The 112,990-nt window shown below is 57.3% G+C and carries 112 protein-coding genes and 5 pseudogenes (1 of these 117 cut by a window edge); 73 read left to right on the top strand and 44 right to left on the bottom strand.

Going from position 1 to position 112,990, the window contains the following annotated elements; genetic code table 11:
* Positions 1–141 carry the 5' end (the start) of an organic hydroperoxide resistance protein gene (locus HA46_RS08340; protein WP_033754461.1) on the bottom strand. It extends 288 nt beyond the left edge of the window, so only the first 141 of its 429 coding nucleotides appear in the window; it begins with the start codon at positions 139–141; the stop codon falls past the left edge of the window.
* Positions 142–229: 88 nt separating this feature from the next.
* The gene (locus tag HA46_RS08335; protein ID WP_084883626.1) at positions 230–694 is read right to left on the bottom strand and encodes a MarR family winged helix-turn-helix transcriptional regulator; all 465 of its coding nucleotides are present in this window, start codon (positions 692–694) and stop codon (positions 230–232) included.
* Between the two features lie 63 nt (positions 695–757).
* On the opposite strand from HA46_RS08335, the gene HA46_RS08330 reads away from it, so the two are divergent.
* Positions 758–1,351, top strand: a complete 594-nt coding sequence (locus HA46_RS08330) for an HD domain-containing protein (protein WP_084883624.1) — start codon at positions 758–760, stop codon at positions 1,349–1,351.
* Between the two features lie 40 nt (positions 1,352–1,391).
* On the opposite strand, the gene HA46_RS08325 is transcribed toward HA46_RS08330, so the two are convergent.
* A complete protein-coding gene (locus HA46_RS08325; RefSeq protein ID WP_033754453.1) occupies positions 1,392–1,685 on the bottom strand; it encodes an HTH-type transcriptional regulator in 294 nt (97 codons plus the stop codon).
* A 525-nt stretch (positions 1,686–2,210) separates the two neighbouring features.
* On the opposite strand from HA46_RS08325, the gene HA46_RS08320 reads away from it, so the two are divergent.
* A complete protein-coding gene (locus HA46_RS08320; protein ID WP_084883621.1) occupies positions 2,211–3,812 on the top strand; it encodes a gamma-glutamyltransferase family protein in 1,602 nt (533 codons plus the stop codon).
* A gap of 37 nt (positions 3,813–3,849) precedes the next feature.
* Here HA46_RS08320 and metF read toward each other — a convergent pair whose 3' ends face one another.
* The 3 genes from metF to metB form a co-directional block, all read right to left on the bottom strand.
* Positions 3,850–4,746, bottom strand: a complete 897-nt coding sequence (gene metF, locus HA46_RS08315) for a methylenetetrahydrofolate reductase (protein ID WP_084883619.1) — start codon at positions 4,744–4,746, stop codon at positions 3,850–3,852.
* A gap of 211 nt (positions 4,747–4,957) precedes the next feature.
* Positions 4,958–7,393 carry a bifunctional aspartate kinase/homoserine dehydrogenase II gene (locus HA46_RS08310; RefSeq protein WP_084883617.1) on the bottom strand — a complete coding sequence of 812 codons (2,436 nt, stop codon included), beginning with the start codon at positions 7,391–7,393 and terminating at the stop codon, positions 4,958–4,960.
* Positions 7,394–7,395: 2 nt separating this feature from the next.
* The gene (metB, locus tag HA46_RS08305; protein ID WP_033792828.1) at positions 7,396–8,556 is read right to left on the bottom strand and encodes a cystathionine gamma-synthase; all 1,161 of its coding nucleotides are present in this window, start codon (positions 8,554–8,556) and stop codon (positions 7,396–7,398) included.
* A gap of 265 nt (positions 8,557–8,821) precedes the next feature.
* On the opposite strand from metB, the gene metJ reads away from it, so the two are divergent.
* Entirely contained in the window at positions 8,822–9,139 is a 318-nt protein-coding gene (gene metJ, locus HA46_RS08300; RefSeq protein ID WP_081137884.1) for a met regulon transcriptional regulator MetJ, read from the top strand.
* Between the two features lie 78 nt (positions 9,140–9,217).
* Here metJ and rpmE read toward each other — a convergent pair whose 3' ends face one another.
* The gene (rpmE, locus tag HA46_RS08295) at positions 9,218–9,433 is read right to left on the bottom strand and encodes a 50S ribosomal protein L31 (RefSeq protein WP_084883614.1); all 216 of its coding nucleotides are present in this window, start codon (positions 9,431–9,433) and stop codon (positions 9,218–9,220) included.
* A gap of 233 nt (positions 9,434–9,666) precedes the next feature.
* On the opposite strand from rpmE, the gene priA reads away from it, so the two are divergent.
* From priA to rraA, 6 genes are all read left to right on the top strand, one after another.
* On the top strand, positions 9,667–11,862 hold the full coding sequence (gene priA, locus HA46_RS08290; RefSeq protein ID WP_084883612.1) for a primosomal protein N': 2,196 nt from the start codon (positions 9,667–9,669) through the stop codon (positions 11,860–11,862).
* 145 nt (positions 11,863–12,007) lie between these two features.
* The gene (cytR, locus tag HA46_RS08285) at positions 12,008–13,042 is read left to right on the top strand and encodes a DNA-binding transcriptional regulator CytR (protein WP_143807611.1); all 1,035 of its coding nucleotides are present in this window, start codon (positions 12,008–12,010) and stop codon (positions 13,040–13,042) included.
* Positions 13,043–13,195: 153 nt separating this feature from the next.
* Positions 13,196–14,095 (top strand): cell division protein FtsN, encoded by a 900-nt coding sequence (gene ftsN, locus HA46_RS08280; RefSeq protein WP_084883610.1) that lies wholly within the window; start codon positions 13,196–13,198, stop codon positions 14,093–14,095.
* 90 nt (positions 14,096–14,185) lie between these two features.
* Entirely contained in the window at positions 14,186–14,716 is a 531-nt protein-coding gene (hslV, locus tag HA46_RS08275) for an ATP-dependent protease subunit HslV (RefSeq protein ID WP_071997483.1), read from the top strand.
* A gap of 9 nt (positions 14,717–14,725) precedes the next feature.
* Positions 14,726–16,057, top strand: coding sequence for an ATP-dependent protease ATPase subunit HslU (gene hslU, locus HA46_RS08270; RefSeq protein WP_033792837.1), 1,332 nt, complete (start codon positions 14,726–14,728; stop codon positions 16,055–16,057).
* A 160-nt stretch (positions 16,058–16,217) separates the two neighbouring features.
* On the top strand, positions 16,218–16,703 hold the full coding sequence (rraA, locus tag HA46_RS08265; RefSeq protein ID WP_033754424.1) for a ribonuclease E activity regulator RraA: 486 nt from the start codon (positions 16,218–16,220) through the stop codon (positions 16,701–16,703).
* A 55-nt stretch (positions 16,704–16,758) separates the two neighbouring features.
* Here rraA and zapB read toward each other — a convergent pair whose 3' ends face one another.
* Positions 16,759–16,998, bottom strand: coding sequence for a cell division protein ZapB (gene zapB / locus HA46_RS08260; RefSeq protein ID WP_033754422.1), 240 nt, complete (start codon positions 16,996–16,998; stop codon positions 16,759–16,761).
* A 419-nt stretch (positions 16,999–17,417) separates the two neighbouring features.
* Between zapB and HA46_RS08255 the strand changes: the two genes are divergently transcribed.
* The 3 genes from HA46_RS08255 to glpX all read left to right on the top strand — a co-directional run bounded on the left by HA46_RS08255 (position 17,418) and on the right by glpX (position 20,945).
* The gene (locus HA46_RS08255; protein ID WP_033754419.1) at positions 17,418–18,266 is read left to right on the top strand and encodes an MIP/aquaporin family protein; all 849 of its coding nucleotides are present in this window, start codon (positions 17,418–17,420) and stop codon (positions 18,264–18,266) included.
* A gap of 27 nt (positions 18,267–18,293) precedes the next feature.
* Positions 18,294–19,811, top strand: a complete 1,518-nt coding sequence (gene glpK / locus HA46_RS08250) for a glycerol kinase GlpK (RefSeq protein WP_033792838.1) — start codon at positions 18,294–18,296, stop codon at positions 19,809–19,811.
* Positions 19,812–19,934: 123 nt separating this feature from the next.
* A complete protein-coding gene (gene glpX, locus HA46_RS08245; protein WP_084883608.1) occupies positions 19,935–20,945 on the top strand; it encodes a class II fructose-bisphosphatase in 1,011 nt (336 codons plus the stop codon).
* Here glpX and emrD read toward each other — a convergent pair.
* Positions 20,935–22,125, bottom strand: coding sequence for a multidrug efflux MFS transporter EmrD (emrD, locus tag HA46_RS08240; RefSeq protein ID WP_167626701.1), 1,191 nt, complete (start codon positions 22,123–22,125; stop codon positions 20,935–20,937). The genes glpX and emrD overlap by 11 nt on opposite strands.
* Before the next feature lie 289 nt (positions 22,126–22,414).
* Between emrD and fpr the strand changes: the two genes are divergently transcribed.
* From fpr to tpiA, 3 genes are all read left to right on the top strand, one after another.
* Positions 22,415–23,161: a ferredoxin--NADP(+) reductase gene (gene fpr, locus HA46_RS08235; protein WP_033792842.1), complete on the top strand. Its 747-nt coding sequence runs from the start codon at positions 22,415–22,417 to the stop codon at positions 23,159–23,161.
* Between the two features lie 116 nt (positions 23,162–23,277).
* Positions 23,278–23,904, top strand: coding sequence for a DUF1454 family protein (locus tag HA46_RS08230; RefSeq protein ID WP_033792843.1), 627 nt, complete (start codon positions 23,278–23,280; stop codon positions 23,902–23,904).
* Positions 23,905–23,987: 83 nt separating this feature from the next.
* A complete protein-coding gene (gene tpiA, locus HA46_RS08225) occupies positions 23,988–24,755 on the top strand; it encodes a triose-phosphate isomerase (RefSeq protein ID WP_084883604.1) in 768 nt (255 codons plus the stop codon).
* A gap of 40 nt (positions 24,756–24,795) precedes the next feature.
* On the opposite strand, the gene HA46_RS08220 is transcribed toward tpiA, so the two are convergent.
* The 6 genes from HA46_RS08220 to cpxP all read right to left on the bottom strand — a co-directional run bounded on the left by HA46_RS08220 (position 24,796) and on the right by cpxP (position 30,296).
* Positions 24,796–25,554: a CDP-diacylglycerol diphosphatase gene (locus tag HA46_RS08220; protein ID WP_084883601.1), complete on the bottom strand. Its 759-nt coding sequence runs from the start codon at positions 25,552–25,554 to the stop codon at positions 24,796–24,798.
* A 114-nt stretch (positions 25,555–25,668) separates the two neighbouring features.
* Positions 25,669–26,658, bottom strand: coding sequence for a sulfate ABC transporter substrate-binding protein (locus tag HA46_RS08215; protein ID WP_033754394.1), 990 nt, complete (start codon positions 26,656–26,658; stop codon positions 25,669–25,671).
* A 149-nt stretch (positions 26,659–26,807) separates the two neighbouring features.
* Positions 26,808–27,770, bottom strand: a complete 963-nt coding sequence (pfkA, locus tag HA46_RS08210) for a 6-phosphofructokinase (protein WP_033754393.1) — start codon at positions 27,768–27,770, stop codon at positions 26,808–26,810.
* Positions 27,771–27,975: 205 nt separating this feature from the next.
* Positions 27,976–28,878 carry a CDF family cation-efflux transporter FieF gene (gene fieF / locus HA46_RS08205; protein WP_033792849.1) on the bottom strand — a complete coding sequence of 301 codons (903 nt, stop codon included), beginning with the start codon at positions 28,876–28,878 and terminating at the stop codon, positions 27,976–27,978.
* Between the two features lie 208 nt (positions 28,879–29,086).
* Entirely contained in the window at positions 29,087–29,272 is a 186-nt protein-coding gene (locus tag HA46_RS08200) for a con-10 family general stress protein (RefSeq protein ID WP_033754389.1), read from the bottom strand.
* A gap of 514 nt (positions 29,273–29,786) precedes the next feature.
* On the bottom strand, positions 29,787–30,296 hold the full coding sequence (gene cpxP / locus HA46_RS08195) for a cell-envelope stress modulator CpxP (protein ID WP_084883599.1): 510 nt from the start codon (positions 30,294–30,296) through the stop codon (positions 29,787–29,789).
* Positions 30,297–30,445: 149 nt separating this feature from the next.
* On the opposite strand from cpxP, the gene cpxR reads away from it, so the two are divergent.
* From cpxR to trmL, 3 genes are read left to right on the top strand one after another with little or no spacing between them, the layout of a single operon-like run.
* On the top strand, positions 30,446–31,144 hold the full coding sequence (cpxR, locus tag HA46_RS08190) for an envelope stress response regulator transcription factor CpxR (RefSeq protein ID WP_033754385.1): 699 nt from the start codon (positions 30,446–30,448) through the stop codon (positions 31,142–31,144).
* Positions 31,141–32,520 (top strand): envelope stress sensor histidine kinase CpxA, encoded by a 1,380-nt coding sequence (cpxA, locus tag HA46_RS08185; protein WP_033792852.1) that lies wholly within the window; start codon positions 31,141–31,143, stop codon positions 32,518–32,520. Before cpxR ends, cpxA begins: the two co-directional genes overlap by 4 nt.
* A gap of 35 nt (positions 32,521–32,555) precedes the next feature.
* Positions 32,556–33,026, top strand: a complete 471-nt coding sequence (gene trmL, locus HA46_RS08180; RefSeq protein WP_033792853.1) for a tRNA (uridine(34)/cytosine(34)/5-carboxymethylaminomethyluridine(34)-2'-O)-methyltransferase TrmL — start codon at positions 32,556–32,558, stop codon at positions 33,024–33,026.
* Here the strand turns inward: trmL and cysE are convergent.
* The 5 genes from cysE to HA46_RS08155 all read right to left on the bottom strand — a co-directional run bounded on the left by cysE (position 33,023) and on the right by HA46_RS08155 (position 36,139).
* A complete protein-coding gene (gene cysE, locus HA46_RS08175; protein WP_033754376.1) occupies positions 33,023–33,844 on the bottom strand; it encodes a serine O-acetyltransferase in 822 nt (273 codons plus the stop codon). The two genes, trmL and cysE, sit on opposite strands and share 4 nt — an antisense overlap.
* A gap of 67 nt (positions 33,845–33,911) precedes the next feature.
* Entirely contained in the window at positions 33,912–34,928 is a 1,017-nt protein-coding gene (gene gpsA, locus HA46_RS08170) for an NAD(P)H-dependent glycerol-3-phosphate dehydrogenase (protein ID WP_208857406.1), read from the bottom strand.
* On the bottom strand, positions 34,928–35,392 hold the full coding sequence (gene secB, locus HA46_RS08165) for a protein-export chaperone SecB (protein WP_033754370.1): 465 nt from the start codon (positions 35,390–35,392) through the stop codon (positions 34,928–34,930). The genes gpsA and secB overlap by 1 nt, the downstream gene beginning before the upstream one ends.
* A 39-nt stretch (positions 35,393–35,431) precedes the next feature.
* A complete protein-coding gene (grxC, locus tag HA46_RS08160) occupies positions 35,432–35,686 on the bottom strand; it encodes a glutaredoxin 3 (protein WP_033754368.1) in 255 nt (84 codons plus the stop codon).
* Between the two features lie 21 nt (positions 35,687–35,707).
* Positions 35,708–36,139, bottom strand: coding sequence for a rhodanese-like domain-containing protein (locus HA46_RS08155; RefSeq protein ID WP_033754365.1), 432 nt, complete (start codon positions 36,137–36,139; stop codon positions 35,708–35,710).
* 254 nt (positions 36,140–36,393) lie between these two features.
* Here HA46_RS08155 and envC point away from each other — a divergent pair, with 254 nt between their 5' ends.
* The 4 genes and pseudogenes from envC (at position 36,394) to HA46_RS08135 (ending at position 40,835) form a co-directional block, all read left to right on the top strand.
* The gene (gene envC / locus HA46_RS08150) at positions 36,394–37,695 is read left to right on the top strand and encodes a murein hydrolase activator EnvC (protein ID WP_084883595.1); all 1,302 of its coding nucleotides are present in this window, start codon (positions 36,394–36,396) and stop codon (positions 37,693–37,695) included.
* Positions 37,696–38,600 (top strand): annotated as a pseudogene (locus HA46_RS08145) (divergent polysaccharide deacetylase family protein).
* A gap of 104 nt (positions 38,601–38,704) precedes the next feature.
* Positions 38,705–39,931: a glycosyltransferase gene (locus HA46_RS08140; protein ID WP_084883593.1), complete on the top strand. Its 1,227-nt coding sequence runs from the start codon at positions 38,705–38,707 to the stop codon at positions 39,929–39,931.
* On the top strand, positions 39,924–40,835 hold the full coding sequence (locus tag HA46_RS08135; RefSeq protein WP_084883591.1) for a hypothetical protein: 912 nt from the start codon (positions 39,924–39,926) through the stop codon (positions 40,833–40,835). Before HA46_RS08140 ends, HA46_RS08135 begins: the two co-directional genes overlap by 8 nt.
* 25 nt (positions 40,836–40,860) lie before the next feature.
* Here the strand turns inward: HA46_RS08135 and tdh are convergent, their stop codons facing one another.
* Positions 40,861–41,889 (bottom strand): L-threonine 3-dehydrogenase, encoded by a 1,029-nt coding sequence (gene tdh, locus HA46_RS08130; RefSeq protein ID WP_033792860.1) that lies wholly within the window; start codon positions 41,887–41,889, stop codon positions 40,861–40,863.
* A gap of 10 nt (positions 41,890–41,899) precedes the next feature.
* Complete coding sequence (locus HA46_RS08125) at positions 41,900–43,093, bottom strand: glycine C-acetyltransferase (RefSeq protein WP_033792861.1); 1,194 nt, start codon at positions 43,091–43,093, stop codon at positions 41,900–41,902.
* Positions 43,094–43,325: 232 nt separating this feature from the next.
* Between HA46_RS08125 and rfaD the strand changes: the two genes are divergently transcribed.
* The 6 genes and pseudogenes from rfaD (at position 43,326) to HA46_RS08095 (ending at position 49,716) form a co-directional block, all read left to right on the top strand.
* Positions 43,326–44,258, top strand: a complete 933-nt coding sequence (gene rfaD / locus HA46_RS08120) for an ADP-glyceromanno-heptose 6-epimerase (RefSeq protein WP_033754343.1) — start codon at positions 43,326–43,328, stop codon at positions 44,256–44,258.
* A 16-nt stretch (positions 44,259–44,274) separates the two neighbouring features.
* Positions 44,275–45,332: pseudogene (rfaF, locus tag HA46_RS08115) on the top strand (ADP-heptose--LPS heptosyltransferase RfaF).
* On the top strand, positions 45,320–46,288 hold the full coding sequence (gene rfaC / locus HA46_RS08110; protein WP_033792863.1) for a lipopolysaccharide heptosyltransferase RfaC: 969 nt from the start codon (positions 45,320–45,322) through the stop codon (positions 46,286–46,288). Before rfaF ends, rfaC begins: the two are co-directional and overlap by 13 nt.
* Entirely contained in the window at positions 46,285–47,463 is a 1,179-nt protein-coding gene (locus HA46_RS08105) for a glycosyltransferase (protein WP_084883589.1), read from the top strand. The genes rfaC and HA46_RS08105 overlap by 4 nt, the downstream gene beginning before the upstream one ends.
* Positions 47,453–48,709, top strand: coding sequence for an O-antigen ligase family protein (locus HA46_RS08100; RefSeq protein ID WP_084883588.1), 1,257 nt, complete (start codon positions 47,453–47,455; stop codon positions 48,707–48,709). Before HA46_RS08105 ends, HA46_RS08100 begins: the two co-directional genes overlap by 11 nt.
* Positions 48,709–49,716 carry a glycosyltransferase gene (locus HA46_RS08095; RefSeq protein ID WP_084883586.1) on the top strand — a complete coding sequence of 336 codons (1,008 nt, stop codon included), beginning with the start codon at positions 48,709–48,711 and terminating at the stop codon, positions 49,714–49,716. Before HA46_RS08100 ends, HA46_RS08095 begins: the two co-directional genes overlap by 1 nt.
* Here HA46_RS08095 and HA46_RS08090 read toward each other — a convergent pair.
* A complete protein-coding gene (locus HA46_RS08090) occupies positions 49,699–50,676 on the bottom strand; it encodes a polysaccharide deacetylase family protein (protein WP_084883584.1) in 978 nt (325 codons plus the stop codon). The genes HA46_RS08095 and HA46_RS08090 overlap by 18 nt on opposite strands.
* Before the next feature lie 330 nt (positions 50,677–51,006).
* On the opposite strand from HA46_RS08090, the gene HA46_RS08085 reads away from it, so the two are divergent.
* The 8 genes from HA46_RS08085 to coaD all read left to right on the top strand — a co-directional run bounded on the left by HA46_RS08085 (position 51,007) and on the right by coaD (position 59,165).
* A complete protein-coding gene (locus tag HA46_RS08085; RefSeq protein WP_084883582.1) occupies positions 51,007–52,131 on the top strand; it encodes a glycosyltransferase in 1,125 nt (374 codons plus the stop codon).
* A gap of 42 nt (positions 52,132–52,173) precedes the next feature.
* Positions 52,174–53,283: a glycosyltransferase family 9 protein gene (locus HA46_RS08080; RefSeq protein ID WP_084883580.1), complete on the top strand. Its 1,110-nt coding sequence runs from the start codon at positions 52,174–52,176 to the stop codon at positions 53,281–53,283.
* A complete protein-coding gene (locus HA46_RS08075; RefSeq protein ID WP_084883578.1) occupies positions 53,280–54,278 on the top strand; it encodes a glycosyltransferase in 999 nt (332 codons plus the stop codon). The genes HA46_RS08080 and HA46_RS08075 overlap by 4 nt, the downstream gene beginning before the upstream one ends.
* 72 nt (positions 54,279–54,350) lie before the next feature.
* Positions 54,351–55,427 (top strand): putative lipopolysaccharide heptosyltransferase III, encoded by a 1,077-nt coding sequence (gene rfaQ, locus HA46_RS08070; protein ID WP_084883576.1) that lies wholly within the window; start codon positions 54,351–54,353, stop codon positions 55,425–55,427.
* The gene (locus tag HA46_RS08065) at positions 55,420–56,553 is read left to right on the top strand and encodes a glycosyltransferase family 4 protein (protein WP_033792872.1); all 1,134 of its coding nucleotides are present in this window, start codon (positions 55,420–55,422) and stop codon (positions 56,551–56,553) included. The genes rfaQ and HA46_RS08065 overlap by 8 nt, the downstream gene beginning before the upstream one ends.
* A gap of 85 nt (positions 56,554–56,638) precedes the next feature.
* Complete coding sequence (gene waaA / locus HA46_RS08060; RefSeq protein ID WP_033792874.1) at positions 56,639–57,913, top strand: lipid IV(A) 3-deoxy-D-manno-octulosonic acid transferase; 1,275 nt, start codon at positions 56,639–56,641, stop codon at positions 57,911–57,913.
* Positions 57,913–58,689 (top strand): glycosyltransferase family 2 protein, encoded by a 777-nt coding sequence (locus HA46_RS08055; protein ID WP_084883574.1) that lies wholly within the window; start codon positions 57,913–57,915, stop codon positions 58,687–58,689. The genes waaA and HA46_RS08055 overlap by 1 nt, the downstream gene beginning before the upstream one ends.
* Positions 58,686–59,165 (top strand): pantetheine-phosphate adenylyltransferase, encoded by a 480-nt coding sequence (gene coaD, locus HA46_RS08050; protein ID WP_084883572.1) that lies wholly within the window; start codon positions 58,686–58,688, stop codon positions 59,163–59,165. Before HA46_RS08055 ends, coaD begins: the two co-directional genes overlap by 4 nt.
* On the opposite strand, the gene mutM is transcribed toward coaD, so the two are convergent.
* From mutM to radC, 4 genes are all read right to left on the bottom strand, one after another.
* Complete coding sequence (mutM, locus tag HA46_RS08045; RefSeq protein ID WP_084883570.1) at positions 59,166–59,975, bottom strand: bifunctional DNA-formamidopyrimidine glycosylase/DNA-(apurinic or apyrimidinic site) lyase; 810 nt, start codon at positions 59,973–59,975, stop codon at positions 59,166–59,168.
* A gap of 69 nt (positions 59,976–60,044) precedes the next feature.
* Positions 60,045–60,212 carry a 50S ribosomal protein L33 gene (gene rpmG, locus HA46_RS08040; protein ID WP_001051798.1) on the bottom strand — a complete coding sequence of 56 codons (168 nt, stop codon included), beginning with the start codon at positions 60,210–60,212 and terminating at the stop codon, positions 60,045–60,047.
* An 11-nt stretch (positions 60,213–60,223) separates the two neighbouring features.
* Positions 60,224–60,460: a 50S ribosomal protein L28 gene (gene rpmB / locus HA46_RS08035; protein ID WP_010616494.1), complete on the bottom strand. Its 237-nt coding sequence runs from the start codon at positions 60,458–60,460 to the stop codon at positions 60,224–60,226.
* A 243-nt stretch (positions 60,461–60,703) separates the two neighbouring features.
* Positions 60,704–61,360 carry a RadC family protein gene (radC, locus tag HA46_RS08030; protein ID WP_084883568.1) on the bottom strand — a complete coding sequence of 219 codons (657 nt, stop codon included), beginning with the start codon at positions 61,358–61,360 and terminating at the stop codon, positions 60,704–60,706.
* A 181-nt stretch (positions 61,361–61,541) separates the two neighbouring features.
* Here radC and coaBC point away from each other — a divergent pair, with 181 nt between their 5' ends.
* From coaBC to slmA, 3 genes are all read left to right on the top strand, one after another.
* Entirely contained in the window at positions 61,542–62,774 is a 1,233-nt protein-coding gene (gene coaBC / locus HA46_RS08025; RefSeq protein ID WP_033792884.1) for a bifunctional phosphopantothenoylcysteine decarboxylase/phosphopantothenate--cysteine ligase CoaBC, read from the top strand.
* Entirely contained in the window at positions 62,743–63,201 is a 459-nt protein-coding gene (dut, locus tag HA46_RS08020) for a dUTP diphosphatase (RefSeq protein WP_033792886.1), read from the top strand. The genes coaBC and dut overlap by 32 nt, the downstream gene beginning before the upstream one ends.
* A 111-nt stretch (positions 63,202–63,312) precedes the next feature.
* Positions 63,313–63,909, top strand: coding sequence for a nucleoid occlusion factor SlmA (gene slmA / locus HA46_RS08015; RefSeq protein ID WP_033792887.1), 597 nt, complete (start codon positions 63,313–63,315; stop codon positions 63,907–63,909).
* 60 nt (positions 63,910–63,969) lie between these two features.
* Here the strand turns inward: slmA and pyrE are convergent, their stop codons facing one another.
* Positions 63,970–64,611: an orotate phosphoribosyltransferase gene (pyrE, locus tag HA46_RS08010; RefSeq protein WP_033754300.1), complete on the bottom strand. Its 642-nt coding sequence runs from the start codon at positions 64,609–64,611 to the stop codon at positions 63,970–63,972.
* Between the two features lie 49 nt (positions 64,612–64,660).
* Positions 64,661–65,377 carry a ribonuclease PH gene (gene rph / locus HA46_RS08005; protein ID WP_033754298.1) on the bottom strand — a complete coding sequence of 239 codons (717 nt, stop codon included), beginning with the start codon at positions 65,375–65,377 and terminating at the stop codon, positions 64,661–64,663.
* Positions 65,378–65,522: 145 nt separating this feature from the next.
* Here rph and HA46_RS08000 point away from each other — a divergent pair, with 145 nt between their 5' ends.
* Entirely contained in the window at positions 65,523–66,707 is a 1,185-nt protein-coding gene (locus HA46_RS08000) for a NupC/NupG family nucleoside CNT transporter (protein ID WP_033792888.1), read from the top strand.
* Positions 66,708–66,742: 35 nt separating this feature from the next.
* On the opposite strand, the gene HA46_RS07995 is transcribed toward HA46_RS08000, so the two are convergent.
* The gene (locus tag HA46_RS07995) at positions 66,743–67,174 is read right to left on the bottom strand and encodes a DUF3574 domain-containing protein (protein WP_033792889.1); all 432 of its coding nucleotides are present in this window, start codon (positions 67,172–67,174) and stop codon (positions 66,743–66,745) included.
* A 158-nt stretch (positions 67,175–67,332) separates the two neighbouring features.
* Between HA46_RS07995 and HA46_RS07990 the strand changes: the two genes are divergently transcribed.
* From HA46_RS07990 to HA46_RS07970, 6 genes are all read left to right on the top strand, one after another.
* Positions 67,333–68,196 carry a YicC/YloC family endoribonuclease gene (locus HA46_RS07990; RefSeq protein ID WP_084883566.1) on the top strand — a complete coding sequence of 288 codons (864 nt, stop codon included), beginning with the start codon at positions 67,333–67,335 and terminating at the stop codon, positions 68,194–68,196.
* A 496-nt stretch (positions 68,197–68,692) separates the two neighbouring features.
* Entirely contained in the window at positions 68,693–69,547 is an 855-nt protein-coding gene (locus tag HA46_RS07985; protein WP_084883564.1) for a YPO3983 family protein, read from the top strand.
* Positions 69,531–69,995: a DUF943 family protein gene (locus tag HA46_RS07980; protein ID WP_084883562.1), complete on the top strand. Its 465-nt coding sequence runs from the start codon at positions 69,531–69,533 to the stop codon at positions 69,993–69,995. Before HA46_RS07985 ends, HA46_RS07980 begins: the two co-directional genes overlap by 17 nt.
* A gap of 98 nt (positions 69,996–70,093) precedes the next feature.
* Positions 70,094–70,762 carry a hypothetical protein gene (locus tag HA46_RS20780; protein WP_143807608.1) on the top strand — a complete coding sequence of 223 codons (669 nt, stop codon included), beginning with the start codon at positions 70,094–70,096 and terminating at the stop codon, positions 70,760–70,762.
* Positions 70,672–71,520: a YPO3983 family protein gene (locus tag HA46_RS07975; RefSeq protein ID WP_084883559.1), complete on the top strand. Its 849-nt coding sequence runs from the start codon at positions 70,672–70,674 to the stop codon at positions 71,518–71,520. Before HA46_RS20780 ends, HA46_RS07975 begins: the two co-directional genes overlap by 91 nt.
* Positions 71,510–71,974, top strand: a complete 465-nt coding sequence (locus tag HA46_RS07970) for a DUF943 family protein (RefSeq protein WP_084883557.1) — start codon at positions 71,510–71,512, stop codon at positions 71,972–71,974. The genes HA46_RS07975 and HA46_RS07970 overlap by 11 nt, the downstream gene beginning before the upstream one ends.
* Positions 71,975–72,096: 122 nt before the next feature.
* Here the strand turns inward: HA46_RS07970 and HA46_RS07965 are convergent.
* Positions 72,097–72,336, bottom strand: a pseudogene (locus tag HA46_RS07965) (helix-turn-helix domain-containing protein); the annotation flags it as partial.
* Positions 72,337–72,539: 203 nt separating this feature from the next.
* Here HA46_RS07965 and HA46_RS20775 point away from each other — a divergent pair.
* The 12 genes and pseudogenes from HA46_RS20775 to HA46_RS20770 all read left to right on the top strand — a co-directional run bounded on the left by HA46_RS20775 (position 72,540) and on the right by HA46_RS20770 (position 82,018).
* Positions 72,540–73,208 (top strand): hypothetical protein, encoded by a 669-nt coding sequence (locus tag HA46_RS20775; RefSeq protein WP_143807607.1) that lies wholly within the window; start codon positions 72,540–72,542, stop codon positions 73,206–73,208.
* Entirely contained in the window at positions 73,118–73,972 is an 855-nt protein-coding gene (locus tag HA46_RS07955; protein ID WP_084883553.1) for a YPO3983 family protein, read from the top strand. The genes HA46_RS20775 and HA46_RS07955 overlap by 91 nt, the downstream gene beginning before the upstream one ends.
* Positions 73,956–74,419, top strand: a pseudogene (locus tag HA46_RS07950) (DUF943 family protein). The gene HA46_RS07955 and the pseudogene HA46_RS07950 overlap by 17 nt, the downstream one beginning before the upstream one ends.
* Before the next feature lie 162 nt (positions 74,420–74,581).
* Positions 74,582–75,424 carry a YPO3983 family protein gene (locus HA46_RS07945; protein ID WP_084883551.1) on the top strand — a complete coding sequence of 281 codons (843 nt, stop codon included), beginning with the start codon at positions 74,582–74,584 and terminating at the stop codon, positions 75,422–75,424.
* Entirely contained in the window at positions 75,421–75,867 is a 447-nt protein-coding gene (locus HA46_RS07940) for a DUF943 family protein (RefSeq protein ID WP_084883549.1), read from the top strand. The genes HA46_RS07945 and HA46_RS07940 overlap by 4 nt, the downstream gene beginning before the upstream one ends.
* A 201-nt stretch (positions 75,868–76,068) precedes the next feature.
* Positions 76,069–76,191 carry a hypothetical protein gene (locus HA46_RS21455; RefSeq protein ID WP_275452036.1) on the top strand — a complete coding sequence of 41 codons (123 nt, stop codon included), beginning with the start codon at positions 76,069–76,071 and terminating at the stop codon, positions 76,189–76,191.
* A gap of 725 nt (positions 76,192–76,916) precedes the next feature.
* Entirely contained in the window at positions 76,917–77,840 is a 924-nt protein-coding gene (gene lpxP / locus HA46_RS07935) for a kdo(2)-lipid IV(A) palmitoleoyltransferase (RefSeq protein ID WP_033792900.1), read from the top strand.
* Positions 77,841–77,957: 117 nt separating this feature from the next.
* On the top strand, positions 77,958–79,094 hold the full coding sequence (locus tag HA46_RS07930; RefSeq protein ID WP_084883547.1) for an alanine racemase: 1,137 nt from the start codon (positions 77,958–77,960) through the stop codon (positions 79,092–79,094).
* A 126-nt stretch (positions 79,095–79,220) separates the two neighbouring features.
* Positions 79,221–79,616 carry a hypothetical protein gene (locus HA46_RS07925; RefSeq protein ID WP_033792902.1) on the top strand — a complete coding sequence of 132 codons (396 nt, stop codon included), beginning with the start codon at positions 79,221–79,223 and terminating at the stop codon, positions 79,614–79,616.
* A gap of 432 nt (positions 79,617–80,048) precedes the next feature.
* Positions 80,049–80,315, top strand: a complete 267-nt coding sequence (locus HA46_RS07920) for a hypothetical protein (RefSeq protein WP_033792903.1) — start codon at positions 80,049–80,051, stop codon at positions 80,313–80,315.
* 71 nt (positions 80,316–80,386) lie between these two features.
* On the top strand, positions 80,387–81,031 hold the full coding sequence (locus tag HA46_RS07915) for an oligosaccharide flippase family protein (RefSeq protein WP_084883545.1): 645 nt from the start codon (positions 80,387–80,389) through the stop codon (positions 81,029–81,031).
* Between the two features lie 369 nt (positions 81,032–81,400).
* Entirely contained in the window at positions 81,401–82,018 is a 618-nt protein-coding gene (locus HA46_RS20770) for a trimeric intracellular cation channel family protein (RefSeq protein WP_143807606.1), read from the top strand.
* Here HA46_RS20770 and ligB read toward each other — a convergent pair.
* Positions 81,959–83,702: pseudogene (gene ligB / locus HA46_RS07905) on the bottom strand (NAD-dependent DNA ligase LigB); the annotation flags it as partial. The gene HA46_RS20770 and the pseudogene ligB overlap by 60 nt on opposite strands.
* Before the next feature lie 242 nt (positions 83,703–83,944).
* Between ligB and gmk the strand changes: the two are divergent.
* The 7 genes from gmk (at position 83,945) to HA46_RS07870 (ending at position 93,115) form a co-directional block, all read left to right on the top strand.
* Positions 83,945–84,568: a guanylate kinase gene (gene gmk / locus HA46_RS07900; RefSeq protein WP_033754269.1), complete on the top strand. Its 624-nt coding sequence runs from the start codon at positions 83,945–83,947 to the stop codon at positions 84,566–84,568.
* Between the two features lie 54 nt (positions 84,569–84,622).
* Positions 84,623–84,898: a DNA-directed RNA polymerase subunit omega gene (gene rpoZ, locus HA46_RS07895; RefSeq protein WP_013511051.1), complete on the top strand. Its 276-nt coding sequence runs from the start codon at positions 84,623–84,625 to the stop codon at positions 84,896–84,898.
* Between the two features lie 20 nt (positions 84,899–84,918).
* Positions 84,919–87,027, top strand: a complete 2,109-nt coding sequence (gene spoT / locus HA46_RS07890) for a bifunctional GTP diphosphokinase/guanosine-3',5'-bis pyrophosphate 3'-pyrophosphohydrolase (protein ID WP_033754265.1) — start codon at positions 84,919–84,921, stop codon at positions 87,025–87,027.
* A gap of 3 nt (positions 87,028–87,030) precedes the next feature.
* Positions 87,031–87,729, top strand: coding sequence for a tRNA (guanosine(18)-2'-O)-methyltransferase TrmH (gene trmH / locus HA46_RS07885; protein ID WP_033792905.1), 699 nt, complete (start codon positions 87,031–87,033; stop codon positions 87,727–87,729).
* The gene (recG, locus tag HA46_RS07880; protein WP_033792906.1) at positions 87,726–89,804 is read left to right on the top strand and encodes an ATP-dependent DNA helicase RecG; all 2,079 of its coding nucleotides are present in this window, start codon (positions 87,726–87,728) and stop codon (positions 89,802–89,804) included. Before trmH ends, recG begins: the two co-directional genes overlap by 4 nt.
* A 125-nt stretch (positions 89,805–89,929) precedes the next feature.
* Positions 89,930–91,315, top strand: coding sequence for a nucleobase:cation symporter-2 family protein (locus HA46_RS07875; RefSeq protein WP_084883543.1), 1,386 nt, complete (start codon positions 89,930–89,932; stop codon positions 91,313–91,315).
* A gap of 120 nt (positions 91,316–91,435) precedes the next feature.
* Positions 91,436–93,115 (top strand): AsmA family protein, encoded by a 1,680-nt coding sequence (locus HA46_RS07870; protein ID WP_084883541.1) that lies wholly within the window; start codon positions 91,436–91,438, stop codon positions 93,113–93,115.
* A 36-nt stretch (positions 93,116–93,151) separates the two neighbouring features.
* Here the strand turns inward: HA46_RS07870 and fabY are convergent, their stop codons facing one another.
* The 5 genes from fabY to typA all read right to left on the bottom strand — a co-directional run bounded on the left by fabY (position 93,152) and on the right by typA (position 98,103).
* Positions 93,152–94,099 carry a fatty acid biosynthesis protein FabY gene (gene fabY / locus HA46_RS07865; protein WP_033754253.1) on the bottom strand — a complete coding sequence of 316 codons (948 nt, stop codon included), beginning with the start codon at positions 94,097–94,099 and terminating at the stop codon, positions 93,152–93,154.
* Positions 94,100–94,158: 59 nt separating this feature from the next.
* Positions 94,159–94,596, bottom strand: a complete 438-nt coding sequence (gene dtd, locus HA46_RS07860) for a D-aminoacyl-tRNA deacylase (RefSeq protein WP_048782829.1) — start codon at positions 94,594–94,596, stop codon at positions 94,159–94,161.
* On the bottom strand, positions 94,593–95,462 hold the full coding sequence (locus tag HA46_RS07855; protein WP_143807609.1) for a virulence factor BrkB family protein: 870 nt from the start codon (positions 95,460–95,462) through the stop codon (positions 94,593–94,595). Before HA46_RS07855 ends, dtd begins: the two co-directional genes overlap by 4 nt.
* Positions 95,463–95,465: 3 nt before the next feature.
* Positions 95,466–96,062 (bottom strand): glucose-1-phosphatase, encoded by a 597-nt coding sequence (gene yihX / locus HA46_RS07850; RefSeq protein WP_033792918.1) that lies wholly within the window; start codon positions 96,060–96,062, stop codon positions 95,466–95,468.
* A gap of 220 nt (positions 96,063–96,282) precedes the next feature.
* Positions 96,283–98,103 carry a ribosome-dependent GTPase TypA gene (gene typA, locus HA46_RS07845; RefSeq protein WP_033792919.1) on the bottom strand — a complete coding sequence of 607 codons (1,821 nt, stop codon included), beginning with the start codon at positions 98,101–98,103 and terminating at the stop codon, positions 96,283–96,285.
* A gap of 173 nt (positions 98,104–98,276) precedes the next feature.
* On the opposite strand from typA, the gene HA46_RS20765 reads away from it, so the two are divergent.
* The 5 genes from HA46_RS20765 (at position 98,277) to HA46_RS20760 (ending at position 102,864) form a co-directional block, all read left to right on the top strand.
* The gene (locus HA46_RS20765; RefSeq protein WP_143807604.1) at positions 98,277–98,549 is read left to right on the top strand and encodes a hypothetical protein; all 273 of its coding nucleotides are present in this window, start codon (positions 98,277–98,279) and stop codon (positions 98,547–98,549) included.
* Entirely contained in the window at positions 98,539–99,948 is a 1,410-nt protein-coding gene (gene glnA, locus HA46_RS07835; RefSeq protein WP_033754241.1) for a glutamate--ammonia ligase, read from the top strand. Before HA46_RS20765 ends, glnA begins: the two co-directional genes overlap by 11 nt.
* Positions 99,949–100,169: 221 nt before the next feature.
* A complete protein-coding gene (gene glnL, locus HA46_RS07830) occupies positions 100,170–101,219 on the top strand; it encodes a nitrogen regulation protein NR(II) (protein WP_084883534.1) in 1,050 nt (349 codons plus the stop codon).
* 7 nt (positions 101,220–101,226) lie between these two features.
* Positions 101,227–102,636, top strand: a complete 1,410-nt coding sequence (gene glnG, locus HA46_RS07825; RefSeq protein WP_033792920.1) for a nitrogen regulation protein NR(I) — start codon at positions 101,227–101,229, stop codon at positions 102,634–102,636.
* A 102-nt stretch (positions 102,637–102,738) separates the two neighbouring features.
* Positions 102,739–102,864, top strand: a complete 126-nt coding sequence (locus HA46_RS20760) for a YshB family small membrane protein (protein ID WP_143807603.1) — start codon at positions 102,739–102,741, stop codon at positions 102,862–102,864.
* Positions 102,865–102,888: 24 nt separating this feature from the next.
* Here HA46_RS20760 and hemN read toward each other — a convergent pair whose 3' ends face one another.
* Together hemN and yihI are read right to left on the bottom strand one after the other, a co-directional pair.
* A complete protein-coding gene (gene hemN / locus HA46_RS07820; protein WP_084883531.1) occupies positions 102,889–104,262 on the bottom strand; it encodes an oxygen-independent coproporphyrinogen III oxidase in 1,374 nt (457 codons plus the stop codon).
* Positions 104,263–104,491: 229 nt separating this feature from the next.
* Positions 104,492–105,010, bottom strand: a complete 519-nt coding sequence (yihI, locus tag HA46_RS07815) for a Der GTPase-activating protein YihI (RefSeq protein WP_033792922.1) — start codon at positions 105,008–105,010, stop codon at positions 104,492–104,494.
* 649 nt (positions 105,011–105,659) lie between these two features.
* Between yihI and yihA the strand changes: the two genes are divergently transcribed.
* A complete protein-coding gene (gene yihA, locus HA46_RS07810; RefSeq protein WP_033754226.1) occupies positions 105,660–106,292 on the top strand; it encodes a ribosome biogenesis GTP-binding protein YihA/YsxC in 633 nt (210 codons plus the stop codon).
* Positions 106,293–106,362: 70 nt separating this feature from the next.
* Here the strand turns inward: yihA and spfP are convergent, their stop codons facing one another.
* The 5 genes from spfP to HA46_RS07790 form a co-directional block, all read right to left on the bottom strand.
* Positions 106,363–106,410 carry a small protein SpfP gene (gene spfP, locus HA46_RS21620; protein WP_071892919.1) on the bottom strand — a complete coding sequence of 16 codons (48 nt, stop codon included), beginning with the start codon at positions 106,408–106,410 and terminating at the stop codon, positions 106,363–106,365.
* A 273-nt stretch (positions 106,411–106,683) separates the two neighbouring features.
* The gene (gene polA, locus HA46_RS07805) at positions 106,684–109,470 is read right to left on the bottom strand and encodes a DNA polymerase I (protein WP_084883529.1); all 2,787 of its coding nucleotides are present in this window, start codon (positions 109,468–109,470) and stop codon (positions 106,684–106,686) included.
* Between the two features lie 377 nt (positions 109,471–109,847).
* Positions 109,848–110,477 carry a thiol:disulfide interchange protein DsbA gene (gene dsbA / locus HA46_RS07800; RefSeq protein ID WP_084883526.1) on the bottom strand — a complete coding sequence of 210 codons (630 nt, stop codon included), beginning with the start codon at positions 110,475–110,477 and terminating at the stop codon, positions 109,848–109,850.
* 27 nt (positions 110,478–110,504) lie between these two features.
* Positions 110,505–111,488: a serine/threonine protein kinase gene (locus HA46_RS07795; protein ID WP_033792928.1), complete on the bottom strand. Its 984-nt coding sequence runs from the start codon at positions 111,486–111,488 to the stop codon at positions 110,505–110,507.
* Between the two features lie 45 nt (positions 111,489–111,533).
* Positions 111,534–111,809 carry a YihD family protein gene (locus HA46_RS07790; protein WP_033792929.1) on the bottom strand — a complete coding sequence of 92 codons (276 nt, stop codon included), beginning with the start codon at positions 111,807–111,809 and terminating at the stop codon, positions 111,534–111,536.
* A gap of 52 nt (positions 111,810–111,861) precedes the next feature.
* Between HA46_RS07790 and mobA the strand changes: the two genes are divergently transcribed.
* Together mobA and mobB are read left to right on the top strand one after the other, a co-directional pair.
* Positions 111,862–112,431, top strand: a complete 570-nt coding sequence (mobA, locus tag HA46_RS07785) for a molybdenum cofactor guanylyltransferase MobA (RefSeq protein ID WP_084883523.1) — start codon at positions 111,862–111,864, stop codon at positions 112,429–112,431.
* Positions 112,428–112,931 carry a molybdopterin-guanine dinucleotide biosynthesis protein MobB gene (gene mobB, locus HA46_RS07780; RefSeq protein ID WP_033792931.1) on the top strand — a complete coding sequence of 168 codons (504 nt, stop codon included), beginning with the start codon at positions 112,428–112,430 and terminating at the stop codon, positions 112,929–112,931. The genes mobA and mobB overlap by 4 nt, the downstream gene beginning before the upstream one ends.
* The last annotated feature ends 59 nt before the right edge of the window (positions 112,932–112,990 follow it).

The following is a 112,990-nucleotide window of genomic DNA, read 5'->3' as shown; positions in this document are numbered from 1 at the left end:
GGTGACTTCGCCGCCGGCGCCGCCCATCTCTTTCGGCACGCCCAGCTTCACGTCCAGCACGCCGTCAGAAGAGGTTGCACGACCATCACGGCCGCCGGTTGCTTTGGCTTTTGCGGTATAAACAACTTTCTCTAAAGACATAACTTCCTCTCTGTATAAACGATTTAATCGTACGCGATTAATATAAGTGTAGCAGGTGTTTCAGCGGGCGCGGGCGCCCGCTATATCTTCAGCGCGACCGGTTAAGATTGTCGCGCAGTAAATCAAGCTCGTTCTTCAGCCCCAGCAGCGTCTCTTCATCGCAGGCCGTGGCGCACTGCACCGACTCCGGAATGGCGCTCGCCTGGCTTTGCAGCTCGCGGCCCTGCTCCGTCAGCGTCACCACCACCTGACGCTCATCCTGACGCGAACGCTGGCGGTTAATCAGCCCGGCGCTCTCCAGCCGCTTCAGCAGCGGCGTCAGCGTGGCGGAGTCGAGAAACAGCTGCTCCCCGATCTCTGAGACGGTGAGATCGTCCTGCGCCCACAGCACCAGCATCACCAGATATTGCGGATAGGTGAGATCGAGCTGCGACAGCAGTTGCCGATAGACTTTATTCATCGCCAGGTTGGCGGAATAGAGCGCGAAGCAGAGCTGTTGATTGACCAACAGTGGCGCTGGCTTCGCTTTTTTGTCATTTTGGTTACTGTTCATGGCAGTAAATATAAATAGCGCGCTAGATAATTGCAAGCAACTTTTTATCAAGAGGGCTTTCGCATGCTGGAATCTCTGGAAGAGCAGGCGCGACGCTATGCGACACGCGCTCATGCTGAAGCCGGTCAACGGCGCAAATATACCGACGAGCCTTACATCGTTCATCCCGCCGCCGTTGTGGAGCTGGTGCGCAGCGTCAGCGCCGACGACGCCCTGCTGGCGGCCGCCTGGCTGCACGATACCGTAGAGGATACCGACACCACGCTGGCGGACATTGAATCGCACTTCGGTTCGCGCGTGGCGCAGCTGGTAGGAATGCTGACCGACAGCGCCCAGCCGCAGGCGAAAAACCGCGCCGCGCGCAAGCTGGCGCACTTTCGCCATACTGCCGAGGCCTCCCCCGAGGCGCAAACCGTTAAGCTGGCCGATATTATCGATAATACGCGCGCCATCGTGCGTTTCGATCCCCACTTCGCTCGCATCTATCTGGTGGAGAAGCGCGTTCAGATTCAACTGCTGAAGCAGGGCGACGTCCAGCTATGGCAACAGGCCAGCGCCATTATCGAGCAGGGGATCGCGCAGCTCGGCCAACCGCCCTACAGCGTGCCGGAAAGCTGGTTCGTTAAACAGGCGGCGAAATATAGCGGGCTGAGCTAAAAAAAAACCCGCCGCTGGCGGGTTATCTTTTTTCTTGTTTTTAATCCAGTAACTGCCGTCCGAGATAGGGATTGGCATGCAGCAATTTCATCAGTTTCTGCGCCGTCGCGGAAGGACGTGTACGGCGCGCTTCCCAGCTTTTTACCGAGGAGACGCTGACGCCCATCACTTTGGCAAATTCATCTACTTTCATTCCGGTTAACTCACGCAGGCGCTGCGGCTCTGGCATGGCGGGCTGAAGCTGAATTTCGGTTGTGGCAGGTGTTGCATCACGTGTCAGCACAATCTGCTCAAGGCTGCTGAGCAATTCAAAAACAGGATCTTTTACTTCCATAGAGAACTCCTTAAAACTCACTATGAATCACGTGAAAGTAGAGGTAAAAACCAAATGGTTCACACACCGATCTTTGCAGGCTGTATCCCGCAAGGGTTTATGGTTATTGTTAGTGAAACCCCTACGGGACACAGCCTGATGCCCACTGCCTGACAAGTTTGTCAGAGCAATGCGCCATCTCGCCGGGATTCTAAGTATGGATAGAGACCTGACGATTTGCTGCGTGAATATCGATTATTTTTTTATCTGAACTTGTCCTTTTCGCTATAAGCAAAACAAGCCATTGATCACAAAAGGCAAACCCACCGCGCTTCGCTTAAAAAAAACGCAAAAATTGCAAAAAATGCGCACCGTTTACACTGCTACTGTAAATCTTTCTGTCTAAAAATAAGGCAAAAATCGCGCCAGAATGCAAAGCCCGTGATTTTTTCTTATTTCATCTCTTCGCTGTCCTGCGACAGGATAGACACTGCACCACCTCGGCGCATCGTTATGGCGCAGCTGCACTCTGCTAAGGAACGGGAAATGCATTCTGAGTTCGATTTTCACGCCAGCTACGCGTCGCATCGCGTGCCGGTGATGGGCCGCAACGCGGTGGCCACTTCTCAGCCGCTGGCGTCACAGGCGGGTCTGCGTATGCTGCTGCAGGGCGGCAACGCGGTGGACGCGGCGATCGCCACCGCCATGGCGCTGACGGTGCTGGAGCCGACCGGCAACGGCATCGGCAGCGACGCCTTCGCCATCATCTGGGACGGCAATCAGCTGCATGGTTTGAACGCGTCGGGCCGCGCGCCCGCCGCCTGGCATCCCGAGCGCTTCGTCGGCCGCAGCCGCATGCCGGAGATCGGCTGGGAAGCGGTCACCGTGCCGGGCGCGGTATCAGCCTGGGCGGCGCTGGCGCAGCGCTTCGGCACGCTGCCGCTGACCACGCTGGCGCAGCCTGCCATCGACTACGCGCGCAACGGTTTTCCGGTCTCACCGCTGATCGCCGAACTCTGGCAGCGCGGTTTCGACAAGCTCCAGCATCAGCCCGGCTTTTGCGCATGTTTTGCGCCCGACGGCAGGCCGCCGCGCGCTGGCGAACTGTTTCGCAATCCGGCACAGGCCGACACGCTGCAAAAGATCGCCGAAAGCAACGGAGAGAGTTTTTATCGCGGCGAGCTGGCGCAAAAGATGGTCGCCTTCGCCCGCCAGCACAACGCCGCGCTGACGCTGGACGATCTCGACAGACATCGCGCCGACTGGGTCAGCGTGCTGTCGCAGCCGTTTGCCGGCGGATCGGTGCAGGAGTTGCCGCCCAACGGCCAGGGGATCGCCACGCTGATTGCGCTGGGCATTCTCGAGCAGCTCGATATCGGCCGCTATGCGCCCGACTCCGTTCCCTGGCTGCACCTCTCTATTGAGGCGATGAAGCTGGCGCTGGTGGATCTGGCCCGTTACGTCAGCGATGAAGATCATCTTGAGTTTCCGGCGCAGCGGCTGCTGAGCGAGAGCTATCTGCGTCAGCGCGCGGCGCTGATCGATCCTCAACGCGCGGGCGACTTCGTCTTCGGCGCCCCCCAGCAGAGCGGCACCGTCTATCTCAGCACCGCCGATGCCAGCGGCATGATGGTCTCTTTTATTCAGTCGAACTTTATGGGCTTTGGCTCCGGCGTGGTGGTGCCTGGCACCGGCATCAGTTTGCAAAACCGCGGCGCGGGCTTCTCGCTCGATCCTGCGCATCCCAACGTCGTGGCGGGCGGCAAGCGTCCTTTCCATACGATTATCCCGGCTTTCGCGCTCGACCCGCAGGGCGCGCCGCTCATGTCATTCGGCGTCATGGGCGGGCCGATGCAGGCGCAAGGCCACCTGCAGCTGGCGCTGCGCATTATGCTGCACAAACAGAATCCGCAGGCGGCAATCGACGCGCCGCGCTGGCGCGTGGAGCAGGGTCGTCACGTGGTGTTCGAATCCTCGCTTGAGCGCAATACGCTGGCGGCGCTGCGTCGGTTGGGACATCAGGTGACGCTGGAGGATCCGCTGCAGGGCTATAACTTCGGCGGCGCGCAGGCAATCGTTCGTGACCCGCAAGGATTCTATATCGCGGCGACAGAGAGCAGGAAGGATGGTCAGGCGGTGGTGTTTTAGCGATACAGGAGGCAGCGGCGCTGCCCCGTCACGCTGTTCAGGCGGCCAGTACCGGTCGTACGCCCAGCGTATGGCAAATGGCGTAGCTCATTTCTGCGCGGTTTAGCGTATAGAAGTGGAAATCCTTCACCCCTTCGCGCGACAGAATTTTCACCATATCCATGGCGATATTGGCGCCGACCATTTTGCGCGTCTCAGGGTCATCGTCCAGCCCCTCGAACATCGCGTTCATCCAGCCCGGCACGCGCACGTTGGTCATATTGGCGAAGCGCGTTAGCTGTTTAAAGTTCGACACCGGCAGAATGCCCGGCACGATCTCGACGTCGATGCCGGCGGCGACGCAGCGGTCGCGAAAACGCAGGTAGCTCTCGACATCGAAAAAGAACTGGGTGATCGCGCGGCTGGCGCCCGCATCGATTTTACGCTTCAGGTTGATGAGATCGGCCTGCGCGCTTTTCGCCTCAGGATGCACTTCCGGGTAGGCGGCCACCGAGATATCAAAATCTCCGACCTCTTTCAGCAGCGACACTAGATCGCAGGCGTACATATCAGGTTTGCCGCCGTTCGCCGGCAAATCGCCGCGCAGCGCCACAATATGGCGAATGCCGTTGTTCCAGTAATCTTCCGCAATCGCGCGCAGCTCGTCGCGCGAGGCGTCGATGCAGGTCAGGTGCGGTGCGGCTTCAAGGCCGGTGCGATCTTTAATGCCTTTAATAATGCTGTGGGTGCGGTCGCGTTCACCGGAGTTGGCGCCGTAGGTGACGGAGACGAATTTCGGCTTCAGGCTGCTGAGACGATCGATTGAGTGCCACAGGGTCTCTTCCATTTCGCTGGTGCGAGGCGGAAAAAACTCGAATGAGACATTAATTTGCCCGTTCAGCTCCGCCAGGCTCTGATTCAGCGCTTCGCGCTGGTTGGCATGAAAGAAACTCATCCTGCTTACCTCATCAAACACGTCGGGTTAATTTGCGGCCTGCGAACATCCATACGTTTAGACGTCCAGATGCACAAAATGAACCAATCTCAGGGAGTCGTCAACTGAAAAGTGATAAAGCGGCGTGACAAATATTCAAACAGCGTGAGGGAAATTCATACGGATGAAAAGCGGCATTGAGCGCCTGCCACCGGGGCAGGCGCGCAAAAGATTACAGCAGTTGAGCAAGCCGATGAATATCGGACTGAATTGCGCCAGCGGTGACGTCGCGTCCCGCGCCAGGTCCGCGGATCACCAGCGGATTGTCGCGATACCAGCGGCTTTCAATCGCAAAGACGTTATCGCACGGCAGCAGCGACGCCAGCGGATGCTCCGGCCGCACCGCTTCGACGCCGACGCGCGCTTTGCCGCTGGCGTCGAAACGCGCCACGTAGCGCAGCACCAGCCCCATCTCCAGGGCCGCTTCCAGCCGCTGCAGCATCTGTTCGTTAAGCGCTTCGCCATGCTCGAAGAAATCGTCTATCGAGCCCGCCTCGCAGCCGGTCGGCACCAGCGACTCGACGCGCACCTGGTCAGGCTCAATGTTGTAGCCCGCCTCGCGCGCGAGGATCACCAGCTTGCGCTTCACGTCCTGACCTGACAGATCTACGCGCGGATCTGGTTCGGTCAGGCCCTGCTGCCACGCCTGGTCCACCAGCTCGGTAAAGGGCACCGTGCCGTCGAACTGCAGGAACAGCCAGGAGAGCGTGCCGGAGAAGATGCCGCTGATGGCTAAAATCGTGTCGCCGCTGTCGCGCAGATCGCGCACCGTGTGGTTAATCGGCAAACCGGCGCCGACCGTGGCGTTATAGAGCCAGTGTCGCCCGGTTTTGGTAAAGGCGTCGCGGATCTGCCGCCAGGTCTGGCTGTCGGACGCCCCGGCGACTTTATTCGCGCTGATGACGTGGAAGCCGTGGCTGGCGAAATCGAGATACTGCTGCGCCAGCGGCGTGCTGGCGGTGACGTCAAGCACCACCAGATCGTCGAACGGATGCGCGCGCATCCAAAGGAACAGCGACTCTTCGTCGCGCTCCTCCGCCTCGTCATCGAAGAAGGCAAGCGCGCGGCTGGCGTCAAGGCCCTCATAGCTCAGCAGACTGCGTCGACTGTCCGCCACGCCCGCCAGAACATATTCAAAGCCGGTGCGCGCCGACAGTGCTTCCTGCTCGCGCGCAAACAGTTCCAGCCAGCGCGAGCCAATATTGCCTTTGCCGAACAGCATCAGGCCGATGCGCTTTTCGGCGCGAAACAGCGACTGATGCAGCCCCTGCACCAGCGACTGCGTCGGCCCGACGCGCAGCACCGCCACCAGGCTGATGTGATCTTCCGACTGCCAGACGAACTCGACCGGCTGGTCCTGAATCTCCTGCCAGAAACGGTGGCTGTGCAACGGATTGCGCGTGACGCCCGCGCCGACCAGCGCCACCAGCGCCAGCCCTTCGCGCAGCTGCAGATGAGCGGGCAGGCCCGCATCCTGCAGCAGCTGGAACACGCTGTTGACGACTTCGGCGGTATAGCAGAGCTGCAGCAGCTGGCGATCCGGGTGCACGCCGGTCGCCAGCGGACGCAGCTGCGCCCGCTTGAGGTAGAGCTCGACCTCTTTATGCAGCGCCGCGAAATCGTGCCGATCCGGCACCTGGACCTCAATCAGGCAAACATCGTCATGGCTGGTGACGATGCGTGCGCCGGTGCCGGACGCCAGCACGCGCTCAATGCGCGTCGAGCCCTGCTCCGGCTGATAGCTGCAGCGCAGTTGCAAATCGATATCGCTGCCGGAAACCGGCTGCAGCGTGCGCGTATGCAGCACCGGCGCGGCGAGGCGCGCCAGCTCGCTCGCTTCGTCGAGGCGCAGCAGCGGCAGCAGGCAGGCGTCGGAAACTTTGCGCGGATCGGCGCTGTAAACCCCGGCGACGTCGCTCCAGATGGTGACGCGGCCGACGCCCGCCAGCGCGCCAATCTGCGTGGCGGAGTAGTCGGAGCCGTTGCGCCCCAGCAGCACGGTCTCGCCCGCATCGTTGCGGCTAATAAAGCCGGTCACCACGATACGCTGGTGCGGATGCTGCGCCAGCAGCGTTTGCAGCAGCGGCCAGGATTTGCCTTCGTCGACCTGCGGCTGCGCGGCGCGCTCCGCCCGCAGGAAGTCGCGCGCGTCGAGCCAGCAGGCGTCGATCTCGCGCTGGCTCAGCACCGCCGCCATCAGCCGCGCCGACCACACTTCGCCGTGGCCGACCACTTCGGCGTAAACCGCGTCGCTGATGGCGCCGTCGAGCAGCGCGGCGAGCTTTTCCAGATCGCGAATAAAATTCGCCATGAGCGGCTCGGCATATTCAGCCGGCAGCAGTCCGGCGATCAGCTCGCTGTGATAACGCCGTAAAGCCTGTTGCACCTGATGCGCGGCCAGGCGATCGCTCTGGCTGAGCTTTAGCCAGCTAATCAGCTGGTTAGTCGTAGAGCCAGCCGCCGATACCACCATCAAATCGCCCGGCAGACTGTAGTCCGCCATGATGCTGGCGACGCGCTGGTAACAGCGCGCATCCGCCAGGCTGCTACCGCCAAATTTGTGCAACTGCTTACTGTTCGGCGTTGCCGCGCCGGCTGAAATCGTCATTTTTAACCCTCGGATGCCGTCCGGAACGCATTATCCAGATCGGCGATTAAATCTTCATGATCCTCAATGCCCACCGAGACGCGTAGCAGCGTCTCGGAAATGCCCGCCGCCGCACGCGCCTCCGCCGACATGCCGGCGTGCGTCATGGTTGCCGTGTGGGAAATCAGGCTTTCTACGCCGCCGAGCGATTCCGCCAGCGTAAACAGCTGCAGCGCCTTGAGAAAACGACGCAGCAAGGCTTCGTCGCCGTCCAGCTCGAAACTCAGCATCGCGCCGAAGCCGCGCTGTTGACGCGCCGCGAATTCGTGTCCGGCGTTTTCCGGCAGCGAAGGATGATACAGCTTTTTCACCAGCGGTTGCTGTTGCAGATAGCTCACAATCGCCAGCGCGTTGCGCTGCGCCGCCGCCATACGCGGCGACAGCGTGCGCAGACCGCGCAGCAGCAGATAGCTGTCGAAAGCCGCGCCGGTGACGCCGATGTTATTTGCCCACCACGCCAGTTCAGTCACCTGCGCCGGATCTTTTGCAATCACCGCGCCCGCCACCACGTCAGAGTGGCCGTTGAGATATTTGGTGCAGGAGTGGATCACCAGGTCTGCCCCCAGCGCCAGCGGATTTTGCAGCGCCGGGCTGAGGAACGTATTGTCGACCACGCTGACGGCGCCTGCGTCGCGCGCCGCCTCGCAGATGGCGGCGATGTCCACCACGCGCAGCAGCGGATTGCTTGGGCTCTCCACCAGCACCAGCTTCGGTTTTTCCGCCAGCGCCGCATCCAGCGCCGCGCGATCGCCCTGATCGACGAACTTCACGCGGTAAGCGCCGCGCTTCGCCATGCTGTCGAACAGGCGATAGCTGCCGCCATAGCAGTCGTGCGGGGCGACAAGCAGATCGCCCGGCTTCAGGAACACCGTCGTCACCAGGTGGATCGCCGACATGCCGGTATTGGTCAGCACCGCGCCCGCCCCGCCCTCTAGCTCCGCCAGCGCGCGCTGCACCACGTCGCGCGTCGGGTTGCCGCGACGCGAATAGTCATGCGCGCGCGGTTCGTTAAAATCGAGGAAGTTATAGGTGCTGGAGAGGTGAATCGGCGGGACAACGCAGCCATATTGCTCGTCATCATTCAAACCGCTGCGGACTGCGATGGTTGCCTGTTTACGCGTCATGGTGCTTTTTGTTCCTGAAGAGAGTAATAAAGAGGCATCAGAATAACATTCCACAATTGGACGTCAATACATCTGGACATCTAAATGTCTTTGCGTATAGATTGAGCAGAATGCTATAACCCGTTAAAATTACCCCTCATTGCCTGCGTTTTGCGTCCGCTTTTGCGGCCAGGATGAAGAAACCCCGCAGTTCAAGAGGTCAGGCACGGTAAAATCGGGCATAATCCACGGATTTCCCACTTTCAACTTTTGATTAAGGTAACCCATGGCTGAATGGAACGGCGAATATATCAGCCCCTACGCTGAACACGGTAAGAAGAGTGAGCAGGTTAAAAAGATCACTGTCTCTATCCCGTTGAGCGTGCTGAAAATTTTAACGGATGAGCGCACTCGTCGTCAGGTGAACAACCTGCGTCACGCCACAAACAGCGAACTGCTGTGTGAAGCCTTTTTACACGCCTTTACTGGACAACCGCTGCCAGACGACGTTGACTTGCGTAAAGAACGCAGCGATGAGATCCCAGAAGAAGCGAAAAAAATCATGCGCGAGATGGGCATTGATCCCGATACATGGGAATACTGATTCGCAGATATAAAAAAACCCAGCCTTGGCTGGGTTTTTTCTTGCCGTCGAACCAGAAAGTTCGAATGCCGTTTAATCTTATTTTTTCGCGCCTGGCACGCTGAAACGCTTGTTAAAGCGGTCAACACGGCCACCGGTTGCAACTTCACGCTGCTTACCAGTGTAGAACGGGTGGCATTTACCACAGACGTCCAGGTTCATGTCGTGAGACATAGTAGAGCGAGTGTGAATCACGTTACCGCAGGTGCAGGTGATGGTCACAGCTTCGTATTTCGGGTGAATACCTTGTTTCATGGGAGAACCTCATAAAAGGCCGTGTCGCTCTCCGTGCCAGGCTAAAAACCTGCACAGCACCACACGCGGTTGAACATTAATGTTTAAGCTCTGGCGAGACCTTTCTCACCAAAGGCGGCATACTATACAGAAAATAACCGCTTTTAGCAAATCTTCTGCAAGATACCCGCTGGTCGCGCCAGCGTGTACACTAGGCGTCCCGCTATGAATCGTTGAACCGGAAAGAGATCGCCATGCCCGTCGTTCAGGTTGCCCTGCCCGTTCCGCTACCCCGTCTGTTTGACTATCTGCCGCCGCACGGCCCGCAGCCGGTGCTGGGCGGACGCGTCAGCGTGCCGTTCGGCAACCGGAAGATGGTCGGCGTGGTGGTGGGTTTCCGCGAACAGAGCGATCTGCCGGAGGCGCAGCTCAAGCGCGTCGCCGACGTGCTGGACAATGAATCCCTCTATCCGCCTTCGCTATGGCGTCTGCTCAACTGGGCGGCGGGCTACTACCATTCGCCTTTGGGCGAGGTGCTGAGCCACGCGCTGCCGGTGCTGCTGCGCCAGGGCAAGCCGGCACAGGACGCGCCGCTGTGGCAATGGATCATCACCGAGCAGGGCCAGGCGACCGCGCCGGAGAGCCTGAAGCGCGCGCCGAAACAGCAGCAGGCGCTGGCGGCGTTGCGTAATCAGCCGCTCTATCGTCATCAGGTCGCCGAGCAGGATCTTACCGAAACCGCCTTTCAGGCGCTGCGTGCGAAAGGCTTGTGCGACCTGCGCGAACACCAGCCGCAGCGGCTGGACTGGCGCACGCGCTACGCCGTCAAAGGCGAGCGCCTGCGGCTCAATACCGATCAGGCGATGGCGGTCGGCGCTATCCGCAGCGAAGATGAGCACTACGCCGCCTGGCTGCTGGCCGGCATCACCGGCTCCGGCAAAACCGAAGTCTATCTTAGCGTGCTGGAAAATGTGCTGGCGCGCGGCAAGCAGGCGCTGGTGCTGGTGCCGGAGATCGGCCTGACGCCGCAGACCATCGCCCGCTTCCGCGAGCGCTTCGACGCGCCGGTTGACGTGCTGCACTCTGCGCTCAACGACAGCGAGCGCCTTGCCGTCTGGCTGCGCGCACGCCAGGGCGAAAACGCCATTATCATCGGCACGCGGTCGGCGCTGTTTACGCCGCTGGCGCGTCCGGGCGTGATCATTATCGACGAAGAGCACGACAGCTCTTATAAACAGCAGGAAGGCTGGCGCTATCAGGCGCGCGACCTGGCGGTATTCCGCGCGCGCGAAGAGGATATCCCGATCGTAATGGGCTCGGCGACGCCCGCGCTGGAGACGCTGCACAACGTGCGCAGCGGCAAATATCGCCAGCTCGACCTGACGAAACGCGCCGGCAATGCGAAACCGGCCCTGCAGCAGCTGGTTGATCTGAAAGGGCAGCAGCTTACTGGCGGGCTGGCACCCGCGCTGATCGGCAAAATGCGCCAGCATCTTCAGGCGGATAATCAGGTGCTGCTGTTTCTCAACCGCCGCGGCTATTCGCCCGCGCTGCTCTGCCACGATTGCGGCTGGATTGCGGAGTGTCAGCGTTGCGAACGCTACTATACCCTGCACCAGCAGCAGCGCCAGCTACGCTGCCACCACTGCGACAGCCAGCGTCCGCTGCCCAATCAGTGCCCGCAGTGCGGCTCGACGCATCTGCTGCCGGTCGGCGTCGGCACGGAGCAGCTGGAGCAGCAGCTCGGCACCCTCTTCCCCGGCGTGCCGATATCGCGCATCGACCGCGACACGACCAGCCGTAAAGGCGCGCTGGAGCAGCATCTTGCCGACGTGCATCGCGGCGGCGCGCGCATCCTGGTGGGTACGCAGATGCTGGCGAAAGGGCACCATTTCCCGGACGTGACGCTGGTGTCGCTGCTGGACGTCGACGGCGCGCTTTTTTCCGCCGACTTCCGCGCCGCCGAGCGCTTCGCGCAGCTTTACACGCAGGTTGCGGGCCGCGCCGGCCGCGCCGGCAAACAGGGTGAAGTGCTGTTGCAGACCCACCATCCGGAACATCCGCTGTTGCAGACGCTGCTGCACCAGGGCTATTTCGCCTTCGCTCAGCAGACGCTGCTGGAACGCCAGTCGGTCATGCTGCCGCCCTGGACCAGCCACGCGCTGTTTCGCGCCGAGGATCACGACAACCAGCAGGCCGCCGAATTCTTGCGGCAGCTGCGCAATCTGATCGATGCCAGCCCGCTGAAGGATACCGCCATGTGGCTGATGGGCCCGGTGCCAGCGCTGCAGCCAAAGCGCGGCGGACGCTGGCGCTGGCAGCTGCTGGTGCAGCACCCCTCGCGTAAGCGGCTGCAGCAGCTGCTCGACGGCTCGCTGCCGCTGATCGCGACCCTGCCCGCCGCGCGCAAAGTCAAATGGACGCTTGATATCGACCCGACCGAAAGCTGAGCCTGCGAGCCAGATCGAAAAAAGTCGCACAAGTCACAATTTTTATGCAAATTAAGTAACAAACCAGCCGCGCAATCGTTAACATTGTGAGCGGCGTGGCTTTTTTCGGCCACAACTATCCTTTGAATGCGTCAGGAGTAGAGTGTTGGAGCAGAACCCTCAAGCGCCCGCCACCATGAAAGATGTGGCTGAAAAGGCGGGCGTATCCACCGCCACCGTCTCACGCGCGCTGATGAATCCTGAAAAAGTGTCGGCGGCGACGCGGCAAAAAGTCGAACAGGCGGTAATCGCCGTCGGCTATGCGTCGCACGGCCTGACGCGCAACGCCCGCCGCGGCGACACGCAGACTATCCTGGTGATCGTCCCCGATATCTGCGATCCCTTCTTTAGCGAAATTATTCGCGGCGTCGAAGTGACGGCGGCGCAGGAAGGCTATCTGGTGCTGATTGGCGACTGCGCGCACCAGAATCAGCAGGAGAAAACCTTTCTTGATCTGCTGCTGACGCGTCAGATCGACGGCATGGTGCTGCTCGGCTCGCAGATCCCGTTCGATCCCGTTCACGATGAGCAGCGCAATCTGCCGCCGATGGTGATGGCGAATGAGTTCGCCCCGGAGATGGCGCTGCCTACCGTGCATATCGACAACCTGACGGCCGCTTTCGAGGCGGTCAATCACCTGCTGCAGCTGGGCCATCGCCAGATCGCCTGCATCGCCGGGCCGGAAGCGATGCCGCTGTGCCAGTACCGCACCCAGGGCTATATCCAGGCGCTGCGCCGCAGCAATCTCACCGTCGATCCTACCTATATCGTACGCGGCGACTTCAGCTTCGAAGCGGGCGCGCAGGCGCTGAAACAGCTGATGGCGCTGCCGCAGCCGCCGCGCGCGCTCTTCTGTCACAGCGATATGCTGGCGCTCGGCGCGATGAATCAGGCTAAACGCCTCGGCCTGCGCGTGCCTCAGGACCTTTCGATTGTCGGCTTCGACGATATCGAGCTCTCGCGCTACTGCGAACCGCCGCTCACCACCGTGACGCAGCCGCGCTATCAGATTGGGCGCGAAGCGATGCTGCTGCTGCTGGATGAGCTGCAGGGCAAGCGCGTGAATAACGGTTCGCGTCTGCTGGACGCCGAACTCACCGTGCGCGGCAGCACGGCGCCTGAGAAGAAGCGCGAGAAATAGCCGCTATTTTAGGTTATTTTCAGGAGATTCTTAAGGCGAACACTGCTGGTCAAAGTTCCAACCCTTAAGTAACATGGCGGACTCCTTGCCGGGCGATCTTTTCAGGCGTTTTCGCCCCATTGGCACGATTTTTTGAAGGGTATCAGAACGAGAGTGGCACAGAGAGATTACGTAGGCCGCGGGCGTTCAACAGGGACGCGTCGCAAAAAAAGCAGCACCAGCCGTGGAAAGAAAAGCAAAGGCGGTTCAGGTGTTTCCAAACTCATGATAGGGCTGGCCGTCGCGGTGCTGGTGACCTTTGCCGGTGGTTTATGGTTCCTTGCGCATCATAAAAAAGAAGATGTGCCGGTGATCCCGGATCATAAAGCCAACGGCAACGGCCTGCCGCCGAAGCCTGAAGAGCGCTGGAAATATATTAAAGAGCTGGAGAACCGTCAGGTGACGGTGCCGACGCCGACCGAACCTTCGGCGGGCGGCGAGGTCCAGTCGCACACGCAGCTCACCGACGAACAGCGCCAGCTGCTGGAGCAGATGCAGGCGGATATGCGCCAGTCGCCGACGCAGCTGAATGAAGTGCCGTGGAACGAACAGACGCCGGCGCAGCGTCAGCAGACCCTGCAGCGCCAGCAGCAGCTTCAGATGCAGTCGCGTCAGCAGCAGCAGGCGACGCAAAGCGCGCCGGCGCGTCAGCAGACCACGCATCAGTCTCAGCCGCAGCCGAGCGCGCGTCTTGCGCCGCAGCCGCGCCAGACGCAGCAGCCTGCGCCCGTCACGCGCGAACCTGCGCAGGAGACGGCGAAGAAAGCGGCAGAAAAACCGGCCTCTTCGCAGCGCTGGATGGTGCAGTGCGGTTCGTTCAAAGGCACCGACCAGGCGGAATCGGTGCGCGCCGGTCTGGCGTTCGAAGGTTTCGAAAGCCGCATTACCACCGGCGGCGGCTGGAATCGCGTGGTGATAGGTCCACTGAAGGATCGCAGCACCGCCGACAGTACGCTGAAGCGGCTGCGCGGCAATGGCCATTCAAACTGTATTCCGCTCGCCGTCGGGGGTTGAAACCCGCCAAAGCCGCCCCATATCTGGTTGCATGATGCGCCGCGCCTTGCCGCGCGGCGCTTTTTTTCTACTGCAACAAGGGGTCTGCCCGTGACAACAATAGTAAGCGTACGACGCAACGGACGAGTCGTTATCGGCGGTGATGGCCAGGCAACTCTCGGCAATACCGTGATGAAAGGCAACGTGAAAAAAGTGCGTCGTCTTTACAACGATAAGGTAATTGCCGGTTTCGCTGGCGGCACTGCAGATGCCTTCACGCTCTTTGAACTCTTCGAACGGAAACTGGAAATGCATCAGGGTCACCTGGTGAAAGCCGCCGTCGAGCTGGCGAAAGACTGGCGTACCGACCGTATGCTGCGCCGTCTTGAAGCGCTGCTGGCGGTCGCCGATGAAAACGCTTCGCTGATCATCAGCGGCAACGGCGACGTTATCCAGCCCGAAAACGATCTCATCGCCATTGGTTCCGGTGGCCCCTTCGCTCAGGCGGCGGCGCGTGCGCTGCTGGAGAATACCGAGCTGGGCGCGCATGACATCGTCGCGAAATCCTTAGATATCGCAGGCGACATCTGCATCTACACCAACCACAATGTTAACTTCGAAGAACTGCCGTCCAGGGCGTAAGGATTAAAGATGTCTGAGATGACTCCCCGCGAAATCGTCAGCGAACTGAATCGCTTTATCATCGGCCAGGACGGCGCAAAAAAAGCTGTCGCCATTGCGCTGCGCAACCGCTGGCGTCGTATGCAGCTCGACGAAGAGCTGCGCCACGAGGTGACGCCGAAAAACATTCTGATGATCGGCCCGACCGGCGTCGGTAAAACCGAAATCGCCCGTCGCCTGGCGAAACTCGCCAACGCGCCGTTCATCAAGGTAGAGGCGACCAAATTCACCGAAGTGGGCTACGTCGGTAAAGAAGTCGACTCGATCATTCGCGACCTGACCGACGCCGCCGTGAAAATGGTGCGCAGCCAGGCGATCGAAAAGAACAAATACCGTGCCGAAGAGATGGCGGAAGAGCGCATCCTCGACGTGCTGATCCCGCCCGCCAAGAACAACTGGGGCCAGCCGGAGCAGAGCAGCGAGCCTTCCGCCGCGCGCCAGTCGTTCCGCAAGAAGCTGCGCGAAGGCCAGCTGGACGATAAAGAGATTGAGATCGACCTCGCAGCCGCGCCGGCTGGCGTAGAGATCATGGCGCCTCCAGGCATGGAAGAGATGACCAATCAGCTTCAGTCGATGTTCCAGAATCTGGGCGGCCAGAAGCAGAAGCCGCGCAAGCTGAAAATCAAAGACGCGATGAAGCTGCTGATTGAAGAAGAAGCGGCCAAGCTGGTCAATCCGGAAGAGCTGAAGCAGGATGCGATCGAAGCGGTAGAGCAGCACGGCATCGTGTTTATCGACGAGATCGACAAAATCTGTAAGCGTGGCCAGTCGTCCGGTCCGGACGTGTCGCGCGAAGGCGTACAGCGCGATCTGCTGCCGCTGGTGGAAGGCTGCACCGTGTCGACCAAGCACGGCATGGTGAAAACCGATCATATTCTGTTTATTGCCTCAGGCGCGTTCCAGGTCGCCAGCCCGTCGGATCTGATCCCGGAACTGCAGGGCCGCCTGCCGATCCGCGTCGAGCTGCAGGCGCTGACCGTGAACGATTTCGAGCGCATTCTCACCGAGCCGAACGCCTCTGTGACCGTGCAGTACAAAGCGCTGATGGGCACCGAAGGAGTTAACGTCGAGTTCACCGAGGACGGTATTCGCCGCATCGCCGAAGCGGCATGGCAGGTCAACGAAACCACCGAGAATATCGGCGCGCGCCGTCTGCATACCGTGCTGGAGCGTCTGATGGAAGATATCTCCTATGACGCCAGCGATCGCCACGGCGACTCCATCACCATCGACGCGGAGTATGTCAGCAAGCATCTGGATGAGCTGGTGGCGGACGAAGATCTCAGCCGCTTTATCCTGTAATTTCATTTTTCTATGCGCTTGCGCAAAGCCCGGCCACTGAGCCGGGCTTTTTTTTTCTGCATGCTGCTGATGCAGCAACTTTTTTTCCGCTGATGATTTTGCCAACAATCCGCAACTGGCGGTATACTTACCGCTCCTGTGGCAAACAGATGAACCCATCATGAAATACGATACCTCTGAACTCTGCGACATCTACCATGAAGAAGTGAACGTTGTTGAACCGCTTTTTTCAAACTTTGGTGGCCGCACCTCATTTGGTGGTCAGATAACCACAGTGAAATGTTTCGAAGACAACGGCCTGCTCTACGATCTGCTGGAAGAGAACGGCCGGGGCCGCGTGCTGGTGATTGACGGCGGTGGTTCGGTGCGTCGCGCGCTGGTGGATGCGCAGCTGGCGCGTCTGGCGGTGGAAAGCGAATGGGAAGGCTTAGTGGTTTACGGCTCCGTGCGTCAGGTGGATGACCTGGAGGAGCTGGAGATCGGCATTCAGGCGATTGCCGCTGTGCCGGCGGGCGCGGCGGGCGAAGGCATTGGCGAGAGCGACGTGCGCGTTAACTTCGGCGGCGTCACCTTCTTTTCCGGCGACCATCTCTACGCCGACAATACCGGCATAATCCTCTCTGAAGATCCGCTCGATATCGAGTAACGCCGAAAACGAAAACGGGAGCGATGCGCTCCCGTTTTTCATTCTAATGAGGCGCTTACACCTCTTCCATTTTTCCCAGCAGCGCACGCAGGCGATCCTGCCACAGATGCTGCTCTTCCTTTAGCTGCTGATTTTCACGCACCAGCGAGTCATGATTGCCCGCTGCCTGTTGCGCTTCGTTTTTCAGCGCGTTGTTCTGCTCTTTCAGCTCTTCGATTTCCATCTGCAGCAGGGTGATGGTATCAATCGCCTGCTGTACTTTCGCTTCCAGTTTCTCGAATACTTCAAATGACATCTTTCTGACCTCTCCTAAATTCTCGCAGGGCGTTGATGATGCCAGCCTTAGCGCGTGACGCCCTGTATCAGCCAGGCCAGCAACAATGTTTCCGATTGTATGTAGCCTGATAGCGCAAGTCCAGCGACGCGGGCACTGCGGGCGCAGTCTGTAACACTTTTCGGCTTATACCTGGCCCCTTGCCGCTGCGCGCGGTTGCTGCGAAAAGCGAGGCGGCTAGAAAGTTGAAATGATGTTTCATGAAAGTGAAAAGGCGCGAAAACGCGCATTTTTTTGACTCAGCACACAGATTTAGATTTCGCTATTTCTCGTTTATGCTCGTTAACGATAAATTTACACCAGCCCTACAAGAGAGCTGGGTGACTCATGGATTGAGAACAAAAACTGATAAAATTTAACCTCGCTTCAGGAATACCATTATGAGCCAGACATCGAACACGCTGAAAGGGCAGTGCATCGCCGAATTTATCGGAACCGGCTTGATTATCTTCTTTGGCGCAGGCTGCGTAGCCGCGCTGAAAGTCGCCGGCGCCGCCTTCGGGCAATGGGAAATCTGTATTATCTGGGGACTCGCCGTCTCCATGGCTGTCTACCTTACCGCCGGCGTATCTGGCGCCCATCTTAACCCTGCCGTCACGGTGGCGCTCTGTCTGTTCGCCAACTTTGAAGGTCGCAAGGTGGTGCCTTATATCCTGGCGCAGGTCGCTGGCGCGTTCTGCGCTGCCGCGCTGGTATACGGTCTCTATTACAATCTGTTTTTCGATTACGAGCAAAGCCATCAGATGGTGCGCGGCACGGTTCAGAGTCTGGATCTGGCCGGCATCTTCTCTACCTATCCTAACCCGCACATCAGCGTAGGGCAGGCGTTCCTGGTTGAAATGGTGATCACGGCGGTACTGATGGCGGTGATTATGGCGCTGACCGACGATGGCAACGGCGTACCGCGTGGTCCGCTGGCACCGCTGTTGATCGGCCTGCTGGTTGCCGTTATCGGCGGCGCAATGGGTCCGCTGACCGGCTTCGCCCTGAACCCGGCGCGCGATTTCGGACCGAAGCTGTTCGCCTTCTTTGCGGGTTGGGGTAACGTGGCCTTCACGGGCGGTAAAGATATCCCCTACTTCCTGGTACCGATCTTTGGCCCGTTAGTGGGAGCCTGTCTGGGCGCCTTTGGCTATCGCGCGCTGATTGGCCGCCACCTGCCTGGCGCCGTACTGGCCAGCAGCAAAACAGAAAAACCGGTCGCACGCGCTGAGCAGCGTAAAGCGTAAGTTTCACCTTTTCATCGGGAATGCATTATGACGACTACCACTGATAAAAAATATATTGTTGCGCTCGACCAGGGCACCACCAGCTCACGCGCCGTCGTGCTGGATCACGACGCCAACATCGTTGCGGTATCGCAGCGCGAATTTACCCAGATCTACCCGAAAGCGGGCTGGGTTGAACATGACCCGATGGACATCTGGGCATCGCAAAGCTCGACGCTGGTAGAGGTGCTGGCGCACGCCGACATCCGTTCCGATGAGATCGCCGCGATCGGCATCACTAACCAGCGCGAAACCGCGATCGTCTGGGACAAAGAGACCGGCAAGCCGATTTATAACGCCATCGTCTGGCAGGATCCGCGCACCGCGGACTACTGCAACAAGCTGAAAAAAGAGGGTCTGGAAGAGTATATCCAGCATACTACCGGCCTGGTAATTAACCCCTACTTCTCCGGTACCAAGGTGAAGTGGATCCTCGACCATGTAGAAGGCGCGCGCGAACGCGCGAAGCGCGGCGAGCTGCTGTTCGGCACCGTCGATACCTGGCTGGTGTGGAAAATGACCCAGGGGCGCGTGCATATTACCGATCACACCAACGCCTCCCGTACCATGATGTACAACATTCACAAGCTTGAGTGGGATCAGCGCATGCTGGAGATCCTCGATATCCCGCGTGAAATGCTGCCGGAAGTGAAAGGCTCTTCAGAAGTGTACGGTCAGACCAATATCGGCGGTAAAGGCGGCACGCGTATTCCTATCGCCGGTATCGCAGGCGACCAGCAGGCGGCGCTTTACGGCCAGCTCTGCGTTCAGCCGGGCATGGCGAAAAATACCTACGGCACCGGCTGCTTTATGCTGATGAACACCGGCACCGAAGCGGTGACCTCTTCGCACGGCCTGCTGACCACCATCGCCTGCGGTCCGCGCGGCGAAGTAAACTACGCGCTGGAAGGGGCCGTGTTTATCGGCGGCGCCTCGATTCAGTGGCTGCGTGACGAAATGAAGCTGATCAGCGACTCGGCCGACTCCGAGTACTTTGCGCTTAAGGTGAAGGATACCAACGGCGTTTATATGGTGCCGGCCTTTACCGGCCTGGGCGCGCCTTACTGGGATCCCTATGCGCGCGGCGCGATTTTCGGCCTGACGCGCGGCGCTAACGCCAACCACATTATTCGCGCCACGCTGGAGTCTATCGCCTACCAGACGCGCGACGTGCTGGAAGCGATGCAGAACGACGCCGATACTCGCCTGCAGTCACTGCGCGTGGACGGCGGCGCGGTGGCGAACAACTTCCTGATGCAGTTCCAGTCGGACATTCTCGGCACGCGCGTTGAGCGTCCGGAAGTGCGCGAAGTTACCGCGCTGGGCGCCGCCTATCTGGCGGGTCTGGCGGTAGGCTTCTGGGGCGATTTGGAAGAGGTGCGCGCCAAAGCGGTTATTGAGCGCGAATTCCGCCCGAGCATCGAGACCACCGAGCGCAACGTTCGCTATGCCGGCTGGAGAAAAGCGGTGGCGCGCGCGCAGGCGTGGGAAGATCACGACGAGTAATATGAGCGTACGCCAGCAGCTGGTGGCGAACATCTCAACCTTCCGGGCCCGCGACGCTGTCGCGGGCTTTTTTTTGCCCTTCCCCGCTATGCTACACTGCCCTTTTTTCAGCAGGTGCAGGCCATGAAACGAGAACTTGCCATAGAATTTTCCCGCGTGACCGAAGCGGCGGCGTTAGCCGGCTATCGCTGGCTGGGACGCGGCGATAAAAACAGTGCCGATGGCGCTGCCGTCCACGCGATGCGACACGTCCTGAATACCATTGATATCGACGGCCAGATTGTGATCGGCGAAGGCGAAATCGACGAAGCGCCGATGCTCTATATCGGCGAAAAAGTCGGCAGCGGGCGCGGCGACGCGGTCGATATCGCAGTGGATCCGATCGAGGGCACGCGGATGACCGCGATGGGCCAGGCCAATGCGCTGGCGGTGCTGGCGGTCGGCGACAAGGGCAGCTTTCTGCACGCGCCGGATATGTATATGGAGAAACTGATAGTCGGCCCGGCGGCGCGCGGCCATATCGATCTCCATCTGCCGCTGGAAACTAATCTGCGCAATATCGCCGCGGCGTTGGGTAAACCGCTGGCGCAGCTGACGGTCTCTATTCTGGCGAAACCGCGCCACGACGCGGTTATCGCGCAGCTACAACAGCTTGGCGTGCGCGTCTTCGCCTTCCCGGACGGTGACGTGGCGGCCTCGATTCTGACCTGTATGCCTGACAGCGAGGTCGACGCGCTCTACGGCATCGGCGGCGCGCCAGAGGGCGTGGTGTCGGCGGCGGTGATCCGCGCGCTGGATGGCGATATGCAGGGCCGCTTGCTACCGCGTCATGAGGTTAAGGGCGAGAGCGAAGAGAATCGTCGCATCGGCGAACAGGAGCTGGCGCGCTGCGACGAGATGGGCATTAAAGCGGGTGAGGTTTTGCCGCTGGCGCGAATGGCGCGCAACGACAACGTCATCTTTGCCGCCACCGGCATTACCAGCGGCGATCTGCTGAAGGGGATTACGCGTCAGGGCAATATCGCCACCAGCGAAACCCTGCTGATCCGCGGCAAATCGCGCACCATCCGCCGCATCCAGTCAATCCACTATCTGGATCGCAAAGATGCGGCGCTGCATCCTTTTATCCTGTAACCGTGCCGCTCTGACCTTCCGGCTGTCGCGACAGCGGCAGCCAGCACAGCAGCATCACCAGCGCGGTAGCGAACATCAGCATGCCCAGGCTGAACTGGTCGCGCTGCGGCAGCAGCGCCGATGCCCAGGCCACCACGCCCGAACCCAGGTTTTGCAATCCCCCGATCAGCGCGCCGGCGCTGCCGGCCTGCCACGCGTAAGGCTCCATCGCGCCTGAGGTCGCCAGCGGAAACAGCATGCCCGCGCCGAAGAAGAAGAGCGCGGCGGGCACCAGCAGCGTCCAGATATTCATCATGCCGAACCAGGCCGGGATCCACATCAGCGCGCCCGCCAGCAGACAACTGTTGACGCCGGTCCACATCAGGCTATGCCAGGAGCGCGTCTCGCGTCCGGCGAACCAGGCGCCGAAAAAGGCGGCGGGGATCGGCAGAATAAAAAGAATGCTGACGGTAAAGGCATCCAGCCCCAGCACGCCGCCCAGCAGCACGCCGCAGCTCGCTTCGAAGACCGCAATGCCCGCCAGCGCGCCGATCAGCAGCACAATAAAGCGTACGAAGCTGGCGTCGCGCAGCAGCCGCTGATAGCGGCGGAAAAACGGCGTGACTTCGCCGCCTTGCGGACGCGTCTCCGGCAGCCAGCGCATCATCGCGCCGGTCACCGCGACGCAGAGCAGCAGCAGGAAAGCGAAACAGGCGTGCCAGCCGAACAGCTTCGTCAGCAGCGCGCCGATAACCGGTGCCAGCAGCGGACTGACCAGCAGTCCCATATTGAGCAGGCTATTGGCCTGCCGCAGCGCGACGCCCGCATAGAGGTCGCGCGGCATAGTACGCGCCATCACGCCCGCCACGCCGGTGCCCAGCCCCTGAATGGCGCTGCCCAGCACCAGTACGTTCAGCGACGGCGCCAGCATCGCGGTCACCGCGCCGATCATAAAGATCGTCATGCCGGCGAGGATCACCGGACGGCGCCCGATGCTGTCGGAGAGCGGGCCGTAGATCAGCTGCGATCCGCCATAGGTCATCAGATAGGCCGCCATTACGCGCTGCAGCGTGCCGTCGTGCACGTTGAGCGCGTCCGCCATCTCGGCCATCGCCGGGACATAGATCGTCTGTGCCATTTGCCCAACCGCCAGCATTAAAATCAACATCAGCAACAGCGGCCGATTTTCCATCTTCTTCATCGACATCTCGGTCTGTGAAATAAAGTTAATTCAGCAGCAAAATGCGCTGCATCGGGTTAATGGCGGGAAAAATATCAGGATTACGTGACAAATCGAGAGACGGGCGCAAAGACGCGGGCGTAAAGGCGTCAAGTTTTCGTACCACCGTGTCAACTGGGGGCAACGACGTGTTGAGACGTGCGGCGCATTTGTCGATTAGAGCCAAAAAAAGGGCGGGCGGGTGGAAAAAGCGCCCTGCAGCCGCGATGATAACACTGTGCCTGAAAAATCAACGACCAGGAGAGTAACGATGGCTGAATGGGTCAATGCGCAAGTAAAGGAAGTAAAGAACTGGACGGACGCGCTGTTCAGTCTGCGGGTGCATGCGCCGATTGATGCATTCACCGCCGGTCAGTTCGCCAAGCTGGCACTGGAGATAGATGGCGAACGCGTGCAGCGCGCTTACTCTTACGTGAACGCGCCCAGCGATCCTTTACTGGAGTTCTATCTGGTCACGGTGCCGGAGGGCAAACTGAGCCCGCGTCTGCAGGCGCTCAGGCCGGGCGACACCGTGATGGTAACGAAAGAGGCCGCCGGATTTTTTGTGCTGGATGAGATCCCGCCGTGCAAAACGCTATGGATGCTGGCGACCGGCACGGCGATCGGGCCTTACCTCTCTATTCTGCAACAGGGCGAAGGGCTGGATCGCTTCGATCATATCGTGCTGGTGCACGCGGTGCGCTATGCCGCCGATCTCAGCTACCTGCCGCTGATGCAGTCGCTGCAGCAGATTTACAACGACAAGCTGCGCATTCAGACTGTGGTGAGCCGCGAAAACGCGGCGGGATCCCTCACTGGCCGCGTGCCGGCGCTGATCGAAAGCGGCGAGCTGGAGCGCGCGGTGGGCCTGCCGATAGAGGCGGAGTCGAGCCATATCATGCTGTGCGGCAACCCGCAGATGGTGCGCGATACTCAGCAGATGCTGAAAGAGACGCGCGATATGCGCAAGCATCTGAAGCGTAAACCCGGGCATATCACCAGCGAGCACTACTGGTAAGCGCGATGGGATAAGATAATTCTTATCCTGAGACAAGTTTTGCCCGTCGCGCTTTTGACTTTCGCAGGTAAAACCCGTTCTAATTTGGCGCAGAGTTTACTGGTCGAGCCTACGAAATGAAGAATTTGCCTGGCGCGCTGCTGCTAAGCCTTGCGCTAACGGCCCCGGCATTTGCCGCCGATCCCACGCTGCGCGAGCGCAGCGAATCCGTGCCTGCCGCACCCTATTTGCTGGCGGGCGCGCCTACCTTTGATATGACCATCGGCCAGTTCCGCGAAAGGTATAACGCCGCCAATGCCGACCTGCCGCTGATGGAGTATCGCGCCATCGACAACCGAAACGACAGCAGCCGCCTGACGCGCGCGGCGAGTAAAATCAGCGAAACGCTCTACGCCTCCACCGCGCTGGAACAGGGAACCGGAAAGGTGAAGACGCTGCAGCTGACCTGGCTGCCGGTGCCGGGACCGGATCAGAAAGCGTCGCAGGAGAAAGCGCTCGCCTACATGACGGCGCTGCTGCGCTTTTTTGTGCCGGGTCTTTCCCCGGACGAAGCGCGGCAAAAGCTGAACGTGCTGCTGAGCGAAGGCAAAGGCGCGCGCTATTTTTCCCGCACCGAAGGCGCGCTGCGTTTCGTGGTGGCGGACAACGGCGACAAGGGCCTGACCTTCGCCGTCGAGCCCATAAAACTGGCGCTGCCGCCTGCCGATCAGGGCGGCAAAAATGACGAAAAGCAAAGCCATTGACCTGATAGATCTCTATACTGTCTGGCAGTCTACGCTGCCTGCCGGCAGTGCAATTTAATGAATCGCGTAACGCGGAGGATAGAATGCGACATCCATTGGTTATGGGTAACTGGAAACTGAATGGCAGCAAGCAGATGACAGGCGAGCTGATCGAAGGCCTGCGCAAAGCGCTCTCCGGCGTTGACGGTTGCGGCGTGGCGATCGCCCCGCCGGCTATCTACCTCGACCAGGCGAAACACGCCATCTCTGGCAGCCACATCGCTCTGGGCGCACAGAACGTCGACGTCAACCTCTCAGGCGCTTTCACCGGCGAAACCTCCGCGGACATGCTGAAAGACATCGGCGCGAAATATATTATTATCGGCCACTCTGAGCGTCGTACCTACCACAAAGAGAGCGACGAGCTTATCGCGAAGAAATTCGCCGTGCTGAAAGCGGCTGGCCTGGTGCCGGTACTGTGCATTGGTGAAACCGAAGCGGAAAACGAAGCGGGTCAGACTGAAGAAGTCTGCGCGCGCCAGATCGACGCAGTGCTGGAAACCCAGGGCGCGGAAGCTTTTAACGGCGCAGTTATCGCCTATGAGCCGGTCTGGGCTATCGGCACCGGCAAATCTGCCACTCCGGCGCAGGCGCAGGCAGTGCATAAATTTATTCGCCAGCACATCGCGAAGAAAGACGCGGCGGTCGCAGAGCAGGTGATCATTCAGTACGGCGGTTCTGTTAACGACAAGAATGCGGCTGAACTCTTTACCCAGCCGGACATCGACGGCGCGCTGGTCGGCGGCGCCTCACTGAAGGCTGATGCCTTCGCCGTTATCGTTAAAGCAGCGGCGGAAGCGAAAAAAGCGTAACTTCCGATACGCAAAAAAGGCGGCCTGATGGCCGCCTTTTTTATTGCCGTAAAATCTCGCAGCTGTGGTCCTGTAGCTCTTCTGCCGAGCCGCGGTTGAGCAATAGCCAGTTGCGCTCAAGCGCCAATACCGCCAGACGCCCATCCGGCAGCGCCGCCAGCGCCAGGCCATATTTGCCCATTTCGCCGCGCGCATTGGGGATCTCGTTGGCTACGCGGATAAACAGGCTCTGCTGCGTCAGCTCCGGCAGGGTGAGCGCGCGTATTCGGTAAGCGTGCTGGCGCAGCCGTTCCGTCTGCCAGCGGCTGGAGAGCACGGGCGCGAGGCGATCCAGCACGCGGCGCACATCGGGACGCAGGCAGGAGATATGAATATGCAGCTGATTCTGGGTGCGGCCATACTCGGCGTTGATCGCCAGCGACAGCGCGCTGTCGGCGACTGGCGCGCCGCGCTTTGCCGCCAGCTGCGCGCGCGCCTGCCAGGCGAAGGCGAAGAAATTGGGCGTCGCGGGATTGAGCAGCGCCGGGCTTTCCATGCCGCTGATTTTCGCCAGCGGGATAAGCAGATACTGCAGCGGCCCGTTCAGATCTTTGAGCAACACATAGCCTTGCTCAAGCTCGACGCGCTGGCAAGGCGCGGGCTTGCCCGTAGCGCGCTGATTCGGCTCGCACTTTTCACTGACGATATGCCACAACGCATCGCTGTTTTTATGCAGGTGGAATGCGGCAATCGCTAAACCGCTTATCAGGATCAACAGCAGCAGCGCAATCAGGCCAGGCGCACGGCGACGTCCCTGCATAGCAAGGCTCCTCTTTCCGCTTTTTTCCGCATCCTCGCCTGGCTGCCGTGCAATGTCACGCACAAATAAAAACGACCAGCACGCTGGCTGGCCGTTTTTATTGCGGTTGTAGGATTAAGGCTTCATCACCTGGTCATAGGTGCCGCCATCAGCAAAATGCGTTTTCTGCGCCTGCGTCCAGCCGCCGAACTTATTATCGATGGTAAACAGCTTCACTGGCGCGAAGGTGCTGGCGAACTTCTTCGCCACTTCCGCATCGCGCGGGCGATAGTAGTTTTGCGCTGCGATAGTCTGGCCTTCCGGCGAGTAGAGATACTTCAGATAGGCGTCCGCAACTGCGCGCGTACCCTGATCGTCCACCACTTTATCCACCACGGAAACGGTGGGTTCAGCCAGAATGGATTCGCTCGGCGTGACGATTTCAAATTTGTCTTTGCCCAGCTTATCGACTGCCAGATAGGCTTCGTTTTCCCAGGCGATCAGCACATCGCCGATGCCGCGCTCTACAAAGGTATTGGTTGCGCCACGCGCGCCGGAGTCCTGGACCTCGACGTTTTTAAATAGCGCTTTTACGTAAGCCTGCGCCTTCGCCTGATCGCCATTATTTTGATCCAGCGCCCAGCCCCATGCCGCCAGATAGTTCCAGCGTGCGCCGCCTGAGGTTTTTGGATTCGGGGTAATGACAGAAACGCCTGGCTTAATTAAATCGGACCAGTCGTGAATGCCTTTAGGATTGCCTTTGCGCACCAGGAAAACAATGGTGGAGGTGTAAGGCGCGGAGTTATCCGGCAGACGCTTGAGCCAGTTCTTATCGATACGGCCGCGTTCGGCGATGGCATCAACATCGGATTGCAGCGCCAGCGTCACGACATCGGCGCGAATGCCGTTAATAACCGAGGTCGCCTGCTTGCCCGATCCGCCGTGAGACTGGCGGATCACCACGTTATCGCCGGTTTCCTGCTTGTAGTGCGCCGCAAAGGCTTTGTTGTACTGCTCGTACAGCTCGCGCGTCGGATCGTAAGAGACGTTTAACAGCTGGTAATCCTTTGCCAGAACGCTGGCAGAGGCCAGCAGAAGGGTAATCCCGATACTCCACTTGTTCATTGTGCACGCTCCCGATGTCATTATGCCGGTAGCGTGACATAAACCATTTTAGAGCTAAAAGAATTAAAAATAAGCATTTATAACTGGCAGGAATATAGACAATTAAAATAAAAGCGCGCCTGAGAGGCGCGCCTGAAGCGTGTTTGGGATCAGTAGAGTTTTTTCGCGGTTTCCAGCCAGTCGCGCTTAAACGGACGCTTCATGTTTTCGATAGCGTCGATGATGTCGTGATGCACCATCTTCTCGTTCTGGATGCCGACGCAGCGGCCGCCGTAGCCCTGTAGCAACAGCTCAATAGCATAGGCGCCCATGCGCGACGCGAGGATACGGTCGTAAGCGCAGGGCGCGCCGCCGCGCTGAATATGACCGAGTACGGTCGCGCGCGTTTCGCGTTTGGTTTCCGCTTCGATGTACTTCGCCAGGTCGTCGATATCGCAGATATGTTCGGTGATCGCGACGATGGCGTGCTTTTTGCCTTTGGCGATGCCCGCTTTGATCTCCATTACCAGCTCTTCGCGGGTATACGGAATTTCCGGCAGCACGATAAATTCGCAGCCGCCCGCAATCGCCGCCGCCAGAGTCAGGTCGCCGCAGTAGCGTCCCATAACCTCGACGATAGAGATGCGCTGGTGCGAAGAGGAGGTGTCGCGCAGACGGTCAATCGCCTCGACCACGGTTTCCAGCGCGGTGAAGTAGCCGATGGTGTAGTCGGTACCCGCAACGTCGTTATCGATAGTGCCCGGCAGGCCAATGCACGGGAAGCCCATTTCGGTCAGACGCTTCGCGCCCATATAGGAGCCGTCGCCACCGATGACAACCAGCGCATCGATGCCGCGTTTTTTCATATTCTCAATCGCGACCTGGCGCACTTCGTCGTTGCGGAATTCGGGGAAACGCGCCGAGCCCAGGAAGGTGCCGCCGCGGTTAATCATATCCGATACGCTGTAGCGGTCGAGATTGATCATCCGATCTTCGTACAGTCCCAGATAGCCGTCATAGATACCAAAAACTTCCAGTCCTTCGCTCAGCGCTGATCGCACAACGCCGCGGATGGCTGCGTTCATGCCGGGGGCGTCGCCGCCGCTGGTCAATACACCAATTTTTTTGATCATGACAACCTCTGGATTGTTAAAACGAAAAGTTAATCCTGCCTGTCGTGCGCCGCTAAGCGGCATACCCTATGCGCGACTCGTGATGGCAGATAGTATATCAAAGGCTTGCTGCTGAATTGATTCAGGTCAGACAAGTTTTCACTAAATTTTTTGCATTAATGTTAGCGCTTCGTCATTTTAAATAGATTAAATTGATTCAATCTGGTTAAAAGCCGGGTGAATTCTGCTGTTCAATCGGCACGACAGAGCAGGGATCCTGATGAATAATCACGTCCGAGCCGGGGAAACGCTGACGCAGCGCCTTCTCTACCTGATCCGCTACGCGATGCGCCTGCACTAGCGGCAAATCATCATTAAGCTCCAGATGAAGCTGGATAAATTTAGTCGGTCCCGACTGACGCGTACGTACGTCATGCACGCCCTCCACGCCCGGCCAGTTCAGCGCAAGATCGAGAATGATATTATGCTCTTCCTCCGGCAGCGCGCGATCCAGCAGCGACTGCACGGCGTCGTAGCCCATCCGCAATGCGCTGTACAAGATGTAGACGCCGATGCCTAACGCGAATAGCGCGTCTGCGCGCGCGAAGCCATAGCTGCTTAAGCCCAGGGCGATCAGGATAGCGCCGTTCATGACCACATCGGACTGATAGTGCAGCATATCGGCGCGAATCGCCTGGCTGTGCGTGTGGCGCACGACCCAGCGTTGAAATGCTACCAGCAGCAGCGTCGAACAGAGCGCCACCACGGTAACCACCACCCCAACCAGCGGCGCGCGTAGCGTATTGGGCGAAGCCAGATGCTGGATGCCGGTCAAAAACAAGAACAGCGCCGAACCAGAGATAAACATGCTTTGCGCCAGCGCCGCCAGTGATTCCGCCTTGCCGTGACCAAAAGTATGGTTAGCGTCAGCAGGTTGCAGCGCATAGCGCACGACTAAAAGATTAGTTAACGAGGCGGCGATGTCCACCAGCGAATCGACCAGACCCGCCAGCAGGCTGACCGAACCGGTATACCACCAGGCAAAAATTTTGACGATAAGCAGGCTGGTTGCCAGGATCGTCGCCGCCAGCGCCGCGCGCTTGACCAGACGAGCATAGGTGGGTTGCATGATGTGCTCCCTCAGCCATTACAGGCATGCACCCGAAATAAAGGAATGGCTAAAGTTTAACATCCAGATTGTCGCTGCGCATAAACCCTGCGTCATCAGAAGAGAAAAGCTGGCAGAACGCCAGAAAAAACAAACCCCGCCCTCAAAGAGGACGGGGTATCGTTTCCCGCGTGGGAAACGCACGGTTTACTGCCAGGCTCTAAACTCGTCAGGAAGAGCTGCGGCCGCCGCCGTGGCTGTTTTGACCGCCTTTTTTGCCTGCTTCAGAGGCTTTTTCACGATCGTTTTTGAAATTACCGCTGCCGCCGCTGCTTTTTCCACCTTTTTTGCCGGCTTCAGAAGCTTTCTGCGGATTGTCTGCGAAATTGCCTGAACCACCACGATGTTCTGCCATAACTTACTCCGTTAATATATTCAGATTGATTACGTAATGTGGTTACTGCACCCCATTTAAATTCCCTAAATTCTCGGGGCGTGCACTTTCCTTGCTGCGACAAAATTAAGTGTAGAAGTAAGCCAGAAGAATTCAAGAAAAGGATAAAATAATTAACTGATTGATATTAATATACTTTAAATGTGGCCGACAAGCTTACTTTCTTCTTATCATATATTTAAACAAATAGCCGCTTCGCTTTATTATTTTTTAAAACACCGCATCTATCGATATATTTTCACGGCATAACATATGTTTTATAAAAATAAACGAGACGGCTAAAAATAATATCTTGATAAATACCTTAAGCTTTAAGGCGTTAGTGCTGTCCTTAAATAAATTGTTAATGCCGAGGAGAAATCGGCCCGCCAGAATGGACGCTGCGACCGGAAATGCGCAAAAAACAAAAAAACCCCGCCATCATGGCGGGGAAGACAGGGATGGTGTCTATGGCAAGGAAAACAGGGATACTATGTTACTGGTTACTGCTGGTACTACTCACTGCTTGCAGCGATGAAGCCGACTGCAAATTAGAGAGCTTGCGCAGCTCGGCGAGCCGCCACTCGTAATTCTTTTGCAACGCGGCCTGCTGAGCCGGCGTGAGCAAGTGATACATCTGGTTGCGAATGCGTGCCATCTCGACATGCTGTTCGATCTGCGCCTGAGCGATTTTCTCAGCCTGCGCGCGAATAGCCGCTTCGTTAAAAGTGTCCGCCGTAATCAGATCGTGCATATTTTCGATATCACCGATGCTGACAGGGGAACGTTCATGTCGCGCCTGCGTCATCAGGTCTCGCATCTGTTGACGCTGCTCTTCCGTCAACTCGATGCCGTCGAACATGTGGCTTTGCGGATTTTGCGTCATACTGCCTGTCGTCAATCCGCCGTGATGCATTTCGTCAATCGTCGTCGTGTCTGCCACTCCTGCGCTGGCGTGATTGAGAACCATCGCTGAGGCAATGACGACGGCGGTTACTGTGCGCATCGTTTACTCCAGTCCGTTCCGTTTTGCGATTCAACGAGGACCAGTGTACGGCGACAGCTGCAAACATCCGTCAGGGGGTGTAAAACTACGTAAAGCGTTGGATTGACAAGTCAGGAACACGGTATTTTGCCTGCGGAGGGCAATAAAAAATGAATAAAATCCTGTTGGTTGACGATGACCGCGAATTGACTTCGCTGCTTAAAGAACTGTTAGAAATGGAAGGGTTTGAAGTGGTGGTAGCCAGCGACGGCGAACAGGCGTTAAGCCTGCTGGATACCTCTATTGATCTACTTTTGCTCGATGTGATGATGCCGAAAAAGAACGGTATCGACACGCTGAAAGAGCTACGCCAGCAACATCAGACGCCCGTCATCATGTTGACCGCGCGCGGTAGCGAGCTGGATCGCGTGCTGGGGCTCGAACTGGGCGCGGATGACTATCTGCCTAAGCCGTTTAACGATCGCGAACTGGTGGCGCGTATACGCGCGATTCTGCGCCGTTCCAACTGGAGCGAGCAGCAACAGCAGCACGACAGCAGCTCGCCGACGCTGGAAGTGGACTGCCTGCGCCTGAACCCGGGCCGTCAGGAAGCGAGTTTCGACAATCAGACGCTGGATCTTACCGGCACCGAGTTCACCCTGCTCTACCTGCTGGCGCAGCATCTCGGCCAGGTCGTCTCGCGCGAGCATCTGAGCCAGGAAGTGCTTGGCAAGCGTCTGACGCCGTTCGACCGCGCCATCGATATGCACATCTCCAACCTGCGCCGCAAACTGCCTGAGCGCCGCGACGGCCATCCGTGGTTTAAAACCCTGCGCGGCCGCGGCTATCTGATGGTTTCGGCTTCATGATAGGTAGCCTCACCACCCGCATCTTCGCCATTTTCTGGCTAACCCTGGCGCTGGTGTTGATGCTGGTATTGATGGTGCCCAAGCTGGATTCCCGCCAGATGGCCTCGCTGCTCGATAGCGAGCAGCGCCAGGGCACCATGATTGAACAGCATGTCGAAGTGGAACTGGCGCAGGATCCGCCCAACGATTTGATGTGGTGGCGCCGCCTCTCGCGCGCTATCGACAAATGGGCGCCGCCGGGCCAGCGCCTGCTGCTGGTCACCAGCGAAGGGCGCGTCATTGGCGCGCAGCACAATGAAATGCAGGTGATCCGCAACTTTATCGGGCAGTCCGACAACGCCGATCATCCCCAGAAAAAGAAGTATGGCCGTATCGAAATGGTCGGCCCCTTCGCGGTGCGCGACGGCGAAGATAACTATCAGCTCTACCTGATTCGACCGGCGACCAGCTCGCAGCTCGATTTTATCAATTTGCTGTTTGACCGGCCGCTGCTGCTGCTGATCGTCACCATGCTGATCAGCTCGCCGCTGCTGCTCTGGCTGGCGTGGAGCCTGGCGCGTCCCGCTCGCAAGCTTAAATATGCGGCCGATGAAGTCGCCAGCGGTAATTTGCGCCAGCATCCGGAACTGGAATCAGGGCCGCAGGAGTTTCTCGCCGCCGGCTCCAGCTTCAATCAGATGGTGAGCGCGCTCGAACGCATGATGACCTCGCAGCAGCGTCTGCTGTCAGATATCAGCCATGAGCTGCGCACGCCGCTGACGCGTCTGCAGCTGGCCACGGCGCTGCTGCGCCGTCGCCACGGCGAAGGCAAAGAGCTGGAGCGTATCGAGATGGAAGCGCAGCGTCTGGACGGCATGATCAACGATCTGCTGGTACTGTCGCGCACCCAGCACAAGAACGCGCTGGTCAGCGAGGCGATGAAAGCGAATCAGCTCTGGAACGACGTGCTTGAAGATGCGAAGTTCGAAGCCGAGCAGATGGGCAAGCAGCTCGACGTGCCCTATCCGCCCGGCCCCTGGCCGCTTTACGGCAACCCACATGCGCTGGAAAGCGCGCTGGAGAACATCGTACGCAACGCGCTGCGCTATTCGCACTCGCATATCAGCGTCAGCTTTTCGGTGGATATCAGCGGCCTGACGGTGCACGTCGACGATGACGGCCCGGGCGTCAGCCCGGAGGATCGCGAGCAAATATTCCGTCCCTTCTACCGCACCGATGAGGCGCGCGATCGCGAGTCAGGCGGCACGGGGCTCGGTCTGGCGATTGTCGAAACCGCTATCCAGCAGCACCGCGGCTGGGTGAAGGCCGACGACAGCCCGCTCGGCGGCCTGCGCCTGACGCTCTGGCTGCCGCTCTACTCCTCTAGCCGGCAATAATTTGCTATGCTTCGGCCCCTGTTATCGGGGGCCTTATGCTTAACATCGTCTTATTTGAACCAGAAATCCCGCCGAACACCGGCAATATTATTCGCCTCTGCGCTAATACCGGCTTCAGGCTGCATCTGATTGAACCGCTTGGTTTCGCATGGGACGACAAACGGCTGCGCCGCGCCGGTCTCGACTATCACGAATTTACCGCGATTCAGAAGCATGAAAGCTATGAGGCGTTTCTGCGCGTCGAGCAGCCCGCGCGGCTCTTTGCGCTGACCACCAAGGGAACGCCGGCGCACAGTGCGGTGAGCTATCAGGCGGGCGATTATCTGCTGTTCGGCCCGGAGAGCCGCGGACTGCCCGCCGAGATCCTCGACGCGCTGCCGCCAGCGCAGAAAATCCGCATCCCGATGCGTGCGGAAAGCCGCAGCATGAATCTGTCGAATGCGGTATCGGTCGTGGTGTATGAAGCATGGCGCCAGCTTGATTACGCAGGCGCGCGGCTCGTTTAGATCCCGTCGCCGAACTCAAAGCCCGGCACGGTGCCGTTGAAGTGTTGATCCATGTCCATTGAGGGTTTGTCGCTCGCTGGTTTGCCGACGATGCGCGCCGGCACGCCTGCGGCAGTGGTATGCGGCGGCACAGGCTGCAACACCACCGAGCCTGCGCCAATCTTCGCGCCGCGCCCGACCTCGATATTGCCGAGGATCTTCGCCCCTGCGCCAATCATCACGCCCTCGCGGATTTTCGGATGGCGATCGCCGCTGGTTTTGCCGGTACCGCCCAGCGTCACCGACTGCAAGATCGAAACGTCGTTCTCCACTACCGCCGTTTCGCCGATAACGATGCCGGTGGCGTGGTCAAGCATAATGCCGTGGCCGATGTTCGCCGCCGGATGAATATCTACAGCGAACGAGACGGAAATTTCGTTTTGCAGATAGACCGCTAAGGCGCGACGCCCTTCGTTCCATAGCCAGTGGCCGATGCGATAGGCCTGCAGCGCGTGAAAGCCTTTCAGATAAAGCAGCGGCGTAGAGTATTTATCTACCGCCGGGTCGCGCTGGCGCACCGCCTGGATGTCGAGCGCGGCCGAGGCGATCATCGAAGGATCCTGACGATAGGCCTCTTCGACAATTTCGCGAATAGCGATAGCGGGCATAATCGGATTAGCGAGCTTGTTGGCCAGCATATAGCTCAGGGCGCTGCCGAGATTTTCGTGTTTCAACAAAGTCGCATGATAAAAGCTGGCCAGCATCGGCTCGCAATCGGCCAGCGCGCGCGCTTCCGCTTTGATGTTGTTCCAGACCAGTTCTAACTCATCAGACGACATTGCAGTTTTCTCCCGAAAAAAAAAGCGCCTGAATGGCGCTACAGGTGACTATGCTGCGCATCCCGCATCAGCCTGAACCGTTTTCGTCCTTCCTTGTACGGCCTAACAGGCTCAATGCTGCCTCTCGCGCCGATTTTCCGCAATAGAGCACCTGATAGATTTGCTCGGTAATCGGCATTTCAACGCCGACACGCTCAGCCAATGCCTTGACTTCTTTGGTGTTTTTATAGCCTTCTACAACTTGTCCGATAATGCGTTGCGCGTTATCCACCTCTTCGCCCTGGCCCAGCATCAGGCCGAAACGACGGTTGCGCGACTGATTGTCGGTACAGGTCAGCACCAAATCGCCTAAGCCGGCCATGCCCATAAAGGTGGTGGCATCGGCACCCAACGCGGCGCCGAGACGACTCATTTCGGCGAGGCCGCGCGTAATCAGCGCGGTACGCGCATTAGCGCCGAAGCCGATGCCGTCGGAGATGCCTGCGCCGATGGCGATGACGTTTTTCACCGCGCCGCCAAGCTGCACGCCGATAAAATCGGGATTGTTGTAAACGCGGAAACTCTTGCCGCAGTGCAGCTTTTGCTGCAGATCTTCAGCAAAAGTGGCATCGGTCGCCGCCAGCGCGATCGCGGTCGGCAGGCCCGCCGCCAGCTCTTTGGCAAAGGTCGGCCCGGAGATGACTGCGAGCGGCGTAGCGTCGCCGAGGATGTCGCGCGCCACATCCTGCAGTAGCCTTCCAGTTTCTCTTTCCAGCCCTTTGGTCGCCCAGACGATGCGCGACTCAGCGCGCAGATGCGGTTTAATCTGCTTCAGCACGTCGCCGAACACATGGCTCGGCACCACCACCAGCAGATCGCGGCTGGCCGCAATAGCGCGCGCTAAGTCGGGCTCAAGCTCAAGGTTGTCGGGAAAAGGTACGTCGGGGAGAAAAGCGCTGTTGCAGCGTTCGGCCTGCAGCTGCGCCAGATGCGCGGGATTGTGTCCCCACAGCAGCACGGGATGGCCGTTGCGGGCTAAGGTAATGGCCAGAGCGGTGCCGTAAGAGCCGGCACCGATGACGCTAATCGAAGCGTGTGTAGTCATCAGGCATCCTGATGTGGTTCGGCACCTTCGCCTTGCTGCTGCAGGTAGTTCATGAACAGCGCATCAAAGTTTACCGGCGCCAGGTTAAGCTGCGGGAAGGTGCCGCGAGACACCAGGCTGGTGATGCATTCGCGCGCATACGGGAACAGGATGTTCGGGCAATAGGCGCCCAGGCAGTGCGCCATCTGCGTGCCTTCGATGCCGCTGATGGTGAAGATGCCCGCCTGCTGAACTTCGCACAGGAATGCGGTTTCTTCGCCAACGCTGGCGGTCACGGTCACGCGCAGCACCACTTCATAAACTTCGTCAGCCAGCTGTGATGACGCAGTATCCAGATCCAGCTTCACTTCCGGCTCCCACTCTTTCTGGAAAACCTGCGGCGCGTTCGGCGCTTCGAAAGAAACGTCTTTGGTGTAAACGCGTTGAATCTGGAATTGCATTTCGTTGGTGTTTTGTTCTGACATCTGACTAAGTCCTGTGAGTTGAAAAATCCTGCGCCGCTCTTACGCCTGCAGTAGCGGATCTAATCCTTCACGACTGTCCAGCGCGTAAAGGTCGTCGCAGCCGCCGATGTGCTGCGCGTCAATGAAAATCTGAGGCACGGTGGTGCGGCCGCTGCGTTTGATCATCTCTTCGCGTTTCGCGGCGTTCCCGTCGATAGGGATCTCCTGAAACGACACACCTTTTTGACTCAACAGCGCCTTCGCCCGGTGGCAGAAAGGACAGGTCGCCTTGGTGTAAATCTCGACATTAGCCATGTTACGTACCTCGGTAAGATGTTATTTTCCGCGCACCAGCGGAAGGTTGTCTCCGCTCCAGCCGCTGATGCCGTCTTTCAGAACGGTCACCTGGCTAAAGCCGGCGGCGCTCAGCTTTTCAGCCGGCTCGCTCGCGCTCTGGCCGGTGGCGCACACCACAATTATGGGCTGAGCTTTATGCTTTTCCAGCTCGCCGAAGCTGCCTTTTTTGATGTCCGCCGCCGCAACGTTCAGCGCGCCCGAAATATGTCCTCTGCGGTAATCGTCACGCGACCGCACGTCCACTACTACCGCCTCTTCTTTGTTAATCAGGCGGGTCGCTTCGCCGCGGCTGATAACTTTCACCTTAGAAAACATCCCTTTAAAGGTGGTAACAATCACCAAAACCAGTAAAACGACCCATGCCAGACTGAGGATGGTGTGATTGCTTGCAAACTGCATAATTTCTTGCATGAGGGGTAAAGACTCCAGACCGGGCTAATTAAGCTAAAAACAAGGGTTCTGAGTATACCTGCGCCACTTCTCATGTACAGACGCTAAGCGGCCAGAGTTACGATTTGTGCGTCATTTTCTAAAAAAAATTGCTGTATCGCAAAAATGGCGCAACCCTTATTCGGCATCAGGATAAATACCGACATCTTTGGAAAAGGAAATCCCGCGGCGTTGCGCTGGTAAGCGGCTGTTCATCGTGGAATAATCACTGGCCTATGAAGGGAAAAGCGACTGTTTTAGCCACAAGGACTCGTCACAGCGGAAAGAAACACCCGTTGCCTGCACACTTGTCCACTCTCTCCTTCAGCCTGCTCTGCGCGGGCGTTCTGTTATTGCCTGCGGCCGCGCACAGCGCTGACGACAGCAAATCGCAGCTGAAATCCATTCAGCAAAATATCGCCGAAAAAGAGAAAAGCGTTAAGGCGCAAAAGCTTGCGCGCAGCAAGCTACTCGATCAGCTGCAGAGCCAGGAAAAGATCATTGCGCAGGCCAGCCGTCAGCTGCGCGAAACCCGCAATAGCCTGAACGCGCTCAGCCGCGAAGTCAGCCAGCTCACCGCCTCGATCGCGCGGCTTGAAAAGCAGCAGGCGCAGCAGGAAACCCTGCTGGCTCAGCAGCTGGATGCGGCTTTTCGTCAGGGCAAGCATAACGGCGTGCAGCTCCTGCTGGGCGGCGAAGAGAGCCAACGCAGCGAACGTATTCTCGCCTACTTCGGCTATCTTAACGACGCGCGTCAGCAGAGCATCGACGCGCTGCAAAAAACGCGTCAGACGCTGGGTGAGCAAAAAGCGTCGCTGGAGCAGAAACAGCAGCAGCAAAAAACGCTGCTGGCCCAGCAGCAAGGCCAGCAGCAGAAGCTGGAGCAGGCGAGCGCGGCGCGTAAGAAAACGCTGAGCGAACTGGAAAACGCGCTGGAAAGAGACCAGGCCGATCTGGTGGAGATGCGGCAGAACGAAAGCCGCCTGCAGGACAAAATCGCCCGGGCCGAACGCGAGGCGCGAGAGCGCGCGGCGCGCGAGGCGCGGGAAGCGGAAAAAGTGCGCCAGCGTCAGGCGCAGGCGAAAGCCAAAGGATCGACCTACCAGCCCACCCAGAGCGAGCGCGAACTGGTGGCGCGAACCGGCGGTCTGGGCCGCGCAGGCGGCCAGGCCCTGTGGCCGGTGCGCGGTCGTATCGAACATCGCTTCGGGGAACAGCTTCAGGGCGAACTGCGCTGGAAAGGGCTGGTGATCGATGCGCCGGAAGGCGCCGAAGTCAAAGCGATTGCCGACGGCCGCGTGCTGATGGCCGACTGGCTGCAGGGCTACGGGCTCGTCGTCGTGCTTGAGCACGGCAAAGGAGATATGAGTCTCTACGGCTATAACCAGAGCGCGCTGGTTAGCGTTGGCGCCCAGGTGAAGGCAGGACAGCCTATCGCCCTGGTGGGCACCAGCGGCGGACGCGGTACGCCGTCGCTCTATTTTGAAATCCGACGTCAGGGACAGGCCGTCAATCCACTCCCGTGGTTAGGAAGATAAGTGTTTTATCAACGTCGCCATCTCGCCGCCGCTATCGGCGGACTGCTGTTAAGCTGCGCCGCCCATGCGGGCAAACTCGCCATCGTTATCGACGACTTCGGCTATCGTCCTTCTGAAGAAAACAAAGTGCTGCAGATGCCCGCCGCGATCTCCGTCGCAGTGCTGCCTGACGCGCCCGGCGCGCGCCAGATGGCAACGAAAGCGCATCAAAGCGGCCATGAGGTGCTGATCCATCTCCCTATGGCGCCGCTCAGCAAACAGCCGCTGGAGAAAGATACCTTGACGCCGGAGATGAGTAGCGAAGAGATCGCGCGCATCCTGCGCAGCGCGGTCAACAGCGTGCCTTATGCCGTCGGCCTGAACAACCATATGGGCAGCAAAATGACCTCCAGCCTGCCCGGCATGGTAAAGGTGATGCAGGCGCTTAATAAGTACAATTTTTATTTCTCGACAGCATGACTATCGGCAACAGCCAGTCGGTGCCCGCCGCGCAAGGCACGCACGTGAAGGTGCTGAAGCGCCGCGTTTTTCTCGACGACAGCCAGGATATCAACGCGATTCGCCAACAGTTTACCCGCGCCGTGAAGCTGGCGCAGCGCGACGGCTATGCCATCGCTATCGGCCATCCGCATCCTAATACGGTGCGCGTGCTGCAGCAGATGCTGCCAACGCTGCCTGCGGATATTACGCTGGTGCGCCCAAGCCAGCTGCTGAACGAACCGCTGCGCGGCACGACGTCGCCAGCGAAAACGCAGCAGCCGCCGCGTCCGCATAAGCCGGGCTTCCAGCCGCCAGGCATTTGTAAAGTGCAGCCGCAGCCGGTTCCGGCGACCAGGGCGCTTGAAGCGGTGTGGGAGAGCGCGAGCCAGAGCGTAGTGGTTACAGGATTGAAACAGCTTTTTTAACACGCTATTTCGCGTGCTGTTTCAGTCTTAACATTCTTTTCTGATCAGAAATCACTATAATCCGGTGCGAGCGACGCTGACCGGTTATAAGGATTTCTGTCAGGATGAGGACGGCAAAACAAAAAGTTATGCTGCTGGATAACGGCAGAGAATGGGGTGGCGGCACCAACAGCATGCTGGAACTGCTTAAGCGCATCGACCGCGACGCTTTCGATATCACCTGCTGCTTTTATCACAATTACGCGCGCGGTAACGGTGAAACCATCGAGTCGGTGCTGAACGCCATCGCCATACCGGTCATCTTTATTCCTCAGAAAAAACAGCCCGGCTGGGCGAAGCTCGCTAAAGAAGCGGCGCGCGCCCTGCTTTTCTTCAATCGCCGCCTGAAAAAAGAAGCGGTCGACGCTATCGATGCGCGCTGGCGCGTCCGGCCAAATGCCCGCAAGCTGCGCGCGCTGCTGCAGCAAGGCCGCTACGATACGCTCTATATGAATAATCAGCCGAGCACTAACGTTGAAGGCTACCTCGCCGCACAAGGCCTTGATATTGCCGTGGTACAGCACTGCCGCATTGAGCCGCTGATGAATGCCCGCCTGGCGAAAATGGTCAATGATGGGTGCGATGCCGTTATCGCCGTCTCTCACGGCGTGAATCAGACCTTACGCGACGGCGGCGTCGAGGCGTCGCGCTGTTTTACCGTCTCCAATGCGATCGATATCCATCAGCCGTTGCCTGAGCGCGCGGCGGTGCGCCAGCGCTTAAACCTGCCGGCGGACACCTTTATTTTCGGCACCATCGGCTCGCTGATCCTGCGTAAGTCGAACCACCATGTTCTGCAGGCGCTGAGCCATTTCAAACAGGCCTGTCCCGACGCGAACTGGAAAATGATCGTGGTCGGCGATGGACCTGAAGCGGCTGCGCTGCGCCAGCAGGCCGCCAGAGAGGCGATTCTCGATCGGGTCATCTTTACCGGCTTTCAGAATAACGCGCTGGATTACCTCGCCGCGTTCGACGTCTTTATCCTGGCGTCCCGCAGCGAGGGTCTGCCGCGCGTCGTGCTGGAAGCGATGCTGGTCAATACGGCGGTGATTGGCTCACGCGTGGTCGGCACAGAGGAGCTAATCAGCCCTGACGACACCGGCCTGCTGTTCGAATATGGCGACGTGGCGCAGTTAACTCAGCACCTCGTCACGCTCTGGCAGGACGAGGCCTTACGTCAACGATTAACCCATGCCGCGTCGGCGCGCGTTCGATCGCAGTACGCCATCGAAAATTATGTAAACGGCGTGGAAACCATCCTAAAAAGCGTCACAAGGAAGAAGCATGCTTAACTTTCTCAATCCCCGTTTTCGCCGCGTGCGCGCACGCCATAATCTGCCTTACGCGCAGTCCGACGTGCAGGGCGCCATCCCCGTGACCTCTATCGTCATTCCCTGTACCGGGGAGGATTACGTTGAGGAAGCGAAGCTCAGCGCGCTGTTTGCCGAGCGCTTTGCCACGGCGGCGCAGGAGATCGTTATCGTTAGCGACCAGCCCGCCGCCGCATTTGGCGAGCTGACGCCTAAAACTCGCATTGTGACGCTGGAGGTGCCGCATCGCGAAGAGGCCTATCCCTACAAGCAAATTTATCGCAGCCGGCTGATAAAAATGCAGGCGCCGCTGCATGCGCAGGGCGACGGGATCCTGATGATCGATTCCGATCTCAACCTGCTTAAAATGCCTGACATTCACATGAAAGACGGCCATTTTTACTCCAGCTTTCGCCAGGGCAAGATGATTGCCAAACTGGCCGGCGCGCCGCTGGAGACAATTCCCGCTTACTATCAGCACAGCGTGCGCCCCTATCTCGAAGATCACGTTAACGGCGCCTATCTGGCGGCTACGCGGCAGACCTGGCAGCGCGTCTGTCCGCTCTGGCTGACGCTTTTCGACGACACCTGGAAATTAATGAACGACAGCCAGCCGCCGACCGATCAGCTGCCGCTGGCGTGCCTGCTGGATCTGCTCGACCTGCGCACCGTCAACCTGGGCGAGTGGGCGAACTGGCCGGTATCCAAGCGCATCGGCGGCAAGCCGGGAGTCATACCGCCAGAGGTGGTAGGCGCGCACGGCGGCTTCCCGCTTTCCGAATGGCAAAAATATCTGGCCGATCCTCGTCAGCCGCTGACCTTTAAAGGTCAGGACTACACCCGCAAGGTGCGCTACCTGACGGATGCGGAAAAGCAGCAGCAATAAAACGAAAGCCGCCCGCGCGGCTTTTTTAATCCCAACTCAGCACCACTTTCCCTGAACGTCCGGAGCGCATCTCGTCGAAGCCCTGCTGGAAGTCGTCGATAGCGTAGCGGTGCGTGATCACCGGCGTCAGATCGAGCCCTGACTGAATCAGCGCCGCCATCTTGTACCAGGTCTCAAACATCTCGCGGCCGTAGATACCCTTAATAAACAGCCCTTTGAAGATTACCTGGTTCCAGTCGATCGCCATCTCGCCCGGCGGGATGCCCAGCAGCGCAATACGCCCGCCGTGGTTCATCACCTCCAGCAGGGTACGAAACGCCGGCGGCGCGCCGGACATCTCCAGGCCTACGTCGAACCCTTCCGTCATGCCCAGCTCGCGCATCACCGCGCGCAGATCTTCATGCGCCACGTTGACCGCCCGCGTCACGCCCATGGTGCGTGCCAGCTCAAGGCGATAGTCGTTGATGTCGGTGATGACCACGTTGCGCGCGCCGACATGTTTACACACCGCCGCCGCCATAATGCCGATAGGGCCGGCGCCGGAGATCAGCACATCTTCGCCCACCAGATCGAACGACAGCGCGGTATGCACCGCATTGCCGAAGGGATCGAAAATCGCGGCCAGCTCATCGGAAATATTGTCGGGAATGCGGAAGGCGTTGAAGGCGGGGATCACCAGATACTCGGCAAAGCAGCCCTGCCGGTTGACGCCGACGCCAATGGTATTGCGGCACAGATGAGTGCGGCCGGCGCGACAGTTGCGGCAGTGTCCGCAGGTGATATGCCCTTCGCCGGAGACGCGATCGCCGATGCTGAAGCCGCGCACCTCCTGGCCGATGGCGACGACTTCACCGACATACTCATGCCCGACAATCATCGGCACCGGAATGGTTTTACGCGACCAGTCATCCCAGTTGTAGATGTGGATATCGGTGCCGCAGATAGCGGTTTTGCGGATTTTGATCAGCAAATCGTTATGGCCCGGCTCCGGGATCGGCGCATCGGTCACCATCCAGATGCCTTCCTGGGCGTGAAGTTTGGCTAACGCTTTCATGCAGAGCTCCTCAGGCGATCACGCCAAGCTGTTGTCCAATGCGGGTAAAGGCCTCGACCGCGCGCTCCAGCTGCTGCTGGGTATGCGCCGCCGAAATCTGCGTGCGGATACGCGCCTGGCCGCGCGGCACCACCGGGTAGAAAAAGCCGGTAACGTAAATGCCCTCCTGCTGCAGCAAACGGGCGAATTCCTGCGCCACGCTCGCTTCGCCCAGCATGACGGGAATAATGGCGTGATCGGCGCCCGCCAGGGTAAAACCGGCCGCCGTCATCTTTTCGCGGAAGAAGCGGGCGTTGTCCCACAGGCGCTGCCGCAGACCGTCGCCCTCGCTCAACAGGTCAAGCACGCGGATGGAAGCGGCAACGATCGCCGGCGCCAGCGAATTAGAGAAGAGATAGGGGCGCGAGCGCTGGCGCAGCCATTCGACGACCTCGGCGCGAGCCGCGGTATAACCGCCGGAAGCGCCGCCCAGCGCCTTGCCCAGCGTGCCGGTAATAATGTCGACGCGATCCATTACGTCGCAATATTCATGCGTGCCGCGACCGGCCGCGCCGACAAAGCCCACCGCATGCGAGTCATCCACCATCACCAGCGCATTGAACTCGTCGGCGAGATCGCAGATGCCGCGCAGGTTAGCGATCACCCCGTCCATAGAGAAGACGCCGTCGGTGGCGATAAGAATATGGCGGGCGCCTTTTTCGCGCGCCTCGACCAGACAGGCGCGCAGCGCCTGCATATCGTTATTAGCGTAGCGATAGCGCTGCGCCTTACAGAGCCGTACGCCGTCGATAATCGAGGCGTGATTGAGCGCGTCTGAAACGATCGCGTCTTCCGCGTCGAGCAATGTTTCAAACAGGCCGCCGTTGGCGTCGAAGCAGGAGGAATAGAGAATGGCATCCTCCATGCCGAGAAACGCCGCCAGCTTTTTTTCCAGCTGCTTATGCGCATCCTGCGTACCGCAGATAAAGCGCACCGAGGCCATGCCGAAACCGTGCGTTTCCATGCCTTCTTTCGCCGCCTGAATCAGCGCCGGATGGTTCGCAAGGCCTAAATAGTTGTTGGCGCAAAAGTTAATCACCTGCTGCTGGCCGACTTCGATATCGGTTTGCTGAGCGGACGTAATGATGCGCTCCTGCTTAAACAATCCTTCACGGTGCGCCGTATCCAGCTGCTGGCGGATCTGCTGATAAAATTGCGCTGTCATCATTGTTCTCCTCAGATGGCATAAATTCGGCACATCTTACTGAAGAAGAAGGGTGCTAACGATAAATCCACCAGGAGAATGTTAATTTTGCAGCATAGTTCACGTCAGAAAGCGCGGAGGCGGCGGCGTGTCGGAGTCATCTGGCTGTCTGCTCCGTGATGAAATGTTATGATGTGAGACATTAGCGCGTGAAACCGCCTGTTTCATGCCCCAACGTTTAAAGGTAGAGCACATGATTATCGTCACTGGCGGCGCAGGAATGATTGGCAGCAATATCGTCAAGGCGCTCAACGATCGCGGCATCAGCGATATTCTGGTCGTCGACAACCTGAAAGACGGCACCAAGTTCGTCAATCTGGCCGATCTGGATATCAGCGACTACATGGATAAAGAGGAGTTTCTCACCTATATCGCAGCGGGCGAGGATTTCGGTCCGATCGAGGCGGTATTTCATGAAGGTGCCTGCTCAGCGACCACGGAGTGGGACGGCAAGTACATGATGGACAATAACTATCAGTACTCGAAAGATCTGCTGCACTACTGCCTTGAGCGCGAAATTCCTTTCCTTTACGCCTCCTCCGCCGCCACCTACGGCGGACGTAACGACAACTTTATCGAGAAGCGCGAATATGAGCAGCCGCTGAACGTCTACGGCTACTCTAAAATGCTGTTCGATCACTATGTGCGCCAGATCCTGCCGGAAGCGGATTCGCCGGTGTGCGGCTTCCGCTATTTCAACGTTTACGGCCCGCGCGAAGGCCACAAAGGCAGCATGGCGAGCGTGGCGTTCCATCTCAACACGCAGATCGCCAACGGCGAAAACCCTAAGCTGTTTGAAGGCAGCGAGGGCTTCCAGCGCGACTTTATCCACGTTGACGACGTGGTCGCGGTCAATCTGTGGTGCTGGGAAAACAAGATCTCCGGTATCTATAACTGCGGCACCGGTCGCGCCGAATCGTTCCAGGAAGTGGCGGACGCGGTGCTGAAATTCCACCAGAAAGGGCAAATTGAGTACATTCCCTTCCCGGAAAAACTGAAGGGCCGCTATCAGGCCTATACTCAGGCGGATCTTACCAGCCTGCGCGCGGCCGGATATGACAAGCCGTTCAAAACCGTCGCGCAGGGCGTAGCCGAGTATATGGCCTGGCTGAACCGCAGCGCATAAGGAACGCGTACCCGCGATGAAAATTCTGGTTATTGGCCCATCGTGGGTCGGCGATATGATGATGTCGCAAAGCCTCTATCGCACCCTCAAGGCACACATCCCGACGCCGTGATTGACGTGATGGCGCCGGCCTGGTGCCGTCCGCTGCTGTCGCGCATGCCGGAAGTGAGTCAGGCGCTGGCGATGCCGCTCGGGCACGGGGCGCTGGCGCTCGGCGAGCGCCGGCGCATCGGCAAATCGCTGCGCGCCAGCGGCTACGATCGCGCCTATGTGCTGCCGAACTCGTTTAAATCCGCACTGGTGCCTTTTTTCGCCGGGATTAAACGCCGCATCGGCTGGCGCGGCGAGATGCGCTACGGCCTGCTGAACGATGTGCGCGTGCTGGACAAGGCGGCGTTTCCGCTGATGGTGGAGCGCTATATCGCGCTAGCCTGCGACGCGCCGGTCGCTTCGGCGCAGCAGCTGCCGCAGCCGCTGATCTGGCCTCAGCTTCAGGTAGATGACCAGGAAAAAATCGAAACCTCCGCTCAGTTTCAGATCCCGGCGGAGCGGCCGCTGATCGGTTTTTGCCCGGGCGCGGAGTTTGGTCCGGCGAAGCGCTGGCCGCACTATCACTATGCCGCGCTGGCGCAGCAGCTGATTGCCGAAGGCAAACAGGTCGTGCTGTTTGGTTCGGCAAAAGATCGCGAGTGCGGCGAAGAGATTATCGCAGCGCTGCCCGCCGAGGCGCGCCACTACTGCCGCAACCTGGCGGGCGAGACGCAGCTTGAGCAGGCGGTCATTCTGATCGCGCGCTGCGACGCCGTGGTCAGCAACGATTCGGGATTGATGCATATCGCCGCCGCGCTCAACCGGCCGCTGGTGGCGCTGTACGGCCCAAGCAGCCCCGATTTCACGCCGCCGCTTTCAAAGCAGGTGCGTATTATTCGCCTGATTACCGGCTACCATAAGGTTCGCAAAGGCGATGCCGCGCAGGGCTATCATCAGAGCCTGATCGACATCCAGCCGCAGCGCGTTTATCAGGAACTGAGCGAACTGCTGGCTCATCCGCAGGAGACGGCATGCACGTCCTGATCGTCAAAACGTCGTCAATGGGCGATGTGCTTCATACCCTTCCCGCTTTAACCGACGCGATGCAGGCGATCCCTGGCATTCGCTTCGACTGGGTGGTGGAAGAGAATTTCGCCCAGATCCCCTCCTGGCATCCGGCGGTGGATAAAGTCCTGCCGGTCGCCATTCGCCGCTGGCGCAAACACTGGTTCGGCAGCCAGCAGCGCGAAGAGCGGGTGCGCTTCAAGCGCGATTTGCAGTCGCGCCAGTATGATGTGGTGATCGACGCGCAGGGGCTGATCAAAAGCGCCGCGCTGGTGACCCGTCTCGCCAGAGGCGTCAAGCATGGCCAGGATAGCCGCAGCGCGCGCGAACCCTTCGCCAGCTGGTGGTACGACCAACGCCATGAGATTGATAAAAAGCAGCATGCGGTAGAGCGCACGCGCGAGCTGTTCGCGAAGAGTCTCGGCTACGAGAAGCCGCAAACCCAGGGCGACTACGCCATCGCCGCGCACTTTATGGGCGACGTGCCGCAGGATATCGCTCCCTATCTGGTGTTTCTCCATGCCACGACGCGCGACAACAAGCACTGGCCGGAAAGCCACTGGCGCGAGCTGATCGGCCTGCTCCAGCACTCGGGGCTGCATATCAAGCTGCCGTGGGGCGCCGAGCACGAGCATCAGCGCGCCCAACGCCTGGCGGAAGGCTTCGACTATGTCGAGGTGCTGCCGAAGCTGACGCTGGAAGCGATAGCGCGCGAGCTGGCAGGCGCGAAGGCGGTGGTGTCGGTGGATACCGGCCTAAGCCATCTGACCGCAGCGCTCGATCGCCCCAATATCACGCTTTATGGGCCAACGGATCCGGGGCTGATTGGGGGATATGGGCAGAACCAGCAGGCTCTCTGCCCACCTCAGGGCAACAGCATGTCAGATATCAGTGCGCAAGCGGTGGCCGAAAGGCTGGAGACGTTTTTAGGATGAAAAAGCTCCACATTATCAATCTCGGCAAGATGGGCGGCGTCGAGCGCCTTTTTCTTCAATATATCAACGACTTTTCCGATGGCAAAGATGATGTAATCTGCATCAGCAATGAGATTGACGAAGATATCCGGCGTCAGATGCCGCAGCAAAAGATCGTTTTCGCCAACCGGTTAGTTAATGGCCTTCGGCTCAAGGCGCCTCAGTTTCTCAGGAAATATCTGCTGCAGAAGCGGGTTGAAGCCAGCGATGCGCAGGCGATCGTCGTCTGGGACCTGGTGCCGCGGCTGACGGCCAAACCGAAACGCGCGAAGCTGGTCTATTACGATCATGGCTGCTCCTGGCGCTATCCAGAGAATCATAAGACCCTGAGTTTTATGCGCATGTTAGATGGCGTAATCTCCGCCTCGTCAGCCTCTTCTCAGGTGATGAAGCATCGTTTCAACCTGCCCTGCCCCCATTATGTGGTCATTAACCGCATCATGACGCCGCCCGGCATACGCCTGGAACAGCGCGTGCTCACGTCGCCGATCAAAATCGGCACCGCCTCGCGTCAGGTCAGCCTGAAAGGAATAAGCGTCACGCTGCTGACGCTAAAAGAGTTGCTGCGCCGCGGCCATGACGTGACGCTTGAGATCGCCGGCAAAGGGCCCGATCGCGACGCCTTTATCGCGCTGGCCAGCAGGCTGGGCATTGAGGATAAGGTCACCTTTAGCGGCTTCCAGCAGGATATCGCGCCCTTTTTCAACCGCATCGATATCTATATGAGCACGCCGGTAACGGAACCTTTCGGTCTCTCCTGCATGGAGTCTCTCTATTTCGGCGTCCCGGTTATTTATCCACTGGTCGACGGGCAGCCTGAAGTAATAAAAAACGGCGTATGCGGCATCGGCCTTACGCCTTCCGTCTCCATTGAAGAGCATGAAAAGCTGACGGGAATACGCGTCGATTTTCCTTACGACGTCTACGATCCTGTGCGAAATATCATGACCCGGCCGCTGCTGCTTTCTCATGTCGCCTGTGCGGATGCGGTAGAAACCTTATTTGATCAGCAAACCTATCAGCGTTTTAGCCAACAGGCGAAACAATGGACAAAAGAGCATTTTGATTACGCCGTTTTCAGGACTGAATTTAACGGCGCGCTGAGCGCCATAACGGGTAGTAACGATGAACATTAAGCTGACGCTATTTCGACAGGATTCGCCGCATCTCTATTTTAGCCTGCTTATTTTCGCCGGCTGCGCGCTCGCCTTTTTGACCTCGCCCTTCGGCGGTTCATTCGGCAGAAACGTTTTTTACATCACCAGCTATCTGGCGCTGGCGGGGTTTATCATCCACGCCAGATATTATCTGCAAGAGAAAAAACATCTGGTGTTGCCCGTCGCCCTTTTTCTGGTCGGACTGGTGAGCATTCTCTGGACGACAATCTATAAACAGCCGGGCGATTACATCACGCTCTACCGCCAGTATCAGTCAACCGGCAGGCTGCAAATTGCAGCCTCGTTTCTGCTGCTGGTTACGCTGAATGACCAGCGCATCCGCCAGCGCAGCGCGCTGGTTGCCGCCATGATTACAGGCGTCGCCGTAAACGCCTATGCGCTGTATCAGGGGATCCATCTCGAGATCGGCCGCGTTGAGCTTAATTACGATCGCGCCACCATCGCCGCCTATATCCTTACCGCGGTGAACCTGATTTTTATTAAATCCGCGCTGTTATTTAGAACGCGGCATAAAATCTGGTTGTTTGCCCTGCTGTTCATGGTGACCTATACCACGATTATTCTGACCGGAACGCGCGCGGCTATGCTGGCTTATCCCATTCTGGTGATGATTCAGGTGCTGTTCACCAAAGATGTCATTCAGCGTAAGCATAAAATCATTCTCTTTACCGCCCTGCCTGTATTGCTGGTGATTAGCGCGCTGGTGTTTCAGAGCAAAATTCAGGCGCGGATTCAGGATCTCAAAGATAACATTGCGATGATGCACGAGACGCAGGGAGAGAATTCGATTATCTCCCGTCTTAGCATGCAGACCGTCGCCATGAAAACCGGCGCCACCGCCCTGGCAGGGCAGTCGGCTGAAGAGCGCGGCGAGAAAGCGGAAGCCCTTATCAAACAAAACCCCAGCCTGTACGGTGCGCAAATCTATCTCACCGTGCATATGCATAATGAAGTGCTGGAAAACTTTTCAATCAAAGGCCTGTTCGGCATTGTTTCGCTTATCGGCCTCTACCTGAGCCTGATTTACAGCGCCTTCAGGCCGCTGCGCAACCCGGCGTTACTTTCTGTCGGGATCTCGCTCATCATTTACGGCCTGAGCGACGTTATTTTCTTCAGTACGGAAGGAACGCTGCTTTATTGTCTGGCAATTATCTTCAGCGTTATGATCGCAAAGCAGTCTTATCCATCCGAGGATCGGTGTTAATGGCAAAACAGCGCTATTTGCTGAGCGTCATTGTTCCTTTTCACAATGACGAGGCGTTTATTACCGCCTGCCTGACCTCGCTGCTGACCCAGGCTGATGACGATATGCAGGTCGTAATTATCGATGATGGCTCGACCGATAGCTCAACACAGCAGGTTACGGCACTGGTGGCGCGCTACGCTCACTGCCATATCACCTTTATCCGCCAGGAAAATCAGGGCATTGCGACAACGCGCAATGTGGGGTTACGGCATGCGCACGGCGAGTTTGTGACCTTCCTGGACGGCGACGACCTGGTAAGCAGCAACTACTATGCGGTCATTAAGCCCGTGCTGCTTGCAGGCAGCGATGACCTGATTGATTTCAACTATGCACGCTTTGATGAGACGCCGCCTGTCGCGCCGCAGAGCGAAACGGCGCAGCGAACGCCCTATGATTTTTCTTCGCAGGGGCTCGCCTGCTTGCAACCGCTGTTTCAACGCGCAATGTGGCACTTGTGGAACCGCATCTATCGCCATACCCTGCTGGCTGATGAGCGTTTCGAAGATGGCCGTCGCTATGAAGATGTTATTTTTACGCCCTTTCAGTACTTCAAAACGCGCCGGATTAGCCATCTGGAGAACACGCTTTATTACTACCGCGACAACCGCCGCGGCATAACGCGCAACGTTCGTCCAGGCGATATCAGCGACATGCTGTTCGCGCTGGAAAAAATAAGGACGATGGCTGAAGCGAGACGCAGTGAGCCTGATTTTCAAAGGCTGGCGACGGGCATGATGCTGAACTGCTTTAGCGAAGTAAAAAGCATGTCAAAGGCGCTGCATGGCTACTACTACTACTCCGCCGATACCCGAAAAGCGCTGAAAGCCGCCGCCGTGCTGTGTCGAGGCTACTGCAGACCGAAGAAGTACTGGCAGATGCGCTATCCCGGTCTGGATACCTTTTTTTCTTCACTACGCCGCATTGGCAAAAAAAAGCCTGCTGCGGCGCTATACCGCGAGGAGTAACTGCTGCTTTTTCTGCACGGCAAACTCGGTCAGCGTCAGGCCCTGAGTGCGGCTCTGCAGCCAGCTAAACAGTTGCTCCAGATCGTCATACAAACGCTCAATATCCGCCTCATTTTTAAAGGTCGGGCTGCCGTCGGGCATGAATTCGGAAGAGTGCAGCATAAACTCTACGTAGTCGCTGCCCTGGCTCAAGCACTGCTCTGCCACTCGCTTCATCTGCGCGACGTTGCCGTCGACCGGCCGGAGCCAGTTTACGGAAGGACCCCGCCGCTTGCCGCGCAGGCTATCCCAGGTTTTTTTCAATCGGCTGGCAAAAATCCCGTGCCGATACTGGATGCTCATAGGCACTTCCAGCAGGTCTGACTGGCCAGGCTGCGAGATATCGTTGAGATCGAGAAAATAGGCGTGGTCAGGGAAACGGCTGTAATCGGTGCCGCCCTTTCCCTGCGGCGCGCCGGCAGAGGCGCGCCAGTCGACGCGCGGCGTGACGGAACAGTCGACAAGGTAGCCGTTATCCACCAGCGCCTGCGCGTAGATTTCGTTGAACGCCCAACGGCCTGCGCGATGGCTGCGCATTTTGGTCTGAAACGTCTCCTCCAGCAGATCGGTCATAAAGGCGACCTTGTCGCGCAGGATCTGCTCAGGATATTCGATAAGGTAGGGTTGATAGCGCCAGTCATCATCGGTCAGCGCGTGAGCGGGCGGACTATGCCAGGCGTGCAGGTGCATACCCACTTCACCTTGTCCGCGCGCCAGAAAATCGCGGGCAAAATCGACATAGTCGGGATCGCTCGCCATCTCGTAATTGGTCAGCCAGGTCGGTTTAAAATCATATTTTTCACAAAGCGACTGAAAACGCGGCAGAAAACGGACGTTATGCGTCGTGACCTGGCCGCTGCGGTTGCGCCACAGGTTATCGCCTTCAGTATCAAGCGTAATTAAAAAAGCTGGTTTTTCCATGACTTATCCGTAATACGAGGTGTCGCTATAAAGCGTTATGTTACGCAGGCTGAGCACAAGTCGCAAAAAATTTAACCGCGGCCCCTCCTTGCTTCTCTTAAAGCAGAGCATGTTTGGTTAAACTAAACTTATTTACACTGTAATTTCTTACGTGTTGTTAAGTTAAGGTTATGAAAAGCAAGGTTAGGATTTTCTGTCGCGACTCCTTTAAAATTGCGCGATAACGAGATTAGTTTTATACACTTTTTTGCTGCCAGGTCGAGACAGCCTTAGGTTTCACTCTATACAGGCTGGCATGTTGAGGTAGGTATTTTGTCGAAACGCATACTGATGATCATTGATGGCTTGCCTGGCGGAGGCGCTGAAAAAGTCGTGCTGACGCTGGCGGAAGGGATGGCGGCGCTGGGACATCGCGTCTCGCTCTTCTCTTTACGTAGCGTATGCGACTACCCTATTCCTGAAGGCGTCGATTACAAGGTGATTAAAGATCGCTGTAAACTGCCCTGGCGTAAACTCACCGAAACGCATCGTCGCGCGCGCCTGCTCGATCAGGCCGTTAACCAGGCGCAAAAGGCTGAGGGCGCGTTCGACCTGGCGCTTTCACATCTCCATAAAACCGATCGTATCGTCAAGCACTCGCGCGTGCTGGATCCTGATAAAACCTGGTACTGCCTGCACGGCGTCTTTTCAGCCTCTTACCTGGCGCGTAAGACGGGATTCTCTCTATGGCTGAAACGCTTAAAAATACGCCATGTCTACCAGGACAGCCAGCTGATCGCCGTCTCGCCCTATGTGCTTGAGGATTTAATTGAAAACGTTGGCGTACGACCGAGCCGTACCCAGGTGATCGCCAATCCATTCGATTTCGAACAGATCATACAGCTAGCGGCGAAACCCTGCCCGCTGGCCGGCACCGATTTTATTCTCCATGTGGGTCGCTTCCACGAAACCAAACGCCACGACAGGCTGCTTGAAGCCTATGCGCAAAGCGGTATTCAGGCTCCGCTGGTGCTGCTTGGCCAGGGCAGCCCTGAACGCACGGCGCAGCTGCGCCGCCTGGCGGATAGCCTGGGTATTGCAGAACGGTTGATCTTTCAGGGATTTCAGGCGAATCCCTATCCCTGGATACGCCATGCCCGGCTGCTGGTCGTCAGCTCCGATAGCGAAGGATTCGGCAATGTGCTGGTCGAAGCCTTGATCTGCCAGACGCCGGTCGTCAGCACGCGCTGCCCGGGCGGGCCGGCAACGATCCTGACGCACGATTTGGCGCGCGGGCTCGCTGAGATGAACGCCGCCTCTCTGGCGGAGAAAATGCGTGAAATCTATCATTGTCCGCCCGAGTTGCAACATCTCGACCTAAGCATTTATAGTCTCTCCGTTATTTGCGAACAGTATCTACAGCTTGCGCAGCGGTCGCATACGGAATTATCTGCCGCTCCGCAGCTTACGAGCTAAAAAGGTCTCCCTTTCGGCGTGACCGGATAAAGGGAAAATATTTTGAATTACGTAATACTTTTTCTGCTGTTTCTGCCGGTCAAGTGGATGATGAAGCTGCTGCATCCCCGCACGGGTAAAAACCTTGTGATTCAGACAGCAAAAATCGGCGATTTCGTGAATATCACGCCGCTGCTTGCCCATCTGCAAAAAAGCGATGCGCTGCTAAGCCGCAGCGTTGCACCGCTGGCGGAGCGCGATGATACGCTGGACACCCTCTGGTATATCGAAGATCACAAAAGCAGCCTGATAAAGAAGTTCAGGCTGATATGGCGGCTTCTAAATCGTTACGACAATATCTATCTGCTGCATCCCAACAACCTGAATTTATTTATCGCCGCCTGCTGCAACGCCAGCAATAAGCAATTTTTAACCACCTATAAGCGCAAAGCCTATCAGGACATTTTTTACCTGACCGCCAGCGGCGTGGTCAGCCATGAAAAAAACACGCTAACGGTCGAGAACTATTTGAAACTGGCCGATCGTTCTTTTACTAAAGAGAGCTACCCGACTCACGCTACCCGCCCGCTCTGGCAACCAGAGAATCTGCCGGAAGAGATTTATTCGGGTCAGGGCGTCAGGATCGGCTTTAGCATTACCGCAGGCAACCAGGCCAAAACCATTCCACCCGCCATCTGGAAAACGCTGTTCGATAGCCTGGACGATTTATCCTGCACTTTTTACGCCTTTGGCGCCCCCAATGAGCAGACCCGCCTGCAGGAGCTTTTCAAGGTAACCGGCGAGCGAGAGAATATTGTTAATCTCATCGGTAAGCTTCCGCTAGAGAGCCTGCCGGCCGCCATTGGCGAAATGGACTTTTACGTCGCCTCTGACTCCGGGAATGTCTATATCGCGGACGCGCAGCAGGTGCCGGTGATCCTGATATACGGGCCGTGCAGCGTTGAGGAGCAACGTCCTCTTGGCGACGTGCTGTTGATTGGCCCAGACCACATCGCGCCCTCCTCGTTCGTCTTTGAGGCGCTCTACCAGTTTCATCATCCAGCTGAACAGCTTTATAAGCTGGATGCACGCAAGCTTAACGATATCCATGATTTTATTTCCGCCAGGCTGGACAAGCAGCTGGCGCGACGGAAAAACAAACAGAAAATATGACAGGACAGCCTGATTCTTCCCCTTTGCTCAGCATCATCTCTCCCATGTACAACGCGGGCGAGATGTTTGATGCCTTTATGCAGTCGCTGCTGGCGCAGACTCTGACCTCGCTGGAAATCATTATCGTCGACGACGGCTCTACCGACGATTCCGGCGCGCGCGCCGACGCCTGGGCGGCGCAGCATCCCCATATCAGGGTTATTCATCAGGAAAACGGCGGCGTATCGCGCGCGCGCAATGCTGGACTGCGCGTCGCGCGCGGCAAATACGTCACCTTTCCCGATTCAGACGACACCATGCGGCCCGAGATGTATAAAACGCTGGTAGAGATGGCGGAACAGGACGATCTCGACGCCGCGCAGTGCAACGCCGAATGGTTTTTCCAGCGCGACCAGCGCACCAGGCCGATGATCCCGCTGGAGCGCCTGCGCAGCACGCCGGTGCTGGGCGGCGCCGCCTGGCTCAATACCGCGCTGAAAACCCGGCGTTACCTGCACGTGGTCTGGCTGGGCATCTACCGCCGGTCGCTGATCGAGCAGAAGCAGCTCTGGTTCGAACCAGGGTTGCATCATCAGGATATTCCCTGGACCACCGAATTTATGCTCAACGCGCAGCGCGTACGCTATACCGAACAGGTGCTCTATCGCTACTACATGCACGACGCCTCGATCAGCAACCGCAAGCGTACCGGCCAGCGCAACGTGGAGTATCAGCGCCACTACCTGAAGATCGCCCGCATGCTGGAGGAGATCAACGCGCGCTACAAAGAGAGCGTGACCATCTATCCGGCTTTTCATGCGCAGATTACACACGAAGCGTTGAGCGTCTGCCACTGCGTGCGCCGCGAGCCCGACCCGGCCGCGAAACAGGCGATTATCCAGGATATATTCGCCAGCAAAACGCATCTGCGTATGCTGCGCAACGCGCGCGGCGTTAAACAGTGGTATCAGCTGCTGCTGTGGCTGAGTCGCCTCTGGCGCTGGCGAGACAAATAACCGCCGCCGCAGGTTTCCCCTCCGAAGGGTTTGCCCTACAATCGCCTCACTGAAAATTAAGAGCATTTGTGTATGGCAAACCCGACTCACGCAGACGTCACCCCACACAATATTTTGCTAATCAAGCTGCGCCACCACGGCGATATGCTGCTTACCACGCCGGTTATCAACGCGCTGCGCCAGCGCTATCCGCAGGCCAATATCGACGTGCTGCTCTACAAAGAGACGCGGCCGATGCTGGAGGCACATCCGGCGATTCGCCAGCTGCACGTTATCGACCGCAAGTGGAAGCAGGAAGGAAGCTGGCGCAAACTGCGCCACGAGCGCGACCTGCTCGCCGCCGTGCGCGCCAGCCGTTACGATATCGTTATCAATCTCGCCGACCAGTGGCGCAGCGCGCTGATTACCCTGGCTAGCGGCGCGCCGCTGCGTATCGGCTTCGCATTCAATAAGCGCAACAACGCCTTCTGGCGACGCTGCCACAACTGTCTGGTGCCGACCAGCAACCATAATCAGCTGCATACGGTAGAGCAGAATATGACGGCGCTGACGCCGCTCGGCATCTCGCCGCAGGGCGCGCGCGCCTCTATGCACTACAGCGCCGTCGACGGACAAAAAGTCGATGCGCTGCTGGCTGAACAAGGAGTCGACTCGGCGTTTATCGTCTTTCAGCCCACCTCGCGCTGGAATTTTAAGTGCTGGGAAGAAGAGAAGGTCGCCGTGACCATCGACCAGCTAGCGCAGGCCAACCGCAAAGTGGTATTGACCGCCGCGCCCGACAAGCATGAGATGGCGATGATCGCGCGCATCCAGGCGCTCTGCACGACGCCGCATCTGGTGACGCTGGCGGGCCAGCTCACGCTGCCGCAGCTGGCGGCGCTGATCGATCGCGCCCGACTCTTTATCGGCGTCGACTCCGCGCCCATGCATATGGCCGCCGCGCTCGACACACCCTGCATCGCACTGTTCGGACCGACCAAGCTGCAGTTCTGGCGGCCATGGGGCGACCATAATCGCGTTATCTGGGCAGGCGATTACGGCCCACTGCCTAACCCCGACGCCATCGATACCAACACCCGCGAGCGCTATCTGAGCGCCATTCCAGTCGACGATGTGGTCGAAGCCGCAAGGGATTTTCTGCATGACTAAATTACGCCTGGCGATCGTCCGACAGAAGTATCGCCCCGACGGCGGCGCCGAACGCTTTATCTCGCGCGCGCTGGAAGCGCTCGGCAGCGAGCAGCTGGATCTCAACATCATCACGCGCAGCTGGCAGGGCACGCCGAATCCCGACTGGCATCTGCACATCTGCAATCCGCCGAAGCTGGGACGGATTTCGCGCGAGCGCGGCTTTGCCCGCGCGGCGCGCGCCTGCTGGGAAAAAGAGCGGTTCGATATTGTTCAGAGCCACGAGCGCATCGCGGGCTGTGATATTTTTCGCGCCGGCGACGGCGTGCATCGCGTCTGGCTGGAGCAGCGGGCGCGCATCGTCTCGCCGTGGCAGCGCATGAGCGCCGCCCTGAGCCCCTATCATCGCTACGTGCTGCGGGCGGAAGCGGAAATGTTCAACGCCGCGTCCCTGAAGGCGGTCATCTGCAACTCAGAAATGGTGAAGCGCGACATCCTGCGCTGCTTTTCGCTGAGTGCGGAGAAAATTCACGTTATCCATAACGCAATCGACGCTCAGCGCTTTCAGCCCGCCAGCGAGGCGAGCCGCCGTGCGACGCGTCAGCAGCTGCAGCTGCCGGAGAACGCCACGGTACTCATCTACGTCGGCTCCGGCTTCGAGCGTAAAGGGTTAAAGGCCGCGATCGAGGCGCTGGCGAACAGCGACCGCTATCTGATTGTGGTCGGCCAGGACAAGCAGCTGTCGCGCTATCAGCAGCTCGCCAATCAGCTGAACTGCCTCGACAGGCTGCGGTTCGTCGGCGTGCAGCAGGATGTGCAGCCCTTCTACCACGCCGCCGACGGCCTGCTGCTGCCGACGCTCTACGATCCCTTTCCGAATGTCGTGCTGGAGGCGATGGCCTGCGGCTTGCCGGTGATCACCAGCACCGGCTGCGGCGGCGCGGAATTCATTAGCGCTGGTCAGGAAGGGTTCGTTTGCGATGCGTTAGATATCAAGGCGTTGAACCAGGCTATTATGTCGATACCGGCGCTTTCGGTTGATTCGCGTTTAGGCGAAGCCGCAAGGCGCAGAATCGAGCCTTACGGTCCTCAGCGTCTGGCGCAGTCGCTGACTTCCCTTTATCAGCAGGTCCTGCTGCGGCCCTGACAAAGTGGTGAGCGTATCTGGGCTTTCTGGTAACATAGATTGATTTATGTGAAATTTTTTCTGCCCGGCTGTCGAAACGATAACTATGACAACCCTCTATACCGTTCTGCTCTACCTCATCCAGCCGCTCATCTGGCTGCGCCTCTGGCTGCGCGGCCGTAAAGCGCCGGCGTACCGTAAACGCTGGGCAGAGCGCTACGGCTACTGCACGGGAAAAGTGGAGCCGGACGGTATCGTGCTGCATTCGGTCTCCGTGGGCGAAACCCTGGCAGCTGTTCCCCTGGTGCGCGCGCTGCGTCATCGTTATCCGACCTTGCCGATTACCGTGACCACCATGACGCCGACCGGCTCTGAGCGCGCGCAGTCGGCGTTCGGCAAAGATGTGCATCACGTTTATCTGCCTTACGATCTGCCCGGCGCCATCAACCGTTTTCTCGATACGGTCAATCCGCGGCTGGTGATCATCATGGAAACCGAGCTGTGGCCCAATATTATCCGCATCCTTCATCAGCGTCAGATCCCGCTGGTCATCGCCAATGCGCGCCTGTCGGAGCGTTCCGCTAAAGGCTATCGCAAGCTGGGCGGCTTTATGCGCGACCTGCTGCAGCGCATTACCCTGATTGCCGCGCAGAATACGGAAGATGCCGACCGTTTTCTTGCGCTGGGGCTAAAGCGCTCGCAGCTGGCGGTGACCGGCAGCCTGAAATTCGATATTTCCGTAACGCCTGAACTGGCCGCCAGAGCGATAACGCTGCGTCGTCAGTGGGCGCCGCGCCGTCCGGTCTGGATCGCCACCAGCACGCACGAAGGGGAAGAGGCGATCGTGCTGGACGCCCATCGCCGCCTGCTGCAAACCTTTCCCGATCTGCTGCTGATTCTGGTGCCTCGCCATCCGGAGCGCTTCACCGATGCGCGCAACCTGACGCAGAAACGCAACTTCAGCTTTATCCTGCGCAGCAGCGGCGAAATTCCTTCCGGTTCGACCCAGGTGGTGATCGGCGACACCATGGGCGAGCTGATGCTGCTTTATGGCATCGCCGACCTCGCTTTCGTCGGCGGCAGCCTGGTAGAGCGCGGCGGACACAATCCGCTGGAGCCTGCCGCTCACGCCATTCCGGTGCTAATGGGCCCCCATATCTGGAACTTCAAGGATATCTGCGCCAGGCTGCAGCAGGCGCAGGGTCTGATTACCGTTACCGACGTGGTATCGCTGGAGAAAGAGGTGACCAACCTGCTGCAGGACGAAGATTACCGTCTTTATTACGGCCGCCACGCGGTCGAGGTGCTGCACCAGAATCAGGGCGCGCTGCAGCGTTTGCTGCAGTTGCTTGAACCCCATTTACCGCCGCGGGCCCACTGATGAGCGCTCGCCAACGCCTTTCCGTGGTGATCATCGCCAAAAACGAAGCGGCGCTGCTGCCCGACTGTCTCGCCTCCGTCAGCTGGGCGGACGAGATTATCCTGCTGGACGCCGGCAGCAGCGACGAGACCGCCGAGATCGCGCGTCAGGCTGGCGCTAAAGTCTATCGCGCCGAGGCGTGGGTCGGATTCGGCAAACAGCGCCAGCGCGCGCAGCGCTATGCCAGCGGCGAGATGATTCTGATGATCGATGCCGACGAGCGCGTGACGCCGACGCTGCGCGCCAGTATTGAAGCGGTACTGACGCAGCCGCCTGCCGGTACCGTCTACAGCCTGAACCGCAGCAACCTCTTTCTCGGCCGCTTTATGCGTCACAGCGGCTGGTACCCGGATCGCGTTATGCGCCTTTATCCGCGCGCGCTGAGCTATAACGACAATCTGGTGCACGAGTCGCTGGAAACGCAGGGCGCGCCGGTGGTGCGGCTGCAGGGCGACCTGCAACATCTCACCTGCCGTGACCTGATCGTTTTCCAGCAGAAGCAGCTGGCTTACGCCGCCGCCTGGGCGCAGGAGCGCCATCAGCGCGGCAAGCGCTGCGGCCTCTTCTCGATCTTTTCCCATACGCTGGGCGCCTTTCTGAAAACGCTTCTGCTGCGCGCAGGCTTTCTCGACGGCAAACAGGGCTGGATTCTGGCCGTGGTCAACGCGCAGTACACCTTCAACAAATATTCCGCGCTGTGGGCGCTGAATCATGCCGCAGACAAAGGCCGTCTATGAGCACTAAAGCGATTTATCCCGGAACCTTCGATCCCGTTACGCTCGGCCATCTCGATATCGTGACGCGCGCCGCGCAAATGTTCGATCGGGTGGTGCTGGCGGTGGCCGCCAGCCCGAGCAAGAAGCCAATGTTTAGCCTGGAGGAGCGCGTCGAGCTAGCGCGAAACATGGTGGCGCATCTGCCGAACGTCGAGGTAGCGGGATTTAGCGATTTGATGGCGAACTTCGCCCGGGCGCAGCAGGCCAATGTGCTGGTTCGCGGCCTGCGCGCGGTTTCCGACTTCGAGTATGAGATGCAGCTCGCCCATATGAACCGCCATCTGCTGCCGACGCTGGAGAGCGTGTTTCTGATGCCGACCGAAGGCTTCTCTTTCGTCTCTTCTTCGCTGGTCAAAGAGGTGGCGCGCCACGGTGGCGACGTCAGCGCCTTTCTACCGCCGCACGTGCTGCAGGCGCTGCTGAAGAAGCTGGCCTGATTAACACTGGCAGTTGGGGCACCAGAAGGTGCTGCGCTGCCCATGCTTGCCGCTGACGATGGGCGTGCCGCAGGCGCGACAAGGTTCGCCGGCGCGGCCGTAAACCTGCAGCTCCTGAGCGAAATACCCGGGCTTGCCGTCGCTCTGTAAAAAGTCGCGCAGCGTGGTGCCGCCCTGCTCTATCGAACGCAGCAGCACCGCCTTAATGGTCGCGACCAGACGCTGCGCCTCTTCATCGCTCAGGCTCATCGCCGGACGATCGGGCAGGATCCCGGCCGTGAACAGCGATTCGCTGGCGTAGATATTGCCGACGCCGACCACCACCTTGTTGTCCATCAGCCACTGTTTAACCGCCGTACGCTTGCCGCGCGACTTCTCATAGAGATAGTCGCCGCTAAAGGCGTCGCCGAGCGGTTCAGGCCCCAGGTGCGCCAGCACGTTGCTGCCTTCAGGATCGGTGCTCCACAGCCAGGCGCCGAAGCGGCGCGGATCGGTGTAGCGCAGCACTTTGCCGTTGCTCATCACTAAATCGACATGATCGTGTTTCGCAGCGGGCTGCTCTTCCGGCAGCACGCGCAGGCTGCCAGACATGCCGAGGTGGATAATGATCCAGCCGTGCGGCAGCTCCAGCAGCAGATATTTGGCGCGGCGCTGCACGCTCAGCACAGGCTGGTCGCTGAGCGCATGGATCTCCTGCGACACCGGCCAACGCAGGCGGCCGTTGCGCACCACCGCATGTAAAATTTTTTCGCCCACCAGATGCGGTTCTATGCCGCGTCGGCTGGTTTCGACCTCGGGTAATTCCGGCATGTTCTCTCCTCAAAAAGCGGCAAAAACAAAAAACCCGGCCGAAGCCGGGTTTTTCACAGAACACCAAAATTATTTAATTTTGGCTTCTTTATAGATCACGTGCTGACGTACAACCGGATCGAACTTTTTCAGTTCCAGCTTCTCAGGTTTAGTACGTTTGTTCTTCGTGGTGGTATAGAAGTGACCTGTACCAGCAGAGGAAACCAGCTTGATCTTCTCACGAATACCTTTAGCCATGATTCAGTTCCTTAGTACTTCTCACCACGGGCGCGGATTTCGGCCAGAACCGTATCGATGCCCTTTTTATCAATAACACGCATACCTTTAGCAGATACACGCAGAGTAACGAAGCGCTTCTCGCTCTCAACCCAAAAACGGTGTGAGTGCAGGTTCGGAAGGAAACGGCGTTTCGTCGCGTTCATTGCGTGGGAACGGTTGTTACCGGTCACCGGACGCTTTCCAGTTACCTGGCAGACTCGTGACATGTCTATTCTCCAAAAATCAAATCAGCTCGAGCTTTAAAAACTAGGTCTTGGCCGCCTCGTCAGGCTCATAGCCCGCCAGGCGAGTTCCATGTGAACCCGCTAAGCTGGCCCAAACGCCAAACCCGAGATTCTCAAAGGTGGCGTAGTATACGCCGCTCAGCGCAAGTGCTCAAGTCCCGAACAGATAAAGATCCCTGAAGATCGTGCAAAAACCCGCCATCTGCACCTGCCGGCCCTGGCTTTTTACAGCCAGCCGCGCTCTGCAAAAGAGACATATTCGCCGTGACCGATCACCAGATGATCGAGCAGGCGTATATTCAGCAGGGTGCAGGCCGCGCTGACCTTATGCGTAATATGTCGATCGGCGCGGCTCGGCTCCGCCATGCCGGAAGGATGATTGTGCGCGAGAATAATCGCCGCCGCGTTAAGCTTCAGCGCCTCGCGCACGATTTCACGCGGATGCACCTCGACGCTGTTGATAGAGCCCATAAATATCTTCTGCGCCTGTAATACGCGATGCTGGTTATCCAGAAACAGCGCCATAAAGATTTCCCGCTCCTGATGCGCCAGCACGCTTTGCAGATATTGCCGCGTGACCTGCGGGTTCGCCATGACATCTTCCCGCGCCATCTGGCTGGCGAAAAAGCGCCGCGCCAGTTCAGCGATGGCGTGCAGCTGCGCCAGCTTGGCGGCGCCGACGCCTTTTATCTCCTCGAACTCCGCCGGCGACGCGGTCATGATGTGATAAAGGGAGCCGAACCGCTGCAGCATCTGCTGCGCCAGCGTGATGACATTCGCGCCGACCGTGCCGGTGCGCAGAAAGATCGCCAGCAGTTCGACGTCACTTAACGCCTCTGCGCCCATCAACCGCAATTTTTCTCGTGGTGTTATATCGTCCATAAATGCCTCCTGCCATTGACGACATCATGGCCAATTACTGTATACTTAACCAGTACCCTCTGCCGGGTTTACGAGGCGGCTCGCAAACGCAGAAGGTGAAAAGGCGCGGGGTCGGCTTTATGATACATTCCTGCCACCCGGCCGCGTCTGACGCGGCATCCAGCGAAATGAGGCCTATAGCATGATGGGATTAGCCGGAAAAAAAATTCTGCTTGGCGTGAGCGGCGGCATCGCGGCGTATAAAGCGCCCGAGCTGGTGCGTCGTCTGCGCGATCGCGGCGCCGAAGTACGCGTTATGATGACGCCCGCCGCCAAAGCCTTTATTACGCCGCTCAGCCTGCAGGCCGTTTCCGGCCATCCGGTGTTCGAAGATCTGCTCGATCCCGCAGCCGAAGCGGCGATGGGCCATATCGAACTGGCGAAATGGGCCGATTTAATCGTACTGGCGCCGGCGTCTGCCGACCTTATCGCCCGTCTGAATGCCGGCATGGCCAACGATTTGGTGACCACCGCCTGTCTCGCCACCGCCGCGCCCGTGGCCGTGGTGCCGGCGATGAATCAGCAGATGTATCGCGCCGCCGTCACGCAGCATAATTTGCAGCAGCTTGCGGCGCGCGGCCTGCTGATTTGGGGGCCCGACAGCGGCAGCCAGGCGTGCGGCGACGTGGGCCCTGGCCGCATGCTCGACCCACTGGTGATTGTCGACCATGCGGTGCAGTGGGCCTCGCCCATCAACGATTTGCAACATCTCAACATTATGATCACCGCCGGTCCAACGCGCGAAGCGCTCGACCCGGTGCGCTATATCAGCAACCACAGCTCCGGCAAGATGGGCTTCGCCATTGCCGCCGCCGCCGCCAGCCGCGGCGCCAGCGTAACGCTGGTGAGCGGCCCGGTTAGCCTGCCAACGCCGCCGGCGGTTCGCCGTATCGACGTGACCTCCGCACTGGAGATGGAGGCCGCCGTCATGGCTGACGCAGCGAAACAGCACATTTTTATCGCCAGCGCCGCGGTAGCGGACTATCGCGCCGCGACGATCGCGGCGGAAAAGATGAAAAAGCAGGGCGGCGAAGATGATGCCGTCACGCTCCAGCTGGTGAAAAACCCGGATATTGTGGCGGGCGTCGCCGCGATGCCGCAGAACCGGCCCTACGTGGTTGGATTTGCCGCAGAAACCCAGAATGTGGAAGAATACGCACGACAAAAACGGGTAAGAAAAAATCTGGACCTGATCTGCGCTAACGACGTAGCAAAAGCCGGACAGGGATTTAACAGCGATACCAACGCGCTTCACCTCTTTTGGCAGGAGGGAGAAAAACGCTTACCGCTCAGCGATAAGACGCTCCTTGGCCAACATTTATTAGACGAGATTGTCCGCCTTTATGATGAAAAAAATCGACGTAAAGATTCTTGATGCGCGCGTGGGCGCGGAGTTTCCGCTGCCGACCTACGCGACCTCTGGCTCCGCCGGGCTCGATTTGCGCGCCTGCCTGGAGAGCGCGCTGGAAATCACGCCCGGTATGACCACGCTGGTGCCGACCGGCCTGGCGATACACATCGGCGATCCCGGCCTGGCGGCGGTTATCCTGCCGCGCTCCGGCCTGGGCCATAAGCACGGCATCGTGCTGGGCAATCTGGTGGGCCTGATCGATTCCGACTATCAGGGCCAGCTGATGGTATCGGTCTGGAACCGCGGCCAGGAGAGCTTTACGCTGCAGCCAGGGGATCGTCTTGCACAGCTGGTCTTCGTGCCGGTCGTTCAGGCGGAGTTCAACCTGGTGGAAGATTTCGACGCCAGCGCCCGTGGGGAAGGCGGTTTCGGCCATTCAGGCCGTCAGTAACGCCCATTTTTGCTTAACCATCTGTTTATTTCCACTCAGCCTTAAGCCTCGCGCTTAAGGCTGACAGGAAGGTGTGCCTGTTTAAGGTAAATTTCAGGGGTTTTTAAGGTCATGGCAGAAAAAAAACTCGCCAAACGGAACCGTCGCGAAGAAATTTTGCAGGCGTTGGCGCAAATGCTGGAATCCAGTGACGGTAGCCAGCGCATCACCACCGCCAAGCTGGCGGCCAGCGTCGGTGTTTCTGAAGCGGCGCTTTACCGCCACTTTCCCAGCAAAACGCGCATGTTCGACAGCCTGATTGAGTTTATTGAAGACAGTCTGATTACCCGCATCAATCTGATCCTGAAAGATGAAAAAGAGACGATGGCGCGCCTGCGTCTTATCGTGCAGCTGATTCTGGGATTTGGTGAGCGTAATCCGGGGCTGACTCGCATTTTGACCGGTCACGCGCTGATGTTTGAGCAGGATCGCCTGCAGGGGCGCATTAATCAGCTGTTTGAGCGTATTGAAGTGCAGCTGCGTCAGGTGATGCGCGAACGCAAAATGCGTGAAGGCGAAGGCTTCGAAACGGACGAGGCGCTGCTGGCGAGCCAGCTGCTGGCGTTTTGCGAAGGCATCCTGTCGCGTTACGTGCGCTCGGAATTCCGTTTTCGGCCGACCGCCGACTTCGATATCCGCTGGCCGCTGCTGGCCGCGCAGCTGGTGTAGTCCGCGCACGTCAGCCGGACTGGCTTCCCTTTCCCGGGCGGGAAAGGGAAGCCATCGGCATTAAATGCCGTACTCTTTCTGATAGGCGCGCACTTTCGCCAGATGATCCGCCATTTCAGGCTTCTCTTCCAAATAGCTAATCAGATCCTTCAGGGTAATGATGGCGGTAACCTGACATTTATAGTCGCGCTCCACCTCCTGAATCGCTGAAATATCGCCGCGTCCGCGCTCCTGTCGATCCAGGGAAATCAGCACGCCCGCCAGCGTGGCGTTATGCGCGTTGATAATGTCCATCGATTCGCGTATCGCCGTGCCGGCGGTGATGACGTCATCCACCAGCATAACGCGGCCCGCCAGCGGGCTGCCAACCAGCAGACCGCCTTCGCCATGATCTTTCGCCTCTTTGCGGTTGAAGCAGTAAGGCACGTCGCGGTCATGGTGATCGGCCAGCGCCACGGCGGTAGTGGTGGCGATAGGAATGCCTTTATAGGCAGGCCCGAACAGCAGATCGAAGTCGACGCCGCCGTCCACTAACGCCTGCGCGTAGAAACGGCCCAGCAGCGCCAAATCGCGACCGCTGTTGAACAGGCCGGCATTGAAAAAATAGGGGCTTTTACGGCCAGACTTCAGGGTAAATTCGCCGAACTTCAGCACCTGCTTGTTCAGGGCGAATTCAATAAACTGACGCTGCCAGGCTTTCATCTCTCACTCCTCTCGCAAAAAAAAGGCGACTCTCTGGTCGCCTGGTAAATCAGTTGTTCAGCGCCGCTTTCTGCGCTTGAATCAGTTCCTCGATGCCGCCGCGCGCCAGCGCGAGCAGCGACAGCAGCTCCTCATGGCTGAACGGCTCGCCTTCCGCCGTGCCCTGCACTTCGATCATGCGGCCATCTTCCAGCATGACCACGTTCATGTCGGTTTCAGCGGCGGAGTCTTCTACATACTCCAGATCGCAGCGCGCTTCGCCTTCGACGATGCCGACGGAGATCGCCGCCACCATGCCTTTCATCGGGTTCGCTTTCAGCTTGCCGTCGGCCACCAGCTTGTTCAGCGCATCGGCCAGCGCCACGCAGGCGCCGGTAATCGACGCGGTACGGGTGCCGCCGTCAGCCTGAATCACGTCGCAGTCCAGCGTGATGGTAAATTCGCCCAGCGCTTTGAGATCGACCGCCGCGCGCAGCGAGCGGGCGATAAGGCGCTGGATTTCCAGCGTACGTCCGCCCTGTTTGCCTTTGGCCGCTTCACGCGCCATACGGCTATGGGTGGAGCGCGGCAGCATGCCATATTCGGCGGTTACCCAGCCTTGCCCCTGCCCTTTCAGGAACCGCGGGACGCTCTCTTCCACGGTAGCAGTGCAAAGCACTTTAGTTTCGCCGAACTCCACCAGTACTGAGCCCTCGGCATGTTTGGTGTAGTTTCGGGTCAGGGTGACGGGACGCACCTGCTGTGCGCTTCGGCCTGCTGGACGCATGGTAATCTCCGGCTGAAATGAATTGGCTGCGCATTATACGGACTTCCTCGTCGCCTGTCTTGCTGACGGGATGACGCATCGGCGGATGAATTTCCGCGCGGTCTGTGGCTAAATGCGCCTTCCTCACTCACTGAAAATAAAAAGTATGACCTCAATTCTTCATTTCCTGCTGGCGCTGGCGGTGATTTTTGCCCTTGCGCTGCTGGTCAGTCATGACCGCAAACAGATACGCCTGCGTTATATCGTGCAGCTTATCGTGGTGGAAGCCGCGCTGGGCTGGTTTTTCCTGCACTCCGCCAGCGGACAGGCGGCGGTTGGTGCCTTCAGCGGCTTTTTTGAGAAACTGCTGACCTTCGCCGCGCAGGGCACAGACTTCGTGTTCGGCAATATGAGCAAGCAAGGGCTGGCCTTTATCTTTCTTGGCGTGCTCTGCCCCATTGTGTTTATCTCGGCGCTAATCGGCATTCTGCAGCACTGGCGCATTCTGCCGCTGCTGATTCGGCTGGTGGGCACGCTGCTGTCAAAAGTTAACGGCATGGGCAAACTCGAGTCGTTCAACGCCGTCAGCACGCTGGTCCTCGGCCAGTCGGAGAACTTTATCGCCTATAAAGGCATTCTGGGCGATATCCCGCCGAAGCGCCTTTACACCATGGCCGCCACGGCGATGTCCACCGTGTCGCTCTCTATCGTCGGCGCCTATATGTCGATGATCGAGCCGAAATATGTGGTCGCCGCGCTGCTGCTCAATATGTTCAGCACCTTTATTATTCTCTCGATTATCAATCCCGGCAAAGCGCAAGATGAAGCGGCGATCCCGCTCGACAAGCTTCATGAAGAGCAAAGCTTTTTCGAGATGCTGGGCGAGTACATTCTGGCGGGCTTTAAAGTGGCGATGATTATCCTGGCGATGCTGATCGGCTTTATCGCGCTGATCGCCGCGGTCAATGCGCTATTCAGCGCGCTGTTCGGCTACAGCTTTCAGCAGATTCTCGGCTATCTCTTCTATCCGTTCGCCTGGCTGATCGGTATTCCCGCCGCCGACGCGCTGCAGGCCGCCAGCATTATGGCGACCAAGCTGGTGGCGAACGAGTTCGTGGCGATGATTGAGCTGCAAAAGGTGGCGGCCAACATGACCCCGCGCGGGCTGGGCATTCTCTCAGTGTTCCTGGTGTCGTTCGCCAACGTCGCCTCGATCGGCATCGTCGCCGGCGCAATCAAAGGACTGAACGAACAGCAGGGCAATGTGGTCTCCCGGTTCGGCTGGAAGCTGGTCTACGGCTCCACGCTGGTGAGCCTGCTGTCGGCCGCCTTCGCCGGTCTGTTTATCTGATCGCTATACGGCGGCCTTCCAGCCGCCGTTTTTATTCAGAATCCCACGCACACCGGCGCGTCGACGCGCATCACCGACTCCTGGCCGAAGCGTTGCTTGTAAAGCGTGCGCAGCGCTTCGATATCGTCGTTAACTCCGTTTTCCGCGCCGTGAATAAGCATCAGCGCCTTGCTCGGCTCGCGCGCCAGCTTGCCGCTTTTCTCCAGCCACTGACCGCTGGCGTCGTAGACGCTGAGTCCCGCTTTGAAGCGCGGCGTCACCTCTTTATCAAGGAACTGCTGCCAGTCGTCGCGGCTCACCATCCCGCCCTGCGGTTTGCTGAGGCCGAACCAGAGCGTGGTCTGCATCATCATTTCGCCGCCGGCGCACACGGCAATGGGTTTGGTCGGCGGCGGGAGCGGACGCGGCGCCTGGCAACCGGCCAGCAGCGCGGCGAGCGCCACGGAAAGGGCTACAGAGCGGAACATCGGCAGAATCCTCATTAAAACGGTCAGCGACCATCATAAGTGCCTGTCCGCAAAAGCGGAAATGTTTCGTTATTCGCAAGCACCTGCGCTTATGCCTGTTAGCGCGCGGCGGGTGTCGCTATACTTGCTGCATAATTTCTGACAAAGAGTAGCCGATTATGATCCGCAGTATGACCGCTTACGCCCGCCGCGAAGCCAAAGGCACCTGGGGCAGCGCCGCCTGGGAGCTCCGCTCCGTTAACCAGCGTTATCTTGAAACCTATATCCGTCTGCCGGAGCAGTTTCGCAGCCTGGAGCCGGTTATCCGCGAACGCATTCGTCAGCGCCTGACGCGCGGCAAAATCGAGTGCAACCTGCGTTTCGACGCCGATCCCAGCGCGCAGGGCGAACTGATGCTGAATGAAACCCTGGCGAAGCAGCTGGTGCAGGCCGCCAACTGGGTGAAGATGCAGAGCGATGAAGGCGCCATCAATCCGATGGACATTCTGCGCTGGCCTGGCGTGATGTCCGCGCAGGAACAGGATCTCGATGCGATTAACGCCCAGCTGCTGAGCGCGCTGGACGGCGCGCTGGATGACTTCATCGTCGCGCGCGAAAGCGAAGGCGCAGCGCTGAAAGGCATGATCGAACAGCGACTCGAAGGCGTGAAGCAGGAAGTGGCGAAAGTGCGCGCCCAGATGCCTGAGATCCTGAAATGGCAGCGCGAGCGTCTGGTGGCGAAGCTGGAAGAAGCAGAAGTGCAGCTGGAAAACAATCGTCTCGAGCAGGAGCTGGTGATGATGGCGCAGCGCATCGACGTCGCGGAAGAGCTGGATCGCCTGGAAGCCCATGTCAAAGAGACCTATAACATCCTCGGCAAAAAAGAGGCCGTCGGCCGCCGCCTCGACTTCATGATGCAGGAGTTCAACCGCGAATCGAACACGCTGGGGTCGAAATCGATCAATGCGGACGTGACCGCATCGGCGATTGAGCTGAAGGTGTTAATCGAACAGATGCGCGAGCAGATTCAGAACATCGAGTAACATTGCATACTGTCGCACTCAGTAGCAGATAACCAACCCAGCCCGCTAAATGCGGGCTTTTTTAATTTCCATACTGTCGCATATGATTGCATAACATCGCGCATTTTCTTTGTACCCATGGTTGTATCCAAAGCACTTGTCACGATCCAGCTTGGGTACAAAGCGCTATTCAATGCTCAGGTGGCACTATGACAAAGCTAGCAGATATTCAGATATCTTCATGTGCCGTCCACTCTCCCCAGCGTTTCAGCACTGCCCGTATATCGCGCATTATTCAACCCTCACCCGGTAAGCGTTAGTAACTAATTACTTTGCTAAATCCCGACGATTAGACGGGAGCATCAGCTCGCGCCCGGTACCCGTGAGAAAAATTCTGATTGCCTGAATCTGCAAAAAATTACGTGCAGAGGCTGTACAATATTTACACTCTGACCTTTCACCGCGTATTATTCCCTGTGAAGACCTCAAAGGACGATAACACAAGGAATGTGTCACGATGGCCGCACTACAGTTTCCCTGTACCCTATTCAAAACCCAAAACCGGATGGACGACTACGGCGCTAAAGATATGCGCTGCGGCGACTTAACCGAAGCACAGTTAAAATCCCAGTACCGGCTGGATTACATTTCTGACCGGGTTGATCCCTGGACGCTTACCCGGCGTTCCTCAATGGATCGTCCCCAGTCCATGTTCTGCTGTAATCTGCGCGGCCAGGGTGAAAAGATTACCCGACAGCAGTGCGCAGCAATGCTGTTTGATGAATTTCGCTCGTTATCCCACAAGTTTTCCCTTTACGGGCCCTACAGCCACCTGATCGAAAAGATGATCACTCATATGCAGAACGGCAATGGTACGCCTTTCCGCGATGTGGCGCTGGACAGGGCATTGAAAGAGCATATTCTTAATGATAGGTCTGAAAAAAATAGTACTCGTATTTTGTTAGAAAAAGTATTTCAAGAAAAAAATGACTGGAAAAATAGAATTTATCCTGTTGCTCAAAAAGATGATTTAAGGACTGCTATATCTCGTGGAAAACTCCCTAAATTTGACCGCTTTCAGGATAATTTTAACGGTATGGGAATCACCGTGCATGATACCTGGGCAACACATATCATATTACAATCACTACATATTGAAAATGATCGATACCGGGCAGTTGTGCACTACAAAGTACAGGATCACTTTGGCCTTGACAGCGACGATATACTGAAAACAAAATTCAGCCAGTTCCATTTCTTCCGCATCTGGTTTGTTCTCCAGCGATACAATCAGTTTGGTTTCAAGCCATTTATGACCAATATGGAAGCAACCGTAGAAATCACAGGGAGTCGCAATGAAAGTAATAAATAAAAAAATCTTGATTCTATTTTTCTTGACTGCTTGCGTTTTACTAGGTTACTGGATTTGGCTGTGTTTACGTCCTGTAGAGATTGTCGCGCTACATCAGGAAAATAACTATAGTGATATTTTAGTTAGAAGCTTCCCACCTACAGATAAGGGGAAAATAATTTGGTGGCTAGAAAATAAAAACATGTTAGAAGAAAAATATGGTATTCCAAAGCATAGCTCAGATGGATCTTTCGTAGTTGTATTTTGGGATTTTGGCGATGGTTATAAAGAAACAGATGGATATGACAACCTTTGTTTCAAAGATATGAAACCACCGATGAATTGTATAGAAAAAAACTCTCTCCTTATGGTGAGGAACAGTGAAAATACAGGGAGTTATTTTGTTCTGGATAGTGGAACATATCGTATAAGTAATAAAGGGGATATAGTAAAGAACAAATCGGATTAGATCCGCTCCCCTCGCGTAGAGACAGCAAAAAATCATCCCCTGCCCGGTTTACCGCTAACTGCTTTTCTGACCTCAGCAAGGCAATTTTATCTAAATGTGTGCAAATTTCCATCACACCAGAAATGACAAAGGCAGAGCGCCGCAAAGAAAATGAAAAACTACGATGGTTCTCACTTCCGACGAAAGAAGCCAGGCTGCGGCGTATTGTGTCAAATATGGCGGCGTGTGCGTTTGGTGGCACTGATATTGACGACAACACCCCCGGTGCAATCCAGATGCTGATGCCTGTTTTAAAGCGCTATTCGATGCTGGTGTACCAGACTGCAAGCCATACAGCTGAAAATCCACGCCTGCGCATCGTGCCTGAATACTCCCGGCTGGTGGAACCGAAAGAACGCCGGGCAACTGGCGAGGCTGTAGAAATGTTACTGATGCAGGAAGCAGGCTTTACGATTGCCAGCATTGACGGCGATGTATCCCGATGGGTAAACGGTCCATGCAGAGCTCCACCAGAAAGACTGATTTTGTCGGTGCCACGGCGCACGATTTATTACACCTGCCCGGAATCTGCAAAAAATTACATGCAGAGGCTGTACAATATTTACACTCTGACCTTTCACCGCGTATTATTCTCTGTGAAGACCTCAAAGGACGATAACACAAGGAATGTGTCACGATGGCTGCACTACAGTTACCCTGCACCCTATTCAAAACCCAAAACCGGATGGACGACTACGGCGCTAAAGATATGCGCTGCGGCGACTTAACCGAAGCACAGTTAAAATCCCAGTACCGGCTGGATTACATTTCTGACCGGGTTGATCCCTGGACGCTTACCCGGCGTTCCTCAATGGATCGTCCCCAGTCCATGTTCTGCTGTAATCTGCGCGGCCAGGGTGAAAAGATTACCCGACAGCAGTGCGCAGCAATGCTGTTTGACGAGTTCCGCTCGCTATCCCGCAAGTTTTCCCTTTACGGGCCCTACAGCCACCTGATCGAAAAGATGATCACTCACATGCAGCACGGCAATGGTACGCCTTTCAGGGATATGTCGCTGGACAGTGCAATGAAAGAAAACATAGTTAAAGACATTTCGGAGAGAAACAGTACACGCATTTTGTTATCGAAAGCCTTTAGAACAAACATAGACTGGGAAAGCAAGCATTTTCCAGTAGAAAACCGAGACAGATTAAGAGATGCAGTGCTAAGTGGTAAATTACCAAAGTTCGACAGATTCCAGGATAACTTTAACGGGATGGGGATCACTGTCCATGACACTTGGGCAACACATATCACCATAAAATCACTGCATATTGAAAATGACCGATACCGAGCAGTGGTGCATTACAAAGTACAGGATCACTTTGGCCTTGACAGCGACGATATACTGAAAACAAAATTCAGCCAGTTCCATTTCTTCCGCATCTGGTTTGTTCTCCAGCGCTACAATCAGTTTGGCTTTAAACCATTTATGACCAATATGGAAGCCACTGTAGAGATTACCGGTGGCCGTTATGAAATCTAAAAATAAAAAATTTATTTGTGCTTTATTACTGGTTATTTGCGCCCTGCTGAGTTACTTCCTCTGGTTATCGTTGCGCCCCGTAGAGATCGTAGCCGTTCATCAAAGACGTAACTATAGCGATGTTTTGGTAAAAAATTTCCCACTGACCGAACAAGGGAAAATAAATTGGTGGTTGAAAAACAAGAAAATGCTCAAGGACATGTATAACATTCCCAAACCTGCCCAAGATGGTTTTTTTAGCGTCATTTTTTGGTATTTTGGTGATGGATATAAAGAAACTGATGGGTATGACAGACTCTGTTTTGATGATATGAAACCACCAATAAATTGCATTGATAAAGATTCGCTCATTATGGTGAACAACAGTAAGAATACCGGGCTTTATTTCATTTTAGATAGCGGAACATATCGTATAAATGACAGCGGTAATATAGTAAAAAATAAGTCAGATTAGTGTATTAGCTCAGGCCTGATCTGACAGTTATCGGTTATTTATACAGGTATCTGTTAGATTACATCTGGCTTAAATTTTTCTCAGCCCAGATGCGCTTTCCATCAAGTAACGTTTCCATTGGCGGCATAATCAATAACAGACCGCTCAGTAGCATCATCGGTACGGTTCTTAAGGTTTGGTGCGCGGCGACTCCGGTTTATCAAAGCATCCACGCCACCTTCATCGGCCAGTTCGCAGTAACGATAAAATGTATCACGTGAAACGGCCATGATTTTACAGGTTTTCGATACATTGCTGAGTTCTTCCGCCAGATTAAGCAAACCGGCTTTGTGTTTGATAACGGGATTGGCAGTATGAAGGATGAGAATTACCCCGTATTTTGTATAAGGATTCGATACCCATATCAAACCGGTAACTCTCAACCTTTCAAGGCCATATGTCAGATCAAGTCGCGACTAATACAGATTAGGTTTTTCCCTCGCGTAGAGACAGCAAAAAATCATCCCCTGCCCGGTTTACCGCTAACTGCTTTTCTGACCTCAGCAAGGCAATTTTATCTAAATGTGTGCAAATTTCCATCACACCAGAAATGACAAAGGCAGAGCGCCGCAAAGAGAATGAAAAACTACGATGGTTCTCACTTCCGACGAAAGAAGCCAGGCTGCGGCGTATTGTGTCAAATATGGCGGCGTGTGCGTTTGGTGGCACTGATATTGACGACAGCACCCCCGGTGCAATCCAGATGCTGATGCCTGTTTTAAAGCGCTATTCGATGCTGGTGTACCAGACTGCAAGCCATACAGCTGAAAATCCACGCCTGCGCATCGTGCCTGAATACTCCCGGCTGGTGGAACCGAAAGAACGCCAGGCAACTGGCGAGGCTGTAGATATGTTACTGATGCAGGAAGCAGGCTTTACGATTGCCAGCATTGACGGCGATGTATCCCGATGGGTAAACGGTCCATGCAGAGCTCCACCAGAAAGACTGATTTTGTCGGTGCCACGGCGCACGATTTATTACACCTGCCCGGAATCTGCAAAAAATTACATGCAGAGGCTGTACAATATTTACACTCTGACCTTTCACCGCGTATTATTCCCTGTGAAGACCTCAAAGGGCGATAACACATGGAATGTGTCACGATGGCCGCACTACAGTTTCCCTGCACCCTATTCAAAACCCAAAACCGGATGGACGACTACGGCGCTAAAGATATGCGCTGCGGCGACTTAACCGAAGCACAGTTAAAATCCCATTACCGGCTGGATTACATTTCTGACCGGGTTGATCCCTGGACGCTTACCCGGCGTTCCTCAATGGATCGTCCCCAGTCCATGTTCTGCTGTAATCTGCGCGGCCAGGGTGAAAAGATTACCCGACGGCAGTGCGCAGCAATGCTGTTTGACGAGTTCCGCTCGTTATCCCGCAAGTTTTCCCTTTACGGGCCCTACAGCCACCTGATCGAAAAGATGATCACTCATATGCAGAACGGCAATGGTACGCCCTTCCGCGATATGGCGCTGGACAGGGCATTGAAAGAGCATATTATCAGGGATTCGTCAGAGAAGAACAGTACACGCATTCTGTTATCAAAAGCCTTAAAAACAGGCATCGTCTGGGAAAACAAGTATTTTCCGGAAAGTGAAAAATATCAACTAATGGATGCCATCCTGGATGGAAAACTCCCTAAATTTGACCGCTTCCAGGATAATTTCAACGGCATGGGGATCACCGTCCATGACACCTGGGCAACACATATCACCATAAAATCACTACATATTGAAAATGATCGATACCGGGCAGTTGTGCACTACAAAGTACAGGATCACTTTGGCCTTGACAGCGACGATATACTGAAAACAAAATTCAGCCAGTTCCATTTCTTCCGCATCTGGTTTGTTCTCCAGCGATACAATCAGTTTGGTTTTAAACCTTTTATAAGCAACATGGAAGCTACCGCAGAAATCACTGGAGGGCGTAATGACAGTAAAAAATAAAAAAATCTTGATTCTGGTTTTCCTGACTGCCTGTGTTCTGCCAGGTTACTGGCTTTGGTTATCACTGCGTCCGGTGGCGATTGTCGCCGTTCATGAGGATGGTAGCCATGCTTCTGTTTTAGTTAAAGCTTTCCCATTTACGGATAGGGGTAAAATCAACTGGTGGCTAAAAAATAAAGATATGTTGAAAAAAAATATAACATTCCTAAACCATCATCCTCTGGCTATTTTGCTGTTATTTTTTGGGATTTTGGCGATGGATACAAGGAACAAGGCAAATATGATAGACGTTGTTTTACTGATATGAAACCACCAATAAATTGCATCGATAAAAATTCTGTTCTAATGGTGAATAGCAGTAAGAATACCGGGACTTATTTCTCTTTGGATAGCGGTACATATCGTCTAAACGACAGCGGTAAGATGATAAAAAATAAATCAGATTAGAACCGCTCCTCTCGCGTAGAAACAGCAATAAAATCATTCCCCCTGCCCCGAATCCGCAAAAATTTACGGGCAGAGGCTGTACAATATTTACACTCTGACCTTTCACCGCGTATTATTCTCTGTGAAGACCTCAAAGGACGATAACACAAGGAATGTGTCACGATGGCTGCACTACAGTTACCCTGCACCCTATTCAAAACCCAAAACCGGATGGACGACTACGGCGCTAAAGATATGCGCTGCGGCGACTTAACCGAAGCACAGTTAAAATCCCATTACCGGCTGGATTACATTTCTGACCGGGTTGATCCCTGGACGCTTACCCGGCGTTCCTCAATGGATCGTCCCCAGTCCATGTTCTGCTGTAATCTGCGCGGCCAGGGTGAAAAGATTACCCGACGGCAGTGCGCCGCAATGCTGTTTGATGAATTTCGCTCGTTATCCCGCAAGTTTTCCTTTTACGGGCCGTACAGCCACCTGATCGAAAAGATGATCACTCACATGCAGCACGGCAATGGTACGCCCTTCCGCGATGTTTCGCTGGACAGAGCATTGAAAGAGCATATTATCAGGGATAACTCAAAGGAAAATAGTACACGCTTGTTATTGCAGAAAGCGTTTGAAGACAATATAGACTGGGAAAATAATATTTATCCATCTATTGAAAAGGCAAAGTTGTATGAAGCCTTATCTGGTGGAAGGTTGCCAAAATTCGACAGATTCCAGGATAATTATAACGGCATGGGTATTACCGTCCATGATACCTGGGCAACGCATATCGCCATAAAATCGCTACATCTTGATAATGGCCGTTTCCGCGCAGTGGTACATTATAAAGTCCAGGATCATTTTGGTCTGGATAGCGATGATATTCTGAAAACAAAATTCAGCCAGCTCCATTTCTTCCGCATTTGGTTTGTTCTCCAGCGGTACAATCAGTTTTGCTTCAAGCCATTCATGACCAATATGGAAGCCACCATAGAAATTACAGGAACTCGCAAATGAGAGTGAAAAACAAGAAAACTATTGTTCTGCTCTTTCTGGCTGGCTGCGTGCTAATTAGCTATTGGCTTTGGTTGTCTCTTCGTCCCGTGGAGATCATAGCCGTTCATCACAGAAGTAGTGGTTTTAGTGATCTTTTGGTCAACAGTTTCCCGCCGACTGATAAAGGAAAAATTAACTGGTGGCTAAAAAATAAGGATATACTAAAAGATAAATATGGCATTCCTAAACCTGATAAAAATGGCTATTTTTATCTGACCGTCTGGTTATTTGGAGAGGGTTATAAAGAGGAAGGGAAATATGACAGGCTTTGCTTTATTGATATGCCTCCCCCTATAAACTGCATCGAAAAAGATAGGGTTTTTTCAATCAGTTACAGCAAAAACAGAGGCGCTATATTTACAGTAAATGATGGCGAATACCATATAAAAAAAACGGTAATATAATAAAACTTAAAGACGAATAGAATCCCTCTCCCTCGTATGGGGACAGCAATAAAATCATCCGCTCTAACCTACTTGCACCAGATCTGTGGAAGCAGCAAAATGGCCGGGAGCCTATCTCGACGGAGAGAAAAGCGGCAACGCCTTACCGCCTGCCTCAAGCTCCTTTCAGTAAAGCGATTGCGTGGATGGAGAACGTAGCAGATGAGTGATTTTATCGCACTATTTGATTATTACCCCCTACCGCTGGCAACCAAACATCTCGATTGTGAAGAAGCAGAGTTACTTCTGCTTGCTCATGCGGGAATGATCATCTTCTATAAGTAACCTGATCCTACTCACCTTATCGAGTGGGAACAGATGGATATTATAGAAATTGGCGCGGTTATCCTGGAGAACACGAAAACAGGCAGAAAATACCGGGATGATCTCGTCAATTTTGATACTTGCCGCTCTAATTTAGCCTTACCACGCAAAACTGACGTTATGAATATGAAGTTTCACTACATTAGGGCATTCCGCACCTGATTTTTGCTCCAACGATAGGAAAAATTTGCATTTAGAACTTTTTTACAAATATGAAACTGTCACAAGAATCATCCATTAAAATGTTGATAAATATTATTTATTTTATTGTAATCAACATTCAGCTTCAGATCATCGAGTGACAGGCGACATCTGCTATACGAAAGGCTCGCCTCTGGGCGAGCTTTTGGCCGTTTTCTCTCTCCGCTAGCGTAAATTCTGCGTAAATAAACATAAGCATTCATTTCCAGACCACTCTTAATGTTAGTGCTTCTGCTATAGGCTGCCGCTTCGGAATCTAACTAACACACTGTTTTTAATGTTTATTCTATCGACAACATTCTTTCTCTTAACGATAATCACCCGTTCAATGAAACATTCATCTCCATATGATTCCGCAGTTTCACTTTCTTTCGCGGCACTTTTTGCTAATGTGCCGGTCCGATTGACTACAAGCTGTAGCGCCTGGGGAACTTAGGGAAGTGCTTCTTTATGCGATACATACATTCATCACATAAAGGTGCGCTATGAAAAAGACCGGAGCTTTCTGCCGTTCAATGCTGCATCCGCGTTACTGGTTAACCTGGTTAGGTCTGGGCATCCTGTGGCTGCTGGTTCAGCTTCCTTATCCTCTTCTGATGCGTCTCGGCGCCAACGCCGGCACGCTTTCTCGTCATTTCCTTAAGCGTCGGGAACGTATTACGCGACGCAACATCGAACTCTGCTTTCCCGGCATTGCCGAACACGATATAGAGCGCATGATCGCGGGCAACTTCGCTTCGCTGGGCATGGCGCTGATGGAAACCGGCATCGCATGGTTCTGGTCCGATCGCGCGGTGAAAAAACTGTTTGAGGTGTCAGGCTTGCACCATCTGCGGTCCGCCATGGAGCAGAAGCGCGGCGTAATGGTTATCGGCGTGCACTTTATGTCGCTGGAGCTGGGCGGCCGCATCAGTGGTTTATGTCAGCCGATGATGGCGATGTACCGCCCACACAACAACCGGGCGATGGAGTGGGCGCAGACCAAAGGCCGTATGCGATCCAACAAGGCAATGATCGATCGACGCGATTTGCGCGGTATGGTGCATGCGCTGAAGAAAGGCGAATCAGTGTGGTTTGCGCCGGATCAGGATTACGGTCCGAAAGGCAGCGTCTTCGCTCCACTGTTCGCCGTTGAGAAAGCCGCGACCACCAACGGCACCTTTGTTCTGTCGCGCCTGGCCAATCCGGCGATGCTGACCATCTCGCTGATCCGCAATCCCGATAATTACGGCTATCAGCTGATTATCGATCCCGAGCTGGAAAACTACCCGCATACCGATGAAGCCGCCGCCGCCGCCTATATGAACAAGGTGATCGAAAGCCAGATTCTGCGTGCGCCGGAGCAGTATCTGTGGCTGCACCGCCGCTTCAAAACCCGCCCGCCGGGTGAAGCATCGCTCTACGTTTAGTCTGTTCCGCAGCCGCATCATGACGACCATCATGATGCGGTTTTCGCTTTCTGCGGCTGGCATCTCGCAGCAGATTGCTGAATGATGAGGCTCTCTCTGTTTGTGCAGGAACCTCGTATGGATATGAACCAACGCTGGCAACGTCCTCTGCCTGACGATCGCCTCACGCCCTATATTGAAATCGACGCCGACAGGCTGGAAAGCAATCTGCAGACTATGCAGGAGAAAGCCAGTCGCGCAGGCGTCGCGCTTCGTCCCCATATCAAAACGCATAAAAGCCTCTATATTGCCCGCCGCCAGCGTTCGCTGGGCGCCTGCGGCATCACCGTCTCCAAACCAGGCGAAGGCGAAGTCTTTATTCACGGCGGCGAGCGCGACATCCTGCTGGCCTATCCGGTGATTCGCGCCGACAGCATTGCGCAGCTGCTGACGCTGGCGGCGCAGCATCAGGCGAAAGTTACCTTAATTGTCGATGCGCCATATGGCATAGCCGCTATTGCCGAGGCGCTACGCCAGCAGCCTGATGCCGACGTTGGGGTGGCGATTAAGGTAGATGTCGGACTCCACCGTATCGGCGTCGATCCGCATCGCGACGACGCGGTAAGGCTGGCGCAGGCAATGCAGGCGGCGCGGCTACGTTTTGCCGGTCTGGTCTCGCACGCCGGGCACGCCTACGGCGCGGGGAACCGCGACGCCATTGCGGAGATCGCTCAGCAAGAGGCGCGACTGATGCAGCAGGTACAAGGCCAGCTGCGCGCAGCGGGTTTCGCCTACTGCCCTGTTTCCGTTGGCGCGACGCCTACAGCGCTCGCCGCGCCGGTGGCCGACGGAACCGATGAGATCCGTCCGGGAAACTACGCCCTGCTCGATCTGACCGCCTGCCGCCTAGGCCTGAGCCGTGTTGACGAGCTGGCGCTGAGCGTGATCGCTCGCGTGGTTGCGGTAAACCGCCATTTCATCATTATCGATGCGGGTTCTAAAATGTTGAGTTCCGATAAAGGGCCGCACGGCACCAGCGCCAGCGGCTTCGGCGTCGCCGTCGATGAGAGCGGCACCTGCTATGAGATTAGCAAGCTGTCGGAGGAGCATGGCTTTATCGCCAGGCAGGACAGCGCGCCCCGCGTTGGCACCCTGCTCCGTATTTACCCCAATCACAGCTGTGCGGTTATGGCGCAGTCGGATAGTTATGTGCTGCGTCACGCCGATGGTCGCGCAGAGCGCCAGTCGATTGACGCGCGCGGACGTTTCCTCTGATCGTTCCCGGCAGGCCGCCCGGCCTGCCGGATGAAACCCTGTCTGCGCCACACTTCTGGCTGCGCGCGATTCTCCCCCTGCGCCCAACATGCTTTAATGCCTTTTTAACCCGGTTCCGGAGGTAGCATGTTGTTGTCCCAGGTTGTCAGTCAGACCATTGCGCGTAACTGGTTAGATTTATATGAAACGATCTGGAAGCCGGAATACTTCGCCAAATGGGCCTCTGGGCTGAGCAGCAGCACGCTGGAGCAGGAAGGCAGTTACTGGCGCGCTCGCGGGCCGGAAGGTTCACTAAAGCTTCGCTTTACCCCGCATAATCCCTTTGGCGTCATGGATCACTGGATTGACAGCGGCTTTGGTAAAGAGATTTATATGCCGATGCGCGTGGTCGCCAATGAACAGGGCGCGGAAGTCGTGATGGTGGTTTATCGCCAGCCACTTATGTCTGACGGGAAGTTTTCTCAGGATATTGAATGGGTAAGAAGCGATCTCGCGCGTCTCAACCGGCTGCTCACCCAGTAAAACCGGCGAAGAAGCCGCCGATCTTTAGTCATGGCTGGGCCTTACGGCTCAGAAAAGTGAAAAAAGTTCAGTAAAAACGCATAAGCGCTTTCACCTTTTTCATAAGCCATCTTCTCGATTCACAACAGTTTCATTAAAGCCCGCTATCCGGGAAAAGTCCTGGGTAGCGAACCCTGCCGTTTCGCTGTAACGCCTGAAATACATGCATTCTCTGCGCGTGCGCATTTTTTATACCCGCGGTTTACCCTTTTTACTGCACAACGATTAATAAACCTTTAGAACGGAAGTTAAAAAAATTTCATGCAAAGAGTGAATCCATTTATTTCTGCAGCGAAGTTATCAGACTTTTCTTATGGTGTGGAATTAAAAAAAACGAGGTATAAATTAGCCACACACAGCAACACTTAAAAATAACAACACCAGGAAATAAAAATGGATTGCTCAACTACGGCTCTGCTGTCAGAAGAAGAACTTGTTGAGATCGCCGGTAGGATGCTGGCTGGAGAATATAAAAATATAAAGGGATTTGCCCAGGACCTGGCCGCTTTTCTGTTAACCACAGAAAAGACGGCCCTGTCCCGGGATAATAATAATAGTGGGGAAATTATTTACGTTTCCGAAATCCATCGCATTGAATCAATAATAACTGGTGAAGCCTGGCGTACTGCGTCTGGACTTCGCGCAGGCGAATGGCATTAATTATTGATGTGAAATAGCCTGCTATTTCATACGTCACATTTTACTCGGTACCTGTACCTAACGAGCATATCATGGCGATACGTGAACGAAGCTTTACCGGCGCAAAGTGGTCGATTCTTTCATCGATTAAAATCATCGGCATTGGGGTACTTCAGCTCTCTTTACTGGCGCAAATACTGCAGGCTAACGAGCTGAACCTGCTGGCGATCGCCATCATCGGGCTGCTGGTCATTGATACGCTGGCTGACCGCAGCTATTCCAATGCGCTGATCCGCAGCGGCACGCTGTCGGTACGCGATCAGTCGATGCTTTACTGGGGCAATATGCTGCTGAGCCTGGTTATTTTCGCCGTACTGTTTACCGGCAGCGATCTTATCGGCAACTACCTGCAGCAGCCTGAAATAGCCATTATGCTGGAAATGGTCTCTGTTATTTTTATTATTATCCCGCAGGGACAGCATTATCGCGCTATTTTACAGCGCGAAAAGCAATATACCCGCATCGCATTTACTGAAACGCTGTCTGTGCTTTTTGGACTTGGCGTAACGCTATTTACCGTCTGGCTGACGCCTTCGGTACTGTGCGCCATCTGGGGTTATCTGGCAATGGCCTCTATTAGGATGCTGATCTATTGCTATTATGGCCGCTCGAGCTTTCAGCCGGAATATCGTTTTAATCTCAAAGATTACAGTCGCATCCGCGCAAGAATCGCATAATAAAAACAAGTCTGTATGGTGGGCTCTGGGCATCTGACAAGATGCATTCGCGTGCTGGCGACAGCACGCATTTTTCTTTTTATCTACGCTATATTTTTATTTCTTACTCAGGGATTACTGACTAAGCGGCTTCTTTCTCGTCTTCCCTGATAGCCTCGTTTCAATGGCGCTTCGCTTCATCTCTTGCTGTATCGATAATTCGTTTTTCTTATCCAGCAGTCGCAGCGCTGCACTCGCTTTCCCGCTACGTCGGCGTTTTTCCGCAGGCCGTCATAAGTTAAACTGATGCGAAGCGATCGCCTGAGAAATTCTCAGTTGCTGATATTTTACTCACCCCGTAGCCTTGCCGCCCACCTTCTGGAGCCAGCTATGTTATTAACCGTCCTCTATATCATCGGCATTACGGCGGAAGCCATGACAGGCGCGCTTGCCGCCGGGCGACGCAAAATGGATCTGTTCGGCGTGATTATCATCGCGTCAGTCACGGCGATTGGCGGCGGATCGGTGCGGGATATTTTACTGGGTCATTACCCGCTCGGCTGGGTGAAGCATCCGGAATACATCATGATCGTTGCCGCCGCCGCCGTGCTGACGACCTGGCTTGCGCCGCTGATGACCCACCTGCGCAAAGTTTTCCTGGTGCTGGATGCGCTGGGCCTGGTGGTCTTCTCGATTATTGGCGCGCAGGTCGCGCTCGACAGCGGCCATGCAATGATTATTGCCGCCATCGCCGCAGTGATTACCGGCGTATTCGGCGGCGTGCTGCGCGATATGTTCTGTAATCGTATTCCGCTGGTGTTTCAGAAAGAGCTTTATGCCGGTATCGCCTTCGCTTCCGGCTGGATATATATCCTGCTGCTGAAAACTTCGCTGGCGCATGAGGCTGTGGTGATGATTACCCTGCTGTTCGGCTTTCTGGCGCGTCTGCTGGCGCTGCGCTTCCGGCTTGGACTGCCTGTTTTCAACTATCCGCACCCGGAGCACTGACCCCGCCCGGAATGCCCTGCTGTCGCAGAAAAGCGATCAGTTTTTGTATGCGCGCGTCCTGCAACATGGCGTGAATACGCTGCGCCAGGATCGCGCCAACGCCCGGCAGCGCCTGCCACTGCTGCACGTCGCGCTGCTGCACGTCATCCCAGCTCTTGTCCGGCAAGGCATTTAGCGCGCGCCGCGGCAGCGGTATGCCGAGCGCGCCGATCCAGCGGCGCAGCGGCTGCTGACGGGTCAGATTGAACCGATGCCAGAGCTGCTGCGCGCGCGTCGGGCTGATGCCTGGGCTCTGCGCGATTTGCTCTGGCGTCAGCGTCAGCCAGGAGAAAAGATGCGACATGGCGCGGTTCTCCAGCAGCCGCAGCCAGGTGCTGCGCTGCGCGCCGGCGATATCCAGCACCGATTTCTGGCTTAGCCAGCTTAGCCGCGCCAGCAGTTGCTGGCGGCAGGCGGGCGTGACGCTCAGGCAGCTGAGCGGCGTAAAGCTTTCAGCATCCGGCGGCTGCGGGTAATCACGTTTTGCGACTCGCCATATCACTCTTTCCAGACGAGGAATGCCCTGTCCCGCCAGGCTGATGGCCACCTGATCGCCGGCAATAACGTCCCATGTCCGCCAGCGTCGCAGCGAGCCGATGTTCACGCGCCGGACGATTTTGTCGTCGAGCGCGACCGGCTGAAGGGTGAGCACCACGGTAATATTGCCTGTGCGGCCGGTGGTGAAATCTACCGAACGTACTTCGCTGGTGACGTCCGGCGGCTCAAATTTCCACGCCACCGCCCAGTCGCCTTCGCCAGGCATCCAGCTTTGTCCGGCGGGACGCGTCGTCTGATGCACCACCACGCCGTCCGTTGCGAAAGGCAGCGGCGCGTTGAACCAGCGATCGCGCCAGACCGCGACTTCCTCCTCGTCGCGTACGGGCTGACTCCACATTTGCGCCAGACCCAGTCCCCAGCCGGCAAGCTGCCGCAGACGATCCGTCATCGCGGCGGGCCCATCCGGCCATCCCCAGATAAACAGACCGATATCGGCCAGCAGTGGTACAGGGTTCTGACTCATCAGCGCGCCCGCTACCTGCGCCCGCGCGTTTTTGCCGCCGTCGCGCCACTGCTGATGATCGGTCATCTTCAGAAAGAGTTCGCCCTGCAGCACTACCTGCGGCGCATCACTCTCGATCTTCAGCGGGATGGCGGGAATATAGGGCGCTTTCGCTAACCAGGACTCGCCGTGCAGACCATCGCCGCGGCTAATTAACGCCGCCAGCTTCCCCGCCTCGTAGACCAGCGTGACCGCGACGCCGTCGATTTTCGGCTGCACCCATAAGTCGCGCCGATCCTGCATCCAGTACGCCAGCGCCAGCTTATCGCGAACTTTTTTTACGCCGGTATGCGCCACCGGATGCGCGACCCTGCCGCTGGCGGGCAGCTGAGAGTCATAGGCCGGGCGGGCGGGCACGAAGCAGCCCTGCCAGCTTTTCAGCCGCTGCAGCAGCGTATCGTAGTCCGCATCGCTGACCAGGCTCTTGCCATCGCGATAGTAGGCTTCGTCCCAGCGCTCCAGCTGCCGCTGCAGACGGGCGATCTCCTCTCCGGCGCGCGCAGGCGTCCATACGGGACAAAGCGCGTATGCCGGCTCGGCAGCCAGCAACAACAGGCACAGCAGCAGGCGTAGCGTCTCTTTCATAATGAGCCTCCTTGACGTTTCGCCTATTGAAGCGGCACGGAAGCAACAGGACGACAGCCAAAAAAGCAGAACGGAAGGGAACAGGCAGAAAAAAGAGGCGTTTGCAGGCTGGAAAAGGCGGTTTTACGCGCCGCGCCGCAAAAGATTTAGCGCAGCGCCATGCGCAAACGCTGCGTGACGGCCCTAAGCCGTGTATACTTTGCAGGAAATCGACTCCGCTCTTTACTCAATTCAAGAAGACCATGGCTCAAGGCACGCTTTTTATTGTTTCCGCCCCCAGCGGCGCGGGTAAATCCAGCCTGATTCAGGCGTTACTGAAGACACAACCGCTGTACGATACGCAGGTGTCTGTTTCTCACACCACCCGCGGCATGCGTCCTGGTGAAGCCCATGGCGAACACTATTACTTCGTCTCAAAAGATGAATTTGAAGCGATGATCGCGGAAGACGCCTTCCTCGAGCATGCAAAAGTCTTCGACAACTATTACGGCACGTCGCGCAAAGCGATCGAGCAGGTGCTCTCCACCGGCGTCGATGTGTTCCTTGATATCGACTGGCAGGGCGCGCAGCAGATCCGTGCGAAAATGCCCGCCGCGCGCAGCATCTTCGTGCTGCCTCCTTCGCAAGACGAACTGGACCGCCGTCTGCGCGGCCGCGGTCAGGACAGCGAAGAGGTGATTGCCCGCCGCATGGCTCAGGCGGTTTCCGAGATGAGCCACTACGCCGAATACGACTATTTAATTATCAATGATGATTTCGATCTGGCGCTGTCCGATCTGAAGACCATCATCCGCGCTGAACGCCTGCGCATGGGGCGCCAGAAGGCGCGTCATGATGCTTTAATCAGCAAACTATTGGCAGTCTGAAGTCAGTTTCAGTATTATGCCCAGTCATTTCTTCATCTGTGGAGTAGCACACCTATGGCACGCGTAACCGTTCAGGACGCAGTAGAAAAAATTGGTAACCGTTTTGACCTGGTGTTGGTCGCTGCACGTCGTGCACGTCAGATGCAGGTAGGCGGCAAAGATCCGCTGGTTCCGGAAGAGAACGATAAAGCCACCGTTATCGCCCTGCGCGAAATCGAAGAAGGCCTGATCACCAACCAGATCCTCGACGTGCGCGATCGTCAGGAGCAGCAAGAGCAGGAAGCCGCTGAATTGCAAGCCGTTACCGCTATCGCTGAAGGCCGTCGTTAACAGCAACCTGCAGGCCAACCTTGTATCTGTTTGAAAGTCTCAATCAGCTGATTGAAAAATACCTGCCGGAGGAGCAAATCAAGCGCCTCCAGCAAGCGTATCTTGTCGCACGTGATGCTCACGAGGGACAGACACGCTCCAGCGGCGAGCCCTATATTACCCATCCTGTTGCCGTCGCCTGCATTCTGGCGGAAATGAAGCTCGATCATGAAACGCTCATGGCCGCGCTGCTGCACGACGTGATTGAAGACACGCCGGCAACCTACCAGGATATGGAGCAGCTGTTCGGCAAAAGCGTGGCGGAGCTGGTGGAAGGCGTATCCAAGCTGGATAAGCTGACCTTCCGCGACAAGAAAGAGGCGCAGGCTGAGAACTTTCGCAAGATGATCATGGCGATGGTGCAGGATATCCGCGTCATCCTCATCAAGCTGGCCGACCGCACCCACAATATGCGGACGCTGGGCTCGCTGCGTCCAGACAAGCGTCGTCGCATCGCGCTGGAAACCCTGGAGATCTACAGTCCGCTGGCGCATCGCCTGGGTATTCATCACCTGAAAATCGAGCTGGAAGAGCTGGGCTTTGAGGCGCTCTACCCTAATCGCTATCGCGTGATTAAAGAGGTCGTAAAAGCGGCGCGCGGCAACCGCAAAGAGATGATTCAGAAGATACTGTCGGAAATCGACGGGCGTCTGCAGGAAGCGGGCATTCCCTGCCGCGTCAGCGGCCGTGAAAAACATCTCTACTCTATCTACCGCAAAATGACGCTGAAAGAGCAGCGTTTTCACTCCATCATGGATATCTACGCCTTCCGCGTGATCGTGAAGGACGTGGACACCTGCTATCGCGTGCTCGGTCAGATGCACAGCCTGTACAAACCGCGTCCAGGCCGTATGAAAGATTACATCGCTATCCCCAAAGCCAACGGCTATCAGTCGCTGCATACCTCGATGATCGGTCCGCACGGCGTGCCGGTCGAGGTGCAGATCCGTACCGAAGATATGGATCAGATGGCAGAAATGGGGGTCGCCGCGCACTGGGCTTATAAACAGGCGGGCGAAAGCGGCACTACCGCGCAGATTCGCGCCCAGCGCTGGCTGCAAAGCCTGCTGGAGCTGCAGCAGAGCGCGGGCAGTTCTTTTGAATTTATCGAGAGCGTGAAGTCCGATCTCTTCCCTGACGAGATTTACGTCTTTACGCCGGAAGGACGCATCGTCGAACTGCCGGCCGGCGCGACGCCGGTCGATTTCGCCTATGCGGTGCATACCGATATCGGCCATGCCTGCGTCGGCGCGCGCGTCGATCGCCAGCCCTATCCGCTCTCGCAGCCGTTGACCAGCGGCCAGACGGTAGAGATCATTACCGCGCCGGGCGCGCGTCCCAACGCCGCCTGGCTCAACTTCGTCGTCAGCTCCAAAGCGCGCGCCAAAATTCGTCAGCTGCTGAAAAACCTCAAGCGCGAAGACTCGGTCAATCTTGGCCGTCGCCTGCTGAGCCACGCGCTCGGCGGCAGCCGCAAGCTGGCGGAGATCTCGCCCGCGAACATCAAGCAAGAGCTGGATCGCATGAAGCTGACGTCGCTGGACGACCTGCTGGCGGAGATCGGCCTCGGCAACGCCATGAGCGTGGTGGTGGCGAAGAACCTGCTGCAGTCGAGCAATGCGACGCCGCCGAGCAGCAGCAAACGCGGCAAGCTGCCGATCAAAGGCGCAGACGGCGTCCTGATCACCTTCGCCAAATGCTGCCGTCCGATTCCCGGCGATCCCATCGTGGCCCACGTCAGTCCCGGCAAGGGGCTGGTGGTGCATCACGAATCCTGTCGTAATATCCGCGGCTACCAGAAAGAGCCGGAAAAATTCATGCCGGTGGAATGGGATAAGGTCACCGATCAGGAGTTCGTGGCGGAAATTAAAGTCGACATGTTCAACCATCAGGGCGCGCTGGCGAACCTGACGGCGGCGATCAATACCGCAGGCTCGAATATCCAGAGTCTCAATACCGAAGAGCGCGACGGCCGGGTTTACAGCGCGTTCATCCGCCTGACCGCGCGCGATCGCGTCCATCTGGCGAACATTATGCGTAAAATTCGCGTGATGCCGGATGTGATCAAAGTTCACCGTAACCGTAACTAGCGCATGAACGCCCAACGCTTCGCTCGTATTCAGGAGATGCTGGCGCTTCGCCAGCACGACCTCACCGTCTGTATGGAACAGGTGCATAAGCCGCACAACGTCTCGGCGGTGATCCGCACGGCGGATGCGGTGGGCATTCACGAAGTGCACGCCGTCTGGCCCAGCGAACGGATGCGCACCATGGTCTCCGCTTCCGCCGGCAGCAACAGCTGGGTGAAGGTCAAAACCCATCGCAATATCGCCCAGGCGGTTGCCCATCTGAAAGATCGCGGCATGCAGGTGCTGGCGACCAACCTGTCGGCCAGAGCGGTCGATTTTCGCGAAATAGATTACACCCGCCCGACCTGCATTCTGATGGGCCAGGAAAAAACCGGCATCACCGCCGAAGCGCTGGCGCTGGCCGATTGCGACATCATTATTCCCATGGTAGGCATGGTGCAGTCGCTGAACGTTTCCGTGGCCTCCGCGCTGATCCTTTACGAAGCGCAGCGCCAGCGGCAGAACGCCGGACTCTATCAGCGTCGGCACAGCCTGCTGGACGAAGAGGAGCAGCAGCGCCTGCTGTTCGAAGGCGGCTATCCGGTGCTGGCGCGCGTGGCGAAGCAGAAAGGTCTGCCCTATCCGCATATCAACGCCCAGGGCGAAGTGGAAGCTGACGCCGACTGGTGGGCCAGCATGCAGGCCACGGGGAAAAAGAAATGAAGGGCCGCCTGCTGGATGCCATTCCGCTCAGTACCCTGACCGGCGTCGGCGCCAGTCAGGCGGCGAAGCTGGCTAAGCTCGGCCTCCATACCATTCAGGATCTCCTGCTTCATCTCCCGCTACGCTACGAAGACCGCACTCAGCTCTACGCCATTAACGATTTGCTGCCTGGCATCTGGGCCACGGTAGAGGGCGAGGTTTTGCAGTCCGATATCTCCTTTGGCCGACGCCGCATGCTGGTGTGTCAGATCAGCGATGGTAGCGGCGTGCTCACCATGCGTTTCTTCAACTTCAATGCCGGGATGAAGAACAGCCTGGCGCCGGGCCGCCGCGTGACCGCCTATGGCGAAATCAAGCGCGGCCAGCGCGGCGCGGAAATTATTCACCCCGAGTATCGCGTTCAGGGCGAGCAGAGCCCGGTTACGCTGGAAGAGACGCTGACGCCGGTCTATCCCACTACCGAAGGCATTCGTCAGGCCACGCTGCGCAGCCTTACCGATCAGGCGCTGACGCTGCTGGAGAGCGTGCCGATTGCCGAACTGCTGCCGCAGGAACTGGCGCAGGGATTGATTAGCCTGCCGGAGGCGCTGCGCACGCTGCATCGCCCGCCGCCGGACCTGCGCCTGAGCGAGCTGGAGCATGGCCGCCATCCGGCGCAGCGTCGTCTGATCCTTGAAGAGCTGCTGGCGCACAACCTCAGCATGCTGGCGGTACGCGCCGGCGCGCAGCGTTATTACGCGCTGCCGATGGCGCCGCGCCATACGCTGAGCGACAAACTGCTGGCGGCGCTGCCCTTCTCCCCGACCAACGCGCAAAAACGCGTGGTGCAGGAGATTGAGCGCGATCTGGCCAAAGATTTCCCAATGATGCGTCTGGTGCAGGGCGACGTCGGATCCGGTAAAACCCTGGTCGCGGCGCTGGCGGCGCTTGACGTGATTGCGCACGGCAAACAGGTGGCGCTGATGGCGCCTACCGAGCTGCTGGCAGAGCAGCACGCGAACAACTTCCGCAGCTGGTTCGCGCCGCTGGGCATCGAAGTCGGCTGGCTGGCCGGCAAGCAGAAAGGCAAAGCGCGACAGGCGCAGCAGGAGGCGATCGCCAGCGGACAGGTGGCGATGGTGGTCGGCACGCATGCGCTGTTCCAGGAGCAGGTGCAGTTCAACGGGCTGGCGCTGGTGATTATCGACGAGCAGCATCGCTTTGGCGTACATCAGCGGCTGGCGCTGTGGGAGAAAGGCGAAGAGCAGGGCTTCCATCCGCATCAGCTGATTATGACCGCGACGCCGATTCCGCGCACCCTGGCGATGACCGCCTATGCCGATCTCGATACCTCGACCATTGACGAGCTGCCGCCGGGACGTACGCCGGTTACTACCGTCGCCATCCCCGACAGCCGCCGCGACGACATCATCGCCCGCGTGCGGCACGCCTGCCAGGAGGGCAGACAGGCTTACTGGGTCTGCACGCTGATCGAAGAGTCCGATCTGCTGGAGGCGCAGGCGGCGGAAGCGAGCTGGGAAGCCCTGAAAATCGCGCTGCCCGACCTCAATATCGGTCTGGTGCACGGCCGCATGAAGCCTGCGGAGAAGCAGGCGGTAATGGCGGCCTTCAAGGCCAACGAGATGCAGCTGCTGGTGGCGACCACGGTGATCGAAGTCGGGGTCGACGTGCCTAACGCCAGCCTGATGATTATCGAAAACCCGGAACGCCTGGGGCTGGCGCAGCTGCATCAGCTGCGCGGACGCGTCGGGCGCGGCGCGGTGGCATCGCACTGCGTGCTGCTCTACAAGGCGCCGCTGAGCAAAACCGCGCAGCGTCGTTTGCAGGTGCTGCGCGACAGTAACGACGGCTTCGTCATCGCCCAGCACGATCTGGAGATCCGCGGTCCGGGCGAGCTGCTGGGCACGCGCCAGACCGGCAACGCCGAGTTTAAGGTAGCGGATCTGCTGCGCGATCAGGCGATGGTGCCGGAAGTACAGCGCGTAGCGCGCCATATCCACCAGCACTATCCGGAACAGGCGAAGGCGCTGATCGAGCGCTGGCTGCCGGAAACCGCCCGTTATACCAACGTCTAATTCTCTCTTTGCTCCGACCTGACTGCGCCTGTGCCCAGACGCGCACAAGATAAAGGCTGGCAAACGATTGCTTTCATTCATCAGCGGTTTAAAATCCCCCTCTTCACAGATTGGGAAGCCACTTTATGTCCGTTAATCAACCAGACGCCACACGCCATAAATCGACGACGCCGCGCCAGAGCGAACTGATTTACCGCCTTGAAGATCGTCCGCCGCTGCCGCAAACCCTGTTTGCCGCCGGTCAGCATCTGCTGGCGATGTTCGTGGCGGTGATCACGCCCGCGCTGCTGATTTGTCAGGCGCTGGGCCTGCCTGCGCAGGATACGCAGCACATTATCAGCATGTCGCTGTTCGCCTCCGGCGTCGCCTCGGTGCTGCAGATTAAAACCTGGGGTCCGGTCGGCTCGGGCCTGCTGTCGATTCAGGGCACCAGCTTCAACTTTGTGACGCCTCTGATTATGGGCGGCATGGCGCTGAAAAACGGCGGCGCCGACGTGCCGACCATGATGGCAGCGCTGTTCGGCACGCTGATGGTGGCCTCCTGTACCGAGATGGTGCTGTCGCGCGTTCTGCACCTGGCGCGCCGCATTATCACCCCGCTGGTCTCTGGCATCGTGGTGATGATTATCGGCCTGTCGCTGATTCAGGTCGGCCTGACCTCGATTGGCGGCGGCTTTGCCGCGATGAACGATCACAGCTTCGGCGCGCCGAAAAACCTGCTGCTGGCGGGGGTGGTGCTGGCGGTGATCATCGTGCTCAACCGTCAGCGTAATCCTTATTTGCGCGTCGCGTCGCTGGTGATCGCCATGGCGATCGGCTATCTCGCCGCCTGGCTGATGGATATGCTGCCGCAAACCGCCGCGCCGGCCAGTCAGCCGCTGGTCGCGGTGCCGACGCCCCTTTACTATGGACTGGGCTTTGACTGGAACCTGCTGGTCCCGCTGATGCTGGTGTTTATGGTCACCTCGCTGGAGACGATCGGCGATATTACCGCGACCTCGGACGTGTCAGAGCAACCGGTTAGCGGTCCGCTCTATATGCAGCGCCTGAAAGGAGGCGTGCTGGCTAACGGGCTGAATTCCTTTGTCTCCGCGCTGTTCAACACCTTTCCCAACTCCTGCTTCGGCCAGAACAACGGCGTTATCCAGCTTACCGGCGTCGCCAGCCGCTACGTCGGCTTTGTCGTGGCGCTGATGCTGATTGTGCTGGGTCTGTTTCCGGCAGTGAGCGGTTTTGTACAGCATATTCCGGAACCGGTGCTGGGCGGCGCCACCATCGTCATGTTCGGCACCATCGCCGCCTCCGGCGTGCGCATCGTGTCGCGCGAGCCGCTCAACCGCCGCGCGATTATGATTATCGCCCTGTCGCTGGCGGTGGGGCTGGGCGTATCGCAGCAGCCGCTGATCCTGCAGTTCGCGCCAGACTGGCTGAAGACCCTGCTCTCTTCCGGCATCGCCGCAGGCGGAATCACCGCCATCGTGCTGAACCTGATCTTTCCGCAGGAAAAGTAACCTCTCCGGCGGGCTGCGGCCCGCCTCTGCTATTTATTCGTATTTACATCCAGGCTGTTGAGCTACAACGGTAATTCAGGCATAACAAGCACTGACCGGAAAGATGGCGGGATGGATACAATGAAATTTCTTGGAAAATTTTTTCTTACGGTGCTGTTGCTGCTGGTGCTGAGCCTGGTGGTGATCTACGTTCTGCTGCAGACGCAGTGGGGCGCAGGCTGGTTCAGCCGCTACGTGAGCGATAAAACTGACTGGCATCTCTCCCTCAGCAAGATAGAGCACAACTTCTCCTCGCCTTCACACATCATTCTCGACAACTTCACTTTTGGTCATGACGGCCAGCCGGCCGCCGTTGTGGCGAAGCGCGTCGATCTCGGATTTGCGCTGCTGCAGTTCAGCGATCCGCTGAACTTCGGCAGCATCGAGCTGCGTGACGGCGTGGTGAACCTGGCCAACCTGACGCCTGGCGACGCCCTGCCTTTCCAGGCGGGACGCCTGCAGCTGAACAACATGCGCATCGACAGTCCAGACACGCCTCTGCCGCTTGCGGCTCGGCAGGTAAACGGTGGCGTTATGCCGTGGAGACCCACGACGAAGAGCATGCTGGGCAGCGACGCGCAGTTTCAGATGAGCGCTGGCGACCTGACGCTGAACAAGGTGTCAGGCGCAAACGTCCTGATTCAGGGCAGCGTATCGCAGGGTCGTATGCTGTTCAGCAATGTTGGCGCCGATCTGGCGCGTGGTTCAATGACCGGCAGCGCCGAGCGTGACGCGCAGGGCAACTGGCTGATCCGCCAGCTTCGCCTCAACGATATTCGCCTGCAAACCGCCCAAAGCCTGGCGGACTTTCTGCGGCCGATTCAGGCGCTGCCTTCCGTCACCATTAACCGTCTGGATATGACCGACGCGCGCCTTCAGGGCCCGGACTGGGCGGTCACCGATCTCGATCTGACGCTGAAAAACCTGACCTGGCAAGGCGACGACTGGCGCAGCGACGACGGTTCGCTCTCGCTGAACGCCAGCAACTTTATCAACGGACGCTTCGAGCTTAACGATCCGATCCTCAATCTCGACCTGTCGCCGCAAGGCATCGCGCTGACCCAGTTCAGCTCGCGCTGGGCCAACGGCGTGATCCGCGCCGACGGCAGCTGGAGCCGCAGCGACAAGCGCCTGACGCTGAACAATCTGGCGGCTGCCGGGCTGGAATATACCCTGCCGCAGAACTGGCGCGATCGCTGGCAGGCGGCGCTGCCGACCTGGCTCGATTCGCTGGAGGTGCGACGTTTCACCTCTAATCGCAACCTGATCATCGATATCAACCCGGCGTTTCCGTTTCAGATGACCTCGCTGGAAGGCAACGGCGAAAATCTGCTGCTGGCGCGTCAGCATCAGTGGGGGATCTGGTCAGGCAAGATGAGTCTCAACGCCGCCGAAGCGACGTTTAACCGCGTCGATCTGCGCCATCCGTCGCTGTCTCTTATCGCCGACGATCGGCAGATTCAGGTTACGGAGATGAGCGCCTTTAGCGGCAATGGACTGCTGGAAGGGTCAGCCAGCGTCGGCCAGCAGCCGGATAGGCCGGCGGCGCTGACGCTGAAAGGCCAGGCGGTTCCCGCAGAGGTGCTGCAACACTGGGGCTGGCCTGCGCTGCCGGCGAGCGGCCCGAGCAATTTCCAGCTTCAGCTTAACGCCGCGCTCAGGGCGGATGCGCCGCTGAAATCCTCGGCGAACGGCTCGCTCTCGCTGCGCACCGATACAGAGCAGGTTCAGCAGCAGATGCAGGCGGGCGAAGTCAGATAAAGAGAGCGCCAGGACCGTATCATCGGTCCTGGCGTTTTAGTTGATACGCGCGCCGGAACCGCCCTCTTCTAGCGGCTCGTCAGGATCGGCGGGTAGCACGATATAGACCCCTTCAAACACCGCGCCCGGCTCCTCATTACCGTACAGCTCGACTTCAAGACGCACGCGCGCTTTGCGACCGCGCGCCAGCCGATCCAGATCCCCGCTCATCGAACCGATATCGGCAATTGCGCCGGGACGTCCGGCGATCGGCTTGCTGTAGCGAATATGGGCATCCGCCAGGATGATGGTGCCGCCAAGATGGCGCTCGCGCAGCAGCAGCCAGATTAACCCCCAGCCGGTCAGGGTCGCCAGGGAGAAGAGGCTGCCGGCAAACAGGGTGTGGTGCGGATTCTGGTTGCCGGTTTCCGGCATGGTGGTGATAAATTTCTGCCCAGTGAACTGCAAAATACGCACGCCCATCTTCTCGCTGAGCGGAATGTTGTCGTACCAGGCCTGCTGCAGCTGACCGCACCAGTCGGCGCGATGCAGAATATCGTCCAGCGTCACCACCGGCTTGATCATCAGGAAGTGGCGCACCGGCGTGGTCTGCGGCGCGGTGATCTCTCCCTGATTGAGGTAGCCCAGCTTGGCGAAGAACTCAACCGCGTCTTCGCGCGCGGCGCAGGTCACGCGCTTAACGCCTTCCTGCCGCGCCACCGATTCCAGCGTCATCGCCACCAGCGTGCCCAGCCCTTTCCCCTGCACCGAGGGATGCACGGCGAGGAAGCGAATTGACGCTTCGTTGTCGGCATTAATATAGAGACGCCCGGCGGCCACCGGCTGGCCATGCTCGTCCACCACCATCTGATGATGCGCCAGCGCGTCCCAGCCGTCCCGCTCCGAGCCCTGCGGCTGGCGCAGCGGCTTGCGTAGCATTTCCCAGCGGAACTGGTAGTACATATCCAGTTCTTCCGCAGTTTGCGGTACCCGAAGATGATACATAAAGTGGTTCTCTCGTTCAGAGCTTGCGTGGCCGATCCCGTGCCGCTCGGCTGCCAGACTCACACCTGCAACCAGAAGGTCACAGGACCATCGTTGACCAGCGCCACCTGCATGTCGGCGGCGAAACGTCCGTTGGCGGTAGTCACGCCCTGTCGACGGCAGCAGTCGCTGAAATATTCATACAGGCGGTTCGCCTCGGCGGGCGCCGCGCCGCCGGAAAAAGAGGGACGCATGCCTTTTTGCGTGTCCGCCGCCAGCGTAAACTGCGACACCACCAGCACGCTGCCGCCTGCCTGCTGGACGTTAAGGTTCATTTTTCCCTGCTCGTCGCCGAAAATACGATAGCCCAGCACTTTCTCCGCCAGCCGCTCGGCGCGCTTCTCATCGTCCTCTTTTTCTACGCCTAGCAGCACCAGCAGGCCCGGACCGATTTCGCCTACCACCGCGCGGTCCACGCTGACGCTGGCGCTAAGTACTCGTTGAATCAACGCAATCATGCAACCTCTCGTTCTTTTTCGCCTTCCTGCTGTTTTAACTGGCGATAATCGCCCTGCGTCACGGTAATTTCCGCGCCTAACAACACAATACACCAGGTCCAGTAGACCCAGAGAAACAGGATTGGAATAACCGCCAGCACGCCATAAATCAGCTGGTATGAAGGAAACATCGTAACATAGAGGGCAAAGCCCTTTTTACCCAGCTCGAACAGCGCGCCCGCCACCAGCGCACCGATTAAGGCGTCGCGCGACGGCACGCTGCGCGTCGGCACAATGCTGTAAAGCAGCCAGAACGCGAGCCAGGAGAGCAGCAAAGGGAACACCCTCAGGACCTGATCGATAACGCCGTACACCCCGCTGTCGCTTATCCAGCGCAGCGAGAGCAGATAGGAGCTGATCGCCAGGCTGGCGCCGGCCAGCAGCGGGCCCAGCGTCAGGATCATCCAGTAGACGGCGAAAGAGTAAACCAGTGGGCGCTTCTTATGGCTGCGCCAGATGGTGTTAAGCGCGGTATCGACCGAATGCATCAGCAGCAGCGCGGTGACAATCAGTCCTATCGCGCCCAGCGCCGTCATACGGTGGACGTTGGCCACGAACTGATCCAGATAGCGCTCCACCACGTTGCCGGTCGCCGGCACAAAATTGGCGAAGATGAAATTTTTCAGCTGAACGCTGACTTCAGAAAAGACAGGAAACGCGGAGAAAAGCGCGAACACCACGGCGATCAACGGCACCAGCGCCAGCAGCGAGACAAAAGCCAGATTGCCGGCCTGCGTCGTCATGTTGTCTTCGTCGATGCGTTTCCACAGCAGCCTGAGCCACAGCCAGAACGCGTGGCAGGTTGAGATAAAAGGGCGCGACGTCATCATTCAGCGATGGCTTGCCAGCCAGGTCGGCACGGTTTTGCTGTCGGCGACCAGTACGCTTCTGATGCCCAGCGCCTCCGCGCCTGCGATGTTGTCCGCGTTATCGTCAAAGAAGATCGCCTGATCGGCGCGATAGCCCTCTTGCTGCAGCACGTGCTCGAAGATGCGCGCTTCAGGCTTGCGCATTCCCAGTTCCTGCGACAGATAGATGGCGTCCGCTGCAGCGCGCACTTCCGGATACTGCGTCGGCCAGAATTCGGTGTGCAGCTTATTGGTGTTGGAAAGGATCACCACGCGATGCCCGTCGGCGCGGAGCTGGTTCATCAGCGCCAGCGTATCGGCGCGCGCGCCCATAAATACCGCTTGCCAGCCCGCCACGAACTGCTCGTAGCTCAGCGCAATGTCGAGCCGCTCGCATAACTCTGCGGCGAAATGTTCGTCGCTGATCTCGCCGCGCTCGTGTTGTTCAAACGCCTCATCCATCTGGAAGCGGCTTTGCAGCAGCGCCAGCGGTACGCGGCCGAGATCGCTCCAGACGCCCAGCACGCGATTAAAATCGATATCAACAATCACATTGCCTAAATCAAAAATGTACAACATGTCGTTACTCCTCTGGTTCCCTGGATCATTCACTCTAGCGGCAAAACCAGGGGCTGAACAGGTAACAGGCAGGAGAAAATCCGTTATGGAAGCTGGCGCATGCGGGCTTAAGGCGCATGGGCGGCGGGCGGCTCCATCGCGGCGGGACAACACGCGTCAGAAAGGAGGCAGGAATAAAAAAAGCCCCGCTAAGCGGGGCTTTTTATCAGATCGAAACGTCTTACTCTTTCGGACCGCGCGACGCGCGTTTGCGGTCGTTTTCGGTCAGGTGACGTTTACGGATACGGACCGACTGCGGCGTGACTTCAACCAGCTCGTCGTCATCGATGAATTCGATGGCCTGCTCAAGGGTCATCTTCACCGGCGGTACCAGAGTTGTCGCTTCATCCGTACCGGAAGCACGCATGTTGGTCAGCTTCTTACCGGTCAGGCAGTTAACGGTCAGGTCGTTGGAGCGGCTGTGAATACCGATGATCTGGCCTTCATAGACTTCCGCGCCGTGGCCCAGGAACAGCTTGCCGCGATCCTGCAGACCGAACAGGGCGAAGGCAACTGCTTTGCCCTGGCCGTTAGAGATCAGCACGCCGTTCTGACGCTGGCCCACTTCGCCCGGACGAATATCGTCGTAGTGGCTGAAGGTGGAATAGAGCAGACCGGTACCTGAAGTCATGGTCATGAATTCGTTACGGAAGCCGATCAGACCACGGCTCGGAATAACGTAGTCAAGACGTACGCGGCCTTTGCCATCCGGATCCATGTTTTTCAGATCGCCTTTACGCTCGCCCATGGCTTGCATAACCGCGCCCTGATTGTTCTCTTCGATATCCAGCGTAACGTTCTCGAACGGCTCTTGTTTACGGCCGTCGATTTCACGGAAGATAACTTTCGGACGGGAAACCGCCAGTTCGAAGCCTTCGCGACGCATGTTTTCGATCAGCACCGACAGGTGCAGTTCGCCACGGCCCGATACGCGGAACGCGTCCGCGTCTTCTGTTTCTTCTACGCGCAGCGCAACGTTGTGCACCAGCTCTTTGTTCAGGCGCTCAAGGATCTGACGCGAGGTCACATACTTGCCTTCCTGACCGCAGAACGGCGAGGTGTTGACGTTGAAGAACATGGTCACGGTCGGTTCGTCGACGCTCAGCGCCGGCAGCGCCTCTACATTCTGCGGATCGCAGATGGTATCGGAGATGTTCAGCTCGCCCAGACCGGTGATCGCGACGATATCGCCCGCTTCCGCCAGGTCGGTATCGATACGCTCCAGGCCCAGGTGGCCCAGCACTTTACCGACTTTGCCGTTACGCGTTTTGCCTTCGCTGTCGATAACGGTAACCTGCTGGTTCGGCTTGATTTTGCCGCGCTTGATGCGGCCGATGCCGATTACGCCCAGGTAGTTGTTGTAGTCCAGCTGCGAGATCTGCATCTGCAGCGGCGCGTCAACTTCCACCTGCGGCGGAGAAACATGCTCGACGATTGCCTGATACAGCGGGGTCATATCTTCAGCCATGTCGGTGTGATCCAGACCGGCGATGCCCTGCAGCGCAGATGCGTAAATGATCGGGAAATCAAGCTGCTCGTCGGTAGCGTCCAGGTTGACGAACAGGTCGAATACCTGGTCAACAACCCAGTCAGGACGCGCGCCTGGACGGTCAATCTTGTTGATTACAACGATCGGCTTCAAACCATGGGCAAAGGCTTTTTTGGTCACGAAGCGAGTTTGCGGCATAGGGCCATCCATCGCATCAACAACCAGCAGCACCGAATCAACCATGGACATGACGCGCTCTACCTCACCGCCGAAGTCGGCGTGTCCTGGGGTATCAACGATGTTGATACGGTAGTCATTCCATTTGATAGCGGTGTTTTTAGCGAGGATGGTAATTCCACGCTCTTTCTCCAAATCGTTGGAGTCCATCACACGCTCAGTCGCTTCGGTACGCGCGTCAAAGGTACCGGACTGTTGCAGCAGCTTATCAACCAGGGTGGTCTTACCATGGTCTACGTGCGCGATGATGGCGATGTTACGCAAATTTTCGATCACAACTTTGCCTCAGGCATTAGAAATAGCGCGCTATTGTACACGGATTAAGCGGGATACTGAACACGATCACACTTTTCACCTGAAGTTTATTGCACTGGCGGAAATTTGCGCTGGATGCGGTGCACTTAATGCACTAAGTTGGAGGTTCGCACCATTTTGGTGCCGCAAAAAGCATGCAAAGCACAATTTTGGTGCAAATTCGCCAGTCTGGTGCAGCGCGCTGGCAACAAAAGGGTGCGCGCAGGCGGGATTTAGCCGCAAAAAAGAAAGTTGGCACAGAATTCGCTTTATCTCTTTCAAGCGAAAACAGCAGTTGCACGACGGTTGCAGAGCTTGCCGAGATCGGTTGGTTGGGAATGGCGGTCAGACACTTCAGGTTTCAGACGACGCAGCCACTCACCACGATGACAATGACCATTTCCAGGAGAGTTGAGTATGTCCGCTGAACACGTTCTCTCGATGATGAACGAGCACGAAGTTAAGTTTGTTGACCTGCGTTTTACCGATACCAAAGGTAAAGAACAGCACGTTACTATCCCTGCTCACCAGGTTAACGCTGACTTCTTCGAAGAAGGCAAAATGTTTGACGGCTCCTCTATCGGCGGCTGGAAAGGCATTAACGAATCAGACATGGTGCTGATGCCGGACGCGACGACCGCCGTTCTGGATCCGTTCTTCGAAGACCCGACGCTGATCATCCGTTGTGACATCCTCGAGCCAGGCACCATGCAGGGCTACGATCGCGACCCGCGCTCTATCGCCAAACGCGCTGAAGAGTATCTGCGCGCGTCCGGCATCGCCGACACCGTGCTGTTTGGACCGGAGCCGGAATTCTTCCTGTTCGACGATATTCGTTTCGGCTCTTCAACTTCCGGCTCGCACGTCGCTATCGACGATATCGAAGCGGCCTGGAACACCGGCAAAGAGTACGAAGGCGGCAACAAAGGCCACCGTCCGGGCCTGAAAGGCGGCTATTTCCCGGTTCCGCCGGTTGACTCCGCGCAGGACATTCGCTCCGCCATGTGTCTGACCATGGAGCAGATGGGCCTGGTGGTTGAAGCGCACCACCACGAAGTGGCGACTGCTGGTCAGAACGAAGTGGCGACCCGCTTCAACACCATGACCAAGAAAGCGGACGAAATTCAGATCTACAAATATGTGGTGCACAACGTCGCGCACGCCTACGGCAAAACCGCGACCTTTATGCCGAAGCCGATGTTCGGCGACAACGGTTCAGGCATGCACTGCCATATGTCGCTCTCCAAAGGCGGCGTAAACCTGTTCGCAGGCGACAAATACGGCGGCCTGTCTGAAACCGCTCTGTTCTACATCGGCGGCATCATCAAGCACGCGAAAGCGATCAACGCGCTGGCGAACCCGACCACCAACTCCTACAAGCGTCTGGTACCTGGCTACGAAGCGCCGGTTATGCTGGCTTACTCTGCCCGTAACCGCTCCGCCTCTATCCGTATCCCAGTTGTTGCCAGCCCGAAAGCACGCCGTATCGAAGCGCGCTTCCCGGATCCGGCCGCTAACCCGTACCTGGCATTCACCGCGCTGCTGATGGCTGGCCTGGACGGCGTGATCAACAAGATCCACCCGGGCGATGCAATGGACAAGAACCTGTACGATCTGCCGCCGGAAGAAGAAGCGGAGATTCCAAAAGTTGCTGGTTCACTGGAAGAAGCGCTGAACGCACTGAACGAAGATCGCGAGTTCCTGACCCGCGGCGGCGTGTTCACCGACGACGCCATCGATGCCTACATCGAACTGCGTAAAGTCGAAAACGACCGTATCCGCATGACGCCGCACCCGGTTGAGTTCGAACTTTACTACAGCGTTTAATCTTTATTCTGCACCGGTCGCGTTGCCGTCCCAGGCGGCAACAGGATAGATCCCGAGGCTGCTAACGCAGCGGCGACGCGCAAGGCGCAGAAGATTTTTGTTGCCGTGGAAACTTTAGCCCATCTCCGGATGGGCTTTTTTCGCCGCGAAATCATCGTTCAGCCGTCTGGAAACAGGCGCGGAAGAGTATAATGCACTAAATAAGTGCAGAGGAACGCTGTATGGCAACTGGCTCCCTGCCCGACGCGGGGCAAATTCTCAACTCCCTGATAAACAGTATTCTGCTGGTGGACGTCGATCTGGTCATCCACTACGCCAACCCGGCGGCGCAGCAGTTACTGGCGCAAAGCTCACGCAAACTGTTCGGCACGCCGCTGCCCGATCTGACCGGCTACTTTTCGCTGAATATCGAGGTGATGCGCGAGAGTCTGGAGGCTGGCCAGGGCTTTACCGATAGCGAAGTGACGCTGGTGGTCGACGGCCGCGCGCACGTGATGGCGCTGACGGCGCAACGGCTGCCGGACGGTTTTATTCTGCTGGAGATGGCGCCGATGGATAATCAACGCCGCCTCAGCCAGGAGCAGCTTCAGCATGCGCAGCAGGTGGCGGCGCGCGATCTGGTGCGAGGACTCGCACACGAAATTAAAAATCCGCTGGGCGGGCTTCGCGGGGCGGCGCAGCTGCTGTCGCGCGCGCTGCCCGATCCGTCGCTGAACGAATATACCAAAGTCATTATCGAGCAGGCGGACCGCCTGCGTAATCTGGTGGATCGTCTGCTCGGTCCGCAGCAGCCTGGCATGCATATCACGCAGAGCATTCACCAGGTTGCGGAACGGGTGGTGAATCTGGTGTCGATGGAGCTGCCGGAGAATGTCGCGCTGGTGCGCGATTACGATCCCAGCCTGCCGGAGCTGCCGCACGATCCCGATCAGATTGAGCAGGTGTTGCTGAACGTGGTGCGCAACGCGCTGCAGGCGCTAGGCGACGAGGGCGGCACCATTATTTTACGCACCCGCACCGCCTTCCAGCTTACCCTGCACGGCACGCGCTATCGTCTGGTGGCGCGCATCGACGTTGAGGATGACGGCCCGGGCATTCCAGCGCAGCTGCAGGATACCCTGTTCTATCCGATGGTGAGCGGGCGCGAAGGCGGCACCGGCCTGGGTCTCTCTATCGCCCGTAGCCTGATTGATCAGCATTCAGGAAAAATTGAGTTCAACAGTTGGCCTGGACACACCGAATTTTCGGTTTATCTGCCTATTCGCCAGTGAGGTTTCTATGCAACGAGGGATAGTCTGGATCGTCGATGACGATAGCTCCATCCGCTGGGTGCTTGAACGCGCGCTTACTGGAGCCGGGTTAAGCTGCGCCACTTTCGACAGCGGCAATGAGGTGCTGGACGCGCTCTCGAGCAAAACCCCAGACGTTTTACTGTCAGATATTCGCATGCCGGGCATGGATGGGCTGGCGCTGCTGAAACAGATTAAACAGCGTCATCCGATGCTGCCGGTCATCATTATGACGGCGCACTCCGATCTCGACGCCGCCGTCAGCGCTTATCAGCAAGGGGCGTTCGACTATCTGCCGAAACCCTTCGATATTGATGAGGCGGTAGCGCTGGTCGAGCGCGCCATCAGTCACTATCAGGAGCAGCAGCAGCCGCGCAATCAGCCGGTCAGCGGCCCCACCACCGATATCATCGGCGAAGCGCCGGCGATGCAGGATGTCTTCCGCATTATCGGCCGTTTATCGCGCTCGTCGATCAGCGTGCTGATCAATGGCGAATCGGGAACCGGGAAAGAGCTGGTCGCGCATGCGCTGCACCGTCACAGCCCGCGCGCCAAAGCGCCTTTTATCGCCCTTAATATGGCGGCTATCCCGAAAGATTTGATCGAGTCAGAGCTGTTCGGTCATGAAAAAGGGGCGTTTACCGGCGCAAATCAGATTCGCCAGGGCCGTTTCGAGCAGGCGGACGGCGGCACGCTGTTTCTGGATGAGATTGGCGATATGCCGCTCGACGTGCAGACGCGCCTGCTGCGCGTGCTGGCCGACGGGCAGTTTTACCGCGTCGGCGGCTATGCGCCGGTCAAAGTCGACGTGCGCATTATTGCGGCCACGCACCAGAATCTCGAGCTGCGGGTGCAGGAAGGCAAATTCCGCGAAGATCTGTTCCACCGCCTGAACGTGATCCGCGTCCATCTGCCGCCGCTGCGCGAGCGCCGTGAAGATATTCCTCGCCTGGCGCGCTATTTCCTGCAGGTAGCGGCCCGCGAGCTGGGCGTCGAGGCGAAAATCCTCCATCCGGAAACCGAAGCGGCGCTGACGCGTCTGCACTGGTCCGGCAACGTGCGCCAGCTGGAAAACACCTGCCGCTGGCTGACGGTGATGGCGGCCGGTCAGGAGGTGCTGATTCAGGATCTGCCTCCCGAGCTGTTCGAGTCCAGCACGCCGGACAATCCGGTGCAGTCGCTGCCGGACAGCTGGGCAACCCTGCTGGCGCAGTGGGCCGACCGCGCGCTGCGTTCCGGTCATCAAAACCTGCTCTCCGAAGCGCAGCCGGAGATGGAGCGCACCCTGCTGACCACCGCCCTGCGTCATACGCAGGGACACAAGCAGGAAGCGGCAAGGCTGCTGGGCTGGGGGCGCAATACTCTCACGCGTAAGCTGAAAGAGCTGGGCATGGAGTAACGAGCGAGGGGCAAGGCGACTTTTTACACAAAGCGTCGCCTTGTCCCGCTTTACATGCCGATGCCGTTCAGTATCATACGTGCGGCTATCGGGAGATGAACGATGTTAGATTCCTTTCTTCACATGATTTCGCACAATGTCGCCGTTATCGGCAGCGCCCTGGGTCACTCGCCGCAGGCTGCCTTCGCGACCGTACTGTGCGCCATCATGGTCAACCTGTTTAACTAAACTCCGCGCCAGCGCGTTTTCGCCTTAAATCACGCGCGAAAACTGCTGCTGGCGCGCCTTCTGGCGCAGATAAACGTCAAAGCACATGCAGATGTTGCGGATCAGCAAACGGCCTGCGCCGGTGACCTGCAAACCGCCAGCGCGCCGCTCCACCAGCCCATCGTCGATCAGCGGCTGCAACAGCGTTAAATCCTCGGCGAAATAGTCGCAGAAGCGAATCGCGTGCTGCGCTTCAATGGCGCTGAAATCGAGCGAGAAGTTGCAAATTAACTGCTTGATGACGTCGCGCCGCAGGCAATCGTCCGCGCTAAGTGCTACGCCGCGCCACAGCGCCTCGCCGCGCGTTGCTACCGCGTCGTACCAGCGATTCAGCTCTTTCTCGTTCTGCGCGTAGCTGTCGCCAATCATGCTGATGGCGGACACGCCGAGCCCCAGCAGATCGCTATCGCCCTGAGTGGTGTAGCCCTGGAAATTGCGATGCAGCAATCCGGCGCGCTGCGCCTGCGCCAGCTCGTCCTGCGGTTTCGCGAAGTGATCCATGCCGATAAAGTCATAGCCCTGCTGCGTCAGCGTCGTGATGGTCTGCTGCAGGATTTGCAGCTTCTGCTGCGCCGACGGCAGCTCCTGCTCTTTGATTTTACGCTGCGCCGCAAACAGCGCCGGCAGATGCGCGTAGTTGAACACGCTCATGCGGTCCGGGTTAAGCGCAATCACGCGCTGCAGGGTATAGGCGAAGCTCTCCGGCGTTTGCAGCGGCAAGCCGTAGATAAGATCGATGCTGGTAGAGTGAAAGCCCTGCGCGCGCGCGCGCGCCATCAGCGCAAAGATCGCCTCTTCGTCCTGAACCCGATTTACGCGCTCCTGCACCGCTTTATTGAAATCCTGCACGCCCATGCTCAGCCGGTTAAAGCCGAGCTGGCGCAGGTGCGAAATAGTATCGGGAGCGATTTCACGCGGATCGACCTCGATCGACATCTCCAGATCGTCCGCCAGGCTGAAGTGATCCCTCAGCAATGCCACCAGGCGTGAAAGCTGGTCATGATTCAGGAAGGTCGGCGTGCCGCCGCCCCAGTGCAGCTGCGTGACGCGCCGCTCGCGGAACAGTGGCGCGCGCTGGCGAATCTCCTGCGCCAGCGCGTCCAGATAGCGGTCAGCTTTATGCAGCTGGCGCGTCACGACCTTATTGCAGCCGCAGAAATAGCAGAGCTTATGGCAGAACGGGATATGAACGTAGAGCGACAGCGGGCGCTCCGGATAGCGCGCCACGGCACGCAGAAAATCCGCCTCGCCGTAGCTGTCGCTGAATTCAAGCGCAGTAGGGTATGAGGTATAGCGCGGACCGGCGTAATTGTATTTTTCAATAAGCCGCTGGTCCCAGGAGACAGGTTGCAAAGACATGCTTACTCCTTCCGGTGACGTCTGAGAGAAGGTCGCGATGCAGAAGAGAGGAAAGGTGTGCGGGACTGAACCCGACGTAAACGTGACTTCAGACGCGACAGGCGGCGTAGTTTAGCCAATAACCAGATGAGATAACATGACAGCAGCAGCGCTAAAATTGATCCAGGCCAAAACATAACGATTTACCTGTCTGGCGCGGCATGCGCCTGCGCGCATGCCGATCAAAAACTTAGTTGCCTTTCAGCAGACGATACATATCTTCTTCAGCCTGCTCATCTTCCGCTTCATCGTCCATGTTGATGCCGAGCTGCTCCATCAGTTCATCGATGCGGTCCAGGGTTTCATCCAGCCATGCCTGCTCTTCCGCCGACAGCGTGTCGCCGTTTTCCATGCGATCCAGCAGCGCGTCGAGACGCTCGCTGTTTTCCAGCTGCGCCAGCTCCTCTTCCGGGCTGAGACGCACTTTTTTCGCGACGGGCTTCGCCGCTTTTTTTACCGGCGCGCTCGCTGTTGCGCCATCCGCCACCAGCGGGATCGGCTTTTTGCTGCCGATGCGCGGATCTTTTGCTTTATTGCCCTGAGCAGATTTTCCCGCGCTGGCCACAGGATTGGCGCGGCTGCCGGACGCATTGCCGCGATGCTTTTTATCACGCTTGCGATCGCGTGCGGCCTCGTTAAGTTCTTCGCGCGACTTACGCTTGGTTTTACTTGCCGGTTTAGCGTGCGCGCCGCGTACAGGTTGCTTCATGATGTCAGGTCTCACTGTTTTTAATCAGTATCAGTATAACCCTCTCACTCCTGACGCTGCTTTTTTGTCGGCGATGCGCACCTTAACGTACGTATCCTCTTCTCAAGCTCGTCTGACAACAGAGGGGACAGAATTGCGGCGAAATCTAGCAGAAAGCGGACAAAGAAAAAAGGCGACAGCCTGATGCTGTCGCCTTATTTCGCACCTTCCGCAGAAGGAATCATATTTTTATTCCCTTTTGGCTCGCAACGTCCCGGTCGATCCCGCGCCTGCTCAACTCCTGAGCGAATCCCTGTCCTTGTCTGGCCTGTTATCCCTGACCCTCTCCTTTCCTTTGCTCGCGGTCGTCCCGACGCTCCTGAGCACATCATCCTGATGGGTGCTGCCCTGCACTGCCCAATAATGTAGACCAACCTGCGGAACCCACAACCTGACTTCAGGGTTTTTTGCACATTTAAACGTCTCATTATTCTCAAGCTAATGATTATAAAGGTTTTAAATATTCAAATTTTTTAGTAAAAACAGTAATCGCTGGCAGCTTTTATGGCTGATATCTTACAAAAGCCAGCAGATCGATGCTCTCGGGCACTTTTGCGCCATAACGCGTATAATCAGCGCCAATGCCCGCATTCGTCTCTGGAGTTAAACTTTGTCTGCACTGAATTATCACGTTACCCATTTCATCCTCAGCGCCCCGGATATCCGCCATCTGCCAGCCGACACCGGTATTGAGGTCGCTTTCGCCGGACGTTCCAACGCGGGCAAATCCAGCGCGCTGAATACGCTGACCAATCAAAAAAGCCTGGCGCGCACCAGTAAAACACCCGGACGCACGCAGCTGATTAACTTGTTTGAGGTCACTGAAGGCAAACGCCTGGTGGATTTGCCCGGCTACGGCTACGCCGAAGTGCCGGAAGAGATGAAGCGCAAATGGCAGCGCGCGCTGGGTGAATATCTGCAAAAGCGCGAAGCGCTGAAAGGCCTGGTAGTATTGATGGATATTCGTCATCCGTTAAAAGATCTCGACCAGCAGATGATTCAGTGGGCGGTAGAGAGCGGGATCCCGGTAATGGTGCTGCTGACTAAGGCGGATAAACTCGCTTCCGGCGCGCGCAAAGCGCAGCTCAATATGGTGCGCGAAGCGGCGCTGGCCTTTATGGGCGATGTGCAGGTGGAGATGTTCTCCTCCCTGAAAAAAATGGGCGTCGACAAGCTGCGTCAAAAACTGGACGTCTGGTTTAACGAACTGGCGCCTGCGCAGGATGACTCCGCTGAGGCGTAACAGCCTTGCGAAACTTAGCAAAAGCCCAATAAAAAACGCCCCAGTCATAAATGACTGGGGCGGCTAATATTCAGCCAAATCCGATTACGTGAAGTAAAAGGTCTGAAAGATAGAACATCTTACCTCTGTACCCTACGCCTGGAACTTTACCTGATTTTTTCTGACGGACAAAGGGTTTTTTGTAGTTAGCTTTCATCAAACGACATGATTTTTCATGCGTTCGTCACAAAAATCGCCTCTGACAGTAGTTTAATTACTAAAAAAATGCTTAACCGAGAAGCAGTTAGAAAGCGCGTGCTTTTGTCTCACGCTGAATCGGTTAAACAGACTTTTTTCTTATATCCTGAGCAGGCTGGCAACAAAGAGTTATCGCCAGCCTGAGCGATCTCAGTCAGTGTGCCTCGTCCCAGTTTTCGCCGACGCCGACCTCAACCTGCAGCGGTACGTCCAGCTTCATGCTGCCTTCCATTAGCGCGCGGATCTGCTGGCTGGCGGACTCAACCTCATCGCCCTGTACTTCGAACACCAGTTCATCATGGACCTGCATGATCATCCTGATCGCGCCGTCGTTGCGCTGCTGCAGCCAGTCATCCACCGCAATCATTGCACGCTTAATGATATCCGCCGCCGTGCCCTGCATCGGCGCGTTGATAGCCGCACGCTCGGCCGCTTTGCGGCGAATAGCGTTGCTGGAGTTGATGTCTGGCAGCCACAGGCGACGTCCGTCCAGGGTTTCGACATAGCCTTTGCTGGCCGCCAGCTGGCGCGTGTTTTCCATATAGCGCAGCACGCCGGGATAGCGTTCAAAGTAGAGATCCATATAGCGCTTCGCTTCGCCCGCGCCGATATTGAGCTGACGCGACAGGCCAAACGCGCTCATGCCGTAAATCAGGCCGAAGTTAATTGCCTTCGCGCTGCGGCGCTGTTCGCCGCTCACTTTATCCAGTGCGACGCCGAAGACTTCTGACGCGGTGGCTCGGTGGATATCTTCCCCGTGCGCGAAGGCGTCCAGCAGGCCTTTATCCTGCGACAGGTGCGCCATAATGCGCAGCTCGATTTGCGAGTAGTCCGCCGCGACGATGCGGTTGCCTTTCCCTGCGATAAAGGCCTGACGGATGCGGCGGCCCTCGTCATTGCGCACCGGAATGTTCTGCAGATTTGGATCGGTAGAGGAGAGTCGCCCTGTCGCGGTTACCGCCTGGTGGTAGGAGGTATGAACGCGGCCAGTGAGCGGATTGATCATCTGCGGCAGCTTGTCGGTGTAGGTGGACTTGAGCTTCGACAGGCCTCGATGCTCCAGGATGACTTTCGGCAACGGATAATCGAGCGCCAGCTCCGCCAGTACCTCTTCGCTGGTAGAAGGCGCGCCGCCCGGCGTTTTCTTGGTCGGTTTGATGCCCTGTTTTTCAAACAGGATAGTCTGCAGCTGCTTGGTAGAGGAGAGATTAAAAGGCTCGCCCGCTAGCTCATGCGCCTTCTGCTCCAGCTCCGCCAGCCTGAGCGTCAGCTCTTTAGAGTGCTGCGCCAGAATGCCCTGATCGATCAGCACGCCGTTGCGCTCGACGCGCGAGATCACCGTGACCAGCGGCATTTCGATTTCTTCGAAGACGTGCTTCGGGCCCGTCTCTTTTTCCAGCTCCGCCCACATTTTCAGGTGCAGCTGGAGCGTAACGTCGGCATCTTCTGCCGCGTAGTGCGCCGCCTGCTCCAGCGCGATTTGGTTGAACGTCAGCTGATTTTTTCCTTTGCCGGCGATCTCTTCGAAAGTCACGGTTTTATGGTTCAGCCAGCGCGCCGACAGGCTGTCCATATCGTGTTTGCCCACCACGCTGTTAAGGATGTAGGACTCCAGCATGGTATCGAACTTAATGCCGCCCAGCTCGATATCATAGTTTTTCAGGACGCCCCGGTCGTACTTGAGGTTCTGACCCACCTTCAGCGCGTTGTCATCTTCAAGAACTGGCTTAAGCTGCGCCAGCACCTCGCGGCGATCGAGCTGATCCGGCGCATCAAGATAGTCGTGGCCTACAGGCAGATAAGCGGCCTCGCCCGGCGCGACGGCCAGCGCGATGCCGACAATGTTGGCGCTGAGCGTATCAAGCGAGTCGGTTTCGAGATCAAAAGCAAACAGATCGCTCTGTTTCAGCTTCTCCAGCCATTCGTCGAGCGTCGCCTGATCAAGAATGGTGACGTAACCGTCAGAGGCGAGCACGCTGGTCGCCTCCGGCTTAGCCGGCGCTTCATCCGGCAGCGTCTGCTGCGCCTTCAGATTGCTCTTTTTGCCCTGCAGCCATTTGCCGTCCTGCAGATCGGCCAGCCAGCGTTTAAATTCGTAGCGGCTGAATAACGCCTGCAAAGCGGCGACGTCCGGCTCCGCGACCGTCAGCTCGCTGCAGCTGAGCTCAAGCTCAACGTCGGTTTTGATAGTGGCCAGCTGATAAGAGAGAAAGGCGACGTCGCGATTCTGCTCCAGCCTGGCCGCCATGGTTTTCGCGCCGCGGAAAGAGAGCTCCGCGACCTTATCCAGATTGTCATAAATCGACCGCATGCCGCCCAATCCCTGCAGCAGCGCCTGCGCGGTTTTTTCGCCCACGCCCGGCACGCCTGGAATGTTATCCGAACTGTCGCCCATCATCGCCAGAAAGTCGATAATCAGCGCTGGCGGTACGCCATACTTCTGCTCGACCTCTTCAGGGCCGAGGATCGTATTGGTCATGGTGTTGATCAGGGTGATATTGGGCGTCACCAGCTGCGCCATATCTTTATCGCCGGTGCTGATCAGCACGGGACGGCCCTCTTTCTCCGCCTGCAGCGCCAGCGTACCGATCACGTCGTCCGCCTCGACCCCGCTTACCGCCAGCAGCGGCAGGCCCATCGCCTTCACCATCTCGTGCAACGGCGCGGTTTGCGCGCGCAGATCGTCCGGCATCGGCGGGCGATGCGACTTGTAGTGCTCGAACAGCTCATCCCTGAAGGTTTTGCCCTTGGCGTCAAATACCACGGCAACGTGGCTTGGATTATATTGCGCCAGCAGACTTTTCAACATGTTGAGCACGCCATACATCGCACCGGTAGGCTCGCCTGCGCTATTGGTGAGCGGCGGAAACGCATGATAAGCGCGGTAAAGGTAGGATGAGCCATCAACCAGAATCAGGGGATTTTCTGCAATTTGCGCCATAAGTCTGTGTAATCTTCGTTGCCATGGATTGGACTATAAGGATGCCACAGCTTGAGCAGAATGTTGAACGCGGGCCGCCCATGCTGCAATTTTTTCGCGCTTTTACGGTGCGGATCGCAAGGATCTTTCTGTGGATAACTTTGTGCGCAAAAATCATAACGTATTCGGGTTAGCGGTATAAAATACCGGCTTGCTTTATAAATATAAATAAAATCAGAATCTTAAGTTATTACTGTGACAGGGTGTACCTTTCTACACAGGCAGAGGCTTATGTGGATATTAAATTGGAAAGGGTGCAGATGGACTATTTAGCTAAATAATTTCAATCATAAAAAAACGCCGACACTGTCGGCGTTTTCAGACGTAATGCGCGTTTATTATTTCTGGCTGACCAGAAATTTCACCACGTTGGCGTATTCCGCGACAAAGTTATCCATGGAACTGGTGTCGAGACCGCCATTGTTGACCATATATTTGCCGTTGACGAACATCGCCGGCACGCCGCGCAGATCGACATCCGAAGCGGCCTTTTGCTGCTGCGCAACCAGCGCTTTCACGGCAAAGCTGTTCCAGGCGGCGTCATATTCCTGAGAAGAGATGCCTGCCGCATTGATAAAGGCGGCTTTCAGACTGTCGGCATCGGTAATCGTCTGGGTTTTCTGAATGCCGTCAAAAAGCGGCGCCGTGACTTTATCCTCGACGCCCAGCGCCATTGCCACCGCCCATGCATGCGTCACAATCGGACCGAAATCGCCGCCCAGGAAGTCGACGTGATATTTAACCACTTTGGTATCAGCAGGCAGATTCTTTTTTACGGCCTCGCCAATGTGATAGACGCGCTCGAACTGATAGCAGTGCGGACAAAAGAAGGAGAAGAACTCCAGCACCTGCGGTTCGCCAGCAACGGGTTTTGGCAGGCTGACGTATTGCTGACCATCGGTAAACTGGGCAGCAGAGGCGCTGAACGCCAGCACTAAACCAACCAGTGCAAACCAAATTTTCTTCATTGTGAAAAATTCTCCTGACTTCTCTATTTAAAATTGCGGGGTCAGCTGCAGCGGCGGTTCCTGCAACAGCTTCTCCTGCTCGGTAAATTGCGAAATCTGTCTGCGCCAGAAATCCTCGTCCGTCATCCATGGAAACGCACGGGGAAAAGCCGGATCCTGCCAGCGGCGCGCAACCCAGGCCAGATAATAAACCATGCGCATGGCGCGTAAAGGCTCAATCAGTGACAATTCATTAATATCAAAATCGCTGAACTCAGTATAAGCCTCGAGCAGGATATCCCACTGGATACGCTGCTCCTGCCGATCGCCGTTGATCAGCATCCAGAGATCTTGCACCGCCGGCCCATTACGCGCATCGTCGAGATCGACAAAGAACGGCCCGTCGCGCCACAGAATATTGCCAGGATGACAATCACCATGGAGACGCAGCGGCTGCCAGCTGTGATGCCAGCGCTGCTGTAAGGCGACGCCAAGCTTATCTACGGCCTGCAACAGCGCCGGCTTCAGGGAAGCAGGCACCAGGGCATTACTCGCCAGTTCGGCGCGCGGCTGATGCAGATACTCCTCTAAGTCCATGGTAGGACGGTGTTCAAAGCGCTGCTTGCGCCCGGTCTGGTGTATGCGCCCCAGAAAGCGGCCGACCCACTCCAGATGCTCATCATTGTCGGTTTCATACTGACGACCGCCAAGACTGGGAAACACAGTAAACATGAAGCCAGCATGGGTATGCAGGGTTTTTCCCTGCAGGATCAGAGGCGCGGCAACAGGCACCTCATCCGCCTGCAGATCGCGCGTGAAGCTATGCTCTTCTTCAATCTGCGCCGCGCTCCAGCGCTGCGGGCGATAAAACTTCACCACATAGCGACGCCGGTCTTCATCACTGAACTGATAGACGCGGTTTTCATAGCTGTTAAGCGCGGTTAATCCAGACTCAACCCGAAGTCCGGTTTCCCATAACGCATCGAGGATGGCGTCGGGATCAAGCGTCTGGAAATTAAAAGCGGCATCCATAGGATTATCCGTTACAGTCTTTACTCGAAGCCGCCAAGCATAGCATTAGTTATCATCCTTAATCACACCGCGCGCGCGCAGCAGCGCAGTTTTAAAATCCGTTTCATAATCTTTTTGTCGGCCGGGAATTTCCGCATACTTATCGGCATTGCGCATTTTCAGATGGTAAATCAATACGTCATCGGTTAATTCACTTAATGGGCCACTGAAACCCGATTCCTGCGCCAGCTTTTGTAAAAACTGCGTCAGGTTAAGGTCAGGCTCCTGTTGCCACGCAGGACGCAGCAGCTCAATCAATTCATTCAGGCGATGGTATTTCATCTATTTGTCCCCATAACAGCTTTGTTATAAGCCTTCAAACAGGAGTATCGGCATGGCAGCATTAACCGGCGTTATTCTGGCCGGCGGACAGGGGCGTCGCATGGGCGGTCAGGATAAAGGGCTGATGCTGTTTCGCGGCATCCCGCTTTATCAGCATGTTCTTCAACGGCTCAGGCCGCAAGTCGACATTGTCATGATAAGCGCTAACCGTAACCTTGATCGTTATCAGTCGAGCGGCTGTAGGGTGATCTCTGATACCTTGCCTGACTATCCGGGACCGCTGGCGGGTATGCTGAGCGGCCTGCAAGCCGCGCAAACGGAATGGGTGGCCTTCTGTTCCTGCGACACGCCCTTCGTGCCCGTAGATTACGTAGCAAAGCTAGAACAGCACAGAGCAGAGGCGCCTGCCGTGTGGGCGCGCTCGGCCGAGCGCGATCATCCCGCACTGGCGCTGTTGCATCGCAGCCTGGAGGCACCGCTGGCTGATTATCTGCGGCGCGGAGAACGACGCCTGATGCAGTTTCTACGCGAACAGGGCGGCCATGCGGTGACGATAAGCCAGGATGACGCCGCGTTTCGCAATGTGAATACGCCTGACGATCTTGAGGATAACGCGCTATGACGCTGCCGTTACTGGCTATCGCCGCCTGGAGCGGCACCGGGAAAACCACGCTTTTGCAACAGGTCATCCCGCAGCTGAAAGCGCGAGGCATTCGGCCCGGCTTGATAAAGCATACTCATCACCAGATGGAGATCGATACGCCGGGAAAAGACAGTTATCTGCTGCGAAAAGCGGGTGCTGAGCAGGTTATTGTCGCCAGTTCGCAGCGCTGGGCACTGATGTGCGAGACGCCGGACGTCAGGCTGGATTTGCGCTATCTGGTCAGTCGTATGGATGCGACGCTGCTGGATATGGTGCTGGTGGAAGGATTCAAAGATGAGCCGGTGCCGAAAATTATTCTGTGGCGCGCCGGCGTAAAAGGCGAGGATTTGCCGCTGCTGGACGAGTACGTTATTGCTGTCGCCAGCGATAGCCGCTTTGACACAGATCTGCCCTTGCTGGATCTCAATCGTCCCGACGAGATCACCGCCTTCATCGCCGGGTGGTTAGGCAGAGCGTAACGCGAGCCGACGTGCTGAAGGAGAGATCTTTCAGCGCATTTTTTTGCGCGCCTGAAAAC

The organism is Pantoea septica (assembly GCF_002095575.1).
In the GTDB taxonomy this organism is placed as follows: Bacteria; Pseudomonadota; Gammaproteobacteria; order Enterobacterales; family Enterobacteriaceae; genus Pantoea; species Pantoea septica.
Note: the sequence above shows the minus strand (reverse complement) of the source record. Positions and strands in the feature narration are given on the sequence as shown.

Bases quoted from the DNA above. Each gene is read 5' to 3' on its own strand.
- HA46_RS08335 (WP_084883626.1), bottom strand. From the start codon at position 694: ATGAACAGTAACCAAAATGACAAAAAAGCGAAGCCAGCGCCACTGTTG.
- HA46_RS08330 (WP_084883624.1), top strand. From the start codon at position 758: ATGCTGGAATCTCTGGAAGAGCAGGCGCGACGCTATGCGACACGCGCT.
- HA46_RS08325 (WP_033754453.1), bottom strand. From the start codon at position 1,685: ATGGAAGTAAAAGATCCTGTTTTTGAATTGCTCAGCAGCCTTGAGCAG.
- HA46_RS08320 (WP_084883621.1), top strand. From the start codon at position 2,211: ATGCATTCTGAGTTCGATTTTCACGCCAGCTACGCGTCGCATCGCGTG.
- metF (WP_084883619.1), bottom strand. From the start codon at position 4,746: ATGAGTTTCTTTCATGCCAACCAGCGCGAAGCGCTGAATCAGAGCCTG.
- HA46_RS08310 (WP_084883617.1), bottom strand. From the start codon at position 7,393: ATGACGATTTCAGCCGGCGCGGCAACGCCGAACAGTAAGCAGTTGCAC.
- metB (WP_033792828.1), bottom strand. From the start codon at position 8,556: ATGACGCGTAAACAGGCAACCATCGCAGTCCGCAGCGGTTTGAATGAT.
- metJ (WP_081137884.1), top strand. From the start codon at position 8,822: ATGGCTGAATGGAACGGCGAATATATCAGCCCCTACGCTGAACACGGT.
- rpmE (WP_084883614.1), bottom strand. From the start codon at position 9,433: ATGAAACAAGGTATTCACCCGAAATACGAAGCTGTGACCATCACCTGC.
- priA (WP_084883612.1), top strand. From the start codon at position 9,667: ATGCCCGTCGTTCAGGTTGCCCTGCCCGTTCCGCTACCCCGTCTGTTT.
- hslU (WP_033792837.1), top strand. From the start codon at position 14,726: ATGTCTGAGATGACTCCCCGCGAAATCGTCAGCGAACTGAATCGCTTT.
- rraA (WP_033754424.1), top strand. From the start codon at position 16,218: ATGAAATACGATACCTCTGAACTCTGCGACATCTACCATGAAGAAGTG.
- zapB (WP_033754422.1), bottom strand. From the start codon at position 16,998: ATGTCATTTGAAGTATTCGAGAAACTGGAAGCGAAAGTACAGCAGGCG.
- HA46_RS08255 (WP_033754419.1), top strand. From the start codon at position 17,418: ATGAGCCAGACATCGAACACGCTGAAAGGGCAGTGCATCGCCGAATTT.
- glpK (WP_033792838.1), top strand. From the start codon at position 18,294: ATGACGACTACCACTGATAAAAAATATATTGTTGCGCTCGACCAGGGC.
- glpX (WP_084883608.1), top strand. From the start codon at position 19,935: ATGAAACGAGAACTTGCCATAGAATTTTCCCGCGTGACCGAAGCGGCG.
- emrD (WP_167626701.1), bottom strand. From the start codon at position 22,125: ATGAAGAAGATGGAAAATCGGCCGCTGTTGCTGATGTTGATTTTAATG.
- fpr (WP_033792842.1), top strand. From the start codon at position 22,415: ATGGCTGAATGGGTCAATGCGCAAGTAAAGGAAGTAAAGAACTGGACG.
- HA46_RS08230 (WP_033792843.1), top strand. From the start codon at position 23,278: ATGAAGAATTTGCCTGGCGCGCTGCTGCTAAGCCTTGCGCTAACGGCC.
- tpiA (WP_084883604.1), top strand. From the start codon at position 23,988: ATGCGACATCCATTGGTTATGGGTAACTGGAAACTGAATGGCAGCAAG.
- HA46_RS08220 (WP_084883601.1), bottom strand. From the start codon at position 25,554: ATGCAGGGACGTCGCCGTGCGCCTGGCCTGATTGCGCTGCTGCTGTTG.
- HA46_RS08215 (WP_033754394.1), bottom strand. From the start codon at position 26,658: ATGAACAAGTGGAGTATCGGGATTACCCTTCTGCTGGCCTCTGCCAGC.
- pfkA (WP_033754393.1), bottom strand. From the start codon at position 27,770: ATGATCAAAAAAATTGGTGTATTGACCAGCGGCGGCGACGCCCCCGGC.
- fieF (WP_033792849.1), bottom strand. From the start codon at position 28,878: ATGCAACCCACCTATGCTCGTCTGGTCAAGCGCGCGGCGCTGGCGGCG.
- HA46_RS08200 (WP_033754389.1), bottom strand. From the start codon at position 29,272: ATGGCAGAACATCGTGGTGGTTCAGGCAATTTCGCAGACAATCCGCAG.
- cpxP (WP_084883599.1), bottom strand. From the start codon at position 30,296: ATGCGCACAGTAACCGCCGTCGTCATTGCCTCAGCGATGGTTCTCAAT.
- cpxR (WP_033754385.1), top strand. From the start codon at position 30,446: ATGAATAAAATCCTGTTGGTTGACGATGACCGCGAATTGACTTCGCTG.
- cpxA (WP_033792852.1), top strand. From the start codon at position 31,141: ATGATAGGTAGCCTCACCACCCGCATCTTCGCCATTTTCTGGCTAACC.
- trmL (WP_033792853.1), top strand. From the start codon at position 32,556: ATGCTTAACATCGTCTTATTTGAACCAGAAATCCCGCCGAACACCGGC.
- cysE (WP_033754376.1), bottom strand. From the start codon at position 33,844: ATGTCGTCTGATGAGTTAGAACTGGTCTGGAACAACATCAAAGCGGAA.
- gpsA (WP_208857406.1), bottom strand. From the start codon at position 34,928: ATGACTACACACGCTTCGATTAGCGTCATCGGTGCCGGCTCTTACGGC.
- secB (WP_033754370.1), bottom strand. From the start codon at position 35,392: ATGTCAGAACAAAACACCAACGAAATGCAATTCCAGATTCAACGCGTT.
- grxC (WP_033754368.1), bottom strand. From the start codon at position 35,686: ATGGCTAATGTCGAGATTTACACCAAGGCGACCTGTCCTTTCTGCCAC.
- HA46_RS08155 (WP_033754365.1), bottom strand. From the start codon at position 36,139: ATGCAAGAAATTATGCAGTTTGCAAGCAATCACACCATCCTCAGTCTG.
- envC (WP_084883595.1), top strand. From the start codon at position 36,394: ATGAAGGGAAAAGCGACTGTTTTAGCCACAAGGACTCGTCACAGCGGA.
- HA46_RS08140 (WP_084883593.1), top strand. From the start codon at position 38,705: ATGAGGACGGCAAAACAAAAAGTTATGCTGCTGGATAACGGCAGAGAA.
- HA46_RS08135 (WP_084883591.1), top strand. From the start codon at position 39,924: ATGCTTAACTTTCTCAATCCCCGTTTTCGCCGCGTGCGCGCACGCCAT.
- tdh (WP_033792860.1), bottom strand. From the start codon at position 41,889: ATGAAAGCGTTAGCCAAACTTCACGCCCAGGAAGGCATCTGGATGGTG.
- HA46_RS08125 (WP_033792861.1), bottom strand. From the start codon at position 43,093: ATGACAGCGCAATTTTATCAGCAGATCCGCCAGCAGCTGGATACGGCG.
- rfaD (WP_033754343.1), top strand. From the start codon at position 43,326: ATGATTATCGTCACTGGCGGCGCAGGAATGATTGGCAGCAATATCGTC.
- rfaC (WP_033792863.1), top strand. From the start codon at position 45,320: ATGCACGTCCTGATCGTCAAAACGTCGTCAATGGGCGATGTGCTTCAT.
- HA46_RS08105 (WP_084883589.1), top strand. From the start codon at position 46,285: ATGAAAAAGCTCCACATTATCAATCTCGGCAAGATGGGCGGCGTCGAG.
- HA46_RS08100 (WP_084883588.1), top strand. From the start codon at position 47,453: ATGAACATTAAGCTGACGCTATTTCGACAGGATTCGCCGCATCTCTAT.
- HA46_RS08095 (WP_084883586.1), top strand. From the start codon at position 48,709: ATGGCAAAACAGCGCTATTTGCTGAGCGTCATTGTTCCTTTTCACAAT.
- HA46_RS08090 (WP_084883584.1), bottom strand. From the start codon at position 50,676: ATGGAAAAACCAGCTTTTTTAATTACGCTTGATACTGAAGGCGATAAC.
- HA46_RS08085 (WP_084883582.1), top strand. From the start codon at position 51,007: ATGATCATTGATGGCTTGCCTGGCGGAGGCGCTGAAAAAGTCGTGCTG.
- HA46_RS08075 (WP_084883578.1), top strand. From the start codon at position 53,280: ATGACAGGACAGCCTGATTCTTCCCCTTTGCTCAGCATCATCTCTCCC.
- rfaQ (WP_084883576.1), top strand. From the start codon at position 54,351: ATGGCAAACCCGACTCACGCAGACGTCACCCCACACAATATTTTGCTA.
- HA46_RS08065 (WP_033792872.1), top strand. From the start codon at position 55,420: ATGACTAAATTACGCCTGGCGATCGTCCGACAGAAGTATCGCCCCGAC.
- waaA (WP_033792874.1), top strand. From the start codon at position 56,639: ATGACAACCCTCTATACCGTTCTGCTCTACCTCATCCAGCCGCTCATC.
- HA46_RS08055 (WP_084883574.1), top strand. From the start codon at position 57,913: ATGAGCGCTCGCCAACGCCTTTCCGTGGTGATCATCGCCAAAAACGAA.
- coaD (WP_084883572.1), top strand. From the start codon at position 58,686: ATGAGCACTAAAGCGATTTATCCCGGAACCTTCGATCCCGTTACGCTC.
- mutM (WP_084883570.1), bottom strand. From the start codon at position 59,975: ATGCCGGAATTACCCGAGGTCGAAACCAGCCGACGCGGCATAGAACCG.
- rpmG (WP_001051798.1), bottom strand. From the start codon at position 60,212: ATGGCTAAAGGTATTCGTGAGAAGATCAAGCTGGTTTCCTCTGCTGGT.
- rpmB (WP_010616494.1), bottom strand. From the start codon at position 60,460: ATGTCACGAGTCTGCCAGGTAACTGGAAAGCGTCCGGTGACCGGTAAC.
- radC (WP_084883568.1), bottom strand. From the start codon at position 61,360: ATGGACGATATAACACCACGAGAAAAATTGCGGTTGATGGGCGCAGAG.
- coaBC (WP_033792884.1), top strand. From the start codon at position 61,542: ATGATGGGATTAGCCGGAAAAAAAATTCTGCTTGGCGTGAGCGGCGGC.
- dut (WP_033792886.1), top strand. From the start codon at position 62,743: ATGATGAAAAAAATCGACGTAAAGATTCTTGATGCGCGCGTGGGCGCG.
- slmA (WP_033792887.1), top strand. From the start codon at position 63,313: ATGGCAGAAAAAAAACTCGCCAAACGGAACCGTCGCGAAGAAATTTTG.
- pyrE (WP_033754300.1), bottom strand. From the start codon at position 64,611: ATGAAAGCCTGGCAGCGTCAGTTTATTGAATTCGCCCTGAACAAGCAG.
- rph (WP_033754298.1), bottom strand. From the start codon at position 65,377: ATGCGTCCAGCAGGCCGAAGCGCACAGCAGGTGCGTCCCGTCACCCTG.
- HA46_RS08000 (WP_033792888.1), top strand. From the start codon at position 65,523: ATGACCTCAATTCTTCATTTCCTGCTGGCGCTGGCGGTGATTTTTGCC.
- HA46_RS07995 (WP_033792889.1), bottom strand. From the start codon at position 67,174: ATGTTCCGCTCTGTAGCCCTTTCCGTGGCGCTCGCCGCGCTGCTGGCC.
- HA46_RS07990 (WP_084883566.1), top strand. From the start codon at position 67,333: ATGATCCGCAGTATGACCGCTTACGCCCGCCGCGAAGCCAAAGGCACC.
- HA46_RS07985 (WP_084883564.1), top strand. From the start codon at position 68,693: ATGGCCGCACTACAGTTTCCCTGTACCCTATTCAAAACCCAAAACCGG.
- HA46_RS07980 (WP_084883562.1), top strand. From the start codon at position 69,531: ATGAAAGTAATAAATAAAAAAATCTTGATTCTATTTTTCTTGACTGCT.
- HA46_RS07975 (WP_084883559.1), top strand. From the start codon at position 70,672: ATGGCTGCACTACAGTTACCCTGCACCCTATTCAAAACCCAAAACCGG.
- HA46_RS07970 (WP_084883557.1), top strand. From the start codon at position 71,510: ATGAAATCTAAAAATAAAAAATTTATTTGTGCTTTATTACTGGTTATT.
- HA46_RS07955 (WP_084883553.1), top strand. From the start codon at position 73,118: ATGGCCGCACTACAGTTTCCCTGCACCCTATTCAAAACCCAAAACCGG.
- HA46_RS07945 (WP_084883551.1), top strand. From the start codon at position 74,582: ATGGCTGCACTACAGTTACCCTGCACCCTATTCAAAACCCAAAACCGG.
- HA46_RS07940 (WP_084883549.1), top strand. From the start codon at position 75,421: ATGAGAGTGAAAAACAAGAAAACTATTGTTCTGCTCTTTCTGGCTGGC.
- HA46_RS21455 (WP_275452036.1), top strand. From the start codon at position 76,069: ATGAGTGATTTTATCGCACTATTTGATTATTACCCCCTACCGCTGGCA.
- lpxP (WP_033792900.1), top strand. From the start codon at position 76,917: ATGAAAAAGACCGGAGCTTTCTGCCGTTCAATGCTGCATCCGCGTTAC.
- HA46_RS07930 (WP_084883547.1), top strand. From the start codon at position 77,958: ATGGATATGAACCAACGCTGGCAACGTCCTCTGCCTGACGATCGCCTC.
- HA46_RS07925 (WP_033792902.1), top strand. From the start codon at position 79,221: ATGTTGTTGTCCCAGGTTGTCAGTCAGACCATTGCGCGTAACTGGTTA.
- HA46_RS07920 (WP_033792903.1), top strand. From the start codon at position 80,049: ATGGATTGCTCAACTACGGCTCTGCTGTCAGAAGAAGAACTTGTTGAG.
- HA46_RS07915 (WP_084883545.1), top strand. From the start codon at position 80,387: ATGGCGATACGTGAACGAAGCTTTACCGGCGCAAAGTGGTCGATTCTT.
- HA46_RS20770 (WP_143807606.1), top strand. From the start codon at position 81,401: ATGTTATTAACCGTCCTCTATATCATCGGCATTACGGCGGAAGCCATG.
- gmk (WP_033754269.1), top strand. From the start codon at position 83,945: ATGGCTCAAGGCACGCTTTTTATTGTTTCCGCCCCCAGCGGCGCGGGT.
- rpoZ (WP_013511051.1), top strand. From the start codon at position 84,623: ATGGCACGCGTAACCGTTCAGGACGCAGTAGAAAAAATTGGTAACCGT.
- trmH (WP_033792905.1), top strand. From the start codon at position 87,031: ATGAACGCCCAACGCTTCGCTCGTATTCAGGAGATGCTGGCGCTTCGC.
- recG (WP_033792906.1), top strand. From the start codon at position 87,726: ATGAAGGGCCGCCTGCTGGATGCCATTCCGCTCAGTACCCTGACCGGC.
- HA46_RS07875 (WP_084883543.1), top strand. From the start codon at position 89,930: ATGTCCGTTAATCAACCAGACGCCACACGCCATAAATCGACGACGCCG.
- HA46_RS07870 (WP_084883541.1), top strand. From the start codon at position 91,436: ATGAAATTTCTTGGAAAATTTTTTCTTACGGTGCTGTTGCTGCTGGTG.
- fabY (WP_033754253.1), bottom strand. From the start codon at position 94,099: ATGTATCATCTTCGGGTACCGCAAACTGCGGAAGAACTGGATATGTAC.
- dtd (WP_048782829.1), bottom strand. From the start codon at position 94,596: ATGATTGCGTTGATTCAACGAGTACTTAGCGCCAGCGTCAGCGTGGAC.
- HA46_RS07855 (WP_143807609.1), bottom strand. From the start codon at position 95,462: ATGACGTCGCGCCCTTTTATCTCAACCTGCCACGCGTTCTGGCTGTGG.
- yihX (WP_033792918.1), bottom strand. From the start codon at position 96,062: ATGTTGTACATTTTTGATTTAGGCAATGTGATTGTTGATATCGATTTT.
- HA46_RS20765 (WP_143807604.1), top strand. From the start codon at position 98,277: ATGCAAAGCACAATTTTGGTGCAAATTCGCCAGTCTGGTGCAGCGCGC.
- glnA (WP_033754241.1), top strand. From the start codon at position 98,539: ATGTCCGCTGAACACGTTCTCTCGATGATGAACGAGCACGAAGTTAAG.
- glnL (WP_084883534.1), top strand. From the start codon at position 100,170: ATGGCAACTGGCTCCCTGCCCGACGCGGGGCAAATTCTCAACTCCCTG.
- glnG (WP_033792920.1), top strand. From the start codon at position 101,227: ATGCAACGAGGGATAGTCTGGATCGTCGATGACGATAGCTCCATCCGC.
- HA46_RS20760 (WP_143807603.1), top strand. From the start codon at position 102,739: ATGTTAGATTCCTTTCTTCACATGATTTCGCACAATGTCGCCGTTATC.
- hemN (WP_084883531.1), bottom strand. From the start codon at position 104,262: ATGTCTTTGCAACCTGTCTCCTGGGACCAGCGGCTTATTGAAAAATAC.
- yihI (WP_033792922.1), bottom strand. From the start codon at position 105,010: ATGAAGCAACCTGTACGCGGCGCGCACGCTAAACCGGCAAGTAAAACC.
- polA (WP_084883529.1), bottom strand. From the start codon at position 109,470: ATGGCGCAAATTGCAGAAAATCCCCTGATTCTGGTTGATGGCTCATCC.
- dsbA (WP_084883526.1), bottom strand. From the start codon at position 110,477: ATGAAGAAAATTTGGTTTGCACTGGTTGGTTTAGTGCTGGCGTTCAGC.
- HA46_RS07795 (WP_033792928.1), bottom strand. From the start codon at position 111,488: ATGGATGCCGCTTTTAATTTCCAGACGCTTGATCCCGACGCCATCCTC.
- HA46_RS07790 (WP_033792929.1), bottom strand. From the start codon at position 111,809: ATGAAATACCATCGCCTGAATGAATTGATTGAGCTGCTGCGTCCTGCG.
- mobA (WP_084883523.1), top strand. From the start codon at position 111,862: ATGGCAGCATTAACCGGCGTTATTCTGGCCGGCGGACAGGGGCGTCGC.
- mobB (WP_033792931.1), top strand. From the start codon at position 112,428: ATGACGCTGCCGTTACTGGCTATCGCCGCCTGGAGCGGCACCGGGAAA.